We start from the raw sequence: 115343 nt of genomic DNA, 5'->3' as shown, positions 1-115343 counted from the left end.
AGTACCATTAACCTGAAATCGCGTGCCGTACCGGCGCAATATCGGGACATTGTGGATAACGCGCTCACCAAACTGGGATATCGTTTTCGCCTGGCGTCGTTAACTCATGAATCTGAACTGGTAACAGGGCAGAGCCTGACATTGAGCAGCCAATGGTTTAACGATGGCGTAGCGCCGGTTTATCTGAAATATGATCTGGCCTACCGCGTGGTCAATGACGCCAACAGCGTTATGGTCATGGGAAAAACAACGGACGATCTCCGCACCTGGTTGCCGGGACAACATGACTGCGTCTACCAGTTGGACATGTCCGAATCATTACCGGCCGGGCAATATAATATTGATGTGGCGATGTTGGATGCCAAAGGCGTGTCGCGAATTAATCTTGCCAATGAAGGTAAGCAGGCCGATGGCTGGTATCGGGTTTCTACTATCATTGTGCGCTAAGCGTGGAATAATAAATAATAGACATTATTATGCTGAAAAATATTAGCCATGTATGGCGAGAAGTGAATACGGCAGGCAGTATTAAATCTAAACTGGTCATCCTGTTATTTCGTCTTTCAACTATCTGGCAGTCGTCAAATCTGCTGCTGAAAATAGTCAGTCTCCCTTTTGTTATTCTGAACAAGGTAATCAATGAATGGGTGTTCTGTGTGGAGATCCCACACAGAACCCAAATCGGTTTTGGGCTGAAGATATATCACCCTCACTGCATTGTGCTGAATGCCGACGTTGTTATCGGGGATAACTGCACGTTACGCCAGGGAGTGACCATCGGCAGCGTAGTCAACCGTGATGGTCAGGCGACGAAAAGCCCGGTACTGGGCAATCAGGTAGAACTGGGCGCGAATGCTATTCTGCTGGGCGACATCACCGTGGGTGATAACGTAAAAGTGGGGGCCGGAACCGTAGTCACCAAAAATCTGGCGGAAAATAAAGTGGTCGTCGGGTATGGGGTTAGGGAGTTGAATTGAGTTTATCCGGGATAATGACCTGCCGAACGGCAAAACTGCCATGTTGACGTTTTTTTTAATTAGTGGGCTGAATTTAGGATCATTTAGAAAGAGCTAGCTTTCATTTTAAAAGTGGTTGTTGTCAAGCCTCCGTGGAGGGATCCATGCCTTCATGTTTAGAGTAGGATAATGCGTCAGGGTTAAAAATATTCGGTTCGATTCCTTGTGATACCAATAAATCATAATTTCTTTATCCTGATATGGCCCATTTCAGAACATTGATGGACAGGTGTTCTGTGAATTTAGCTTTTCTCATGACGATCTCCTTAAGAGGCATAATCAGTATGCTGGAAGATCTCTGCAAGTGAATGATTCGGTTTACTAGGATATATACAACCTCTGGAAAGTTACTATCGTTGTTTGTTTTGGTACATAACGGCGGTGATGTAGCAGACTTTATGTACTTGACCTTGCTCATTGAGCTTAAATGTAAATGATTATATTATTCATATAGTTAATCATGGGTGAGTGAGAAAGATAAATTTAACTCACTTTGAAAGTTAAGTTTATCTTAACTATGGTTTATTTTATGATCTATTATAGTTATTGCTGAATAGTCAAGTCTACAGAGATTAGCTCATGGAAAAACCAGAAACCGAATTTAATGATAATTTAAAAAGCCAAACATTAACCATACGACTTTTGAAGAAAAATATTCCGATTAAAAATGCTTTGAGTATTGACCATGGTTATCTTCTACAGGAAACCGTACGAGGTGAGCTTTATATTGACCAGTCAAAATCGGTTCCTCCAGTTTGGGGGAATTTTTTAGGGGAGTTTTCTGGGGGGGAGCTATCTGAGTTATCAAATCAGCATTGTTCTGCGGTTTTATTTATAGAAGTCCCTCCAACTAATAAAAAAGATGATACAAGAATAATGGCTTTAACATTTGGTTATGGCCATCATGCTTTGGAAGCATCAGCATTTGAGCGAAATTTTGGACTCAAAGTTACTTTGAGTGCAGTGACTAGAACTGAGCTTGTCAGCCTTGATACTGCTACTTTAGATTCAACTGTATTTCAGAGGAGAATACAGGCAAGCAAAAAAGCCAACTTCTCTGGATTTGGCATGAATATTGAAAGGGATTTATTAAGACTTGCTGGAGGAATACCATCAGACACATCTTTCGCATCTACACTTGTAGGTAAAGATGCGTTGACTATAACAGCTAGAACTTCACCTAATGACTTTTTGAATAAGTGCTCTAAAGCATTAGATCTTTTTTATAGCAATAAATATAAAAATGAATTTAGCTTTATCGATCACATTATACCTGTATATGATTCAGATCATAAAGATTATCTTGACTCGATTATTTTTAGTGAGATTTCTAGTTTGGTTGGCGGTGGTACTTCAGATTTACATATGGTAATGCCAGAGATTACAAACCCTGATTTTTCTTATGAAGTCAGTTACTATGGTGCTGGGTTTGGTAAAGGAGTAAAAAATCATTTTCCTAGCGTAGATATAAATGACTACATCTCAGAATTATCAAATGGGGATTTTAATTCAATAGAAACATTCGAATCTATAAAAAACAACCAGTATATTTTTGAGGTTAAAAATGGAGAAAGAAGTAAAAAAAACAAAAGAAAGGTTTATGACTGCTTAGTGTTTGAAGTAGAGATAAATGACTTAAAATCAATGTTAAATAGCAATTCTACATCACAGAATAACTCTCAGGTGAATATACCAACTGATTTACCTGAAGGTGTTTATGTTTTGTTCTCAGGTAATTGGTACCTGGTAGATAAGGTTTTTCATGCAAGAATAGAAAGTTCATATTTAAAATATTTATCTAAAGTATCATTTCTCCCTAATACCAAAATGAAGAATGAAAGAGAGTTAATCTTAGAGTTAAATAAATCACCTCACCTTCTTAACTTGGATCAAGTGAAGATAAATCCGACTGGCACGACTAACGCAAACATTGAGCCGTGTGATTTCTTGTCAACTAAATGCCAATTCATACATTTAAAAGATGGTGAATCTTCTGGCCCCATCAGCCACTTATGGAACCAAGGTGTTGTTTCAGCGGAAGCATATCTTAATGATGTGAAATTTAGAAAGGATTTAAATGAGGAAATTAAGAAGAGACAAAAAAAATTTAGTAAAACTGGTTTTGATGCTTTGTTACCAAGAGCAAATGGAAAATTAGACATAAGTAAGATAACAGTCGTTTTTGGTGTAATGAAAACACCTTATGTAAAAACTAGACAAGCAGGATTACCTTTCTTTAGTAAGGTAAGTTTTAGGCCTGTAGCTCAAGCTATTGAAAGTATGGGATATAAAGTAGAGATTCATCTTATTGAGAAAATATGAACTATTTTCATATGAAGATAGTAATTTTTTAGTGTGGTACGTTTGAAAACACCTCACTGTAATGTTTAGAAATTATAGTGAGGTGTTTTAAGAATGAAACTAAATATACTCCATTCTGGCTATTTATTTAACCTACAGAGAGTTTTTTAAATCCATACTGTATACAGAATCTGACAATCCATCTAAAAACATCTTCAATGTAAGTATCCCGATAAAGCGCACTATGCACTTTTGAGATACTCTGGAAGCCTATTCGAAAGGCAACTATGCATATATTTGATTCACTGAATGCAATTTACTTTTAATCCCCCAAGTAAGACTAATAGAACCCTTGATCTTATCGGCCGAGTAGCCAAGATCTGCGATAGCCTCATCAGCAACCCCAACAGGACCGCTCAACCGATAATCTTCGCCATCGATGTGGATCAGCGGGAACAGTGCCTTATTCACTTTCTCAGACAGGTGATGTCATTCGATACGCAGAATAACCATGCACGCTTGGGTGTCTCGACAATATCACTTTGCACATCGACAAACATTGTGTAATCGCCGGTGCGTTTATTATTGGTGAATACTCACCAGTTCCTGTTTTCATCAGCAAAGGAGCCATTCTGCGCGATAAGTTGGGCGACTTCGTCCATCCCTTCGCGGTTTTCCTGCTTCCATTCTTCAACTTTGGTGCAACGAGCTTGTCTGTCAGGCACGGCATTACCCTGACCAGAAAGAGGTGTGTCAGCAGTACTCTGAAGCGGATAAACGTCTTTGTCCACGGTAACGCCGGTGCGGTGTTTCATGAGGGGAATCCCTTTCTGGCCTGAAGGGTGAGGTGTCGCAACAGCGAGCTATCGAATGGTGTTCGATGGAGAAGTCCGTAACCCAAAAAGCAAAAAACCAGCCCGTAGGCTGGTTTTTCTAAATATGGTGCCCGGACTCGGGATCATTCAGCTTTCTATTAAGTTGAAATGTAGCATAAATTTTAACCGTGGTTGTTGTCAAGACCCGTAGGTTGACCCGTATTTTCATAGATAGATCAGAATGATGGGATGCATATATGCGAAAAACGCCCGGCTCGCTCCTTCGGTTCGATTCCCAAGCTACAAATCGTAATGATATAAGCCTTATGCAAACTGTATAATTATTATCCAGAAGGAACCGCGAGGGATGACATTATGTCGGCATCAAAAGACGTTTCTGCTAAACGCGTGGCATTAAATTTACGTACCGAGCCTGATGAACAAGCCGTTACTGAGGAGACGTTGATCGATCAGCCGATTATCATGGCAGGTCCAGATGCTTATCAGGAATTCCTCGTCCGCTTGGGTCAGCCTCCTGCACCAAATGCCTCACTTTGCAACACCATGCAAACACTTGCACCGTGGGAACAGAAAAAATGAGCTCAGCCCCTGAGCCACCCCACGCCGCATTGGAAGGTTCATGCGAGCAGAAACCTAAATGTGCGCTCTAATTTGTTGTATTGTCTTTCCCTTTGACCAATAGGGAAGACAATAGTAGTGAAAAAACGTATAAAAAAGATACTGTTAAGTAAAGCGTTGGATAAGTATTTTTCCACGGTTTCGCGACATAAACGAGGACAATTGCAGGAGTTCTATCGAATCAATGTTATCAAGCGTTCGCGTTTGGCTAATAGAAATATGGATGAAATTTCATCCATAGACATTGCGGAATATAGAGATAATAGATTATCGGAATTTAACGCCAGAACGCAAAAGCCTATAAGTGCGAATACTGTGCGACTGGAATTAGCATTGTTATCGGCGCTTTATAATCTGGCAAAAGTTGAGTGGGGCACATGCTCTATAAACCCTGTTGAAAATGTTCGTAAGCCTACCGTATCGTCAGGCCGTACCCGAAGGTTAACCACTCAGGAAGAACGACAGCTAACCAGATACTTCAAAGATAAAAATCCTGAATTATTGGCTATTTTTCAGATCGCATTGGAAACGGGAATGCGGCAAGGCGAAATTTTGTCGTTGAGATGGGAATATACCGATCTTCGCCTTGGTGTTGCCCATTTGCCTTTGACGAAAAATGGGACATCGCGAGACGTTCCATTATCATCAAAAGCACGGCAAATTCTGTGTGGCTTGGGTGAACGGCCACATCATGAGAATGGCTATATTTTTAGCTACACGTCGAGTGGGTTTAAAAGCGCATGGCGTGTGGCTTTGAAGGCTCTGGCTATCGACGATCTACATTTTCACGATCTCAGACATGAGGCAATCAGCCGATTCTTTGAACTGGGAACGTTAAATGTTATGGAAGTGGCTGCGATATCAGGTCATAAATCAATGAATATGTTGAAACGCTATACCCACCTTCGTGCAACACACCTCGTGAGCAAACTGGATGCACATAAGAAACAGGCTAAAAAACTAGCATCCATCTTTATTCCTTACCCAGCGGATATTGATGTCGATGATACAACGGTTACACTGAAATTTTCCGATCTTGATAACCTGTCTGTGACGGCTTCAACGCATGATGATGCCTTGAAAATTGCCTCTGTGGAATTACTTCGATTTCAGGCTATAGCAGCGAAAAACGGTAAGAGGCTTCCGCCACCCGGCGCTATCTCAGTGAATTCGGTTGATAGGGTTCTTATTAGCCCACTGTAGAGATGCAGATAACCTTTAGATGACGATGTTGAGCTAAATATCGTCATTTTTTATGTCGGGAACCTCGACTAACCAAACTGTCTATTCCGACGACGTGTTTTACATATCACACTGATAATCCGGTGTGTTTTAGTGATTGTTGTATATAACATATGGATGTTACGAGTCATTGAGTAGATAGCAAAACTTAATTTAGCACTTCAGAGTGAGGATGCCTGCTGATTCTGACTGATGTCACACCGGATTATCAGTATGGCAAATGAACGTATTACTGAATATAGCGCTAAACAGAAAGAAAATGCGGAACAACGTTGCAGTATTGATGCTTTGGCTGAGGGTCGACAGGATGAATTTTGTTCATCACTTTCCGATATCAGTAACGACCTCTTTGGGATCCCGAGCACTACCCCGAATTTCCGTACCGAACTGGCTGGTCAGCTTGCCGAACTAATTCCTGAGGTTGTCGCTGATGGCAAGCTGGATGTTGAAAAACTCCGCGAGCTGCTGGCCGATGATGTGGCCGACAGTAACGAGCGCTTTGGCCTGTTTTGGCCGGGGAAAAAGCGCGCGCTGCGCGCCGCACAAGCCCCGACAACTGCAACACTGAAACCAGACTTTGCTAACTCAAAAGACTGGGACGCGACGCAGAATGTGTTTATTGAGGGAGACAACCTTGAAGTACTGAAGATCCTGCAACAACACTATCACAACAAGGTCAAGCTGATTTATATCGATCCCCCTTACAACACCGGCAACGATTTTGTTTACCCTGACAACTACAGAGAGGGGTTGGATACTTACCTTGAGTGGACGCGGCAGGTGAACGAGGAAGGCAAGAAGGTTTCCACCAATAGCGATACCGAAGGGCGCTATCACTCTAACTGGCTGAACATGATGTACCCGCGTCTGAAATTAGCTCGTAATCTGCTCACCGATGATGGCGTAATTTTTATTTCGATTGATGACAATGAACAGGAAAACCTTCGTAAACTTTGCAATGAAGTTTTTGGTGAAGGGCGCTTTATTGCGCAACTTATTTGGAAGTCTAGAGTAAGCGAAGATACTCGAGCTACGACGGGTGTTTCAACTGACCACGAGTACATTCTCGTTTATTCAAAAACTGAGAATGCTGTTTTTCGTGGAACGGAAAAAGACAAAACGAAATTTAATAATCCAGACAATGATCCACGTGGCCCATGGCGTAGTGCCGATCTTACAGGATTAGCGGCAAAAGATGCTCGACCCAACTTACACTATGACCTGATAAACCCTGCCACTTGCGAAAATTATGGATGCCCACCGAAAGGATGGCGATTCGAGCCGGAAACCATGCGAAAAAAGATCATGGAAGGCAGAATCTTATTCCCAGCGAATTCTGGTGGTCGCCCCAGACATAAATTGTTTCTTAAAGAAATGCGAAGTCTTTTTAAGAATATGAGTTCGGTAATAACTGATTCAAATACCGCTGCGGGAACCAGGGAAACAAACGCACTAATTGGAAATGGTGTTTTCAGTTTTCCGAAACCTGTTTCGCTTATTTTTTCACTTGCAGAGCAAATCATGAGCGATGAAGACATTGCCCTAGATTTCTTCGCTGGCAGTGCCACCACCGCCCACGCCGTAATGCAGCTTAATGCTGAAGACAATGGCAAGCGTCGTTTCATCATGGTGCAACTGCCCGAACCTACTCCTGAAGCTTCAGAAGCGCGCAAGGCAGGCTTTGCCACTATTGCTGATATCTCGCGTAAGCGCATCGAACTAGCGGGCGAGAAAATAAAATCCGATGTTGCAGAAAGCAATATAGATACCGGCTTCCGAGCCTATAAGCTGACGGACACCAATTTCACCAAATGGCGCGTCACCAGCGATATCGAACCTGACAAGCTAACCCAGCATTTGCTCGACCTGCGTGGCAGTAGCGTTGATGATGCCAGTCCCGATGACCTGCTTACTGAGCTGCTGTTGAAACTCGGCTATTCGTTGAACGAACATCTCAGTATGCAGACTATCGCCGGGCTGGACATCCGTGCCATCGCTGGCGATACCGATAAGCCACGCCTGCTAACCTACTTAAACGAGCGAATCAAACCCTCATTGGAACAATTGCGGGAACTGGTGAATGCCGAACCTATGCGTCTGATCGTTCTGGAGGATGCCTTCCAAGGCGACGACGAACTGAAAACCAATATTGCTCAATATGCTAGGAGTAAAGGTATTGAGCTGAGGACGGCGTGATGAACCATCATTCTCAAAATACGGGCTTTCAATTTGATTCGCAGCAGCAGTATCAGCTTGATGCCATCAATGCCGTGGTGGATTTGTTCGATGGTCAGCCAAAGGATGCCGACAAGATCGCGATTGCCTTGCGTGGCAGCGTTGCCAGCCGGGAAGGTGAGCTGGATTTAGGCATTGAACAGGAGGTCGGCGCTATCGGCAATAATCTGGTGCTGGATGAAGGCACTATCCTTGCTAACTTACAAACAGTACAGGATCGCAACGGGCTGGAGGTCAGCGAAAAACTGGTTGATGACAAACTGGATTTCGACATCGAAATGGAGACCGGTACGGGTAAAACTTACGTTTATCTGCGTACCGTTTTCGAACTGGCAAATAAGTACGGTTTCACCAAGTTTATCGTTCTGGTTCCCAGCGTTGCCATCCGTGAAGGTGTGAACACCAGTATTCGCCTGATGTGCGAGCACTTCCGCAGCCTCTATCCGGCTCAGCCTTTCGATGCCAATGTCTACAGCGGCGACAAGGCTGAGGAAGTACAGGCTTTTGCTACTGCGACCAACGTGCAAATATTGGTGATGACAATCGACGCGATACGCGGTAACAAGAATACGCGCATCATTCACCAGCAGCGCGACAAACTCAATGGCTTGCGTCCTCTGGATTACCTCAAAGGCACGCATCCCGTGGTTATCATGGATGAACCACAGAATATGGAGTCGCTACTATCGCAGTCGGCAGTGGGCGAACTCGATCCTGTATTTACGCTGCGCTACTCGGCCACGCATAAGCAGCGGCGAAATCTAGTCTATCGGCTCGATCCGGTTGACGCGCACGATCTCGGTTTGGTGAAGCAGATCGTTGTGGCTGAAGTCGCTCAGCACGGTGCGGATGTTGCACCTTACGTCAAGCTGATGGAAGTGAAAGACACAAAAGCTGCGAAACTTGAACTGGCTTGTCGAAAGGCCGATGGATCTATCGCGCGTCGTAGCAAAAAAGTCAAACCGCATCAGGAATTGTCCGATGTCACTGGAAATCCGGCTTACGCTGGCTGGCGTATTAATGCTTTAAGCATCGCCGCCTTCGGTGCATCAGCCAGTATTGAACTGACGCCGAATGGAAACCTGCTGCACGAAGGTGAATCTCTGGGCGGCGCAACGGGCGCGATTTACAAGGAAATGATTCGGGAAACCGTGCGTGAGCATTTGCGTAAGGAAGCGATGTTACGTCCGAAGGGGATTAAAGTATTGAGTCTGTTTTTCGTAGACAAGGTGGTGAGTTTTCTTGGCGACGGGGTGAATAACGAAGACGCAAACGGCGAGTTCACGAAGTGGTTCGATGAGGTGTTCAGGGAAGAGCGTAACAAGTCTGACGTCTACCAAAAATTGCTGCCGCAGGATCCTTGCGAATTACGGCGTGCGTATTTTTCCCAACTGAAAACGCGTGGTGGAACGGCCTTTGTGGATTCATCCGGTACAACGGCCAAAGATGACGATGCCTACAAACTCATTATGCAGGATAAGCAACGTCTGCTGGACGGCGATGAACCGGTTCGCTTTATTTTTAGCCATTCCGCATTGCGCGAGGGCTGGGACAACCCCAACATATTTCAGATTTGTACGCTGCGTGAAATGGGGGCGGAAACGGAACGTCGGCAAACTTTGGGACGTGGTCTTCGCCTGCCGGTAGCGAAAACAGTAAAAGGCTATGAGCGTGTTGCCGACCGCAGCATTGCACAGCTCACCGTGGTTGCTAACGAATCTTACGCTACGTTCGCTCAGAATCTGCAAGCCGAATACAAAGACGCGGGCGTAGCCATCGGACAGGTACGACTTAATGAATTTGCCAAGCTGATGAAGCGGGATCCTTATGGCGCGATGACAGATGACATGCTGGGATTCAAAGCCTCTTCTGCCGTCTTCAAACATCTGGAAAACGCAGGATTCATCAGGGATGGTAAGACAACCTCCATGTTTCTGCCGGATGCAGAAGGATTCTCGTTACATCTGCCTGCCGAGTTCAGGTCCTACGAATCAGATATTATCCGGTGCATCCTTAATGCGGGTATTGAGAAATATGTGAAGCCTGTAAGCATGAGGGCCAAGCGTAAATTCAACAAAGAACTCTACGCCTCGCCGGATTTTGAGAGGCTTTGGATCGCTATCAGCCAGAAAACTACTTATCGGGTGACAGTTAAACACCCTATGCTGATCGAGGCGTGTATAAAGGCGATCAAGGCTGAACCCAAAATCCAGCCGTTACGTATTGATGTCACCCGTGCGGGTGTCAGGGTGCTGCGTGGCGGCACGCGAGGGCAAGAGCTGGGTGCGCGGACTGTCGACCTAAAAGGCAGCTATGACCTGCCGGACATTATCGGTGAGTTGCAGCAAGGTACGTCTCTTACGCGCAAGACGCTGGTGGACATTCTCACCGGCAGCGGCAGACTGGACGAGTTCATTGCTAATCCGAACGACTTTATGGCGATGGTACGCCGTTGTGTAGAGGGCGAACTACAGCGCGTCATTGTCGAAGGCGTTCAGTATGAAAAGATTGGCGGATCCGTCTATGAACTCCGCGAGTTGCAAGCCGACGGCCTTGCCGAAAAGGATTTCTTCAAAGAGCATTTGTACCGCGTCGAACACCCCGAGAAAACCGATTTTGATTACGTCGTGTTTGATGGCGGGCCGGATAGCCCAGAGCGAAAGTTTGCCGAGTTTCTCGATCACCGCGAGGATATCAGGCTGTTTATGAAGCTGCCGCCAAGATTCCAGATCGACACGCCGGTTGGCCCTTATAACCCCGACTGGGCCATCATCAAATCCGAAGGCGGCGAAGACCGCATCTATATGGTTCGCGAAACCAAGAGCACCATGGATGAACAAAAAAGGAGGCCCTCCGAAAATGCCAAAATCAAGTCTGCCGAGGCACACTTCAGAGAAATTGGCATCGAGTATGCGGTTTCAGTACCTGAACAGTGGAATATCTGAGTGTCGGCTGTAGCTGCATGGGCCTGTGAGGAATAGGCTGGATAATCAGTGTGGTAAACCTGTCTCCCTGCTGGAAGACAGGTTTACCAAAAATAGATTACTTGATCTTTTCAACGTTACGTTTTGGCCCTCAGTTTTCTGCCGACGGGGAATTTTCGATATAAGGTATCTACTGCTACGTCATAAATCAGTGCCACCTGCTGTCGCGGGACGCCATTAGCCAGAAGATGTCCGGCTTGCGCCCATTGCTCTGGCGTTAGCTTAGGCCTGCGGCCACCGATGCGCCCTTTAGCTCTGGCGACAGCCAAACCCGCACGGGTTCGTTCGACAATAAGCTCTCGTTCCATTTCAGCCATCGCACCCATAATGTGAAAAACAAACCTTCCCATTGGCGTGGCGGTATCTATGGAATCGGTCACACTACGAAAATGAATCCCGCGTTGTTGCAACGTGTCCATTAATTTGACAAGTTGTCTCATGCTTCGTCCCAATCGATCCAGTTTCCACACCGCGAGTGTATCCCCCGCCTGTAATGCCTTCAGAGCACTATTGAGTTTCGGTTTTTTCTCTGTAGTCCCACTGATTTTCTCTTCAAATATCTGTTCACATCCTAGCCGTTCCAACGCTTCGCGTTGTAAATCGGTGTTTTGGTCATTTGTTGATACCCTGACATAGCCTATTAACACGCCATTTCCTCCTGCTAAAAGCACGGAGAATGCCAGATCGCCAGATAACGCTCATCTGCATAATTGTTGATTTAGGAAAATCAAAAGCGGCCATAAAACCATAAATAAATTCATCACGATTCAGCTCGTGGGTTATCTGTTCAAGCTGCTCGAAAATCCTCGCCTGATTCACTGCCATACATGATCCTTCAGAATGCATAACTTGTTTTTTGCCATAACTATATACCGCTTGTAGGTAAACCAACGATTACACAGGTGCGCCAGGGCAGTAGCCGTAACATCGCTAAAGAGCCTGGCCAGGTCGGTATCAAGAATAAACTCTGGTTTCAGTCTGCTGCGGAAGGAGAAGAGCTTGAGACTCTGCTAAATCAGTGCATTGATGACCCAGCGATAGCTAAAAATAAGATCCGCTTCGTGCTGATCACTGATTTTACTCGCTTTCTGGCTTGGGATACCGCAAGTAAAGAGCGGCTCGACATTGAAATGGACGAGTTACATAGCAACTATGGTTTCTTTTTGCCGTTAGTGGGCCTTGAGAAAGCCATTATCAGCAGTGAAAACCCTGCTGATGTGAAGGCCGCCGAGAAGATGGGGAGATTGTTTGACCTCATCCGAGTCCACAATGACCTCAGTAAGTCGGAAGATATTCATGCCCTTAACGTCTTCCTGACTCGTTTGTTATTTTGCCTTTTTGCCGAAGACACCGGTATTTTTGCCCTCGCCCAGTTCACGTCTGCTGTCAAAAGTTTTACCGAAGAAGATGGCAGCGATCTGGATTCATTTCTTTATCAGTTATTTGGTGTGTTAGATGAGAAGCCTGACAGCCCGCAGCGGCAAAGGCTACCCGCCCATCTTGCAGCATTTCCGTATGTAAATGGTGGATTGTTTGCCAGCGATGAACCGGTTCCCGAACTGCGCAAAAAGGGGCGCAAGATCTTACTCGAATGCGGAACCATGAACTGGAGTGAGATTAACCCAGACATTTTCGGCAGCATGTTCCAGGCTGTGATTGATGTGGAACAGCGCAGCCGCTTAGGGCAGCACTACACTTCATATCGCAATATCATGAAGGTGATTCAGCCCCTGTTTCTTGATCCGTTACGCGTTGAACTGGATAAACAACGTAGCAATGCCAAGGGGCTTAAAGCGTTACTGGTGCGACTCGGCAAGATCAAAGTATTCGATCCTGCATGTGGATCCGGTAATTTCCTGATTGTGGCCTACAAAGCGTTACGCAATCTGGAAATTGAAGTGATTGAGGCTCTGCGTGAGCTGGAACCTCAAACATTTTCAATGAGCGGTCTTCATCTGTCACAGTTTTACGGCATTGAGATTGATGATTTCGCCTGCCAGATTGCTCGATTATCCCTCTGGCTGGCGGAGCACCAGGTGAATAGTCAGTGGGAAAAGGCGTTTGGTTTCGCGCCACCGGCATTGCCGTTACGTGAAAGTGGAAATATTCATAGTGGTAATAGCTTGCGTCTTGACTGGTATCAAGTCTGTCCTAAGCAAGCTGATGACGAAGTGTATGTAATCGGTAACCCACCCTTTTTAGGAACACTGGGACGTTCAGATGAGCAACGTGCTGATATGCAGGCTGTATTTAGCGACTTTAAAGCGTTAGGAACCTTAGATTTTGTTGCTTGCTGGTTCTGGAAAGGGGCGCAATACATTCAACATTCACGTGCTGAGCTGGCTCTGGTAGCAACCAATTCCATTTGTCAGGGAGAGCAGGTTGCGACACTGTGGCCGCCAATTTTTTCCCTCGAGCTAAATATCCATTTTGCATACCCAACATTTCCATGGGCAAATAATGCCCGTGATAAAGCGGCGGTACATGTAATCATTATTGGGCTTTCAGCGAGATCAGAAAAGAGCAGACTTTATCAATACGTACAAGGCGAATGGCATTGCAAAATGGTCGACAATATCAGCCCATACTTAGTAGAAGGAAGCCGACTGGCAATTATTCCACGAAACTCCCCGTTAATAAAAGGTGTACCTCCATTACTTTTTGGAAATAAACCGACTGATGGTGGTTATCTACTGTTAGATCGTTTTGAACGTGATGAATTACTCAAACAAGAACCGCAAGCTGAACGCTGGCTCAAAAAGGTATTAGGTGCCGATGAGTTTTTTAATGGAAAAGAACGTTGGTGCTTATGGTTGGTTGAGGCGAGTGTTGCTGATTTAGAATCAATGCCATTAGTCGGAAAAAGGGTTCTTGCTGTTAAAAATGCCCGTCTTAAAAGCTCCAAATCTGGCACAAGAAAAAAATCGAATAGCCCGCATCTGTTTGACGAAAACAGACATCCAGCATCAGGAAGTTACATTCTTGTTCCAAGTGTTTCTTCTGAACGCCGTATTTATGTTCCTCTTGGTTTTTTTAATGCAGAAGTAATTTCAACAAACGCAAATTATATTATCCCTGACGGCACGTTATACGAATTCGCAATACTTTCTTCGTCAATGCATAACGACTGGATGAGGCTGGTAGCTGGCAGGTTGAAAAGTGACTATCGCTATTCTGCATCGGTAGTTTACAACCCTTTTCCCTGGCCTGAAGTGGCCGCAATACAACGCAAAGAAATCGAGGTACTTGCCGAAGACGTGATTTTAATCCGAGAAGAGTTTCCCGGCCATACGCTGGCTGAACTCTATGATCCCGACAAGATGCCATCAAAGCTGTTAACTGCCCATCAGGCTCTCGATACCGCGGTGGATCGACTTTATCGTGAGCGCCCATTCAAAGATGCAGCGGACCGCTTAAGCTGCCTGCTGGCACGTTATGAAGCACTGACGCAGAAACTGACAGTAACTCAGGCTAAACCAAGAAAGAGCAGAACATCGGCCAACGCAGGAAACCATAATGAATAATTTATTGCATGTTGAGTATGGTCAGACGGGGCGGAGTTCCGGCCTTAATTCGATGGGAATGCGTGAAATGCAGGCCCGAGCTTTTGCTGAACGCAACAGCCAGTATTTGTTGATCAAGGCTCCTCCAGCTTCGGGGAAATCGCGTGCATTAATGTTTCTGGGGCTGGATAAACTGGAAAATCAGAGCGTGCGAAAAGTGATTGTCGCCGTCCCAGAAAAGTCTATCGGTGGCTCTTTTCAGGAGACCAATTTAACCGAACAAGGTTTTTTTGCTGACTGGCGTGTTACATCCGAGAACAATCTGTGTGTGGATGGTGGGGAAGCGGGTAAGGTTCAGGCTTTCCAACGCTTTATGCATGGCAACGAACGTATTCTGATATGTACTCATGCGACCTTGCGTTTTGCCTTTGATAAATTAGTGGTAACAGATTTCGATAATTGCCTGGTGGCTATTGATGAGTTTCACCATGTTTCTGCCGATGGTGATAATCGGCTTGGTAATCTTATTGATGAGCTCATAAAAAAATCGAGTGCGCATATCGTTGCCATGACCGGATCATATTTCCGAGGCGATACCGTGCCGATCCTGTTGCCTGAGGATGAAGCGCTGTTCACTAAGGTGACATACACCTATTACGAGCAGCTGAATGGCTATCAATATCTTAAATCTCTGGGTATTGGTTATCATTTTTATCAGGGGCGTTATATTGATGCATTGCCCACGGTACTCGATACCAGCAAAAAAACGATTATTCATATCCCGAATGTTAATTCCGGTGAATCGACCAAAGATAAATATGGAGAGGTTGATGCTATCCTTGATGTGATTGGCAGCGTGATAAAACGCGATCTTCTGACTGGGGTTTATTATATTGCGGGAAAAAATGGCTGTGAGCTCAAATTAGCCAATCTGGTTGATGATAATCCTAACGAACGATCCAAAATCCAGGCATATTTACGTAATATCAAAGCGGCGGATGACATGGACATCATTATCGCCTTAGGCATGGCGAAAGAAGGGTTTGACTGGCCTTACTGTGAGCATGTGTTGACGATTGGCTATCGCAGCTCTCTGACAGAAATTGTGCAGATTATTGGCCGTGCGACCCGAGATTGTACGGGAAAACCGCATGCTCAGTTTACCAATCTCATCGCTCAACCCGATGCACAGGATGATGATGTGAGGGCATCGGTCAACAATATGCTTAAGGCGATCACCACATCGTTATTGATGGAGCAGATCCTCGCCCCCAACATCCAGTTTAAGCCTCGTTCTCAATGGGACGGTCAGCCACTGCCACCTAATACTCTGCTCGTAGATGATTCCGCAACCTCACCGGTATCCCCGAAAGTGTTGGATATTCTGAACAGCGACAAGAACGAAATTATGGCGACTCTGATGGCTAACGAACAGTTGGTCAAAGAGACAATTAGTGAAACCACACCCCCCGAAACTTTCACTCAAGTGGCTTTGCCTGCTGTGATTCAGACGCTTTACCCAGATTTGACCGACGAAGAGCAGGAACAGGTACGCATAGGAGTATTACAAAGTATGTTGATCACTCAGAAAGGGGGCGTGGTTGATTGGGAAGACCTGCCGCAGGATGCCAATGTGGATATGGCGAATGGCGCTGAAGAAGAGTCAGTAAACAGTGTCGCAGGTAAGCAGTTCCTGAAGATGGGTGAAAAGTTCATCTGTATTGATAATCTGGATATAGACCTGATAGATGCGGTTAATCCGTTCCATGGTGCTTATGAAATTCTCTCTAAATCGGTAACTGCGCCTATGCTGAAAACCATCCAGGAAGCGGTAAGTGCCAGCCGATCGCAGGTCTCCGAAGAAGAAGCAATTATACTTTGGCCTAAGATCAAGCAGTTCACCCGAGAACAACAGAGAGAGCCGTCGCTGAATGCCAGTGATTCGATTGAGAAGCGTTATGCCGAAGCGCTCGCCTTTATCCGCAAAATGAAGCAACAGAAGTTGGCTAATCAGGAGCAGTAAAATGATCCGGTTATCGACAACGCGATTAGCGGCCAAATCAACATTAGATGAGATCCTCAGTGAAGAAGATGATCTCTGTTTATTGAATGTTCACCCTCTGAAGCACAAGGCGAGTCCTGTCGATTTGGCTGGCAATCAGTTTGCTGAAATTGCCGCGTTTTACGATCGGCATGGCCGTATGCCAACTGAAAACAGCACCGCTTCTCTTGATGAAAAACGCCTGGCAAGACGATTGCGCATCATTAAAGAAAATCCCAACATATGTGCTTCGTTGCAAACGCTGGATTGCCGGGGGCTTCTGGCTTCAAATCATATTGAAAATGGTAGAACCCCACTAGCCGCTGAACCAACACCATTATCCTATGCCAACAAATCAGAACTGGTGACTTCTTTAGAGGATATTTTTGCCGACGATGAGGACGGTTTATTAAATTTTGCAGAACCTGATATCTTCAGCTTACAGTATGTTTCTGCTGATAAAAAAGAGCAGCCAGATGACATTGCTCAGCGCCAGCCGTGTCAAGACTTCCAGCGTTTCGAACCCTTGTTTTATAGCCTGCATCAAGGCTTAAAAAATGGGGTTTTTAGTCTTGAGCGTTTTACCCATAAATTGAAAATTGTTGAAGGCGATTTTTTTATTCTTAATGGGTTACTGGGATATGTCCATAGTGCTGGTGAACGTCTGGGTCAGTACCGTACTTACAACGCCCGATTGCGACTGATATTTGAGAATGGCACCGAAATGAACATGCTCTATCAATCCTTAACTCATGGTTTGGTGAGGGATAAAGAAGGGCGCAAGGTGCAACTCAATGGCAAGACGTTGCAACCATCAGATACTGCGGTGCCGACCGGCTTGGTTTATGTGCTCGCGACCACAAGTACAGACCCAGCGCTTATTCCTTATAAACAAAGTCTTTACAAAATTGGTTTTACTGAAACAACTGTGGAGCAGCGCATTGAGCATGCCGAGAAAGATCGTACTTTCCTTGAAGCACCTGTCAGGATTGTGGCTACCAGTCAGTGTTTTAACCTCAATGCCCAAAAATTAGAGGCATTGGTACATGGTTTCCTCGCTGCCCGTCGGCTCAACATTACGCTCAAGAGCCATAACGGTCAGATCTATACTCCAAGAGAGTGGTTTAATGTCCCATTGGCTACAGTTCAGGCCGTTATCCAGCACATTGTGGACGGAACTATTTCGCAATACCGACTGGATAATACGACTGGGAAAATTGTTGCGAAACACCCTGGGTTATAAGGCTATGGCCTGTAAGTATACCAATAAGCTGAGGCATTCACTTTTAGAGCTCTTCCGACATACTGATTGTACTCAGCTTAAGAGACGCTATGCATAAGACTTGATGCAAGCACAATGAACCCCCTCTCATATCCCCCAAAACATAAGATTAATAGCATCCTTGATCTCATCTGCGTAGCCGCCAAGATCCGCGATAACTTCACCAATGACCTCAACAGGAACGCTCGATAGCTCAGTGGTCATCAGCCGATAATCTTCCCCATCGATGCGAATCAGCGGGAACAGCGTTTTATTCACTTTCTCAGACAGGTGGTGCGATTCGATAAGCGGGATAGCCATACGCCGCTTGGGAGTCTCGACAATATCACTTTGCACATCGACAAACATTTTGTAATGACTGGCGCGTTTGTATTCATAAACAATGAATTGCATGATCACCAGTTCCTGTTTTCATCCGCAAAGGAGCCATGCTGTGCGATGAGTCGGGCGACTTCCTCCATCCCTTCGCGGTTTTCCTTTCTCCACGCTTCAGCTTTGATGCGGCGGGCTTCTTTGCCAATGGCATCATTCACTAGCCCGGAAATATTGACTCCGGCAGCACTCAGAACCTGATAATTGTCTTTGTCCACGGTAACGCTGACGCGGTGTTTCATGATAATGCTCCTCTCTTATGCATACTGTGAGTATATACTTCGTGTGGTTGTTCAGCAATTAGCCAAGATTCAAATCCAAACCCCTCAACTCATCAACCGTATAAACCCGAAAAACATTGCGGTGCTTCGCTTCCAGCGGGATACGCTGATGGCTGACGATGGCGTATTTCACGCTATTGAACATCCGCTCAATAGCTCGCTTTATCTGTGGATCGGGCACGATATAGAAGACGTACATCCAACGTTTTTGAGTTCGAGTTATCAAATGTTGGGTGATAATTGCCTGATAACGGGCCTTGGTTTTCAGATGGCGCTCAGTCTCAACGGCGATGACGGTTCCGTCTGGTAACGTTATCACTCCGGCCGGGCGATGATATACCTCATAGCGGCTGCGGAATGTTGAATCAGCGCCGCTGATCCACCCATAAGCGCCTTTCTTCTCAAGAAGGAGCCGTGCTAGCTGACGATCAAGGCGCTGCATCAGCGTCCAGCCAGTGACTTTCGAGGGCTCAAACCGTGCAGGAAAACCATCCTCATGGGGTGTGGCAACAACGGATAATCCGTCATTGGTGATCCCCCACAGAGAGGTTTTCACCATTCTGGTGTTTATTTCATGCTTTTGGATCAATCCCATGTCGATGGCTTTTGCCAGCAACAGATAAAGCGGCTTGTGATTTTTATAATCAAAAAGCAGCATCAGGGTTTTAAAATCGCTGTAGGTTTCTTCTTTCAGAAAGGTGAGCAGAAGTCGCATTTTTTCGTGACTACGCGCCCGGCGTTCATGGTAATCAGAAATCAGCATGGTTCCTCCTTCGCATTTTACTGGGGTGTTCGCTTTTTCGGCTTTATCGCCTCATTACATGGGCGCATACCTTGGGGTACTGGCATGAGTCGACGTCATGAGGCGATCTTGTGGGGATAAAGAGGTGGCTGCTTTGCAGCCATGTGCCAGAAAATACATTTCCCGGCACAAAATGGCGTGCGCCAGTTCATGCGGGCTGGACGCCCTTATTGCCTGGCACATGGGGGTAATGTCGCGGCTGGACGCCACGCCAAAACCCCCAGGGTCAACGGCGGCACACCGTCGCGCGCTACGCGCGACTACCCCCTTTGAGACGCCGTTTTTCGCCCACTTTTTCTTTTGCCCGTGCCGGTCAGCGAAAAAATGGGAAAACGCCTTCAAAGTGGGTAGTCGCGCCTCGCTACCGGCTGGTGGCCGGAGACTTAGCGGCGACGGTGTGCGGGGCTGTCGCCCCCCAAATAAACCGACGCGTGGGCGCGTCTTTTTGCTCGCTGGGGCGGCAAAATTTATTCGGCTCCCCCCGGCCTGCTCGGTTTCCCTTGGGGGAAACGCTCGCCGGTGGGTTCGGGCGACGCAAATTAGCAATTTCTGCGAAATTGAATTTACTCGCCTCACACCACGGGTGAATGCCCGCGGGGCGCAGGCATCCACCCGCCTAAACCCGTCGCGTCCTGCGTCGTGCCTGGATGGCCTGTTGAGCGCTGTCAGTGTTGCGAAAATAAAACCTGCGGGCATGTCTTCTCCCTACTGAAATCAGCCGGTAGAAAAGGCTATCGGGAAAAGGGGAGGAGGCCTGCAAACAACTCAATATCGCATATCAAGAATTAGGGGGATTCAGTTATGGCAGCAAAAAAGCCCTGACCGTGAGTCACTCACGGCAGAGCTTTAATCAGGCGCGGGTTCAGAGGTTTATCGGGCGGGTCGGTGCGTGTGCGCGTCTGTGCATATCGTTAAGCGCCGGGATGAGTAGGCTGATGGCATTTAGCCCATGCCCCAACTGGCATAAACTTTCCGGCGTGGATTCGCACACGTCATTATCGGCAAAGGTAATCAGCGCATCGCCAATAAAATTCAGGCAATGACACAGCCCGGCGCTGGTTTCGGCGCAATACTCTGCCACCTGCGAGAGTTCGTCATCGTCCATGTTTGAAAAATCCAGACGCGCCAGCGCGGCATTCATGGCGGAATACAGGCTCTCGCAATCCGGCAGTGATTGGTAAGACGGGCCCGTGTTACTATCGGTGTCAGCCATAGCATTAGTCTCCTTAATGTTGTGGTCAGAAGCCCGGCGAGTGTTCCTAGCACTACCGGGCTTCGCTCTTTATCGTTGCAAAATACCGTGTAATTGCGGTGTAATTACAACAAGACCATGCTATGGAGTTTGTAATTACAATGTCAAGTGAAAAATCAAAAACAGACCAGTATCAGATTCGACTGTCCCACGAGTTTCGGGCGCAATTGGAAGAACAAGCCCACAAAGATGGCGACAAGACATTGGCTACATGGATAAAGCGTATTCTGCGCAAAGAACTCCAGACCCGAGGCATCGAACCCAAAGGTTAACGGTGATTCGGGGCCGTCAATGTCGCAAATCCTAACGTGTAAGAAACGTTTGGCAGAATGCCTGGATGGTTTTACGACAACGCTCCTGACGGGTTTTCTATCACATAGAAAGCCCGTCAGGAGCCAACAAGCGCAGCGCGTTAGCCGCAATATCACTCTTCTCCCCGGTAGCTCCGCGCATAAATATACGGTGCGACGTAGCCTTCGCGGTTTACATCCAAATAATCTGACCACCACTGCATCATCTCGATTCTGGCTTCCAGATGCTCCGCTTTATGCACATAAGCCGCCCGCACGCCGTTGCGCTCTTTGTGGCTCATCTGCCGCTCAATAGCGTCTTTTGACCAGCGCCCGGACTCGTTCAGCGCGCTACAGGCCATGGTTCTGAAGCCATGGCCGCATATTTCGGTTTTGGTGTCATAGCCAATCACGCGCAGCGCCTTGTTGATGGTGTTTTCACTCATCGGCTTGTTCAGGGTATGTGCGCCCGGGAAAACGAAGACCGATTCGCCGGAAAGCGCCTGAATCTGTTTCAGCAGAGCGACCGCCTGCCGTGACAGCGGCACCAGATGTTCATCCTTCATCTTGGCGCCACGCTCTGAGAACCGCACGCCGTCTACCGCTTCGCGCTGGGCGGGCACGCTCCAGATATGCGCTTTGAGGTTGAATTCATCCCAGCGGGCAAAACGCAGTTCGCTGGAGCGCAGAAAAACATGCAGATTCAGCTCCAGCGCCAGACGGGTGAGCATCCGGCCTTTGTAGCTCTCTATCTTCGCCAGCATTTCAGGCAGGCGTTTCAGCGGCAGAGCGGGGTGATGTTGGGTCACAACCGGGGTCACGACACCATCCAAATCGTAAGCCGGATTGTATTTGATGACGCCCTGCTGGACGGCGTGGCGCATGATTTTGGTCAGATGCTGGCGCACCCGTCCGGCGACGTCATGCACGCCTTTATCGTCAATCGCCTTAACCAACTGCGCCAGATGGCGGGTTTCAACCTTTGCGATATCCATCGCACCAATGGCGGGGAAAACGTAGCGTTTCAGGCAGATAAGAATTTTATCGGCGTGCGCGTCCGACCAGAGTTTAAGGCTGCTGGTGTGCCACGCCTGAGCGACATACTGAAAGGTGCGGGATTCATCAACGGCGGGGTTGTTCGCCTTGCGAAGCTGAGAAGGGCTGATGCCGGACGCCAATAGCTTACGCGCTGCATCGCGCTTTTCGCGGGCTTCTGCCAGTGTAGTTTGAGGGTAGGGTCCAAAGGCCAGACGGTTTTCTTTACCGCCGAAGCGATAGCGGAAATACCATAGCTTAGCGCCGCTGGGTGATACCGTGAGGTACAGGCCTTGCGAGTCTGTGAGCTTATAAGATTTTGCGAGGGGTTTCGCGGATCGGACTTTGCTGTCAGTTAACATGTGAGGGTCACTCCCGTTCATCGAACTGAATGACCCGCAATCTGACCCACAAATTCCCCGATACGAAGGGATAAATCAAAACGCATCGGAAAAGATTTTCACGCCAACTTATTGAATCGCAACAATACAGGGATTGATAAGGAGGCATAAAAAAGGAAAGGTGGTGCCCGGACTCGGAATCGAACCAAGGACACGGGGATTTTCAATCCCCTGCTCTACCGACTGAGCTATCCGGGCAACGGGGCGCATTAAACCGGATTCAGGCGTCTGCGTCAACGTGAATTCACCCACTTTTTGACGGTTTGGCTGCTTTTTCAGCGTTTATGCGGTTTTTGCGTAAATAAACAACAACATCCGGCGCAATGCCATGCTTTCAGAGGACGTCGGGCGTGAAAACATTACGCCAGCGCACCGTGTTTACGACACATGGCGACCCGCAGTACGTCTTCTGCCAGCCGTTTTGCCACGGTGACATCGGATAACTGGCGTTTTACCAGTAACTTGCTCAGGCAGCCTTCCAGAATCAGTTCTAGCTGTAAGGCCACCATGTCGGTGTCGTCGGTTTCCAGCTCTTCGAGCAGGGATTTGGTGTACTGGTACGAGGCCTGCTTTTGTTGCTCGGCAATCTGATGGATAGGGTGGAGAGGGTCAGGATAGGCACTGCAGGCCGCAATAAACAGACAACCGGGAAAACGATGCTGGCTGACGGCGTCCTGTAAACGTTGGTAGCGCTCCAGCAGTTTTTGTTCGGGGCTGAGGTGTTCATCCAACTGCACCTGCTTGCGCCAGATACTGATTTGCTGGCTGTGGTAACGCAGGCTGTCATACAGTAGCGCCTCGCGGTCAGGCCAGAAGGGCAGGAGTTCGGCGGGAGAAACGCCCAATTGGTCTGCCAGCATCTCCAGCGTTGTGTCGGCGAATCCGCGCTGCTCCAGTAACGCCAGCGCCTGTTCCAGTACTTCTTCGCGTTGCATCATGCTTCTCCTGCTTGTTCACTGTCACTAACCAGTGTGGTTTATCCCCGCTATCTTTCAAGCCCAGTGCCGACGGCCCGCTATCGTCCGGGTTAGCGTTTTAGCGTTTGCAAATGTGCGGCAAAGGCGGCGGCATCCATGAAGCCGGTGACGCGTGAGCCGGGAATTTCCTGGCCGCTGGCATCAAAAAACAGAATTGTCGGCAGCCCCAGTACGTTTAAATGTTGCAGCAGCGCTCGCTGTGCCTCGTTGTTGGCGGTGACGTTCGCCTGTAGCCGCTGCAGGGTAAACAGTGACTGCTGCACTGTCGCATCACGGAAGGTGTATTTCTCGAACTCTTTGCAGGCTATACACCAGTCGGCATAGAGATCAAGCATGGTGATACGCTTATCGTTGTGATTCAGCGCGCTCGTCAGTTCCGCCAGCGTATTGGTCGGCGTAAAACTCAGCTGGCTGGTGTGGGTTGGCTCTGCCTGTACCGGTGCGAAGAACCAATCCTGTAACGGCCGGGCTGCCAGTAGCGCACCCAGTAACAACAGAATCTGTACCATGCGCATGACACCAGCATGACTGCGCAGGCTCAGAGCAAACGCCCAGCCGAAAAATGCCACGCCGAGCAGCGCCCACAGTCGCCACTCCCAGGTATCGCCCAGCACCCTTCCCAGCAGGAAGACCGGTAATGCCAGAATGACAAACCCAAACCCCTCTTTGACGTGATTCATCCAGGGGCCGCGTTTGGGCAATAACCGGTTGCCAAACAGGGTAATCGCGATCAGTGGCAGACCCATACCCAGTGCATACAAATACAGTGAGCCGCCACCGGCCAGCAGGTTGCCACTCTGCGCAATATACAGCAGTAGCGCGCTAAGCGGCGCGGTGGTGCAGGGCGAGCAAATCAGCCCGGCCAGTGCACCCATAGCGAACACCCCGACAACGGAGCCGCTTTGCTGGCGGTTGCTCCACAGCGTCAGGCGTGTCTGCAACGATGACGGCAACTGCAGGCTATAGACGCCGAACATGGATAGCGCCAGTGCCGCGAACATGACCGATAAGCCTGTCAACACATAAGGATGCTGCAACGCAGCCTGAAAGCGCAGCCCAGCGGCGGCCACGATCAGGCCGAGCAGGGTGTAGGTCAATGCCATGCCCTGCACATACACCAGCGTCAGCAGCAGTGTGCGACCGGTCGATAAACGTTGCTGACGACCAAGAATCAACCCGGAGATCAGCGGATACATCGGCAATACGCAAGGCGTGAACGCCACGCCGATACCAATCAACAACGCCCACAACGGCGAAAACGGCAGCGTCGGCGTATGCGCAGCGTCAGGCTGGGGCACGATGGCGGCTGGCGTTGCAGGCGTGTCGGTGTTTGTCGTACTGGCGTTTGTAGAACTGGCGTTTGTTGCACTCAGCGGTATAGAACGGGTTTCCGGCGGGTAGCAGAAGCCTGCGTCGGCACAGCCCTGATAAGTGATGCTCAACGCCGCACCGGACGGCACATTACGCAGGGGGACGTTGAGTGTCAGCGACTGGCGGTAAATAGAAACATCGCCAAAAAATTCGTCACGGTGTGATTCGCCCGGTGGCAGCGTCACACCCGGTGGCGCGATAAGCGTGCTATTCAGCTTGATTTGCTGACGATACAGGTAGTAGCCCGGATGAATCTGCCAACTGACGGTCAGTTGATCGCCATGTTGTTGAAAATCAAATGCGAAGGCCTGATCGACCGCCAGAAACTGAGACTGGGCGCTGCGCCCGAACGGGTTTTGCGCCGGGGCCAGAGGGCTGAAAAACAGGCTGAGGCACAGGAGCGTCAGCGTAAGGATGCGTTGAGCCATGAGAGATAGTCGCTGTCGCCACCCTCGACCGGCAGCACCAGCAGTTCTGGTGTCTGGTAAGGATGCTGTTGTTTCAGGTGAGTCAGCAGGGCGGACTGGTGTTCCCTGTCGCTTTTAAGCAGCAGTTGAATCTCCGTCTGCTGTTCCAGTTTGCCTTCCCAATGGTAGAGGGAGATTGCGCCGGGCAGTAAGGTGACACAGGCAGCCAGATGCGCTTGCAGCGCCGATTGGGCCAGTTGTCGGGCGCAGTGCTCATCGGGGGCGGTACACAATACCACCACGGCACTGTTGGGTAACGCTTCGTTATTTAACGATTTTTCGCTATTTGACCGTTGTTCATTATTTAACAACGAGTTGCTGTTTAACAACGGATCGCTGTTTAACAGCGGATTGTCGCTGGAATCAGACATCGTGACCTCGATAACGGTAACGGTGGACACACTATACCGTGTGAGGTGGGTAAGCGTAAGGTTGGATCGGCGCCAGCACGCCGATCCGAAAAAACTTTACGAAAGGAAGGCGGGTTACAGCACCATGTTACCCACGATAAAGCCGAAGGCGACCGACAACGAAATCGCCACCACACCGGGGATCAAAAACGCATGGTTGAATACATATTTACCGATGCGGGTAGAGCCGGTGTCATCCATTTCTACCGCCGCCAACAGTGTGGGGTAGGTAGGCAGGACGAACAGTGCTGATACGGCAGCGAACGAGGCGATGGCAGTTACCGGGCTCACACCCAACATCAGTGCCGCTGGCATCAGCGCCTTGGCGGTAGCCGCCTGTGAATAGAGCAGCGTCGCGGCGAAGAACAGCACGACGGCCAGCATCCACGGATGGCTCTGCAACAGTGTGCCCGCTGTGCTCTGAATATCGGTGATGTGTGCTTTAACGAATGTGTCGCCCAGCCAGGCTACGCCCATGACGCACACACAAGCACTCATACCGGATTTAAAGGTACTGGCGCTGAGGATCTGCGCGGTATCAACGCGGCAGGTGATGCAGATAAGCGTGGCGATTGTCAGCATAAAGACGACGATCGCTTCGTTACGCGGCAGCACCGGGTTTTGAATCAGCCCAACCGTGTCGCTGATGGCGGTAGCGTATAACACCACGGCGATAATACCGATAAGAAACAGTCCAACGGAGAGTTTGGCACCGGGTTTCAGTTCCTGATGGCCCTGACCACGCAGTGTGACTTCGCCTTTACGCAAACGTTCCTGGTAGATCTCATCATCTTTCAGTTCTTTGCCGAGGAAATTGGTGAGGATAGCGGTCAGCAGAATGGCAATCAGCGTACTGGGGATGCAGATGCCAAGCAGTGCCAGATAGCTCACGCCTTTCGGTTCGAGCAGACCTGCGACGAAAACCACCGCCGCAGAGATAGGTGAGGCCGTGATCGCGATTTGTGACGCGACGACCGCTATCGACAGCGGACGAGACGGGCGGATGCCTTGTTCTTTTGCCACTTCAGCGATAACTGGCAGCGTAGAGAACGCGGTGTGACCGGTACCGGCCAGCAGCGTCATAAAATAGGTCACCAGTGGAGCAAGAAAAGTGACGTAACGCGGCTGACGGCGCAGCAGTTTTTCCGCCAGACTGACCAGATAATCCATACCACCGGCTATCTGCATGGCAGCGATAGCGGCGATAACCGCCATGATGATTTCGATGACATCGAACGGGATAGCACCCGGTTTAATGTGAAGCCCTAGCGTTAAAACCAGTACGCCCAACCCACCGGCAAAACCGATACCGATGCCACCGAGCCTGGCGCCCAGATAAATAGCGAGGAGTACTATAAATAGTTCCAGAATAAGCATGTTGATGTTCCTTCTGATTTTGTTGCCTGTGACATTGCAAAACGTCTTTCCATATCTTTTTCTTATGGTTGTAGCTAAAGGTTGGCCCTTTGCGGTGCGGAAAAAGGAGTGGATAGAACAAAGGCACGCAGCCCTAATGGACTGACGTGCCTTACAGAGAAGACGGTGCGGAATTAGGACGCGTCTTGGTCTTCGGTGTAGCGTTTGGCTTTGTAAGCCGGGTGCATCAGGTTCTGCACAGAGAAGATGTCATCCAGCTCAGTTTCGGTCAGCAGACCGCGCTCCAGCACCACTTCACGCACGCTCTTACCAGTTTCGGCGCAAATCTTACCGACGATATCGCCGTTGTGGTGACCGATGAACGGGTTCAGGTAGGTGACGATACCGATAGAGTTGAACACGTAGGATTCGCACACGTCTTTATTGGCGGTGATGCCTTCGACGCATTTTTCCAGCAGGTTGTAGCAGGCATTGGTCAGAATCTGGGTAGATTCGAACATAGCCTGACCGATTACGGGTTCCATCACGTTCAACTGCAACTGACCGGCTTCGGCTGCCATGGTGACGCAGGTGTCGTTGCCAATCACTTTGAAGCACACCTGATTGACGACTTCCGGCACAACCGGGTTGACCTTGGCTGGCATAATGGACGAGCCCGCCTGCAGTTCCGGCAGGTTGATTTCGTTCAGACCGGCACGCGGACCTGAAGAGAGCAGACGCAGGTCGTTACAGATCTTGGACAGTTTCACCGCCAGGCGTTTTAGCGCGCCGTGTACCATGACGTAAGCACCGCAGTCAGAGGTCGCTTCGATCAGGTCTTCGGCTGGTACGCATGCCAGTTTGCTGACTTCGGCCAGTTTCTGCACAGCCAGTTGCTGGTAGCCTTCCGGTGTGTTCAGACGAGTACCGATAGCGGTCGCGCCCAGGTTCACTTCCAGCAGCAGTTCTGCGGTGCGCAGCAGGTTTTTGTTCTCTTCTTTCAACAGCACGTTGAAAGCGTGGAACTCCTGGCCCAGCGTCATCGGTACGGCGTCCTGCAACTGGGTACGACCCATTTTCAGGATGTTTTCGAATGCTTTCGCTTTTTGTTCAAAGCCTTCGCCCAGTACGGTGACCGCTTCGACCAGTTTCAAAATGCTGGTGTATACCGCGATACGGAAGCCGGTAGGGTAGGCATCGTTGGTAGACTGGCATTTGTTGACGTGGTCATTGGGGTTCAGGTACTGGTATTCCCCCTTTTTGTGGCCCATCAGTTCCAGACCGATGTTGGCCAGCACTTCGTTGGTGTTCATGTTGACGGATGTACCCGCGCCACCTTGGAAAACATCGACCGGGAATTGATCCAGACATTTGCCGTTGACCAACACTTCGTCACAGGCTTTGATGATGGTGTCGGCAATCTTGCGCGGTATGGTTTGGAGTTCACGGTTAGCCATGGCGGCGGCTTTTTTCACCATCACCATGCCGCGTACAAATTCCGGAACGTCACTGATTTTCTGGTTGCTGATATAGAAGTTTTCTATAGCACGCAGTGTATGGACGCCGTAGTACGCATCAGCCGGAACTTCTCTGATACCTAACAGATCTTCTTCAATACGAATGTTATCTGACATGAGAGCCTTCTCTTATACTTCTGTCGATTAGAATTTATAGGGTGTATCGTCTTACCGTGGAGTACAGCAGCAGAATGTTTAACCACCATGCTTGCTGTTGCTATTATGATATTCTGTTGGTTAACAGTATTTCCGTTGCCCGGATCACATATGGGCAGTCATTTCTCTCCTGGAGCATGATCTGTGATGAGGGTCATGACCTCGTACAGAAATAGGTAGATACCTCATCATCGTGGTTGAAAAAGGGCGACTGCACTACCATCTCCTTGATCAGCGCCCGCCAATAATGGGTAAATGGCGTGTACGAGTATAAGGTACTGTACCATGCCGACTGGTCGTATCTTCATACCTGATCATGATGACAGCGCGAGGTCTTCTGTATCACCGCGTGATGTTGAGTAAACATTTTTATCAATGAGTTAGCTATTAACCACAGGAGCTTTGGGTGCGCTGGTTACCGCTTTTACTGATTTTTCTGTTCGTTTACATCGAAGTCTCCATCTTTATTCGGGTGGCCGATGTGCTGGGCGTTGCGGTCACGCTGCTGTTGGTCGTGATGACGTCCTGCATTGGGATCTCCATGGTGCGCAACCAGGGAGTGAAGAACATTATGCTGATGCAGCAGCGTTTGCAGGCGGGAGAAAGTCCGGCGGCCGAGCTGGTTAAGAGCGTGTCGTTGATCCTGGCCGGTTTCCTGCTGGTGGTGCCGGGATTTTTCACCGATTTTCTCGGGTTGTTGCTGTTGCTGCCGCCGATACAAAAACACCTGACGCTTAAACTGATGCCGCACCTGCAAGTCTGGGGGGGGGCGTCCCGGGCCGAATAGCCGAGGTGGTCAGGGCAATGTGTTTGAAGGTGAGTTTCAGCGTAAAGATGAGCATGAGCGGCTGGATCAATCCGACAACGATCATCACAACGACCATAACAACGATAATCACCACAACGGCAACCCACCCGGTGGTTCCTCGCATCGCTAAATCTGGCCCCTGTGGGGCGTTGACTGGCGTCGGGCGCGTTTGTCGCCGGGGTTTGGCAGAAAAATTTCATTTAATGCAAAAAAAATTTCTTTCCTCCCTTGAAGCGTCGTGAAACGTCCCCACTTAGTTCACCACAAGGCCGGATGTCAGATACATCCGGCATTTAACCTAAGCTGATATGGACTTTCTCAAAGGAGAGCTATCAATGAAAATTCGTCCATTGCATGACCGCGTAATCGTCAAGCGCAAAGAAGTTGAGTCAAAATCTGCTGGCGGCATCGTTCTGACCGGTTCTGCAGCGGGTAAATCCACCCGTGGTGAAGTCCTGGCTGTTGGCCATGGCCGCATCCTGGAAAACGGTGAAGTGAAACCGCTGGACGTGAAAGTAGGCGATATCGTCATTTTCAATGATGGCTATGGCGTGAAGACTGAGAAGATCGACAACGAAGAGGTGTTGATCATGTCTGAAAGCGACATTCTGGCGATTGTTGAAGCCTAATCTTACGTAATCATCTGTGAACTGAACGAAACGAATTCAAGGGAAACTACCAATGGCAGCTAAAGACGTAAAATTCGGTAATGACGCTCGAGTAAAAATGTTGCGTGGCGTTAATGTGCTGGCTGATGCAGTAAAAGTTACACTGGGCCCGAAAGGCCGTAACGTAGTACTGGACAAATCCTTCGGCTCGCCGACCATCACCAAAGACGGCGTGTCCGTTGCGCGTGAAATCGAACTGGAAGACAAGTTCGAAAACATGGGCGCTCAGATGGTGAAAGAAGTTGCCTCTAAAGCTAACGATGCAGCAGGCGACGGCACCACCACCGCGACAGTACTGGCTCAGGCTATCGTTAACGAAGGTCTGAAAGCCGTTGCTGCGGGCATGAACCCGATGGATCTGAAACGCGGTATCGACAAAGCGGTTATCGCTGCTGTAGAAGAACTGAAAAAACTGTCCGTTCCTTGCGCTGATACCAAAGCTATCGCTCAGGTAGGTACCATCTCCGCCAACTCCGACGAAACCGTGGGCAAGCTGATCGCTGAAGCCATGGAAAAGGTAGGTAAAGAAGGCGTGATCACCGTAGAAGAAGGCTCTGGTCTGCAAGACGAGCTGGACGTGGTTGAAGGTATGCAGTTCGATCGCGGCTACCTGTCTCCGTACTTCATCAACAAACCGGAAACTGGTTCTGTTGAGCTGGAAAGCCCATTCATCCTGCTGGCTGACAAAAAAATCTCCAACATCCGCGAAATGCTGCCGGTGCTGGAAGCTGTTGCCAAAGCTGGCAAACCGTTGCTGATCATCGCTGAAGACGTAGAAGGCGAAGCGCTGGCAACGCTGGTGGTTAACACCATGCGCGGTATCGTGAAAGTTGCTGCGGTGAAAGCGCCGGGCTTCGGTGACCGTCGTAAAGCTATGCTGCAGGACATCGCTACCCTGACTGCCGGTACTGTGATTTCTGAAGAAATCGGTCTGGAGCTGGAAAAAGCGACGCTGGAAGATCTGGGCCAGGCTAAACGTGTGGTTATCAACAAAGACACCACCACCATCATCGATGGCGTGGGCGACGAAGCGGCAATTCAGGGTCGTGTTACCCAGATTCGCCAGCAGATCGAAGAAGCGACTTCCGACTACGATCGTGAAAAACTGCAGGAGCGCGTAGCTAAACTGGCTGGCGGTGTTGCGGTTATCAAAGTCGGTGCTGCGACCGAAGTTGAAATGAAAGAGAAGAAAGCCCGCGTTGAAGATGCGCTGCACGCGACCCGTGCTGCCGTTGAAGAAGGCGTGGTTGCCGGTGGTGGCGTGGCGCTGGTGCGCGTAGCGGCCTCTATCAGCAAACTGACTGGCGACAACGAAGACCAGAACGTGGGTATCCGTGTTGCACTGCGCTCCATGGAAGCGCCGCTGCGTCAGATCGTTTCCAACGCCGGTGAAGAGCCGTCTGTGGTTGCTAACAACGTGAAAGCGGGTGAAGGTAACTACGGTTACAACGCGGCAACCGAGCAGTATGGCAACATGATCGACATGGGTATTCTGGATCCGACCAAGGTAACCCGTTCTGCTCTGCAGTACGCGGCTTCCGTAGCGGGCCTGATGATCACCACCGAATGTATGGTGACCGAGCTGCCGAAAGGCGATGCGCCTGATTTAGGTGCTGCTGGTGGCATGGGCGGCATGGGTGGTATGGGTGGCATGATGTAATCAGCCGCGCCGTCGTAGCGATATCTTCGCTACGATACCCGTCGCACAAGAAACTACCCGGCTTTCGCCGGGTAGTTTTTTTTATGGTGCCAGCGCTCTGGTGTGTTGCGCTCGCCCGTGACGTCTTTACAGCGCATCTATTTACAACGTATCTGATGCGTGACGCCGCACCATGCATTTGCAACAGGCTGTGAGCTGGATAGCTATCTTGTGTGAAAATCGCTCAAATCGTTAACGCGGGGTTCGGAACCTGTTATCAGCGCACGCTTCTTCGCTACAATGAGCTTCTGCGTTACAATAAGCGCGTTTTATTTATTAAACACCGGGTGGAATGGAAGAGATGTCTGATGAGGCGTTGGCTAGCCTGCACTCGGTTGAGTGGTGCGCGCCTGAAGAATTACCTGCGTCGGTGATGGACTGGCTGGTTTACCACGAGTCTATGACGCGCCGTCTTGAACGGCATTGCTTACGCCTGACGGTACAAGTCGGGCAGGAGCAGTTTGTCTCGTCGCCAGAGGTGGCGGGTGAAGCGGCGTTGTTGCCGTTGAGTGAGCGCTATTGGCTACGTGAGGTTACGCTGTCAGGTGACGGCAAGCCCTGGTTATTCGGCCGCACTGTGATACCGGAGCAGACGCTGGAAGAGGCTGATATTGACCTGACGCAGATTGGCAATACGCCACTGGGGCGTTATTTGTTCCTGCAAGGGCCACCGCCGCGCGATGTGATTCAAACTGGTCGATGTGGCGCGCTGTGGGTGCGGCGTGCGCGTTTGCTTTTGTCGGGCAATCCGTTGCTGATTACCGAGCTATTTTTGCCGGATGCCCCCGTTTATTTCCCCGACGCCCATCAGGGCTGAATGCAAAAGGAGAATCAGGCGTTGGAAAGATTGTTAACGTCAGGACGCTGGGGTGCGTATTTCCGTTTGATGCGTATTAATAAGCCGATTGGCACGTTATTGCTGTTATGGCCAACACTGTGGGCATTATGGCTGGCAGGACGTGGCGCACCGACGCTCTGGACGTTACTGGTGTTTGTGGCAGGGGTATTTTTGATGCGTGCCGCAGGGTGTGTGATTAATGACTACGCCGATCGCCATTTCGATGGGCACGTCAAACGTACCGCCGCACGACCGTTACCCGCCGGGTTAGTGAGTGAACAATCTGCCAAGGTGCTGTTTGTTGTTCTGGTATTGCTGGCGTTTGGTTTGGTACTGACCATGAACCCGCTGACTATCTGGTTATCGGTTGCCGCGCTGGCGCTGGCGTGGGTGTATCCATTCATGAAACGCGTTAGCCATCTGCCACAACTGGTTTTAGGAGCCGCGTTTGGCTGGTCTATCCCGATGGCGTATGCCGCCGTTAGCGAATCCTTGCCTGCCGCCTGTTGGCTGATGTTTTTTGCCTACATTTGCTGGACCATCGCGTATGACACCGAATACGCGATGGTAGATCGCGACGATGATCTCAAGATTGGGATAAAATCCACCGCCATCTTGTTTGGCCGTCATGACACCTTGATTATCGGCGTACTGCAACTGATGACGCTGGTGGCGATGCTGGCACTAGGAAGGATGATGGGGTTGAGCCAGATTTTCTACTGGTCGGTGCTGGTGGCTGCTGCCTTGTTCGCTTATCAGCAACGGCTGATTGCCGGGCGTGAACGTGATGACTGCTTCCGGGCATTCAACAATAACAATTATGTCGGCATGGTGCTGTTTTTCGGCATCCTGTTTGGTTTGTAGCCGGTTTTCTGTAGTAAGCTGTTTGTAGCAGATTGTTTTGTAAAAGAAAGATGGTTTTATAAAAGAAAGGTTGTTTTATAAAAGCAAGATAGTTTTATAAAAGAAAAATAGTTTTGTGGCTGGCTGTTTTATCGCAACAGGGCGGTTATTGAGTGGTAAAACAGCCCTGCGCGTCTGCGCAGGGCTTCATCGTTACTCGACGTCTTCCTTTTCTTTTTCCTTTTCAGCCAGACTCACAGCGGGTTCGCTTTCGCTGCTTTCCTGCGCCAGGCTGGCACTTTCAATGGTGAGTTTGACTTCTGGCGTGAGCAGTTCACCCAGTATGGCGTAAATTGCCTGCACATGTTCCAGCACGGCTTCACCCGTATCGCTGACGTACCCTTCGTTACGCAATGTGTTGACCAGCGTTGAGAAGACCGCCTTGTCGAAAAACTCTGGCGCATTAATACCATGCAATACAGACAGACGCTGCGCCATACTGCGGCTTTCTTTCTCCAGCGCACCACGGCTGATGGACGGGTTGGCGTTCAGCAACGCCAGCGTAATGGCATAACGCTGCAGCGTTTCACGCACACCGGCGGCCAGCAATTGCAACGTACGGATTCGTGCAGGGTTCAGTTCCAGCACATCATCTCGGGTCTGAATCAGTTGCTGATTCGCCAGCTCGGCGACCAGATCATTCAGTACGTCCGCCAGTGCGGTTTTCTCGTAATACAGGAACAATTCAGCCTGTAGCAGCGGATAAATCAGTGTTATCTGGCGCAGCAGCTCGGCGGTTGTAATACGGCGGCAGTGCATCACGATGCTGGCAACTAACGACGGCAGTACCAGCATATGCTGGATGTTATTGCGATAGTACGTCATCAACACCGCCTGCTCGCGCGGCAGGATGATAATATCGCCGACGTTATCCTTCTCCACTTCGAACTTATCCATACCCAGTGCGTGATCCAACAGCTCGGCAGCGGTTCGATTCGGCACGGTGGCATCCTGATTGTAAGGGACATTACGCAGCAGTTGCAGGTAACACTCCAGTTGCTCTTCCATCTGCTCACGGGTTAACGCCCGCTGGCGGGAGGCGAGCAGCGCAGTACAACACAGGTTCATTGCGTTGGCCGCCGCGGCATTGTTGATACGCACCATGATGTTATCGGCGATATCCTGCACGGTTGGCGTCAGCCAGGCTGGTCGTTGCGGATCGATAGGATCGATGGCATCACGCCACTGTGGTACGTGGTGGTTGAGGTACGTGGTCAACGACAGCGGTTCGCCGATGTTCACGTATCCTTGACCGAGGTTGCGCAGTTTGCGTAACCCGCGCACCATTTGCAGGAAACCCTCTTTCTCTTTGGTCGCGCCGCGCAGCTCTTTCGCGTAGGTGCCCACCTCCATCACATGCTCATAGCCGATGTAAATCGGCACTAATGTGATCGGGCGAGTTCCACCGCGCAGCATCGCCTGAATGGTCATGGCTAGTGTGCCGGTCTTGGGCTCCAGCAAACGACCAGTACGGGAACGGCCGCCTTCGACAAAGTATTCCACCGAATAACCCCGGGTGAACAACTCACCCAGATACTCGCGAAACAGCGTGGAATAGAGTTTGTTGCCCTTGAACGTGCGGCGGATGAAGAACGCGCCGAGACGACGGAAAATGGGGCCAGCCGGCCAGAAGTTAAGGTTGATGCCGGCAGCGATATGCGGCGGCACCAGGCCCTGATGGTACAAAACGTAGGAGAGCAGCAGATAGTCCATGTGGCTGCGGTGGCAGGGGACATAGACGATTTCGTGCCCGTCTTGTGCCAGCTGACGCACCCGTTCGGCATTATGCACGTTGATGCCCTGGTACAAGCGGTTCCAGGTCCAGCTCAGTACACGGTCTGATAACCGCACGGCTTCATAGGAGAAGTCGGCAGCAATCTCTTCCAGCAGCGTGATGGCGTTTTGTTGGGCTTTGTCATGCGAAATCTTTTTCACCCGCGCTTCATCGTCAATCGCTTTGGCGATAGCGCGGGAAGACAGCAACTTATTGAACAGCTCCTGGCGGACCGGCAAACGCGGGCCGACTGCCGCCAGCCGCAGACGAGAAAAGTGCATCCGTGCTACGCGTGCCAGCTTGTGGGCGATAGTCTTATCGGTGCCGTGCTCGGTTGCCATGTAACGCAGTGATACGGGGACGGAGAAACGTACAAAGCTGTCGCGTCCCAGCCATAACACGGCGAAGAATTTTTCAATACCGTTCAACAGGCGCAGATGTGGTGTGCCCTGACTCTGCCCTTCGCGGCCAGGCGAACGACCGAACATGACGGATACCGGCACCATCTGTATATCGAGTTGCGGATTGTTGCGATGCAGATCCAGATAATCGTGGAACAGCTTTATCGACTGCTGTTTAGGCACGTAATAACGGAACAGACGCGGGCCATCATTAACGAAAACGTAGCTCGGTAAGGTTTTTCCATCGATCTGCAGTGGTTGCAGCGGATCGGGCAGGCCTTGCTCCAGACATTTCGTGCGCAGAGTCAGCAAATCCGCCTTGGAGTTGTAAGGCAGGACATAGAAAATGGGCCGCGCCGGATCCAACCGTTGTTCATTAACGGGATCCTGTGGAATGACCTTACTTTTAACCAGTAATTTTAGCGGGAAATTCAGTAGTTTATAGTAAATTATACGCCAACCTGACATAACAACCAGAAGCCTCTTGTTAGCAATTCGGGCCAAGGATACCAGAAACCAGACAGGATATCTGTGGTGATGAAACCAGGGCTGCGCGTTAAAATCATGGCCAACCACAAATTAAAGGCGGAGTACGCATGAACAAAGCAACCGGAATGACCCGCATCATCAAAGCGACGGGTTATTCGCTGCAAGGATTGAAACAGGCATGGCAGCATGAGGCGGCGTTTCGACAGGAACTCCTGCTTACGCTGGTCGCGGTGATTATTGCCTGCTGGTTGCCGGTTTCCATGGTGGAACGACTGCTGTTGATCGGCGCAGTCGTGTTGATCGTACTGTTTGAGCTGGTCAATAGTGCGATTGAGGCGGTGGTGGATCGCGTCGGTACGGATTACCACGAATTGTCAGGCCGGGCCAAAGACATCGGCTCGGCGGCGGTATTCGTCGCCTGTCTGTTGGCGGCAGTCGTGTGGGGCGGGATACTGTGGAGCCGTTTTGCGTGACGCTCTGCATAATCACAGAAAAATCCGTGCAATAGCAATCTCGCGGTTCCCATAGGCACTTTCCCTGTATATACTCACAGCGAAACTGTATAAACAAACAGGGGGCGGAATGAAAGCGCTAACTACCAGACAACAGCAGGTTTATGATCTGATTCGCGATCATATTTCACAAACCGGTATGCCGCCCACCCGGGCCGAAATTGCCAGTCAGTTGGGCTTCCGCTCGCCCAATGCAGCCGAAGAACACCTCAAGGCGCTCGCACGTAAAGGCGTCATTGAAATTGTGACGGGCGCTTCTCGTGGAATCCGCCTGTTGATGGAAGAAGAAGACCAAGGTCTGCCGTTAATTGGCCGTGTCGCCGCCGGTGAACCGCTGCTGGCTCAGCAGCATATCGAATGTCACTATCAGGTTGATCCCGCAATGTTTAAACCCAGCGCTGATTTTCTGCTGCGGGTGAGTGGGATGTCGATGAAAGACATCGGAATTCTGGATGGTGACCTGCTGGCGGTACATAAAACGCAGGATGTGCGTAACGGTCAGGTTGTTGTCGCGCGCATTGAAGATGAAGTGACAGTTAAACGCTTGAAAAAGCAGGGCAACATTGTTCAGTTGCTGGCAGAAAATAAAGAGTTTTCACCGATCGTTGTCGATTTGCGTGAGCAAAACTTCTCCATTGAAGGGTTGGCGGTGGGTGTTATCCGCAACAGCGACTGGAGCTGACGCCCCTGTTCCAGTCCGCCCTTGATGGGTGATGCGCATTGCCCATACTGGTGTCCAGTGTGTCTGGATGGGCACCTTTTATTTCCCGGTTTGATCTCCGGTTTGCGTCAGGGAAGGGCGATGAATTCAGAAATGAATTCAGGAGAAGCAATGGATTCAAGAGAAATCAGGATAAAGCAGTGTGAAGCAGCGCTTCACACTTGGCACCTCATCGTTTTCGCTGTTCAGCGTTTTTTCACGGGGATGCTGTGATCGTGATGGCAACTGTCCCGATGTTCGCAAGATTCAACCTGTTGGCATTCGCCACACAAACCATGCGCTTCCACCACGCTGTGACGCAAGGCAAAACCTGCCTGTTTGGCTAGCTGGTGCAGGGTTTCTTCCACCCCTTCCGTCTGGCGTTCTGTCACTTGTCCGCACCGATCGCAGATAAACAGCGCCGACGTATGGCTGTGTTCCTCAAAATGATGGCACAGTACATAACTGTTGGTAGATTCCACCTTATGGATAAAACCTTGTTCCAGCAAAAAATCCAGTGCGCGATAGACGGTTGGGGGTTTGGCCTGCGGTTCGGAAACACGGAGCAGATCCAGCAGATCATACGCGCTGATCGCACCAGGCTGCAGGGCCATCAAACGCAACACCTCCTGACGTTGAGGCGTCAGACGTACATTGCGTTGCTGACAAAGCTGTTCAGCCTGGGCAACAAGTTTGTCCGGATTGGTTGAATCCATTGCAGTAACCCTGAAGCGAGTGTGAAATTATCCCGGCATATTATCATGACTGGACAAAAACGCCGAGATAGCGACATCGAGGTTACTTGGGTGGCTCCCGCATTAGGGGGATTCGTCTGCTGAGCCCGAAGGCACTTAGACCACCAGGTCTATCAGTAATGCACGTGCGGCGGTTTCTGCCCGAACGATAAGACTCTTTTCCTGCTGAACAAACGCACCGTCGCCACAACGCAATACGCTCGGTATCGGCGCGCTATTCCCATTAATATGCAGAGTACCGTAAATCGACTGCAGATAAGCCCGGTTGCCGTTCAGTGTCAGGTGATGTTGTTCACCGGCGGCCAGATTCACATGGTGGATCCAGACCTGCTGACGCAGATGGAGGGCATTGGCAGATTCATCTGGCGATGCAATCAACTGATAAGGCTGCTGCTCTTCCACCTGCAGCCGTTGCAGACACTGGTTTTCCCGGGTAGGGCAAGCGTCCAGCCACAGCTGTAGCCGGGTCAGTGGCGTCTCACTGCCAGTATTGTGCTCGCTATAGCTGATATTGGGTTGCGTGGCGAGCAACAAGGCCTCGCCAGCTTTGGCCCGGGTATGGTTGCCGTTGCTGTCACGATATTCTGCTTCACCCTGCAAGATGATATTCAGGATATCCACGCGGGGATAGGAGCGTGGCTGAAAGGAGGCGCCGGGGGCCAGTACTTCCTGATTGAGCACCCGCAGCGAGGCAAAGCCCAGCAGATCAGGATCAAAGTAATGACCGAAAGAAAAGGTATAGCGCGCCTGCAACCAGCCATAGTCAGCCTTGCCGCATTGTTCTGCTGCTCTGCTAATGATCATGGTATTCGACCCTGAGAATTATTGATGAAGCGATAGTAATTGTCTGGACGATGGATTGTTAGCCAGTTAATCTGGTCGGCACGTTCAAAAATCCTGAATGAGTGAATAAATGGCAAAGGAACGGGCACTAACACTGGAAGCCTTAAGAGTCATGGATGCTATCGATCGCCGGGGAAGTTTTGCCGCCGCTGCAGATGAGCTGGGGCGTGTACCTTCTGCCCTGAGTTATACCATGCAGAAACTGGAAGATGAGCTGGATGTCGTGTTGTTCGACCGTTCCGGGCATCGTACGAAGTTCACCAATGTGGGGCGTATGCTGCTGGAGCGTGGACGCATCTTGCTGGAAGCTGCAGACAAGTTGACGACGGATGCCGAAGCGCTGGCGCGTGGATGGGAAACCCATCTGACCATTGTGATGGAAGCATTGGTGCCGACCGAGCGTTTTTTCCCTTTGCTGGATAAGTTGTCGCTAAAAGCCAATACCCAGGTGTCATTATTGACGGAGGTGCTGGCAGGGGCATGGGAACGGCTTGAGCAAGGACGGGCAGATATCGTTATCGCACCGGACATGCACTTTCGCTCGTCTTCGGAAATCAACACCCGCAAGCTTTACTCCATGAAGAGCGTGTATGTGGCAAGCCCGGACCACCCGATTCACGATGAACCGGAGCCGTTATCGGAAGTGACGCGGGTTAAATATCGCGGTATTGCGATTGCCGATACCGCCCGCGAGCGCCCTGTACTAACAGTGCAATTGCTGGATAAGCAGCCGCGTTTGACCGTGAGTTCGATGGATGACAAGCGACGGGCGTTGCTGGCCGGACTGGGGGTGGCGACAATGCCCTATGAACGGGTGGCTCAGGATATTGCCGAAGGCAGGCTGCGAGTCGTCAGTCCGGAAAACATCATCGAAGTCCAAATCATCATGGCATGGCGGCGTGATAGCATGGGCGAAGCCAAGGCGTGGTTTTTACGGGAAATCCCCCGCATATTCAACGCAAATTGAGTATGACACAACACCGTCGCTGATGTTAATCACGCGACGGTGTTACGCCATAAAGCCTGCTTGCGGCGGACAATATGAGATTACGGGTAACGCCTGTCCCGACCATGTGGCGCATCCAGATTCATATCTGGCCCGACGGAAATAATACCGTGAGGGTTGATGGTGCCATGACTGCGGTAGTAATGGTGGCGGATATGCTCCAGATTGACCGTCTCAGCGACCCCCGGTAGTTGATAGATGTCACGCAGGTAACCATACAGGCTGGGGTAATCGCTTATCCGGCGTTTGTCGCACTTGAAATGGGTATGGTAGACCGGATCAAAGCGGATCAAGGTTGTCCACAAACGGATATCGGCCTCAGTGAGGTGCTCACCAGTCAGATAACGCTGCCTGTCGAGGTGCGTTTCCAGTCTCTCCAGGGCGCTAAATACCAAACCGACCGACTCGTCATAAGCCTGTTGCGTTGTGGCGAAACCCGCTTTATACACCCCATTGTTGACCTGATGGTAAATCCACTCATTAAGCTCGTCGATCTGCCCGCGTAACGCCAGCGGGTAGTAATCACCAGGTAATGCCCCGCAACCGTCGAAGGCGCTGTTAAGCATACGAATGATATCTGCTGATTCATTGCTGACGATGGTGTGCTGCTGGGTATCCCACAATACGGGGACGGTAACACGCCCGCTGTAGTCAGCTTTCGCGTGCAGATAAAGTTGATACAGGAATTCGTGCTGATAAAGTGTGTCGCCGGTGGCGTGTGGGAAGTCAGTGCCAAAGGTCCAGCCTTGATCCAGCATCAGTGGGTGTACTACTGAAACACCGATGTGTTGTTCCAGCCCTTTGAGTTTGCGCATCAGCAAGGTGCGATGAGCCCACGGGCACGCCAGGGATACATACAAATGGTAGCGCCCCGCTTCCGCTTTGAATCCGCCGCTGCCGGTGGGGCCGGGTTCACCCTCGGCGGTGACCCAGTAGCGAAAGAATGTTTGCGGTCGTTTGAAATGCCCGCCAGATGACTGGGTTTCATACCAGGTATCGTGCCATACACCGTCAACCAACAATCCCATAATCGGTTCCTCCCAGTATGATGACAATGGCGGTCAACAGCACGCTGTTGACCGCCATGAGATAATCAGGTGGTGTTACTCCGTTGGTAATTCAGACTGCTATTACCATTTTTTGTTCAGCAGGCGGTCGATACTGAATGCACCCGGACCGCTAACAAACAGCAGGATGTAGCCGCCAGCGATAGACAGGTTTTTCATGAACATCAGCTGGTTGGCACCCTGAGCAAAATCAGTGTGGAAAATGAATGCGGTCAACAGGGTAAAAATCGCGGTGATGATCGCGGTAGTACGTGTCAGGAAACCGAACAGCACCGCCAGTCCACCACCCAGTTCCAGCAGGATGGTCAGTGGCAGCAGCGCCCCCGGAACACCCATTGCTTGCATATATTGCTGAGTTGCAGCGTAAGAGGCACCCAGTTTGCCGTAACCGGCAACGATAAACAGAATGGGCATCAGGATACGGGCTACAACCAGCAATGCATTTTCAAAATTTTTCATCTATATCTCCAGTAGTGTGTTTGCGGCCGGAGCGAAATCGATAGAGGGCACATCCGGCAGTAGCTTGTCTAAACGTTTGTGTAACTGATGGAAGGAATACTAGAGGCGGAATCGTGCAGATACCAGCGAGTAAAATTGTTGTTTTTTGTCAGAAAAATTCACCATGTAGTGAACTAACTGACAAAAATCGTGAGGGAAGGGCATAAGCCCTGTTGCACACAAAAATACGGATTGAGAGGAAAAGTGCGGCGTTTGATGGGCAAACGGTTGGCAACAGCGAGAAAACGGGCTTAACGACGTGGTGGCGATATGAGGGAGCGAACGAGTTTTACTGTGCTCCAGACGGTGGCGGCCCGACGTGCAAATCCGATCAGTCGCTGTGGATGACGTATTCCCAGAATAGCGATGGCCGGTGGGATCAACACCAGATAGCGACGAATCCGCGCCCATTTCTGCCAGCCCTCATCGTAGGGCGCGGTCATGTCCAGCCAGCGGTTTTTCTCGGCGGCCAGATCTAACCGCTGTTGCTGGATGCGGCGCAACAATTGCTGCTTTTCGGCAGCCAGGCGTTGCTGACGGTTCATTTGGTTTCGTCCTCCAGCAGTGAGCGATCTGCCGCCAGTTCTTTACGGGTGTCCCGCAACAGCGTGGAGCGACGCGCGCGTTTGAGCGTCCACACCACGCCGCATAAGGCCAGTCCAAGCAAGGTGGCGGTAATCCAACACAATGCAGCCAGGCGTGACGCCGGGTCGATACTCAAGATGATCAGTACGATCAGGCTCATCAGGCCAAAGGCGGTAAACAGCAACGTCATGCCCACCATCAGTAACAACTGAATCAGCAGGTTTTTTTCCTGTTCCAGCTCAATGACCGCCAGCCTGAGCCGCGTTTCCGCCATGCCAATAAGCAGGGCGAAAATGCGTTGTACCGTAGAAACGGCGGAACGGCCGGGGCCCTGACGTGGTGATTCTGTCGCCATAGATTAGCGGCGTGCCAGCAACAGGCCCAGCACGACACCCACGGCAGCACCGATGCCTACCCCGGTCCAGGGGTTTTTATGCACAAACTCATCAGCACACTGTGTGGCTTCACGGGCTTGTGCGGTAATACGATCACCGGTGTCATTCAGGCGTTCGCGAGACTCTTTCAGCACACTTTCTGCTCTGTCGCGCAGTTTTTCCAGTTCGGCTTTGGACTTATCGCCAGAGGAACGTAACACCTCTTCCAGAGTATCTCCCAAAGAGCGCAGTTCCGCCCGCAACTGTTCGGTATCGGATTCTTGTGCCATATGAACACTCCTTTAGTTGATGAATCATAGTGTTAACTAATCGCTGTGTTAACTATAGTGCAGATTTTCATCTTTGTTAGCGCAATGACGACGGATAATTCTGATAACCCGCAACAGGGCGGTGTCGAATGCCAGGAAAAACAAAGGGGATTGGGGGCGATTGAACAGCAAGATAGAAAGCGAAAAAGATGAGGAACGGAAGAGAGGAATAACGCAGGAGACGAAGAACAAAAGAGAAGCAAACCGGTTCAGGCGGCTGACAGGAGGAAGACCTCAATCAGCTTCTGGCAACCCGTGTCGTGCCATGGGTACGCTGGGCGATGACAACGGTATTCGGCAGTGCGATGCTCAGTATTTCTTTGGCCGCGCCGCTTTGGTCCGGTGAAGACAAGCGCACAATAATGCTGTTGTTTTCCGGGGTAATGCTCTTGATGGCGATACCCCGTTCATTAAGGCGTTGGTAGATGTAGAAACCATCCGGCAACGTCACGCCCTGATGCAGCGGGGTGATGTGCAGCATCACCTCGTCCGGCAGGCGTGGCGACGACATCGACAACAGCACTGCCAGCAGTGGAAACAGCAGCAACAGTGGACGCCAGATGGAGGGCTTCCTGAGCCCTGAAGAGTTCATCAATCAATTCCTTTTTTCACGTGACATCATGCGTTTTTTACGCCAGAGCACCAGTACCGAGCCGACTAACCCGACGCACAGTAAAACCAGCGGCAGCAGCATCAGACAGGACATCAACAGCTCTTCGTATTTGCGGAATAACGGTGTGTTACCCAAAGCAAAACCAAGCGAAACCAAACTGATGACCCACAAAAAGCCGCTCATCCAGTTAAAAAACTGAAAGCGGACATTATTCAGCCCGGATAACCCGGCAATGGTCGGCAGCAGTGTGCGTACAAAAGCCAGAAAGCGACCCATCAACAGTGCTGATAACCCATGACGATGGAATAACTGGTGAGCCCGCTGGTGATAGTGTGCGGGAAGATGTGATAACCACCCTTGAACGACTCGCGTATTTCCAAGCCATTTCCCTTGCAGGTAACTGACCCAGCAGCCAAGGCTGGCGGCGGCGGTTAACAAGGCGATGGTAAACGGGTAGCTCATGGTGCCTTTGGTGATAAGCACCCCAACCAGAAACAGTAGGCTGTCACCCGGCAGGAAGGCAGCAGGCAGCAGGCCATTTTCCAGAAACAGAATCAGAAACAACAGCAGGTAAATCATCCAGACGAGTTTGGGATCGGCCAGAACAGTGAAGTCCTGATGCCAGAGCGCATGCAAAAGTTCTTTTATTATATCCATCTGGTGTTCCTGTACTGCGGCGTTGGAGAAACCACGCTGGGAACCTGCGGCCAGTCAACGGCAGTCTGACAAGTCAGGTACGCAGAGTGGTCATGACTGAACATCGGTTGCGTATTCCTTCACATGTCTGTCCTATGCTTTTTCTGCCAGCGATTTGCGCACCGGACGTACTTATTTCTTTATCCGTGTATTTTTCACGTCCGGTATTATTCCTTTTCGTTTTTTGCCGGTCAGGTCGTTCTGCCAGTCATTAAACGTAAAAAAAGTATCCTAACTGTAACAAAAGCCATGCAGGCGAGATAGGAAAATATCACGTTCTGAAAACGTATAACGAGATGTTTAGCGGGAAAGCAGTGTGATTGACGTCATATTTTACACTTGCTGACAGAACTCGACGTTGGATGACTTTTTTTGCCCCCGAAGGGTGGGGGCGATCGGTGCTAACGCGTGGGGAAAGTCAGGATTTTCCACTGGTGATATGGTCGAGGTGGACAACCGGGTTTTCGGCAAACATATAGCGGTCGACGTTAAATTCAAAATCGTCGGTAGTGGCGCGAAATAGCATCTGTTTGGTGTTTTCCAGGTGCTGCCACATTGCCAGTTTAGCCGCGTAAGGATCTTTACGGATCAACGCTTTGAGGATCTGATCATGATCTTCGCACCAGCTTTCAATCGACTTATCGTCGATATGTTCGTGCAGTTTGCGCCAGTATGGGTTGTGAATGCGCTGGCTCCACATTTTTTCCACGATAGTCGCCATGGCTGAGTTCTGCGTCGCCAGTGCCACTTGTACGTGGAATTTCAGATCCCACTCTGAGTCGCGAAAACGATCTTCCTGACGGGCATTCTCCTGAATTTCCATCAGTTGGATAATGTCCTGACGAGTCACCTGGGTGGCGGCGAATTCCGCAATATTGCTCTCTATCAGCTGACGCGCCTGTAACAGCTCAAACGGTCCGGCGGTGAGAAAATCGGCATCACTGCCGTTAGCAGCCAGCAGGTGGCGCTGTTGATTGGAGATCACGTGAATACCGGAACCTTTACGGACTTCCACGTAACCTTCCACTTCCAGCATGATGATCGCTTCGCGTACGACAGTACGGCTGACATTCATCTCTTCGGAAATATTGCGCTCGGCCGGTAGCTTGTCACCAACCGGATAAACGCCGTTCTCAATGCGTTGTTTCAATTCTGCGGCCAGTTGCTGGTAAAGCCGCCTGGATTCTGTCAGTGCCATGATGCCTGCTCTTAAGATAGATGACGCTCCCTGAGGTAAGCCGCGTCACTGCGTCTATCCCGTTATGGTGTGTCGTTTATATCCCCGTCATGCTTCCCGTTGCAGGTGTACTGGCTTTCTGGCCCTGTCCGTAAACGCATCTTGCGTCATGGTCAGCTTTCAATACGCGAGCGGGTTGTCCTGTAACTCGAATGACCTGGGATATATAGAATGATAATCAGAATAGATTTGTTATACCACCCACAATAGATGGCGACCAACGCCCATGTCACAGTTAGCGGCTAGGGTTCGCCCAGAGGAAAGGATTCATCCGGTACCCTATGATACCGGATGAATGACGTGAGGCAGAAATTTCTCTGTTAGTGCTGCTGTGCGGCTTTCAGGTCCGCGCTTTTGTCGCCCTCTTCGGAAGCCGGGTTGTTTTTCAGTACCGTCCAGATAACGACCGCGCCCAACAAGTCAAAGATAGCCAGTACGGCGAACAGCGGGCTAAAGCCGATAGTGTCAGCCAGCGCACCGACCACCAGAGCAAACAGCGTACTGGCAGTCCAGGCAGCCATCCCGGTCAAACCGTTGGCGGTGGCGACTTCATTACGACCGAAGACATCGGAAGACAGTGTAATCAGCGCGCCAGACAAGGACTGGTGAGCAAAACCGCCGACGCACAACAGCGCGATGGCGACATACGGGCTGGTGAACAGGCCGATGGTACCGGGGCCAATCATCAGCAGCGCGCCCAACGTCACAACCAGTTTACGGGAAACGATCAGGTTAACCTTAAAGTACTTCTGGAACAGCATCGGCATGTAGCCGCCGAGGATACAGCCGAGGTCGGCAAACAGCATCGGCATCCAGGCAAACATGGCGATTTCTTTCAGGTTAAAGCCATAGACTTTAAACATGAACAACGGGATCCAGGCGTTAAACGTCCCCCAGGCTGGTTCAGCCAGGAAGCGCGGCAGGGCGATGCCCCAGAACTGACGGTTGCGCAGGATCTGCCAGGCGGACATTTTCTTGGCGTTGCCAGCCTGATGCTGTGCTTCCTGACCGCTCAGAATATAGTCGCGTTCTTCTTTGCTGAGTTTTTTCTGATCTTTCGGATGCTTATAGAAATACAGCCAGCCGATTGCCCACAGCATGCTCAATGCACCGGTGACCAGAAATGCCATCTGCCAGCTGTGCGCCATGATAGCCCAGACGACCAGCGGTGGAGCCAGCATACCGCCGATTGATGAACCAACGTTGAAATAGCCAACCGCCACAGAACGTTCTTTAGCCGGGAACCATTCGCTACTGGCTTTCAGGCCTGCGGGAATCATCGCCGCTTCCGCCGCGCCGACTGCGCCGCGCGCTACTGCCAGACCACCCCAGCTGCTCGCCAATGCTGTACCGGCGCAGAACAACGCCCACAGGATAGCGAACATGGCGTAACCCACTTTGGTACCCAGTAAATCCAGCACATAACCGGCAACAGGCTGCATCACGGTATAACAGGCTGAGTAGGCCGCGATGATATAGGAGTATTGCTGAGTACTGATATGGAGCTGTTCCTGCAGTGTCGGTGCCGCTGCGGCAATTGCGTTACGCGTCAGGTAGCCCAGAACGGTACCGATGGTCACCAGTCCGATCATGTACCAGCGCAAGCCTTTGATCTTGAACATGTTAAATATCTCTCCGAGTGTAATTACCGCAACGAATACCGTTATCAGTCTGCTGCGATAGGTGTCGACCACGCTGAAAGTGACGGGCGCTTTTATGCACTCCGGTCAAAACCTGCGGGAGTTGCCGCCTGGCCGGTTGCCCTGCCGCCGGGCACAGCTGGCGGGCTGCGACGGCGATCCCGCCGTACGCGTTTATTGTTTTCCGGTGGGGTTCAACCTGGTTGACGATAAATATTGAGATTGAATCCCCTCATCAGGCAGCGCTACAATAATTTGTCATACCAATTTAAAAGTTGAGTGATATCACAAAACCATTATTTTGCTGGGGAATAAAATAATCAGGCCGACGAACAGGGCCTCCTGGTGCGGTGAAAGCGTAAAAATGGTGTAATTGAAAGCGATTTCTGTCATTTTTGAGATCATGACCTCACTAATGATGTAGGTTATTGCAGATAATTGGTGTGATATCTTTGTAAGCGTGACCGCGTTTTGGTTGGCAAATGTAGTGTGAGGAAGCGAACATGCCCCAGTTTTTAAGTGAAGATTTTTTGTTGGATACTGAGTTTGCCCGTCGGCTGTATCATGAATTTGCAGCGGATCAGCCTATTTTTGATTACCACTGCCATTTGCCGCCTGCGCAGATTGCTGAGAATTATCGCTTTAAAAATCTGTATGACATCTGGTTGAAGGGTGACCATTACAAATGGCGTGCCATGCGTACCAATGGTGTACCGGAGCGTTTTTGTACTGGCGATGCCAGCGACTGGGAGAAATTCGAAGCCTGGGCTGCCACCGTCCCGCACACTATAGGCAACCCGCTGTATCACTGGACGCACCTGGAACTGCGTCGTCCATTCGGCATCACCGGCACACTGTTGTCGCCGTCTACCGCTAAAGACATCTGGAATCGCGCCAACGCCCTGCTGGAGCGTGATGAATTCAGCGCTCGCGGCATCATGCAGCAGATGAACGTCAAAATGGTCGGCACCACGGATGACCCGATTGACGACCTGCAGCATCACAAAGCGGTGGCTGAAGATAAAACCTTCTCCATCAAAGTGCTGCCGAGCTGGCGTCCGGACAAAGCCTTTAATATTGAACAGGCGACGTTTAACGACTATATGGCGAAGCTCGGTGAAGTGTCTGATACCGATATCCGTCGTTTCAGCGATTTGCAGGCCGCGCTGACCAAACGTCTGGACCACTTCGCGGCACACGGCTGTAAAGTGTCCGACCACGCGCTGGACGTGGTGCTGTACGCCGACGCGGATGAAGCCACGCTGGATAGCATTCTGGCTCGCCGCCTGTCCGGCGCGACCCTGAGCGAACACGAAGTGGCGCAGTTCAAAACCGCGGTACTGGTATGGCTGGGGGCTGAATACGCCCGTCGTGGCTGGGTACAGCAGTATCACATCGGTGCGCTGCGCAACAACAACCTGCGCCAGTTCAACCTGCTGGGGCCGGATGTGGGTTTCGACTCCATCAACGACCGTCCGCTGGCGCAAGAACTGTCACGCCTGCTCAGTAAGCAGAATGAAGAAAACCTGCTGCCGAAAACCATCCTGTACTGCCTGAACCCGCGCGATAACGAAGTGCTGGGCACCATGATCGGCAACTTCCAGGGTGAAGGGATGCCGGGCAAGATGCAGTTCGGTTCCGGCTGGTGGTTCAACGACCAGAAAGACGGTATGCAACGTCAGATGACGCAACTGGCGCAACTGGGCCTGCTGAGCCGCTTCGTCGGTATGTTGACCGACAGCCGTAGTTTCCTGTCCTACACCCGCCATGAGTATTTCCGCCGCATTCTGTGCCAGATGATCGGCCGTTGGGTGGAAGACGGTGAAGCGCCGGGCGACCTGCAACTGCTGGGTGAGATGGTGAAAAATATTTGTTTCGATAACGCCAAAAATTATTTCGGTATCGAGTTATAACCAAAATAATTCGAGTTGCAGGAAGGCGGCAACCGAGCGACAAATTCGTCGGGAACGAATTTGACCAGCCAACGGCTGGCCTCCGGTGAGAGACAGGATGTCTCTCATTTCATCCCCGGGAGCTTACATCAGTAAGTGACCGGGGTGAGTAAGGGCAGCCAGCATACCTGCAACTTGAAGTATGACGGTATTAAGAAAAAGGGAGGGCGGGTGCTGTCACGGGCCCGTCTGTCAATGTGGTGATTTCGGGCTGGCGCAGGGTGCTGAATCTGCCGCCCTGACGCTGTCGTGCTGACCTGACGCTGTTTAATGATCTGATGGCTGTAGCGACTGGCGTTTTTCCCTACTGGGTTTCGTCCCGAACCTACAGGGTTTCGTCCCGAAATAGTGTCGTGTTCTGAGGTAGCTTGTTAATGCAAACGCTTAATCGTCGTGATTTTCCTGGCCGTCGTCATCCTGACCGCGTGATTCAATTTGGTGAAGGCAATTTCCTTCGCGCCTTTGTTGACTGGCAACTGGATCTGTTGAATGAACATACTGATCTGGATGCCGGTATTGTTGTGGTTCGTCCGATTGATACCGATTTCCCGCCTGCTCTGGATACCCAGGATGGGCTGTATACCACCATTATTCGCGGCCTGAACGAACAGGGTAACGCGGTGCGTGAGCCGCGCCTTATCCGCTCGGTTAACCGTGAAATCAACGTGTACCGTCAGTTTGATGAGTATCTGGCGCTGGCACATGATGCCAACATCCGCTTTGTATTTTCCAACACCACGGAAGCCGGCATTAGCTACCATGCCGATGACAAACTGACTGACACGCCGCCAGCCAGCTTCCCGGCGAAGTTGACCCGTCTGCTGTTCGAACGCTTCAACCATTTTAATGGCGCTGCCGATAAAGGCTGGGTGCTGCTGCCGTGCGAATTGATTGATTACAACGGCGAAAAACTCAAAGAGCTGGTGCTGCGTTATGCGGCGCAGTGGGCGCTGCCGACCGCGTTCACCACCTGGCTTAACGAACACAACACCTTCTGTTCAACGCTGGTGGACCGCATTGTGACGGGGTATCCACGCAATGAAGTGGACGCGTTACAACAAGAACTGGGTTATCAGGACACCTTCCTGGATACCGCTGAGTATTTCTACCTGTTCGTGATTCAGGGGCCGCAGTGGCTGGCAGATGAACTGCGCCTGAACCAACTGAAATTGAACGTGCGCATTGTTGATGACATCAAGCCTTATAAAGAGCGCAAGGTGGCGATTCTGAACGGTGCCCATACCGCGCTGGTTCCCGTGGCGTTTCTGGCAGGCCTCGATACCGTGGGCGAATCGATGAATGATGCCCAGATAGGCAAATTTGTCGAAACCACGATTGCTGAAGAGATCGTACCGGTACTGGATTTACCGCATGAGGAGCTGATGTCGTTTGCCGAGGCGGTACTGAGCCGTTTCAGAAACCCGTTCATTCAGCATCAGTTGCTGTCTATCGCCTTGAACGGCATGACTAAATTCCGTACCCGCATTCTGCCGCAACTGTTGACGTACCGTGAACGTCATAACGCGTTGCCCAAGCGCCTGACGTTTGCGCTGGCGGCCTTGATCGCGTTTTATCGCGGCGAGCGTAACGATGACCGCTATCCGTTGCAGGACGACGCCCACTGGCTGGAGCGTTACGAAGTGCTGTGGAGTGGCGTGCGCGCCGGTACCACGTCGCTGGCGCAGATGGTGAACGCCGTGCTGAGCGATGCGGAACACTGGGAGCAGGATTTGACGCTGGTGCCCGGTCTGGCGGCGCTGGTCACCGAACAACTGCAGGCTATCGTTGAGCGCGGCATGCGCGACGCGTTAGCAGGTTATTGCTAATCGCATAAGGTCGTCTCCATGCAGAGCATCATTAAAATTCACTCACTGGACAATGTCGCTGTGGCCTTGCGCGATCTGGCGCAGGATGAGACGGTGTCGGTTGGTGATGTCACCCTGGCGCTGCCGCAGGCGGTGGCGCGCGGGCACAAATTCGCCCTCAAGGCGATAGCGTCAGGCGAGATGATCGTGAAATACGGTCTGCCGATTGGTCATGCACTGGCGGCGATTGCCGCAGGTGAGCACATCCACTCTCAGAACGCGAAAACCAACCTGAGTGATCTGGATGAGTACCACTATCAGCCGGAGTTCATCAGTCTGCCGGAACAGATGGCGGATCGTGAAGTCCAGATTTACCGCCGTAAAAACGGCGACGTCGGGATCCGTAACGAACTGTGGATCCTGCCGACTGTCGGTTGTGTTAACGGGATCGCCCGTCAGATCCAGCAGCGTTTCCTCAAGGAAACCAATAACGCGGAAGGTATAGACGGCGTATATTTGTTCACTCACCCATTTGGTTGTTCTCAATTGGGTCAGGACCATGAAAATACTCGTACCATGCTGCAAAACATGGTGCGCCACCCGAATGCCGGGGCGGTATTGGTGATTGGCCTGGGGTGCGAAAACAATCAGGTATCCGCGTTTCGTGACACGCTGGGCGAGTACGACGCCGATCGCGTCAACTTCATGATCTGTCAGCAGCAGGAAGATGAAGTGGAAGCCGGTCTGGAACGCCTGCATCAGTTGTATCAGGTGATGCGTGACGATCGCCGTGAGCCGGGTAAACTGAGCGAGCTGAAATTTGGTCTGGAGTGCGGCGGTTCGGATGGGTTGTCTGGTATTACCGCCAACCCGCTGCTGGGGCGTTTCTCTGATTATCTCATCGCCAACGGCGGCACGACGGTGCTGACCGAAGTGCCGGAAATGTTCGGAGCCGAACGTATTCTGATGAGCCGCTGCCGTGATGAGAGCACATTCGAGAAAACCGTGCATATGGTCAATGATTTTAAACAGTATTTCATTGAACATAATCAGCCGATTTACGAGAACCCCTCGCCGGGCAACAAAGCGGGTGGTATCACTACGCTTGAGGAGAAATCCCTCGGTTGTACCCAGAAAGCCGGGCAGAGCAAGGTGGTGGACGTGCTCAAGTATGGCGAGCGCCTGCATACGCCGGGGCTGAACCTGCTGAGCGCGCCGGGTAACGACGCGGTGGCGACCAGTGCGCTGGCTGGGGCAGGGTGTCATATGGTGTTGTTCAGTACCGGTCGTGGTACGCCTTACGGTGGTTTTGTGCCGACGGTGAAACTGGCGACCAACACCGAACTGGCGCAGAAAAAACCGCACTGGATCGATTTTGACGCCGGGCGTCTGATTCATGGGATGTCGATGGATGAGCTGCTGTCGCAGTTTGTCGAGCTGATTGTCGAGATAGCCAACGGTAAACTGGCGAAAAACGAAATCAACGACTTCCGCGAACTGGCGATATTTAAGAGCGGTGTAACGTTATAAAACCGATCGTGATAAGCCTGGCGTTGTAAATCTAAACGATTTCACATAAAATAAAACGGCGTTTCATTATTTGAACGCCGTTTTTTCATCATGGCGCTTTAAGGCAGGAATCATGACTTCTTACGTGTTTGCCCAGGCTGTTGGTGTACTGGCCTTTTTTGTCGGTATCACCATGTTTTTCAACCGCAGTGAAAAAAAATTCAAAATCCAACTCTCCGTCTATAGCGCGGTTATCGCCTGCCACTTCTTCCTGATGGGTGCGAACGCGGCAGGCATCAGTGCTCTGCTCAATTCAGGCCGTACATTGGTTACCCTGAAAACCAGCAATATCGTGGTGATGTTCGTGTTTATCGTCCTGACACTGTCGCTCGGGTTGCCGGGCGTAAAACACCCGATGGAACTGTTGCCGATTATCGGGACAGTGTGCAGCACCTGGGCGCTGTTCCGTGCACACGGACTGACGACCCGTTGCATCATCTGGTGTTCGACCGCGCTGTGGGTGACACACAACATCTGGTTGGGGTCGATTGGCGGCTCGTTGATCGAAGCCAGTTTTCTGGTGATAAACGGCTTCAATATCATCCGCTTCTGGCGTATGCAGCGTAACGGTATTGACCCGTTCAGGGTGGATGAGGCGCACTCCTCTACCAAAAGCGCCTGAGCACAGCGCCTGAAAAAAGAACCCGACACACCTAAAAAATGCCCCGTCTTCAAACGGGGCGCGTAGCGTGATGGGGCGACATTGACAGGACGATGTTACTGTCCGGCGCGCCGGTTAACCCAAATGTTGATAAGGATGGTGACCAGCAGGATAGCGGCCACCACGCTGAGTGAAATGGCGACGGGAATGTGAAACAGGTCTATCAGCATCATCTTGATGCCGATGAACACGAGGATCACCGCCAGGCCGTATTTCAGCATGGAGAACTTTTGTGCCACGCCGGCCAGCAGGAAGTACATGGCGCGCAACCCTAAAATGGCGAACAGGTTTGACGTCAACACGATGAACGGGTCGGTGGTGACGGCGAAAATCGCGGGGATACTGTCTACTGCGAAAATGACATCACTGATTTCCACCATTACCAGCACCAGAAACAGCGGTGTGGCGCACAGCAAGCCACTCTGCCGAATGAAAAAACGATCGCCTTGCAGGGTATCGGTCATCCGCAGGTGGCCGCGCAGCCAGCGCACGACCGGTTTCTCGCCGATAGCGGCATCGTCTTCTTTCGACAGCGCCATTTTAAGCCCGGTTATCAGCAGGAACGCACCAAACAGGTACAGTAGCCACTGGAACTGAGAAACCAGCCAGCTGCCCGCGAACACCATGATGGTACGCAGGACTATCGCCCCCAGCACGCCGTAGATCAGTACCCGGCGCTGATACTGCGCGGGGATGGCAAAATAACTAAACAGCATCAGCCAGACAAACACGTTGTCGACAGCCAGCGCTTTTTCAATCAGATACCCGGTAAAGAACGCCAGCGCCTGAGCATCTGCCACGTCACGGCCCGCCGTACCGCTGAGATACCACCAGAAGCCGAGGTTGAATAATATGGACAGGCTGACCCACACCAGCGACCAGATGGCGGCCTGTTTAAAGGTCATCACCGTCGAGCCTTTCTTGCCCTGATAAAACAGGTCAATAGCCAGCATGATTACCACGATGATTGCGAAGCTGCTCCACAGCAGCGGGGTTCCTATCGTTACCATAACTGTATCCTTAGCGCCTTTCCCATGAGGTGTTGTGTCGAGGCCCTGTTGTGTCAGAAAACAAAACGGCCTGTGTCAGAAGGCACAGGCCGTTTGCTATTCACGGTGCTGCAAATGGACCTCGCCTTCTGGCAAGGTCTCACTTACAACTTAATGCGGATAAAGTCATTAAGGTTGCCTGGTAACCGAGTGCGCTTGCACTGTAATGACGATTAACCAGCGAGAAGTTACTCCCCTTTGCATGACAAAAGATAGGGTAGTTTCTGTACAGGGTCAACCCCGTGGCTTGCCGCGCATGACAATCTGCTGCGTTCGCGTTCACCGCAATTGCCTGATACCTCAGTATAATAGGGCGTAGAGGTAACGAACTGTCGCTACGTTGCAGGAAAACCATTTACTGCGACGCTGTTTTAAGGGATAAACAGCGCCAGATTTTGTATTGCAGGAGAGGCCATGAGCCAACTTGAGCTGGAAACACATAACCTGACGCTGGTCCGCTATCCGCAGTCTGAACGGGAATCATCGTTGCAGGCATGGGAAGCGGCGGATGAGTATCTGCTGCGGGAACTGGCGACGATGCCGATTGGCCCTGGTCCCCGACTGATTTTCAATGATGCGTTCGGCGCACTGGCTTGTGGCTTGCAGTCGCAGGCACCTTATTGCATCAGCGACTCGTTCCTGAGTCAGTTGGCGACCCGACATAACCTGTCGCTCAATGGTTACGCGCCGGAGTCGGTTACGTTGCAAGACAGTCTCTCCCCATTGCCGAGCGCACCGGCACTGGTGGTGTTGAAAGTGCCGAAAACGCTGGCGTTGCTGGAGCATCAATTGCGCCAGTTACGGGAGGTGGTGACGCCGCAAACCGTGATTATCGCGGGGGCGAAAGCGCGTGACATCCACACTTCTACGCTGCAACTGTTCGAGCACATTCTGGGGCCGACCCGTACCTCGCTGGCGTGGAAAAAAGCCCGCTTGATTCACTGTCAGCCGCAAGCGTGTGTTGTTGATGACAACCTGGGGGACAGCAACCCGGTGATGACGGTCTGGACGCTGGATGAGGCCGCAAGCCCTATCCACAACGCCCGCATCCACAATTACGCCAACGTTTTTTCCCGCAGCGGGCTGGATATCGGCGCGCGGTTTTTTATGCAGCATCTGCCAGAGCAACTGGACGGTAAAATTGTCGATTTAGGTTGCGGCAATGGCGTGATTGGATTGACCGCGCTGGCGCTGAACCCGCAGGCATCGGTCAGCTTTTTCGACGAGTCTTATATGGCGGTGGCTTCCAGTCAGCGCAATGTGGAAGACAACCGACCGCAGGATAAGGACCGCTGCAGCTTTGTCGTGAACCATGCACTGGCAGGTGTCGGGCCGGACAGTCAGCAGGCGATACTGTGTAATCCGCCGTTTCACCAGCAACAGGCGATAACCGATGACATTGCCTGGCAGATGTTTGCTGATGCGCGTCGTTGTCTGATGGTCGGAGGGGAGTTGAGGATAGTCGGCAACCGTCATCTGGATTATTTCCACAAGCTGAAACGGCTGTTTGGCAACTGCCAGAACGTTGCCAGTAACGCGAAATTCGTCGTGCTGCGCTCGGTTAAAACCCGGTAATTCCGTATGGCATTTGTTGTCGCACGGGAGTGTCATTATAATCCGCAGGTTACGTCAGAGAAGGCACGGCAGAAGGAACCCCCATGTGTATCGAAGAGTTGGAATCACGGCTGGAAAGCGCATTGCAGGCGCTGGAAGCCAGTGTTAGCCGACAACAGCAGATCTGGCAGCGCGATTATCAGCAGCTCCACGTGCAACTGATACAGGCCCGTCAGCGCGAAGCAGACTTGTGCGCCAGAATCAATGAGCTGGTGACCAGGGTCAACATGATGGATCAGTCCCCTGAACGTAATCCGTTATTGCAGAAAATTAATCTGATCCGCGCTCATCTGGATGCACTGGCTAACGAGGCCGCGGCGTTTCATCGCTCGTTGCTCTGAGTGTCTCTGGCCTTCCGATGCGCCGTCACGCTATGTTGACGGCGATAATTGCCCCTGTGGCGGCTTTCTTTTCGTTGACAGTTTTCTCACTGTTAGCAGTTTTCACACCGTTGATGGCTTTCACACTGTTGATATAAAGACGGCGGGCGGTGGTTCTGCGCTTGAACAGACCCTGGCTTAACGTTAAGGTAAAACGCCTCCCGGTCGCCCCAGGTTCAACCATGATTACCCTTGCCCTGATTGATGATCATCTTATTGTCCGTTCTGGTTTTGCTCAGTTGCTGGGGCTGGAGCCCGATGTGCAGATAGTCGGGGAGTTCGGTTCCGGGCGTGAGGCGCTGGCGGGATTACCGGGACGGGGCGCTCAGGTGTGTATCTGCGATATTTCTATGCCCGATTGTTCCGGACTTGAGTTGCTTGGTCAACTGCCGAAAGGCATGGCGGTGATTATGCTGTCGGTGCACGATAGCCCGGCATTGATTGAACAGGCGCTGAATGCGGGGGCGCGTGGCTTTCTCTCTAAGCGTTGCAGCCCGGATGAGCTGATTGCAGCAGTGCGTACCGTAGCAGGCGGCGGGTGTTATCTGACGCCGGATATCGCCCTGAAACTGGCGTCAGGCAGGCGGGATCCTTTGACGCGTCGTGAACGCCAGGTGGCGGAAAAACTGGCGCAGGGGATGGCGGTGAAAACCATCGCCGCGGAGCTGGGGTTGTCGCCAAAAACCGTTCACGTGCATCGCGCCAACCTGATGGAAAAGCTGGGCGTCAGCAATGACGTGGAACTGGCACGACGCATGTTTGATGGTTGGTGATGCGCCCGCTTATCACCTGGCTTATTGCCGCTTTCGCCAGCAGTTTTATCTTTTGCGCCGCGTGGTTTTGCCTGTGGAGCATCAGCCTGCATCTGGTTGCACGCCCGGATCTGGCGGTGCTGCTGTTTCCTTTCGGTTTGCGGCTGGGGTTGATGCTGCAATCGCCGCGCCGTTTCTGGCCGGTGTTGCTGGCGAGCGAATGGCTGCTGCTGGTCTGGCTTGCAAACGAAGTCGCGTTGACCCATCTCCCGTTGTTGCTCACGGGGAGCATACTGGCGTTGCTGCCGGTGATGCTGGCATCCCGACGTGCCCGTCAGGATGACTGGCACACACTGTTGTTGCAAGGCGGCGCGCTGATTGCAGCCGCGTTGTTGCAATCTTTGCCGTGGCTTGGTCGCAGTGAAGACTCACTGACCGTGTTATTGCTAACGCTGACCGGTGGGTTAACGCTCTCGCCGACCTGTTTGCTTATCTGGCATTACCTGTCCAGCTCGACCTGGCTACCGCTGGGGCCATCGCTGGTGTCGCAGCCGGTGAACTGGCGTGGGCGTCATCTGCTGTGGTATTTGCTGCTGTTTGTGGTCAGTCTGGGGCTGCAACTGGGGCTACCGGCGGATTTGTCGCGCTTTACCCCGTTTTGTCTGGCGCTGCCGATCATCGCGCTGGCCTGGCATTATGGCTGGCAGGGGGCGCTGATTGCCACGTTAATGAACGCGATTGCGCTTATCGCCAGCCAGACCTGGCATGAGCATCCGGTGGATTTATTGCTCTCGTTGCTGGCGCAGAGCCTGACCGGGCTACTGCTTGGCGCGGGTATCCAGCGCTTGCGCGAGTTGAATGTGTCGCTGCAAAACCAACTGGTGCGTAATCGCCGCCTGGCGGAACGCCTGCTGGAGATGGAGGAATACGTGCGACGCGACGTCGCGCGGGAACTGCATGACGATATTGGTCAGACGATAACCGCCATTCGCACGCAGGCGGGTATTCTTCAGCGGCTGGCACCGGAAAGCCGCCATGTCCGTCAGAGTAGCACGCTCATTGAGCAATTATCGCTGAGTGTGTATGACTCGGTGCGGCGATTGATGGGGCGCTTGCGCCCGCGCCAGTTGGACGACCTCACGCTGGAACAGGCAGTACGTTCGTTGATGCGCGAGATGGAACTGGAAGAGCAGGGGATCATCAGCCACCTCGACTGGCATATCGACGAAGCGTCGCTCGGCGAAGGGTTGCGGGTCACGCTGTTTCGCATCTGTCAGGAAGGGTTAAATAATATTGTCAAACACGCCAACGCCAGTGCGGTGACGCTACAGGCCTGGCAGCAGGATGAACGCCTGATGCTGGTTATCGAGGACGACGGCTGCGGGTTGCCGCCCGGGTCCGGCTCGGGTGGGTTTGGTCTGCTTGGGATGCGTGAGCGCGTGAGCGCGTTGGGTGGCACCCTGCAACTTTCCTGTACTCACGGTACGCGTGTCACCGTCAGTGTGCCGCTGTCTGCCAGCAAGGAGTCTTGATGTCCGGCTTCCCTCACCCCCGTTTCTCCCTCATCCGGTTCCTGAATATTCCTGCCAGCGCGCCACCGCTGCGCGACCGTCAGACGATTGACGACACCTATCGATACTGGCGTCGTCATATCCTGATTACGCTGTATCTGGGCTATGCGCTGTTTTACTTCACCCGGAAAAGTTTTAACGCCGCGGTGCCGGAGATCCTCGCCAGTGGGTTAATGGCGCGTACGGATATCGGGCTGTTGGCCACGTTATTTTATGTGACTTACGGGGCGTCGAAGTTCCTGTCGGGTGTGGTGAGTGACCGTTCCAATGCCCGCTATTTCATGGGGATTGGGCTGCTGGCGACCGGCGTGACCAATATTTTGTTTGGCTTTTCCTCATCGCTGTGGGCGTTCGCGACATTGTGGATGGCGAATGCCTTTTTCCAGGGCTGGGGCGCACCGGTATGCGCCAGACTGCTCACCAGTTGGTATTCGCGCACCGAGCGTGGCGGCTGGTGGGCGCTGTGGAACACGGCGCATAACGTGGGTGGCGCGGTGATCCCGATGGTGGTGGGGGCGGCGACACTGCATTACGGCTGGCGTGCCGGGATGATGATCGCCGGTACGCTCGCGATCGTCGCCGGGTTGTTTTTATGCTGGCGGTTACGTGATAAGCCGCAGACGCTTGGTCTGCCGCATGTCGGGGAATGGCGGCAGGATGCGCTGGAGATAGCCCAGCAGCAGGAAGGGGCTGGTTTGTCGCACCGGGAGATCCTGCATAAGTATGTGTTCACTAACCCGTACATCTGGCTACTGGCGTGCTGTTACGTGCTGGTGTACGTGGTGCGTGCCGCCATCAACGACTGGGGCAACCTTTACATGTCGGAAACGCTGGGGGTTGATCTGGTGACGGCGAACTCGGCGGTGACCATGTTTGAGCTGGGCGGGTTTATCGGCGCACTGGTGGCCGGGTGGGGGTCGGACAAAGTGTTTAACGGCAACCGCGGCCCGATGAACCTGATTTTTGCCGCTGGCATTTTGTTGTCTGTCGGCTCGTTGTGGCTGATGCCATTCGCCAGCTATGTGATGCAGGCTACCTGTTTCTTTACCACCGGGTTCTTCGTTTTTGGCCCGCAAATGTTGATAGGCATGGCCGCGGCTGAATGTTCTCACAAAGATGCCGCCGGTGCGGCCACCGGGTTTGTCGGGCTGTTTGCCTATCTGGGGGCATCGCTGTCGGGCTGGCCGCTGGCGCGTATCATGGACATCTGGCACTGGACCGGCTTTTTCGCGGTCATTGCCGTCGCGGGCGGCGTCTCGGCACTGTTGTTACTGCCTTTCCTGCGTGCGTCGTCGCCACGTACCACGACAGATGTAGCGTGAACAGATATAGCGTGATTCGCTTCACCCTTTCTCTCTGAACCGGCAAAAACCGGGAAAATTTCCTAGTTTAAGCAGGACGTTCCCTCAAGCCCGTGGTGTCAGGGCTTCTTACAATGTGGGCGAAAAGATCACTGCGGGTCGCAAGGCCGCAGGCTATCCCGTCCCGTAAGAGGAAACATCATGCTTAACTTTTTAACCCAGGTGCGTCGCCCGACGCTGGAGCTGCCGCTCGATGTGCGGCGAAAAATGTGGTTTAAGCCGTTCATGCAGTCCTATCTGGTGGTATTTATCGGCTACCTGACCATGTATTTGATCCGGAAAAACTTTAACATCGCCCAAAATGACATGATCGGCACCTATGGGCTGAGCATGACGCAGCTTGGCATGATTGGTCTGGGTTTTTCGATAACCTACGGTGTGGGTAAAACGCTGGTGTCCTATTACGCCGACGGTAAAAACACCAAGCAGTTTCTGCCGTTTATGCTGATCCTGTCGGCGATTTGCATGCTCGGTTTCAGTGCCAGTATGGGGACCGGTTCCGTCAGCCTGTTTTTGATGATCGCGTTTTATGCGTTGAGTGGGTTCTTTCAGAGTACCGGCGGGTCATGCAGCTATTCCACGATTACCAAGTGGACGCCACGTCGCAAGCGCGGCACCTATCTGGGGCTGTGGAATATTTCCCATAACCTCGGCGGTGCGGGGGCGGCGGGTGTCGCTCTGTTCGGCGCTAACTATCTGTTCGACGGCCATGTCATCGGTATGTTTATTTTCCCGTCCATCATCGCCTTGGTTGTCGGCTTTATTGGTCTGCGGTTTGGCAGTGACTCACCGGAATCCTATGGCCTGGGAAAAGCGGAGGAACTGTTTGACGAGGCTATCTCTGAAGAAGATAAAGAAGCCGAAGACGGCACCATGACCAAATGGCAGATCTTCGTCGAGTACGTGCTGAAAAATAAAGTGATTTGGCTGCTGTGTTTCTCCAACATCTTCCTGTACGTGGTGCGTATCGGCATTGACCAGTGGTCCACGGTGTATGCCTATCAGGAACTGAAGTTACCGAAAGCTGTCGCCATTCAGGGTTTTACCCTGTTTGAAGCCGGTGCGCTGGTAGGGACGCTATTGTGGGGCTGGCTGTCGGATTTGGCGAACGGTCGCCGTGGGTTGGTCGCCTGCATCGCGCTGGCGCTGATCATCGTTACATTGGGGGTCTATCAGCACGCCAGCAACCAATATGTTTACCTGTCGTCGCTGTTTGCGCTGGGCTTTCTGGTATTCGGCCCGCAGTTGCTGATTGGTGTGGCCGCGGTGGGTTTTGTACCGAAGAAAGCCATCGGAGCCGCGGATGGTATTAAAGGCACCTTCGCCTATCTGATTGGCGACAGTTTCGCCAAGCTGGGGTTAGGCATGATAGCCGATGGCACCCCGATTTTCGGGCTGACCGGCTGGGCGGGGACGTTTGCCGCGCTGGATGCCGCCGCTATCGGCTGCATCTGCCTGATGGCGATGGTCGCGGTGATGGAAGAGCGCAAAATTCGCCGCGAAAAGCAGTTGCGTCAGACGCAAACCGCCTGATAAACATCGCGTAATCAGGCGTTCACGAAAAGGCGGGGTGATTAACCACCCCGCCTTTTTCTCATTCTGGCGTGTTGCTTACGCAATACTTCCGCTTTCTCCACAGTTGGCGCAATTGTGAATATCTCCCTTGCAAACCTTTACCCTGACACCCGGTTAATTGAATTTCACCGACCTATACTGCATCGCAAAGGTTGATGAATTACAGGTTGACGCACTGTGGTGTGTTGATAATTAAAACCGTAACGTGAAGGAAGGTCTTATGTCTAAATTAACCGTGATTATGATTGCCTCTGCACTGGCGCTGAGTAGCGCCGGGTTCGCCCACGCTCAGGATAACACCACCCCGCCGGATCAGGGTGGACGTATGATGAAACATCATGACGGCGCGCGTGGCGAACACGGCATGGAGGAAAACATGATGTTTAAAGGGCTGAACCTGACCGATGAGCAGCGTCAGAAAATGCGCGACATTATGGCTAATGCGAAAAAGGATCGTGAGCGTCCTTCAGCGGAGCAACGTGCGCAATGGCACAGCCTGATTGCTTCTGACAGCTTTGATAAAACCAAAGCGGAAGCGGTGGTCAATAACATGGTTGAAGCCAACAAAGCCCACATGCTGACCCGTCTGGAGATTCAGAACAAAATGTACAACGTGCTGACGCCAGACCAGAAAAAGCAGTTTAACGACAATTTTGCCAGACACCAGCAGGAGCCTGCTGCACCTAAAGCGCCGTAATCACGGTAACCGGCTGTCATCGAAACGCGCCCTGGTGCGCGTTTCTTTTTTTGTGGCGGACAAGGGGGGTCAGTGGAAGACACAAGGCTCAGGTCGTAAAGCGGGCGGATGATTTTGTCAGGCTGAAAGCATGATGTTGCGCCGATCTCTTGCGTTCAGACAGGTTTTTTCCCATCAGCACTTTTCAATCCGTCTATCTTGCTCTATCAATAGCGCGTCATTGTGATTCAAGGAGTGCTGTTCATGGCGTCTTTCGCCCTAAAATCCGTTCTCTTTCTCGGTATTCTTGGCGTGCTGAGCGCCTGTAAACCGCAATCATCCACCGAAAATTCGCGCCCGTTTACCACCTTTGAAGGTAAAACCATGGGCACGTTCTACAGCGTGAAGATAAGCGGGGCGTTGCCGGAAAGCAGCCAGCAGTTGCAACAGGAGATCGACACGTTGCTGGAGCAGGCGAACAACGAGATCTCTACATACCGTAGTGATTCGGTACTATCCCGTTTTAACCGCTACGCCGGGACAGACCCGCAGCCCATCAGTAACGGTATGGCGGATATTATTCTGACCGCACAACGTATCGGCCGGGCAACCGGTGGGGCGATGGATATCACGGTGGGGCCGCTGGTTAATCTGTGGGGGTTCGGGCCGCAGAAGCAACCGACCAGGGTTCCCAGCCAGCAACAGATTGATGAAGCACGGCATAAAGTGGGGTTAAACCACCTGCGTCTGATCAGTGATAATCAGGGAGAATGGTTGCAAAAAGATCTGCCCGACATGTATGTGGATCTCTCCACGCTGGGTGAGGGATACGGCGCTGAATTACTGGCACAATTGATGACCCGCAAAGGTATCACCAATTATCTGGTGTCGGTCGGCGGCGCGATTTCCAGTCGAGGTGTCAACGGGCAGGGGCAACCCTGGCGGGTCGCGATTCAGAAACCCACCGATAAAGAAAACGCCATGCAGGCAGCGGTTGACTTGCAAGGCTACGGTATCAGCACCTCCGGCAGTTATCGCAATTATTTCGAGCAGGATGGCAAACGCTATTCTCATGTGATCGATCCGGCCACGGGGCGGCCGATTACCCATCAGTTGGTTTCCGCCACCGTGATTGCCAGAACAGCGCTGGAAGCCGATGGCTGGGATACCGGGTTGATGGTGCTGGGTACGGAAAAAGCGTTGAAGCTGGCGGAACAGCAGGGACTGGCGGTTTACCTGATTACCAAAACCGATAAAGGATTTGAGGCGGTGATGACCCCGCAATTCAAGGCGTTTTTGTTACCGACACCATAAGGCTTGTCGATAGGTGCATGTTTAAACACTGGTAAAGACCACATAGGGGGTACCCTACGTGGTCTCGGTACTCGTCAGCCAACTGTCGCCATGTCCGCAGAGAAGCGGGCTGCTGCGCTCAGGACTGCCAGAATCGACGCGGTAGTGATGTTCGTATGCCGGCCTACGCCAAAACGTGAGCCGGGTACACCGGGTATCGCCGCCTCGACAATCGCCAGTGCTACCGCATTAGAGCCCGCGCCCAGGCTGCGTTCTTCATAGCTGTCTATGCGTAGCGGTAAGCCCAGCGCTGCCACCGTCGCGGCAATCGGGCCGTTACCTGTTCCCTCGACAGTCCTGACGTTGCTATTTGCATGAATAAGTTCCAGTGCGATACCTTGTCCGTCGGCATGATCGAACAGGCGGTGGTTGCGATAGATGAAGCCGGATTGTTCTCGCATCGGAACAAGGTATGTGCGCTCGAACAGCGCCCAAATTTGCTCACTGGCCAGTTCAGTTTCGCTGGCGTCGGCCAGCGCTTGTACGATAGCGCTGAACTCTACCTGCATTCGACGCGGCATGATGATGCCGTGGTCGCGTTGTAGCAAGAACGCGATACCGCCTTTCCCCGACTGGCTATTGACGCGCACGATGCTGTCGTAAGTACGTCCGAGGTCTTTGGGGTCAATCGGCAGATACGGCACGCACCACGCCCCGTCGGCCTGTTGTGAGTATTGTGCGGCGAAGCCTTTGGCGATCGCATCCTGATGCGAGCCGGAGAAGGCCGTGAAGACCAGGTCACCCACATACGGGTGACGCGGGTGAATGGGCAGCGCGGTACATTCCTCGGCGACACGGGCAACCGCCGCAATGTCAGAGAAATCCAACCCCGGCGCAATACCCTGCGTATACAGGTTCAACGCTAGCGTGACGATATCGACGTTGCCGCTACGCTCGCCATTGCCAAACAGACAACCTTCGACACGCTGTGCACCGGCCAGCAGAGCCTGTTCGGCACAGGCAACGCCCGTCCCCCTGTCGTTGTGTGGATGCACCGACAGCACAATGTGCTCGCGCCGTGCCAGCCGCCGATCCATCCATTCGATTTGGTCGGCGAAGACGTTAGGCGTAGAAACTTCAACCGTGGTTGGCAGATTGATGATCATCGTTCGCTGTGGGCCGGCATCCCAGGCGTGAATGGCGGCGTTGCAGACGGACAGTGAAACGTCCAGCTCGGCCATGCAGAAGGTTTCGGGTGAGTATTGCAAGACCCACTCGGTTTCCGGGTGCGCTGCCGTTAGCCGTTTGAACAGCGCAATGTGGTGTTCCACCATGTCGATAATCTGCGGCACGCTCATGCCGAACACGATTTCGCGCCAGACGGGCGCAATGGCATTGTATAAATGTACGATGACACGCCGTGCGCCAGCCACGCTGCGTACCGTTTCGGCGATCAGGTCCTCGCGCAATTGCGTCATGACCATTGGGGTGACGTCTTCGGGAATCTGGTCTGTGTCAATCAGGTGGCGCACTATCTCGAAATCCGTACGCGAGGCGGCGGGAAAGCCCACTTCAATTTCCTTGAAACCAAGGCGTACCAGTTCATGGAACAAGCGCAGCTTGCGCTCGCGGTTCATGGGTTCAAACAGCGCCTGATTACCATCACGTAAGTCGGTGGACAACCAGATGGGGGCTTGTGTCAGGGTACGTGACGGCCATTGACGATCGACAAGATTGACCAGCGGGGCAGGACGGTATTTCTGGGAAGGATCGATCAGCATGCAAAACACTCCAAAGGAATCGTGGATACCCGACTCCCCTGGCCTGGGACAAGCTGATGACGGTCGGGGTCAGGGGGAATCAGGATGGGTCATGGCACGAACACGCGCGCGCCGACCCCGACCGGAAATCAGCGGTAGTAGTCGTTGCGAGAGGGCAAGTGTAGTCATGAGAGCGATAGACCCTGTAGAGTGATTTACCACCGATTCTAGGCCTTGCATGTTTAGTCCATCTACATAAAAATAGACAGATCCTTTATCGATTTGGACAAAATACACTGACATGGGCTTCTCTTCTCCCCAAGACGGCGGTCATGCGCTTGATCTGAGCGCTGACGAAGCCTGTGGTCTGCCAGTATTTGGTGTCGCCGTGCATTACCCTGCAGGCCATGTCGTGCCTTTGCATCAGCATCCGTATGGTCATGTGATCTATGCGGATCGCGGCCTGTTGCGTGTGGAAGCCGAAAGTGGTCAGTGGCTGGTGCCGCCCACGGCGGCAGTCTGGTTGCGGCCGGGGGTAGCACACCGGTTGGTTGCCCCCGTGTCGCTGCAAGCATGCGGTTTGTTCGTGCGTGAGGAGGTTGTCGATCGCCTGCCGGCGGTCGACTGTGTTGTGCATGTCTCGGGTCTGCTGCGTGAGTTGATTATGGCGTTGAGCCGGGTCGACGGCCCAAGCGCGTCTTCCCGGCGCATGCGTCTGCTCGGTGCGCTGCTGGTCGAAGAACTGCATACCCAGCCAGTTCTTCCACTGCATTTACCGTGGCCGATGGGGGAGAGCAACCCGATGCTGCGTGTGTGCCAAACGCTGTTGGACAACCCCGGCGATGCCGCTACCGCTACGCAGTGGGCTGACTTGCTGGCAATGGGCGAGAAGACCTTTCATCGGCGCTTTCTCCACTCGACTGGCATGACCTTCGGCAGATGGCGTCAGCAACTGCGGTTAATGTCATCACTCACGCTATTGATGCAAGGAATACCGATCACCCAGGTGGCGTTGGCGAGTGGCTACGACAGTCACAGTGCTTACAGTACGGCATTTAGCAAACAATTCGGACAGTCACCTTCCGTATTTGTCGCCACCAGATAGAACCGCTAGCCTTCGATGGATCGTTGAGCAAAGTGTCACGACAGCGTCGGCGTTTTATTGCGGGAACAGGACAGATAAAATAAAGCGTCGAAATACGAATCGTCATGATTTCACGCTAATCCCCATGAGCGGGTTTTTATTTTATGGTTCATTATTATGAACCGGTGTTTTATTTATTAGAGGCGATTTGTCATATTTTTCCCTGGTGTTAAACCTGCCGTTACCGCTTTCGAAAACCCTGTTCTCGTACCATCCTTATGCTTAGCGACAACGCCGCCTTCTGGCTCATGATGCCTTCGTCAGCCCCTTGCTGCCTCGTGCCATCGTTTTCTTGCTCAGGTAAATAAAGCGTTACCTTATTTAAAATAAATGTGAATAACTTATTTTCCCTTTTACCACGCTTTAAACAACACGATGACATAATAGTGGTTTATTAGTTAATTAACTAAATTGATTATTTAGAAACTAAAAAGCCAATCATATTAACGCTATGACATCGGCCCATTAAGCAAAACCAAAAACAATAAACCGATAACCCATTCAAAGCCTATAAAACATTGGTAATTTATGGAGTCTCTTATGAGCGTTAATAACCAGGTATTCAGACCGTTTACCTTGCCTAACGGCGTCGAGCTTAAAAATCGTCTGCTGATGGCACCGATGACCACCTGTACCGGCTTTTATGACGGCACCGTCACCAGGGAGCTGGTGGAGTATTATCAGGTGCGTGCCGGTAGTATCGGAGCGGTGATTGTGGAGTGCTGCTTTATCGATGATAAAGGTCTGGCATTTCCGGGCGCCATCGGTATCGACCACGACAATAAAATCGCCGGGCTTGCAAAAATCGCCTCTGCCATCAAGGAGAAAGGCTCAAAAGCCATTTTGCAAATCTACCACGGTGGTCGCATGGTGGAGCCGAAACTGATTGGCGGGCGTTCACCGGTTGGGCCCAGTGCGGTGGCTGCACCGCGTGACGGCGCAGCGGTGCCGCTGGCGCTCACGGGCGAGGAAGTCGAGGCGATGATCGCCAAATTTGGCGAAGGGGTACGCCGTGCGATTGAAGCGGGTTTTGACGGCGTGGAAATCCACGGCGCCAATACTTATCTGATTCAGCAGTTTTACTCCCCGAACTCCAACCAGCGTACAGATGAATGGGGTGGCAGCCGCGACAACCGAGCCAGATTTCCGCTTGCGGTGCTGGATATCACCTACAAGATGGCACGCCAGTACGCAGACGCTTCTTTCATCATCGGCTATCGCTTTTCACCGGAAGAAATCGAAGAGCCGGGCATCCGCTTTGACGACACCCTGTACCTGTTGGAGAAACTGGCGGTACGCGGGCTGGATTATCTGCATTTCTCCATGGGGTATACCCTGCGTTCTTCCATCGTTGATACCACCGATCCAACCCCGCTGATTGGCAAATATGTCGCGATGCGTTCTGACACGCTGGCTAAAGTGCCGGTTATCGGCGTGGGCGGGGTGGTTAATCAGGCGGATGCCGATGCCGCGCTGGAGCATGGTTACGATCTGGTGGCGGTAGGAAAAGCCTGCATTGCCTACCCGGACTGGACCGATCGGCTCATCAGTCAGCAGAAGATCGACTTGTTTATCGACAGTACCCAGCGTGAAGCCCTCACTATTCCGGAGCCGTTGTGGCGCTTTTCTCTGGTGGAAGCGATGATCCGTGATATGAGTCTGGCGGCGAAAAAATTCAAAGCTGGTGTTTTTCAGGAAACCGTGCCGGATGATGCGGGTGAACTGGTTATCAACGTCAGCCTGGAAACGGACCGCATCGCGGATGTGACACTCATGCCCCATGCGCAGTTGCATACTGACTTTATTAGCAGCTTTGAGGTGATTCGCTCGCGAATTCTGGAGGCGAACAGCCCGCATGTGGATGCCGTTACCGGCGCGACGGTGCAAAGCGAAGCGGTGAAAAAAGCCGTCTCCAAGGCACTGGCCCGATCCTGCAAGGCGGCGATTGTGGAGGAAGGCGGCGACCCGGCGGAGATGCATTGCTATGACGTGGTGGTGATCGGCAGTGGTGGCGCAGGTCTGGCCGCAGCGATTCAGGCCAGTGATGACGGTGCCCGTGTGCTGATTGTCGAGAAGATGTCCAGCATCGGTGGCAACACCATCAAAGCGTCTGTCGGTATGAATGCAGCAGGCACGCGTTTCCAGAAAATGCGCGGTATTGTCGACGACAAGCAGCGTTTCTACGAGGAGACCCTGAAAGGCGGTAGACAAAAAAATAACCCCGATTTGCTGAAACGATTCGTCGATGGTGCGCCGATGGCGATCGACTGGCTGGCAGAGCGTGGTATCGAACTGAACGACATTACTATTACTGGCGGCATGAGCGTGGATCGCACCCACCGACCGGCAGATGGCTCGGCGGTTGGCGGTTTCCTGATCAGTGGGCTGGTCAAAAATATCAATAAGCGCAACATCGATGTCATGCTGGAAACCGCGGTTATCGACATCCTTCACGACGCCGGTGCGGTGACCGGGGTGCGTGTGCAGAGCGAAGACAACGAGCAACTGACCATCGCCACCAAAGGGGTGGTCGTTGCCACCGGCGGTTTCAGCGCCAATCGCGACATGGTACTGAAATACCGCCCGGATCTGGCTGGTTTTGTCACCACCAATCATAGCGGTGCGACTGGCTGTGGTATCGCCATTCTGGAGAAGGTCGGAGCGGATACGGTGGACCTGGGCGAGATCCAGATCCACCCCACGGTGGAGCAGAACACCTCTTATCTGATCTCGGAATCCATTCGTGGCGGCGGTGCGATTCTGGTGAATCAGCAGGGCCAGCGCTTCTTTAACGAAATGGAAACCCGTGACAAGGTGTCGGCGTCAATCATCGGTTTGCCGGAGAAATACGCTTATATCTTGTTTGATGAGCAGGTGAGGGCGAAAAACAAGGCAGCGGACGAGTATTTATCCCGTGGTTTTGTGGTGAGTGCGGCGTCTCCACGTGAACTGGCGGATAAACTGGCTATCGATGCTGATGCGCTACAGACGACACTGGAACGCTATAACCGGTTTGTTGAAAAACAGCATGACGACGATTTCGGCCGTCAAACCGCGTTGCGTCATCCTCTCAATCAGGGGCCGTTTTACGCTATTCGTATCGCACCCGGTGTACATCACACCATGGGGGGCGTGGTGATCAATACTGATACCGCTGTATTGGACCGCAAGAAACGGGTGATTCGGGGGGCTTTCGCTGCCGGTGAAGTCGTGGGCGGTATCCACGGTGGCAACCGCATCGGCGGGAACGCCATCGCCGATATCATTGTGTTTGGTATTCAGGCGGGCCGTAACGCCGCGACTTACGTGCGCATGTAAATACGGGATTCGTATTGGTCTGTCATACCAGCCTGCGTCAGCCCTCGCTGCTGACGCAGGCTCGATGTGTTCTTCTTCAGAGGTCCCACTATGCCGCCAGATGATCGGATTTATAGCTATTCCACCGTGCTGATGGGGTCGCCCATCCTGCTCAAGTTGTTTGAGCCAAATGAGCCACTGGCATTGTTGGTGTTTGGCCGCATTAAACAACTGGAAGATGTGTTGACCGTTAATCGGGATAACTCCGAGGTGATGGCTATCAATCAGGCGGCAGGGAAACACCCGGTTGTCGTCAGCCCGTGGTTATTTAATCTGATTACGCGTGCCAGAGACGTCAGCCTGCTGGAAGGCAGCTGTTTTAACGTCACCATCGGGCCGGTGGTGAAGCGCTGGAAAATCGGCTTTCGGGGCGAGGGCGTGCCGCCCGCTGATGAGGTGCGTACGTTACTGGCGCTGACCGACCCCCGCCATATCATTCTTGATGCCAAAGAGCGTTCGGTGTGGCTGGAAAAAGCAGGGATGGAAATCGATTTAGGGGCGATAGCGAAGGGCTACATTGCGGATGTCATCAGGCAATTCCTCTACCAGCACCACGTCTATCATGCGTTGATCAATCTGGGCGGGAATGTCCTGGCCATCGGCAGGCCGCAAAGCGCCCATCAGACCGCCTGGTCGGTGGGGTTACAAAAGCCATTTGGCGAGAATCATGAACTGCTTGGGCTGATTCAGGTGGTGAATAAGTCGATAGTGACATCCGGTATCTATGAACGCTATTTCACATTTGAGGGGCGCATTTATCACCATATCTTTGATCCCAAAACAGGTTATCCACTCGATAATGAAATATTGAGCGTCACACTCATCACTGATGCGTCTATTGATGGGGACATTTACACCACGCTGCTCTATGGCATGGGGGTAGAAAAAGGACTGGCTTATCTCTCGCAACGCCCAGATATTGATGCCATTTTTGTCACCAGAGATCAAAAAATAATTCTTTCATCACAACGGAACTTTGTATTTTTACCATTAGATACAAATTATATTGCAGTGGTGGCAAGGGATGAATAATGAAAATAAATTTAATGAATGGGGCGTTGTCAGGGTGTTCAAAATATTATCAACTATTAATTTAAATTAATAATGGCGTGAATAATTTCAATGGCATGATTGATTTCTGATTTAAATTATTTACTGGCTGGATAATCGATTTTTTAAATCGTCATGTGGTTTTATTTTCCTGATAGCAATGCAGATTATTCAGGCTGGCATTCAACTTTCCGATATCTAAATTCCCCTTTTTTACCCCTCTTATTGATTTTGTTTATCCTTGAAAATAGTCAGGCCTTTGCGTTGTGAGAAAATAATATTATTAAATATCAATGCGTTATTTTTGATTGTTGGTCTGGCGGCCTGTGGCGCGTAGTTGGGATGAGTTGTGTGCCACACGGCAGGATACTTTTTTATTAAATATCTTTGTGATAATGCTATTCACTCCGTACGTTATGTGTTTTTTAATTCCATCGTTTTCTGACGGGATGCTGAAACGCATAGGCTTGTATTCTGGTGTTTGTTTCATCCACCGGTTTCTATTTTGGATAATCAATAGTAAGACGGACTGTTATGAATAACATTAAAATTGGCACACGGCTTTGGATGGCATTGGGCTTCATGATGCTGCTGGTTATCATTATGGCATTGAGTAGTATCAGTCGCCTGCAATCTCTCGGCAATACGACCGTATCGATTACAGACAACATTTATGCCAACGTCGAAGCCGCCTCTTCAATCGGCTTCTTCACCGCCGATATGAGTCGGCTTGCTCGCAATATCATTCTGATGGATGACCCGGAAAGAAAAGCGGGTTTCTTACGCGATTACAATACAGAAAAAAACCAGATAAACGTGATGACAGAACTGCTGCGAAACCACGTTGAAACCGACAGAGGCAGAGAGATTTTTACGGCCATGCAACGTAACGGCGAGCAGTTCTTCCCGTTTATTGATGATGTCGTGGCGCTGGGTATGCAGGGTAAAAAAGAAGAGGCGACCCGGCTCCTCTTCGGCCCCCGCTATCAGAGCCAGACTAGCTACATGGCGGCATTAAAAGACATGGTGCAATTCCAGCGTAAAAGGATGAGCGACGGCGCAGCGCGGGTCATTAATGAGCGTGATAACGCAGTGATACTGCTAGCGGTGACCGCCGCTATTGCATTGCTCCTTGGGATATTCTTTGCGTGGGGGATTACCCGCAGTGTGACCCGTCCTTTACAGCAAGCGCTGTTGTCGGCGCAGCGAATCGCCCGGGGCGACTTGAGTGGCGAGGTGCCAACAGGGAGTCGGGATGAAACGGGCAGGTTGCTCAATGCGATTGGCGAGATGCAGGAATCCCTGACCCGCACCGTCAGCACAGTAAGAAGCAATGCTGAGAGCGTGGCATCGGCCAGCATGCAGATAGCACAGGGCAATAGCGATCTGTCACAACGCACCGAAGCGCAAGCCAGTGCGCTGGAACAGACGGCATCGACGATGAGTGAACTGGGTATTACGGTAAAAAATAACGCTGACAGCGCACGCGAGGCCAGACAACTGGCGGTAAACGTTCAGCGTGTCGCCCGGGAAGGGAGTGACGTCACGTCTGAGATAACCAGCACCATGCAATTGATAGACAGTAGCTCCAGACGCATTTCGGACATCACGACGGTTATCGATGGTATCGCCTTCCAGACCAATATTCTGGCGCTGAATGCCGCCGTGGAAGCAGCCCGTGCGGGAGAACACGGCAAAGGGTTCGCGGTTGTGGCAAGCGAAGTGCGAAGCCTGGCGCAGCGCAGCGCGACGGCGTCTGGTGAAATCCGGCAGTTGATCGCCTCCAATGTGGAAAACGTAGATCGTGGCAGCGAGCTGGTCAGCCGGGCCGGCGAAACCATGACCGGTATCGTGACCGCCGTAGGGCAACTGACGGACACGGTCGCGGAAATCAGCGTTGCCAGCGAAGAGCAGGCGCGGGGCATCGAGCAGGTTGGCGTGGCACTGACCGGGATGGATCAAACCACACAGCAGAACGCGGCGTTGGTTGAGGAGTCGGCTTCGGCTTCACAGAGTCTGCAAGAGCAGGCAACACAGCTTCTGCAGTCTGTATCGGTGTTCAATATTGGCACGTCTGCCGCACCGGTGTCGCTGGCACCGCCTTCCGTGGCCAGACTGGGTAAGCCGAAATCAGCGACAGCGCTACAGAGCACAGCAACAGAAGGCTGGACGCGTTTCTAATTCAACCTGAATCGCGTGAGCGGTGATGGCGCAAATGCTGCAGGTAAAAAATATCAGCGTTTGCGCCATTCATCCTGAGTCAGTGTAAACAGTAGGCTGGGCGGTCCACTGTCGACATCATGCAGTGTTCCGACACGCTTCATGCCTGCTTTGTTCAGGACATTCTGTGAGTCCTGATGATTTACCCTGACCACGGCTGAAATTTCGCTGACATCGATGTCATCAAATCCATAACGCAGAATACGGCGAGCAAACTCTGTTGCCAGCCCTTTTCCCCATGCCTGTGTCGCTAAACGATAACCAAGATTGTTGATAGTGATGTCAGCGAAAGTTTTGATGCTTAATCCGCCGAATCCAATAACCGTCAGCGGGTCATCACGCAACGTAATGGCTACGTTTCCAAATCCTCGCTCGTCCCAGTGGCTAAGCCAGCGAGCCAGCACGGTGCGGGTATACTCAATATCAGGATAAGGGCCAGCAGGGTTAAACAGGTTAGTTGCAGGATCGCCATAGATACGGAACAGACAATCCACATCGGATGGGGAAACCGGACGAAGGTACAACCGCTCTGTATAAAGCTCCATGATGAAACCGTTAGTCTGCGCAGGGTGTATAGGTTATAACCGATTTTAATCAGGCGAGGAAGGAAGCCGCGGTAGCGGAGCACATGTCGAATTTATGCTTGTGCATTTTGACTGTTGGGGGGGGGGGACTACATATAAGGCACGTTGATGCATGAAAGTGGCTGTGCCTGATTCTGTGTAACTGCCACCGTATATCTTCTAAAGTTTTTAGACCTCCATCTCTTACATCACTTACCCAATTATCGGCACCACTACCCAAAGGACAGGATATTACCGCCCGGATATTTCCGGACGGTAGACGGTAAATGAGATAATGCTTCCATCACCTGTCGTTCTAAAAAAGACAATGCGCTTACTGACAGTTTGGTGCGGCGGCGGTATTCGTGTTGGCAACCGCGTTGATGTTGGTGAACGCAGCTGCATTGTTGGAAGCCTGGAAACAGTAGTTATCATTGCCTTGTACGGCGTAGAAACACGAAACAACATTTGCCGGAATAGTAATATTATGCATGCCGTTAATACTGAAGACTGTCGCGGTTGCAGCGCGGGTTGCCGGGCTGTTAGGGTTTTTACGGAATGTAATCCCGGTATTGGGTGCCGCTACCGCAATGGCCGAATGATTTTGGCAATTGGCACTGAAAGGCAGGTCTACGGCAAAAGCTGGTGCAGACAAGGCAGCCAGCGAACTCAGAATAACGCCAGCGGTTAGGGAGCGTGAAAAATGTTTTATTTTCATAAAATATATATCCTTGTTTACCATGTAGAATAAACTGCAATAAATGCAGCGGCTCGTTTTAACAAATTAGGTTTCCCTTGTTCTCTTGCGGAAGAAGTCAGCGATAATTTTTTCATGGATAATGAATTGATTTTTTGTTAGCGTTTTTAATAAAAATCACCTTAATTAGCGATAAAATTTAGAGAGCCATCCAACGTATAAGCTAAGTTTTCTGCTCCTGAACCGAAGGGGATTTTAACTGGCTTGCCCATGCTATTTGCTGATGTATTTCTGGCATACATCGAATCCATAGCAGGCAGTACGACCCCTTGTTTAAAATTGGTGACAACCAAATAATATGACAATTTCGGTATCATAAAGTAATAATTCATATTAGGGCTGCCCTGCATTATTATCGCAGGCAGCTTATAGATAAAAAGAGCAATACCCATGGTCAGGGCATTCGAAACCGTAAAACTTGAATCGGTTGAGACTTTTAATTTGTCAGTAATATTATTGTCTGAATAGGGCACGCCAGAGAAAAAACCAGCATTGTTATAGCTAACGGGTAGCGCATTATTACCGACAACAACATTCGGAAATGCGGGTGTGGGATCTTGCCCTTGAGAAAATGCCACACCAATATCAATCTGTCCGCTGGTATTCCCCCAACCTAACCCATAATCGTTCTCAACCCATGAGAAGGTAGCATTTCCACTGTTATTGATCGGCTTCAACAACCAGACAAGTGAAAAACCACTATTGTCTGAAGAATCACCTATATATATGGCCACATTTTGTTGCTGGCCACTCTTATTAGTCACGGTTACTGAATAAGTCACAATAGGGTTCCTTATTAAGGCAAACTTAGGCGACAGTACTTTCTGTGTGATCGGGCGTTCATGATAGGGAGTAAAATCATAACAAACTGATTTCTATCAATGTGTGAAGCTCAGATCACCCTGTTATTTTTCAAAAAACCAACCCGTCGTTTCCTCCAGGTTGGTTTCTCAGACTACAGCTGTGAATAAAGTCGCTACAAATATCCTTTCGGGAAAACCACTTTATTAGAGCTGAACAAATTGCAACGTATCATTAAGCTCAAACTTCAATGAGGTTACTCCGTTAGCGAAGGAGAACTGCTTCGGGCTGCTAACAAAGGTTCCTGAAACAGCAACACCTATTTTTGAATCTGTTGTACAAATCCAATATGTCGGATGTGTATCAAACATGAAGTTCCCATTGGGTTTCCCCTGCATCGCGAATGCCGGTAGGGAATTCATATAAACAGCAAGACTCATTGCTTTGGATTGCGTGACAGTGAATGTTGAATCGGTTGTTACCAGCATGTTGCCGGAAGCAACATCCGGATTATTATATGCCGTCGGCTGTGTCTGGAACTGGCCATTAGTGTAGGTAACACCCATCGAGTTGTTTCCGCCACTTGCCGTAGGATTCATACTTTGGATCGGGCCGCCGGAACTCCAGAGAACACCCGGGGCCAATGGTTGTTCAGTTGTACCCCAGTTCAGCGCCCAGTCGATTGACCAGTTATAGCTGTTCGTATTGCCATCGTTGATCGTCTGCAGCAGCCATACTAATGGCAAACCGGTGACCAGATTAGGGTAAGTTTGATAGATAGCGACATTAGCAGCAGCGCCGCTAGAGTTTTTAACAGAAATAGAATATGAAGACATGGTGTTATATTCCCTTTCAGTATCTTTGAGTGATGTAAACCATATTTCACGCCAATTGACAGTGTTGTTTTGTTCAAGAACGAGATAAGTATTATCCGTTTTTAGAATTGTGCAAATGCTATCTTCCCGCCCTGGATGGGTTATAAAATCTCATCCTCACATAAAAAATTCGGATTATTTTTTTATTTTAAAGGTAAGGGGATTTTCTTTTATTATGCAATCAATGAGATAAGGTTTTTTTTGTCAAGTGATAATTATCAATATAAATAAAATATATAATATCTTAATTATTTTTCAAATCGTGCTATTTTCTATAATATATTGATTTATTTTAATAAATAAAAATAGATAATAATTTTTATTTTTAAATTACATTACTTGTTATTAGTTATAGATATTTAGTTCCATTTTTTATTATTTTATTATTCATTTTTTTAGGTGAATCCGTTAAGGTGCGATGAAATAGAACTACGTTTTTGAAATTAATTACATGTGCAATCATTCGCAGGGTGGCGATGTGAATGAATTAGGGATATTATGTGCAGAAAGGTCTTCCGCTATAGGAATACCTACTTCTCGCTCTTAGCCGACTGTCAAATTGAGACGCATCTGCTGCATAACATTGCCATATCAGGTACTTGTCAAAGGGGTAAGTCTTAATGTTTCTTCGCGATGTTCCGGTGCGAAATGTGAAATCTATTACTAACCTAGTACAACTAGAATTCAGATGAATTTTCGGTGGGAATGTTATTGGTCATCGATTCAGTGACCAATCGTATAAACGACTCATCGAGAAGAATGAGAACTCGCATATTCTCATTATGTGGGGCCCACCTACTCGCTATGTTCGCCAGAACGCCGGTCGTGAAAGCGTTTCTGCGTTGGGTGTTAGACATTCTGGGTCAGGAGGTCATGACAAGGAGGCTACCAGCTAAAGAGCAAGTGGCTGTACTGTGCCCTTGTTGTAGGAAGCCTGCAAGTGTCATTGGTACAAACAACCTAACACGCTATCGGTTTGAAATTATTGTTGAATGCGATAATTCAGGTTGTACAAACCAGAAATTCGAATCTGAGATTTCTTTCTCATATTACATCAAGCAAAAAGACGACAGCCGGATACTCGGAGAAATCATCTGTGCGCTATCACCACATCAGAAACAGACATTAATCCGAATGTTATCAGCTCTAGTTTGATCCCAGAGGGGGCAAAAGGGGGATATTCGCAATTTGTTTGTATTAGCATAGAAAATTTGGTGGCCCCTGTTGGGTTTGAACCAACGACCAAGCGATTATGAGTCGCCTGCTCTAACCACTGAGCTAAGGGGCCATGCGGATGTTGATTATAGGTAATCCGGCTAGTCGGGTCTATAGCGCGGCGACCATATGGTCGTTTTGTATTCACTCTACAGTGGATTGTTATTACTAGGGATTCGCACACCGTCTGGTGGAGCTGGATATGAGTGCATCGGCTGGGTGAGGGGGATCGCTTTTGTCCGGCAGACTGGCAGGGTGAGGCTATTAAGGCCTAAATAAAAACCCCCGGTCGAAACCGGGGGTGTGATAAAGAGTAAAACCTGTTCTCTTAGTCGTCCAGGAAGCTACGCAGTACTTCAGAACGGCTCGGGTGGCGCAATTTACGCAACGCTTTGGCTTCAATCTGACGAATACGTTCGCGGGTGACGTCGAACTGTTTGCCGACTTCTTCCAGCGTGTGGTCGGTATTCATGTCGATACCAAAACGCATACGCAGCACTTTGGCTTCACGCGCGGTCAGGCCAGCCAGTACGTCGTGGGTGGCAGAACGCAAACTTTCCGAGGTAGCGGAGTCCAGCGGCAGCTCCAGCGTGGTATCTTCGATGAAATCGCCCAGATGCGAATCTTCATCATCACCGATCGGGGTTTCCATCGAGATAGGCTCTTTGGCGATCTTCAATACTTTGCGGATCTTGTCTTCCGGCATCAGCATGCGTTCAGCCAGTTCTTCCGGCGTCGGCTCGCGACCCATTTCCTGCAACATCTGGCGCGAAATACGGTTGAGTTTGTTGATGGTCTCAATCATATGCACCGGGATACGGATGGTGCGCGCCTGATCCGCGATAGAACGGGTGATCGCCTGACGGATCCACCAGGTGGCGTAGGTGGAGAACTTATAGCCACGGCGGTATTCGAACTTATCTACCGCTTTCATCAGGCCGATGTTGCCTTCCTGAATCAGGTCGAGGAACTGCAAACCACGGTTGGTGTATTTCTTGGCTATCGAGATAACCAGACGCAGGTTCGCTTCCACCATCTCTTTCTTGGCGCGACGCGCTTTGGCTTCGCCGATGGACATGCGACGGTTGATGTCTTTTACCTGCTCGATAGTCAGGCCGGTTTCTTCTTCGATCTGTTGCAGTTTTTGCAGGCTGCGATGTACGTCGTCTTCAACGTCGCGCAGTTTTTCACACCAGGGTTTGCCCATGGACAGTGCGGCTTCGAACCACTTGCTGTTGGTTTCGTTACCGGTAAACAGCGTGACAAAGTTTTTCTTCGGCATTTTGCACAGCTCAACGCACAGCTTCATGATCTGGCGTTCCTGAGCTCGCACGCGATCCATCATGGAACGCATGTTATTTACCAGCAGGTCGAACTGTTTTGGCACCAGACGGAACTGCTTGAATACCTCAGACAGTTTGTTGATTTCTTCAATCGCCGACGGGTGGCTGCGGCCATGCGCCTTGATGCTGACGCGGGTCGCTTCGTACTGATCGCGCAGTTCGGTGAATTTTTGACGCGCCAGCTCCGGGTCGATGCTGTTGTCATCGTCGGTATCGTCTTCGTCTTCTTCGTTTTCGTCGTCGTCGTCGTCGATGCCGTCATCAGCCAGTTCAGCGTTTTCAGGAGCGGCGTTCGGTGCCAAATCTTCTTCGGCGTTCGGATCGACAAAGCCTGTTATCAGATCGGACAGGCGGCTTTCTCCAGCTTCAACGCGATCGTACTGTTCCAACAGATAGGTGATCGCTTCTGGATACTCGGCAACAGAGCACTGAACCTGATTGATCCCGTCTTCGATTCGCTTAGCGATATCGATTTCCCCTTCACGGGTCAGCAGTTCAACGGTGCCCATTTCACGCATGTACATGCGAACGGGATCGGTCGTGCGGCCAATCTCGGATTCGACGCTGGACAATACCTGTGCTGCGGCTTCAGCAGCGTCTTCGTCGGCGGTATTCTCAGCCAGCATGAGATCATCGGCATCCGGTGCTTCTTCCATCACCTGGATGCCCATGTCGTTAATCATCTGGATGATGTCTTCGATCTGATCGGAGTCGATGATATCTTCCGGCAGATGGTCATTGACCTCGGCATAGGTCAGGTAGCCTTGCTCCTTACCACGGGTGACAAGTAGCTTGAGCTGTGACTGCGGGTTTTGCTCCATAAGACGGTATCCACACTTCAGAATATTGGGGTTGGTGTCGGTCAGCGTAAATCGCTAACAATAGCATTAGGGGAATTTTTCTTATCGCCGCAGCCCCTGTAGCGGCACGCTGTAGGGATCAACCCTACTATTTATCGGCAGTTAAGCCGCAGGAAATCAGTTTTTTCGTGTCAGCGCCAGTTGCAGAGACCACAACTCTTTGCGCTCATTCATGCTCAGCCCGTGTGTTCTCTCGCGGGCAATAAGCGTATCCATCCGTTGCTGAAGCAACTGGTCGTAGAGCTCGGCCAGGCTGACCCGGAATTTCTCTTCGAGCTCGTCGTCTTCAATCATATGGTCCCAGGCGGCGAGGGTTTCAAGCTGCTTGCGATATTTACTTTCGCGATATTTCTCCAGCAGCAGCCCCATGTTCATGCCTGGGCTTTCATTGCAGGCTTTCACCAGATCTAAAAATAGCTCCAGGCCCGCTACTTTACTTTCTTCCACGCCATCCAGTGCCAGTGTCGGCACCTCGGCGGACAGCCTCGGGTTTTGTACTAAAAGTCCTATCAGTATACGCATAGTTGTGACTTTTAGCCGTGGAGGCTGGTAAGACGATGTTTGTTCCGCTGTCTTCGGTAACAAGCGGTCTAACTGGCTGTCATCCAGCAGCCCCAACTTATGACCGAGCTGTTGACGTAAGTATAAGCGTAACGTTTCACCTGGCACTTGACCAATAAGGGGTAATGCCAGCGTACTCAGCTTGGCTCGCCCGTCAGGGGTGCTCATGTCGACCTGTTGTAGCAGTGAATCGAACAAAAATGATGACAGTGGCATCGCCTGTTCAATACGCTGCTCAAACGCGGCTTTCCCTTCCTGACGCACCAGCGTATCCGGGTCCTCGCCATCTGGCAGGAACATAAAACGCAATTGCCTGCCGTCATCCAGATAGGGTAGCGCGGTTTCCAGCGCTCGCCAGGCAGCGTCGCGTCCAGCACGGTCGCCATCGTAACAACACACCACCTGATCGGTAGCGCGGAACAGCAACTGAATATGATCCGCTGTTGTTGAGGTTCCCAGTGAGGCGACTGCGTAATCGATGCCAAACTGTGCCAGCGCAACCACATCCATATAGCCTTCGACCACCAGCAACCGTTTCAATTCCGGATTTTTCTGTTGTGCTTCGTACAGACCGTACAGCTGTCTACCTTTATGAAAAATCTCGGTTTCCGGCGAGTTCAGGTACTTTGGGGTGCCGTCACCCATGACCCGACCACCGAACGCAATGACCCGCCCGCGTTTATCACGGATAGGGAACATCACTCGATCGCGAAAACGATCGTAAGTACGACCATTCTCGTTGGTCACCAACATACCGGCATCAGTCAGCGTCGTTTTATCGTCGCTGTTGCGCCCGAAACGCTTTAACGCGTTATCCCACCCTGGCAGCGTACATCCGATGGCGAACTGACGGATGACATCATCGCTCAAGCCTCGTCTGGCCAGATACTCTCTGGCTGGCGTACCGGCAGGTTGGTTCAGAGTATGTTGGTAAAATGCGCTTAATTGTTCCATCAGCTCGTATAAACTTTGCCGTTGATGGCGTTCGAGCTGGGTCGGACCGGTGCCTGCTTCGTAAGGGACATCCAGACCGTGCATTGCAGCCAGTTCTTCAATGCTTTCAACAAATTCCAGACGATCGTAATTCATCAGGAAATCAATGGCGTTGCCATGGGCACCGCAGCCAAAACAATGGTAGAACTGCTTATCACCGTTTACGGTGAATGACGGGGTTTTCTCGTGGTGGAACGGGCAACACGCGTGGTAATTCTTGCCCTGCTTTTTCAGTTTAACGCGCGCATCGATCAGGTCGACGATGTCGGTACGGGCTAGCAGGTCATTAATAAATACGCGGGGAATACGTCCAGCCATAAGCCCCTTATCTATATACGTTTATAAACGACAATAAGCCGCGCATTCCTTTCGGAAATGCACGGCCTTCGTATGCAACTGCTAAGTCTGCGGATTAATCACGCGGTGGAGGATAACCCTCCTAAAAATTAATACAGACGAGTGCGGCGTGCGTTTTCTCGAGCCAGCTTCTTAGCGTGACGTTTCACAGCAGATGCTTTAGCGCGTTTACGTTCAGTAGTCGGTTTTTCATAGAACTCACGACGACGAACTTCAGCCAAAACACCCGCTTTTTCGCAGGAACGCTTGAAACGACGCAGAGCAACGTCGAACGGCTCGTTTTCACGTACTTTAATTACCGGCATGTGCCTCTCACCTCAGTAAATTCGGTTTGTTGCTGGCCTTGTGCCAGCCTTTTCAAAATGGTGCGGAATTCTACTGCAACTGTGGCGCGTTTGTAAAGTCCATCAGCGATCATAAAACGCGCGATGCGGGGGTACGTGTCTGTGGGCGGGCTTATGATAGACTATGCGCCGCCTGAATCAAGCGGCCAGGTTGGTCGCGGTAAAAATGTAACCGAGAGTGAAAACAGCAATGCGCGTATTGGGTATTGAAACATCCTGCGATGAAACCGGGGTCGCGATTTATGACACGCAGGCCGGGCTGCTGGCAAATCAGCTTTATAGCCAGGTAAAACTGCATGCCGATTATGGTGGCGTGGTACCTGAACTGGCGTCCCGCGACCATGTCCGCAAGACCGTGCCACTGATTCAGGCGGCGTTAACAGAAGCAGGGCTACAGCAGGGTGATATCGATGCCATTGCATACACCGCAGGCCCAGGTCTGGTCGGCGCGCTACTGGTGGGGGCGACAGTGGGACGTTCGCTGGCGTTTGCCTGGAATGTGCCTGCCATACCGGTTCATCACATGGAAGGGCATCTGCTGGCTCCCATGCTGGAAGATAATCCTCCCGCGTTTCCGTTTGTCGCACTGTTGGTCTCTGGTGGGCATACTCAGTTGATCAGCGTGACCGGTATTGGCGAATACCGTTTGCTGGGCGAATCCATTGATGATGCGGCGGGGGAAGCGTTCGATAAAACCGCCAAACTCTTGGGGCTGGATTACCCGGGGGGGCCGTTGCTGTCAAAAATGGCGCAAAACGGGCACCCCGGCCGTTTTGTCTTCCCCCGACCCATGACGGATCGTCCCGGTCTGGATTTCAGTTTCTCGGGATTGAAGACCTTTGCCGCCAATACCATCCGTGAGAATGGCAACGATCCGCAGACACAAGCCGATATCGCACGAGCATTCGAAGATGCCGTCGTTGATACGCTGGCCATCAAGTGTCGGCGTGCGCTTGACGAGACCGGGTTCAGTCGGCTGGTGATGGCGGGCGGCGTAAGTGCTAATCGGACATTGCGTCAGCGTCTGGCAGAGATCATGGCTAAACGCGGTGGTGAGGTGTTCTACGCGCGTCCTGAATTTTGTACCGATAACGGCGCGATGATTGCGTATGCGGGCGCAGTACGGTTCGCCCAGGGCGTCACCGGGGAGCTTGGCATTACTGTGCGGCCGCGCTGGCCATTGGCAGAGTTGCCGGCCTTGTGATGCGTTGCTGATATCGCCTTGTCGCCCCGAACACATCACGGGGCGGCGGGAAATCAGAGTTCCTGTTCAAACAGAACCAGGATGGCTTCATACAATTGTTTGACACTAAATCCCCTGGCAGGCGTGGTGAAAATGGTGTCATCACCCGCAATCGTGCCAAGAATACCTTCCGATTTGCCCAGTGAGTCCAGCAGGCGAGCGATTAACTGCGCCGCACCCGGGCTGGTATGAATGACGACCACGGCATCGTTGTGATCAACATCCAGCACCAGATTTTTCAGCGGGCTGGTGGTGGTAGGCACTCCTAACTCAGCAGGCAGGCAGTAAACCATTTCCATTTTGGCGTTGCGGGTACGCACCGCGCCAAACTTGGTCAACATGCGTGACACTTTCGACTGGTTGATGTTGTCGAAGCCATCGTCCTGCAATGCCTGCACAATTTCGCTCTGAGAGCTGAATTTCTCTTCTTTTAACAGCGCTTTGAACGCTTTAACCAGATCTTCTTGTTTAGTTGAACTACGCATTCTGCACCGTGTCCGGGGAAAAGTGAAACATACCACGATTATGCATTTAAATGAATTTTTATGCAATATAGGCGCGTATAAAATCGGATTGTGGGGGGGGGGCTATCAGGCGAGAAAATGTGTGGGGCGATCCTTTACCGAGACGTCAAAAAGTGTGCTCTTCATCACATAAAAGTAAAATAAATGTTATCAAAATGATGTTGTTTGGGGGCTGCTTACAGGTGTAATGTAACATACCCGTTAATCAGTCGTGGGCTTATGTCGGGGCACATCACAATTGCCTGTTACTTTAATTACCTTTCAGATATCAGGTCGATTGTTAGTTTATTATTAATCACATAGTGCGTTATCGCTGTGCACCGATCTACTGCAGCGGACCTATGTAGTGCCCCTCTGAAAGCAGGTCTGGTGCCTGGCTTCTCTCGCGAGCATAAACGTTTTTAACTAAACGCATCCACGGTAATTTTACTTAACATAATAAGGAGTTTAGGATGAAAGTTGCAGTTCTCGGAGCCGCAGGTGGTATTGGTCAAGCCCTTGCTCTTCTCCTCAAAACCCAGCTTCCTTCAGGTTCAGAGCTCTCACTTTATGATATTGCTCCGGTTACACCGGGCGTGGCGGTTGATCTGAGCCACATTCCTACCGACGTGAAAATCAAAGGTTTCAGTGGTGAAGATGCGACTCCGGCTCTGGAAGGTGCGGATATCGTGCTGATGTCTGCCGGGGTTGCCCGTAAGCCGGGTATGGATCGTTCCGATCTGTTTAACGTTAACGCTGGCATTGTGCGTAACCTGGTGTCTCAGATTGCCAGCACCTGCCCTAAAGCCTGTATCGGTATCATTACCAACCCAGTCAATACGACGGTGGCGATTGCGGCTGAAGTCCTGAAACAAGCGGGCGTCTATGACAAAAACAAATTGTTCGGTGTCACGACGCTGGACATTATCCGCTCAAATACTTTCGTGGCTGAACTGAAAGGCAAACAGCCGCAGGATGTTGAAGTACCGGTTATCGGTGGTCACTCCGGTGTGACTATTCTGCCATTGCTGTCCCAGATTCCGGGCGTGAGCTTCACTGAGCAGGAAGTGGCTGACCTGACCAAACGCATTCAGAATGCCGGTACCGAAGTGGTTGAAGCGAAAGCCGGTGGCGGGTCTGCAACCTTGTCCATGGGTCAGGCTGCCGCTCGCTTTGGTTTGTCTCTGGTACGTGCTCTGCGGGGTGAAAGCGGTGTGGTTGAATGTGCTTATGTTGAAGGTGATGGCAAACATGCCCGCTTCTTCGCACAACCGCTGTTGCTGGGCAAAAACGGTGTGGCTGAGCGTAAAGAAATTGGTACGCTCAGCGCATTTGAACAACAGGCTCTGGTCAGCATGCTGGATACTCTGAAACAGGATATCGCGCTGGGCGAAGAGTTCGTCAATAAGAAATAATCACGACTCGTGATTACCTGTATTGCTGATAAGGCCGGAGTGTATTCTCCGGCCTTTCTTTTTTGACAGCATTATTCGGATTGTGAATCCGATGGCGGGCGGATCAGTTTTTTTCGGTCGAGTAATTCTTGCGTTTGTGGATCGTAATAGCGGCTGGGCCATATTTCCGACGGATGAATCCCCAGCGCATCGGCTATTAACCATTCACCCTTTGGCCACGGACGGGATAGGGCATTAGCCAGTGTGGAAGAGCTCAAGCCGGCACCGCGCGATACTGCAGCAAGTGTTGTCCCTTTCTTTCTCAATGCTGCGATAATATCGGCAGGATGCCAGTCATTTTTCCTTGAATTCATAATCCTTCCCTTATTGCTATTAAGACGACAGCGTATTAATGGTATAACTAACAGCTAATGGTTAATGGTTTTGCTAACCTCAAGCCATTATTTGGAAATAATATAGCACCAATTTCCTTAATATTTCCAAATTAATTTCCAAATGGATCTGAATAGGTAACGTGTATCACTATCGGGATGAAAAGGACATGAAAAAAGAGTGGTTTGCGACCAGCGAATTGGTTGGTATTGGCGGACTCCCTAAATCACGGCAAGGATTGAATAAGCGAGCCCGAGAAGATGGTTGGGAAAAGCGTCGCCGTAAAGGTGTACAGGGACGGGGGGTAGAATATTCTATCCATAGCTTACCTCAGTCTGTTCAGCAAACGCTGCTACTGCAGGAAACGTCAGGTGAATATGCGGCAAAACCATCAGACATGCTGTCAGTCTGGATTCAGATTTACCACCAGTTGTCGGTCCCCGAACGGGAAAAACTGGTGGCGCATATCATGCGCGAAGGGGTGTCTTCCACGTTGAAGCAGTTAGGTCTGGCTAATACGTTAAGCGCAACTTTGATAAAAGATTTTTCTGATTAAATCTCTCAGCCATTCCCAGTTGCTCTCTATTGTGGAATGGCTTTCTCTTATTTCCCTGCGGTTTCTCCAGCTTATTTCTTTATGTGGAACTTTCACCGACACCACTACTCTTGCCTTTAACGCTATTGCGTTAGTGATTTGAATAAAATTAGTCTATTATATGGAAACGTAATCGGGTTTTTAGTCTCCTGGTTATGTATTCGTATCAGGAATGAGATGAAAGGGAGAGATTAGGATGGAAAAAACATGGTTTACGACGAATGAATTATTGGGCGTGGCAGGATTGCCGAAATCCCGTCAGGGGCTGAATAAAAAAGCCAAGGAACATGGCTGGGAAAGACGACGTCGCAAAGGCGTTCAGGGTAAAGGTGTTGAGTACGCCATTTGGAGCTTGCCGGAGGAAGTCAAAGCTACATTGATGAGGGCGACGTTGATGGGGACGACACAGATGCGTGAAACTGCGCCTGATTATGTCTCGGCGGCATCGGACGGTGCGCAGGAATACACCTGGATTCAAATTTATCATCAACTGTCGGCGGAAGAACGTACCCGGTTAATTGGACACATCCTGCGTGAAGGGGCGATGAGTGTGCTGGCCCGTTTGGAAAACGGGCCGCATAAATGCAAAAGCCTGGACTATGTAAATAAAGAAGAGTGATTTAGAAGTCGCGCTGCACTGCGAGGTGGGCCAGCCCTTCAAGCGCAGTGCGAAAATCACTGGCTGGCAGGCACTGAATCGCGGTGATAGCTTTGTCGGCTTCTTCCTCGGCTCTTTGGCGCGTATAGGCGAGAGAGCCGCAGGATTGCATGGCCGCTAAGACCGGTTCCAGTAAATGGCGGCCGTTGCCTTGCTCAATCGCCTGGCGAATCATGGTGCGCTGCTCATCATTACCGTGGTGCATGGCATGCAGCAACGGTAAGGTGGGTTTGCCTTCGTTCAGGTCATCACCGGTATTTTTCCCCAGTGTTTTGCCGTCGGCGCTGTAGTCAAGCAAATCGTCAATCAATTGGAATGCGGTGCCGAGGTAGCGGCCGTATTCTTGTAACGCCAGTTCCTGCTCGCTGCTGGCGTCCGACAAAATAGCGGAAGATTGCGCAGCCGCTTCAAATAACCGGGCCGTTTTGCTGTAAATTACTCGCATATAACTGTCTTCGGTGATGTCCGGGTCATTGCAGTTCATGAGCTGGAGTACTTCGCCTTCCGCAATGACGTTAACGGCATCAGACATGACTGACATCACGCGCAGCGAAGCCAGGCTGGTCATCATTTGAAACGCGCGGGTATAGATGAAGTCGCCGACCAACACGCTGGCGGCATTACCGAACGCCGCGTTCGCCGTGGCTTTTCCCCGGCGCATATCACTTTCGTCGACAACGTCATCATGGAGAAGCGTGGCGGTGTGGATAAATTCAATCAGCGCGGCAACGGTAATGTGCTTGTCACCCTGGTAATTCAGCGCTCTGGCGGCAAGTACCGCTATCATGGGACGGATGCGCTTGCCGCCACCGCCGATGATGTAATTTCCTAACTGATTGATCAGGACAACATCGGAGTTGAGCTGATCCAGTATGGTCTGGTTGACGGCGGCCATATCCTGTGCGCTTAACGCTGTGATTTGCTCTAAGTTCATTGTTTCTGCCAGCTGATTGCTTCTGTTTCTGCCGTGAAAATACTGCTGATATCGGCACTGAAAAGGGAACGTTAGGGCTGATTGTACTTGAAAAACGGCACAGATAAACGGCAGTTCATGGGTTGTATCCTTTTTCTTCACATTGATTGATTCTGCGCTTGTCATCAGTAGGTTTTTTGCGTAGAATTCGCGCCCTATTGTGAATATTTATAGCGCGCTTCACATCATTCAAAGAAGCACGCGGAAAGCGGAGTTTTATATGTACGCAGTTTTCCAAAGTGGTGGTAAACAACACCGAGTAAGCGAAGGCCAGACCGTTCGCTTGGAAAAGCTGGACATCGCAACCGGTGAAGCTGTTGAGTTTGACCAGGTTCTGATGGTTGCCAATGGTGAAGATGTCAAAATCGGCGTTCCTTTCGTCGACGGCGGCAAAATCAAGGCTGAAGTTGTTGCTCACGGCCGTGGCGAGAAAGTTAAAATCGTTAAGTTTCGTCGCCGTAAACACTACCGTAAGCAGGCTGGCCACCGTCAGTGGTTCACTGACGTGAAAATCACCGGCATCAGCGCTTAAGTTTTAGGAGAGCGGATTAATGGCACACAAAAAAGCTGGCGGTTCTACTCGTAACGGCCGCGACTCAGAAAGCAAACGTCTTGGCGTGAAACGCTTTGGCGGTGAATCAGTTCTGGCTGGCAGCATCATCGTTCGTCAGCGTGGCACCAAGTTCCACGCCGGCAGCAACGTAGGTTGCGGCAAAGACCACACCCTGTTTGCACTGTCTGACGGTAAAGTCAAATTTGAAGTTAAAGGCCCGAACAACCGTAAATACATCAGCATCGTTGCTGAGTAATTTTTCGGTATCAGGTTGAATCATAAAGCCCCGCACTTGTTGCGGGGCTTTTTACATTTAGATGTACGATAAAAACGCTGCACGTTAACGACATCAATAAAAAGAACAGGTGATGTGATGAAACAGAATGCTGGCATCGGGTTTTGTCTGGCGCTGACCACCGCCGTATGCTGGGGGGCGCTGCCAATCGCGATGAAACAGGTTCTGGCGACGATGGAGCCTTACACCATCGTCTGGTATCGGTTTCTGATTGCGTCCGTCGGATTGGGCATTTTTTTGTACAGCAAAGGCACGTTGCCAAAGCTGCGGACGTTCGATCATCAACGCTGGTGGATTTTGCTGCTGATAGCAACAGGAGGACTGCTGGGTAACTTCGTATTGTTCAGCTCTTCGTTGCAATATCTGAGTCCTACTGCGTCACAGGTGATCGGGCAATTGTCTACGGTAGGCTTGATGGTCGCCAGCGTCGTTATTCTAAAAGAGAAGATGCGCGTCAACCAGGTCATCGGTGCCGGAATATTGATCTGTGGATTGTTGATGTTTTTCAACAACAGTCTGGTTGAGTTGTTTACCCGCCTGACGGATTACACCTTCGGGATCTTACTGGGCGTGGCGGCAGCTGCCGTGTGGGTTGCGTATGGCGTTGCGCAAAAGGTATTGCTGCGACGTCTGACTTCGCAGCAACTGCTTTTTCTGCTCTACGCACTCTGTGTGTTGTTTATTACACCTTGGGCGAAGCCGGGCACACTGTTTCAGTTAACCGGCTGGCAATTCGCTTGCCTGTTGTTTTGCGGTGCGAATACGCTGGTTGGTTACGGTGCACTGGCGGAGGCCATGGCACGCTGGCAAGCCGCGCAGGTGAGTACCATTATTACGCTGACGCCGCTGTTTACGCTGTTTTTCTCGGATCTGTTGTCATTGGCCTGGCCATCGGTATTTGCTGCGCCATCGCTTAACCTGCTGGGATACGTCGGCGCGTTTGTCGTTGTGGCGGGGGCAATGTTTGCCGCGATCGGGCATCATGTGATCGCAGCAAGGCGTTCCAAATATCCGCGGGTGTGAGGCTGCTGTGGTAAGGCATGTTTAAGGCCATGGCGAAGCTGATGTGGGCTGATTATTTTTAATACAGGTGAAATCCTTTCGCCAAGCAGGTACAATCAGCGCCCTTTTATCGAAACAGTTCTGATGCGTCGGTTTTTCAGTGGCAGGTGACATACTGTGGTTATCTGTCATCAACCCAATTCGTTGAGCCAAAGAGAACCAATAAATTATTCAAACGCGTCGGTCATTCTCTATTGGTTTTTTGCGGAGATAGTTCATGAAGTTTGTAGATGAAGCCACTATTTTGGTTGTGGCGGGCGACGGTGGCAACGGCTGTGTCAGCTTCCGCCGTGAAAAATATATTCCAAACGGCGGGCCTGATGGTGGTGATGGCGGCGACGGCGGTGATGTCTACCTGCTGGCGGATGAAAACCTCAATACCCTGATTGACTATCGTTTTGAGAAAAGTTTCCGCGCAGAGCGTGGTCAGAACGGTCAGAGTCGTGACTGTACCGGTAAGCGCGGTAAAGACATCACCATCAAGGTGCCGGTTGGTACGCGTGTGTTGGATAAAAGCACAGGCGAAGTGCTGGGCGATATGACCCGTAATCAGCAGAAATTGATGGTCGCGAAAGGCGGATGGCACGGGCTCGGTAACACCCGCTTTAAATCTTCCGTCAACCGTGCGCCCCGGCAGAAAACCAATGGTACGCCGGGTGAAGAACGTGAGTTGCTGCTGGAGTTGCTGTTGCTGGCGGATGTTGGCATGCTGGGGTTACCGAATGCAGGCAAGTCGACCTTTATCCGTGCGGTGTCGGCGGCCAAACCGAAGGTAGCCGATTATCCGTTTACAACGCTGGTGCCGAGCCTGGGCGTTGTGCGTATGGATAGCGAGAAAAGCTTTGTCGTGGCGGATATCCCTGGGCTTATCGAAGGGGCATCTGAAGGTGCCGGACTCGGGATCCGTTTCCTGAAGCATCTGGAGCGTTGTCGTGTGCTATTGCACCTGATCGATCTGGCACCGATCGATGAATCCGATCCGATCGAAAATGCCAAAGTGATCGTCAATGAGTTGCAGCAATACAGTGCATCTCTGGCAGAAAAACCGCGCTGGCTGGTATTTAACAAAGTCGACTTGCTGGAGAAAAGCGAGGCGGAAGGCCGTGCGAAGGCAATTGCCGCAGCGCTGGGCTGGGAAGGCAAATATTATCTGATTTCGGCGGCTAACCGTGAAGGGGTGAATGCCCTGTGCTGGGATGTGATGAACTTCCTGGAGACTCAGCCGAAAGCAATGGCTGAAGTCGAAAGCAAGGCACCTGAAAAAGTCGATTTCATGTGGGATGACTATCACCGTGAGCAGTTGGAAGCGGCTCAGGCAGAAGCGGAAGAAGAGTGGGATGACGACTGGGATGAGGATGACGACGAAGGCGTCGAAATCATTTATCAGCGTTAATGCCGCGACGACCATCAGGTCGGTAGTCAAAAAGTTTGCTTGTTAGTTGTACATGTTTCCCTTATCTGCATACCGCAGATAAGGGATTTTTTTGTCTGGTTAATTGTTTTGGTTGATGTCTTTGTAAAGACGGCTTTCGAAACGGACCAGCGGAATGCGTCGCTCTTTTTGATCTTCCGGTGGTACGGCATAACCAGAAAGATACTGCACGAAGGCCATGCGTTGACCACTGGCGGTGGTAATAAACCCTGCCAGATTGTATACGCCCTGAAGAGAACCGGTTTTGGCTGAGACTTTGCCATCAAGTCCGGCTTCGTGCAGGCCCGCCCGATAGCGTAATGTGCCGTCATAACCGGCCAGCGGCAGCATCTTGATGTAATTCAGCTCATTATCGTGTTGGGCGATGTATTGCAGTACCTGCATCATGGTCGCGGGTGCGATCAGGTTGTGTCGGGAGAGTCCTGATCCATCAACGATAATGGTATTGCCAAGATCAATGCCCGCTTTCTGACGCAGGATTTGGCGTACGGCATCGGCCCCGGCTCGCCAGGTCCCAGGCACTTTGAAGCGTTCATGCCCTATGGTGCGAAATACGGTATCGGCAATCATGTTGTCCGATTTCTTCAGCATAGTCGTCAGCAGATCATGCAGCGGTTCGGATTCGGTCTGCGCCAGTACTGTGCCGGGTGCACCCGGTAATGTCTGGCGTCGCAGGTTTCCATCGATGCGGATATCAGCTTGTTCCAGCTCGTCTTTTACGATGGCCCCGGCATAACTGGCACCATCCTGAATCGCAAACGCCAGCGGTAAGGGTTCCGCTCGTTGTGTCAGACAACCCGTGAGGGTGTATCGGTTGAGTTCGCCCGGCACGACATCCAGCTCGCAATACTGGGCATCTGGCGAGCCTTTTGGCAGTGTGCGTACTTCACTGAACATGTGCACCGGATAATAGGACGCCACCCGGATAAATGCGTTATCACCGGCTTTGGGCGCGCTATAAAGCGAAATAGAGAAGCAGTTTTTATCGACAATGGCTGCGGCGGGCGGCGCACTGAAACATTGGGTCAGATCGTTCCAGGGCCAGCCGGGGGCTTTATCGTGGCTGGCGAACACGGATGTGTCGATAAAGACGTCACCACTGATTTCCCGGACACCTTGTTTTTTCAGTTCCTGTACCATATTGCGAATCTGCTGACGTTTCAGTGAAGGATCACCGCTGAAGCGTACTGTTAGATTGCCGCGTAATACCCCGCCGGTAAGCGCACCGTTGCTTTCTATCGTCGTGACGAAACGGTAGTTCGGCCCCAACTGCAACAATGCTGCTAGCGCAGTAATAACTTTCTGCGTACTGGCAGGTAACGCCATCTGTTGGCTGTGGTAATCGAGCGTTGGCGTCGGGGCACCGATTTTTTGTACCACCAGCGCCAGATTGGCCCCATCTGGCAGGTATTTGGTGTACTCATCCATGGCGGCGGCGTTGGCATGCAGGGCAACTGCGCAGGTAAAACCGGTCAGAATCGATAAAAAACGCATAATCTCAATCAAGTACAGGGTAACGTGGTGGTCATACTACGGCGCATCAAGGGATAAAGTAAACGATGACCCTGGTGGAACTCTGGGGTAAAATGCGTATCAAAATGCAAAAACGCGTCTGGCCTGGAAGTGATGTTCCGGGAGAGGCGGTTTTTGTTTAAATTGTCAGGTGCACTGGCATGGAAACATTCCGTCGCAGGTGATTTTATCGCGTCAGGATGACGATAACGTGAGCCGTACGGATTTTTTAGAGGTAGTGACGATATGAAACAATTTCCGATGACGTTGCGTGGTGCTGAAAAGTTACGCGAAGAGCTGGACTTCCTGAAGTCGGTGCGTCGGCCTGAAATTATCGCAGCGATCGCTGAGGCGCGTGAACATGGCGATTTGAAGGAAAACGCGGAATACCATGCGGCCCGTGAGCAGCAAGGGTTCTGTGAAGGCCGGATTCAGGAAATTGAAGCCAAGCTGTCTAATGCTCAGGTCATCGATGTCACCAAAATGGCGGCCAATGGTCGCGTTATCTTTGGTGCGACGGTGACGGTCATGAACCTGGATACGGAAGAAGAGCAGACTTACCGTATCGTGGGTGACGATGAGGCTGACTTCAAGCAGAACCTGATTTCTGTGAATTCGCCGATTGCCCGCGGCCTGATTGGCAAAGAAGAAGATGATGTGGTGACGATCAGCACGCCGGGTGGTGTGGTGGAGTACGAAATTCTGAAGGTTGAATACCTCTGATAATGGCGAGCAAACAAGACGCCAGTCTGGATTGTAAAGAAAGGAAAAAGGCCGATATCGGCCTTTTTTCTCACCAGCGGGTCATGGAACCTTGCGGTGAAACAAGGTAACCTGAATCGAAAATGTTAACGAGGCAACACAATCTTGCGCTCTTTTGACGCACGATAGAGCACCAGAGTGTGGCCGATAACCTGAACGTTGCTGGCGCCGGTTTCACGCAGAATGGCATCGACAATCAACCCTTTGGTTTCACGATCCTCGGTAGCGATTTTCACCTTGATCAGTTCGTGATGCTCCAGAGCCTGTTCGATTTCAGCCAGTACACCTTCGGTGAGGCCGTTGTTGCCCAGCATGACGACTGGCTTTAACGGATGAGCCAGGCCTTTCAGGTGCTGTTTTTGTTTGTTACTCAGATTCATTGTCTTTTTTGCTTAGGTTAGGATTGAAAGCGGACCATTCTACCGCCATCTCATGATTATCACCAATCCGGCTATACTGATTGGCTATCGTTGAGCGCTGTTGTCCGCTGCTGGCATCTTAATTAACACTAGTTAGAAAAATCATAGTTGGAAAATCGATGGCTAACAAAAAGCGTTCTGCAAGTTCCAGTCGCTGGTTGCAGGAACACTTTAGCGATAAATATGTACAGCAGGCGCAGAAAAAGGGGCTTCGCTCGCGCGCTTGGTTTAAACTTGATGAAATACAGCAAACGGACAAGCTGTTTAAACCCGGTATGACTGTGGTAGATCTGGGGGCGGCACCAGGCGGATGGTCGCAGTATGTCGTCAGCCAGATCGGTGGAAAAGGGCGCATTATCGCGTGTGATCTTTTACCGATGGATCCTATTGTTGGAGTCGATTTCCTTCAAGGGGACTTTCGTGATGAATTAGTGCTCAAAACCCTGCTGGAACGGGTTGGGGACGAAAAGGTTCAGGTGGTGATGTCTGACATGGCCCCGAACATGAGCGGTACGCCGGCGGTAGATATTCCCCGGGCGATGTATCTGGTTGAGCTTGCACTGGATATGTGCCGGGATATATTAGCGCCAGGTGGTAGTTTCGTAGTGAAAGTATTTCAGGGTGTGGGCTTCGATGAGTACCTGCGCGAGATTCGCTCCCTGTTTACGACGGTAAAGATTCGTAAGCCAGATGCCTCCCGAGCCCGGTCCCGTGAGGTGTACATTGTAGCGACAGGTCGTAAACTATAGTACCCTGACGCTATTCTTTAACACAGTTGTAATATGAGGTTAATCCCTTGAGTGACATGGCGAAAAACCTGATTCTCTGGTTGGTCATCGCAGTTGTGCTGATGTCCGTATTCCAGAGCTTTGGGCCCAGCGAGTCGAATGGCCGTAGGGTGGATTATTCAACCTTTTTGACTGAAGTGAATCAGGATCAGGTCCGTGAAGCGCGCATCAATGGGCGCGAGATCAATGTTGTCAAAAAAGACAGCAGCCGTTACACCACGTATATCCCTGTCAACGATCCTAAACTGCTGGATAACCTTCTGACCAAAAACGTAAAAGTCGTTGGTGAGCCGCCAGAAGAACCGAGCCTGTTGGCGTCGATCTTCATCTCTTGGTTCCCTATGCTCTTGCTGATTGGCGTCTGGATTTTCTTTATGCGCCAGATGCAGGGCGGGGGTGGCAAAGGTGCCATGTCGTTCGGTAAAAGCAAGGCACGGATGCTGACTGAAGATCAGATTAAAACCACGTTCGCCGATGTGGCGGGCTGTGATGAAGCCAAAGAAGAAGTCGCCGAGCTGGTTGAGTATCTGCGCGAACCAAGCCGTTTTCAAAAGCTGGGCGGTAAAATTCCGAAAGGCGTGCTGATGGTTGGCCCGCCGGGGACCGGTAAAACCTTGCTGGCGAAAGCTATTGCGGGTGAAGCCAAGGTGCCGTTTTTCACCATTTCGGGTTCCGACTTTGTGGAAATGTTTGTCGGTGTCGGTGCCTCGCGCGTAAGAGACATGTTCGAACAGGCCAAGAAAGCCGCACCTTGTATCATCTTTATCGATGAAATCGACGCCGTGGGCCGTCAGCGTGGTGCAGGTCTGGGCGGTGGTCACGACGAACGTGAACAAACGCTGAACCAGATGCTGGTTGAGATGGACGGTTTTGAAGGTAACGAAGGTATTATCGTTATCGCCGCCACTAACCGTCCTGACGTACTGGACCCGGCGTTGTTGCGTCCCGGTCGTTTTGACCGTCAGGTTGTGGTTGGTTTGCCTGATGTGCGTGGCCGTGAACAGATTTTGAAGGTTCACATGCGTCGAGTGCCGCTGTCGCCGGATATTGATGCCTCCGTTATTGCTCGCGGTACGCCAGGTTTCTCCGGTGCCGATTTGGCCAACCTGGTTAACGAGGCTGCATTGTTTGCTGCTCGTGGCAATCGTCGTGTGGTCTCTATGGTGGAATTCGAAAAGGCCAAGGACAAAATCATGATGGGGGCGGAACGTCGCTCTATGGTCATGACCGAGGCGCAAAAAGAATCCACGGCGTATCACGAAGCTGGGCATGCCATTATCGGGCGTCTGGTGCCTGAGCATGATCCGGTACACAAAGTGACAATTATCCCGCGTGGTCGTGCACTGGGGGTGACGTTCTTCCTGCCTGAAGGTGATGCTATCAGCGCCAGCCGTCAGAAGCTGGAAAGTCAGATTTCTACGCTGTACGGCGGTCGTCTGGCTGAAGAGATCATCTATGGGCCGGAACATGTTTCTACCGGTGCGTCCAACGATATTAAAGTGGCGACGTCTATTGCGCGTAACATGGTAACGCAGTGGGGCTTCTCGGAAAAACTGGGGCCGTTACTGTACGCGGAAGAGGAAGGTGAAGTATTCCTCGGTCGTTCTGTTGCTAAAGCCAAGCATATGTCGGATGAAACTGCACGCATCATCGACCAGGAAGTGAAGGCGTTGATCGAGCGTAACTATCAGCGTGCCCGTGAGTTGCTGATGGCGAATATGGACGTTCTGCACTCAATGAAAGACGCACTGATGAAGTATGAAACTATCGATGCGCCGCAAATTGACGATCTGATGTCTCGCAAGGATGTTCGTCCACCGGCTGGTTGGGAAGATCCGACACCGGGTAATAACTCTTCCTCGTCTGATAATGGCGGAACACCTAAAGCGCCGACAACGGCGGATGAACCCCATACTCCAACGTCGGGTAATACGATGTCTGGGCCGTTGAACGACAAGTAAGACAAATACGGTGTGACAGTCCTCATCTGGGCTGCCAATTCCCTCAAACCCCGGCTTGCCGGGGTTTTTTACTCCAGAAGGGCGCACTAACCAAACGCACTGAGATACAGAACATGAAATTGAACGCGCGCGGATTAACGCTAGATCTCTCCTGTCCCCAGGTTATGGGGATCCTGAATGTTACCCCTGATTCCTTTTCTGATGGTGGTAAGCACAATACCCTCAACGCCGCATTGATCCATGCTGAACAGATGATCTCTGCGGGTGCGACTTTCATTGATGTTGGTGGTGAATCTACCCGGCCTGGTGCTGATGAAGTCAGCACGCAAGAAGAGTTGGATCGCGTTGTTCCGGTGGTGGAAGCGTTGGCACAACGTTTTGAAACCTGGATTTCAGTCGATACGTCTAAACCGGAAGTGATCACCGCCAGTGCACAGGCGGGTGCTCATCTGATTAATGACATTCGGGCGCTCAGAGAGCCAGGGGCGCTGGAGGCTGCGGTAGCAACAGGTTTGCCCGTCTGCCTGATGCATATGCAGGGATTACCAAAAACCATGCAACACACACCGCATTATGATGATGTCGTGGGTGAGGTTATGGCATTTTTTGAGCATCATATTACCCGCTGTACCGCTGCTGGTATGCCACGCGAACAGTTATTGCTGGACCCCGGGTTCGGGTTCGGCAAGAATTTGCAGCACAATTATCGGCTGCTGGGATGTCTGGAAGACTTACACCAATTTGGCTTACCGCTATTAGTTGGCATGTCCAGAAAGACCATGGTTGGGCAACTGCTGGGCGTCCCGCCCCTTGAGCGGGTTTACGGGAGTGTGGCGTGTGCAGTGATTGCTGCCATGAAAGGGGCCCATATTATCCGCGTCCATGATGTGAAAGCGACGGTGGATGCGATACGTGTAGTCGAAGCAACTCTATCAGCGAAGGAATAACAACAAATATGAGTAGCCGCAAATATTTTGGCACTGACGGTATTCGGGGCAAGGTGGGCGACCTGCCGATTACACCTGATTTCGTACTGAAATTGGGTTGGGCAGCCGGTAAGGTACTGGCACGCCACGGTTCCAGAAAGATCATTATCGGCAAAGATACCCGTATCTCGGGTTATATGCTGGAGTCTGCGCTCGAAGCAGGTTTGGCTGCCGCAGGGCTGTCAGCATCATTCACCGGCCCGATGCCAACCCCGGCGGTGGCGTATCTTACCCGGACTTTCCGCGCAGAGGCTGGCATCGTTATTTCAGCGTCCCATAACCCCTACTACGATAACGGCATCAAATTCTTTTCGATTGACGGCACCAAGTTGCCGGACGAAGTAGAAGAGGCGATCGAAGCGGAAATGGAAAAACCGCTGACTTGCGTAGAATCCGCCGAATTGGGCCGGGCAAGCCGTATCGTCGATGCTGCCGGACGTTATATTGAGTTCTGCAAAAGTACGTTTCCGAGTGAGTTGAGTCTTAATGGTCTCAAAATCGTGGTCGATTGTGCGAATGGTGCGACCTATCACATTGCGCCCAGCGTATTGCGCGAGTTAGGTGCCAAGGTGATCGCGATTGGGTGTGAGCCGGATGGGGTGAACATCAATGAGCAGTGTGGTGCGACCGATGTGACTCAACTTCAGGAACGCGTACTGTCTGAAAAGGCTGATGTGGGCCTGGCGTTTGATGGTGACGGTGATCGTCTGATTATGGTTGATCACCAGGGTAACAAAGTGGATGGCGACCAGATCCTGTATATCATCGCGCGTGAAGCGTTGCGTCAGGGCCAGCTCCGTGGTGGTGCGGTCGGCACTCTGATGAGTAACATGGGGCTTGAAGTAGCGCTAAAACAGCTTGGTGTGCCGTTTGCCCGCGCTAAAGTGGGTGACCGCTATGTTCTGGAGCTGATGCAGTCAAAAGGCTGGCGGCTGGGGGCAGAGAATTCAGGCCACGTTATCCTGCTAGATAAAACGACGACTGGTGATGGGGTCATCGCAGGCTTACAGGTGCTGACAGCGATGGTGCGCAACCACATGAGCTTGCATGACCTGTGCAGTGGTATGAAACTTTTCCCACAAATACTGGTGAATGTTCACTTTTCTGGCGAGGGGGACCCGTTGGAAAGTGATGCGGTGAAACAGGCGACCCAGGATGTGGAAGCGCAACTGGCCGGTCGTGGTCGGGTGTTGCTGCGTAAATCGGGTACGGAGCCGCTAATCCGCGTGATGGTAGAAGGGGAAGATGAGGCGACCGTGACACAGATGGCAAACCACATTGCGGATGCAGTAAGAGCCGCAGGCTAAACGGCAACACAGCGGACTGAAACAGTGGCAAGGGGCGAGACTCTTGCCACCACGCTGGCAAATGTGTGAACTACTGAGTAATCAGTATTTTCCGGTCTTTTTTTCCGATGCGCTGTTTTTTTCCTCAATCGGTTAATGGGCACCAAATTACCCTTGCGTACATCCGAGGCTTTAGTTAGTATTCAGACCCGCTTTATAGGGGATGTAACACATCCTATTGCGGATAGTCGCGGGTGAACCGCAAGAATTAGCGATGCCTTGCCGAATGGTGGGGATACATAACGGGTACAACTATGTACGAAGCTCTTCTGATAATTTTCCTGCTGGTAGCGATTGGCCTCGTTGGTCTTATCATGCTGCAGCAAGGTAAAGGTGCAGATATGGGAGCGTCGTTCGGAGCAGGTGCTTCCGCTACGCTGTTTGGTTCTAGCGGTTCCGGCAATTTCATGACCCGAATGACGGCGCTGTTTGCCACGCTGTTTTTCGTACTCAGTCTGATTCTGGGCAACATGAGTTCTGACCACAGCAAAAAAAGCAGTGGCTGGGATAACCTGAGTCAGCCGGCTGCTGCTGAAAAAGCAGACCAGCCTAAAGCACCAGCTGCACCGTCGAGCGATATTCCTAAATAATCGCAGACGCTTCATCAACAAAAATGTTGATGATAAAAACAAATTGTGATGCCGAGGTGGTGGAATTGGTAGACACGCTACCTTGAGGTGGTAGTGCCCGATTGGGCTTACGGGTTCAAGTCCCGTCCTCGGTACCAATCCTATAGATAACTTGCATTTTCGCGGTTGTCAGCGTAGTATTTGCCACGTTTTCGGACGCGGGGTGGAGCAGCTTGGTAGCTCGTCGGGCTCATAACCCGAAGGTCGTCGGTTCAAATCCGGCCCCCGCAACCACTTAACTTCCCAGAAAAGTTTTTTTTCAAATAAACTGTTTTGCATCAAGCGTACTGTTTACGGTGAATTTTGAAAGAATACTTGATGGTAGTTATACCGCAGCAGTTTGCGGTAAATAGGGTCCAGTTGCATAAAGCCCCGATATATCGGGGTTTTTTGTTATCTGACAGCAGAATTACTGGGCTATTAAGCCCTTTTTTTATGTCTTGGGGGTGGGCTTGTCCACATTAGAACAAAAGTTAACAGAGATGATTTCGGCACCTGTTGAAGCCCTTGGCTATGAGCTGGTGGGCATTGAGTTCATCCGGGGACGCCAGTCGACACTGCGTATCTATATTGATAGTGAAGATGGTATCACTGTTGATGATTGTGCTGATGTTAGCCACCAGGTCAGTGCGGTATTGGATGTTGAGGATCCCATATCCGTTGCCTATAACCTGGAAGTGTCGTCACCGGGCCTGGACCGGCCGCTTTTTACTGCTGCACATTACGCGCATTTTGTGGGTGAAGAAGTGAGTCTGGTACTGCGCATGGCGGTTCAGAATCGCCGCAAGTGGCAAGGTATTATCAAGTCCGTCGAAGGTGAGATGATTACCGTAACAGTGGAAGGCAAAGATGAAGTGTTCGCGCTGAGCAATATCCAGAAGGCGAACCTGGTACCCCACTTTTAAAGTTTGGATGAGGCAACTAGGATGAATAAAGAGATTCTGGCTGTTGTTGAAGCGGTTTCCAATGAAAAAGCCGTGCCGCGCGAAAAGATTTTTGAAGCGCTGGAGACTGCACTGGCGACAGCGACCAAGAAAAAATACGAGCAGGAAATTGATGTTCGTGTTTGCATCGACCGTAAAACCGGCGATTTCGATACTTTCCGCCGCTGGCAGGTTGTCAACGAAGTGACCCAGCCAACACGAGAAATCACTCTGGAAGCGGCGCAATTCGAAGAGCCGAGTATTGATCTGGGTGGTTACATTGAAGATCAGATCGAATCCGTGACTTTCGACCGCATCACCACGCAGACCGCTAAGCAAGTTATCGTACAGAAAGTGCGTGAAGCTGAGCGTGCGATGGTGGTTGATCAGTTCCGCGAGCAGGAAGGCGAAATTGTTACCGGTGTAGTGAAGAAAGTGAACCGCGATAACATCACGCTGGATTTGGGTAGTAATGCCGAAGCGGTGATCGGCCGTGAAGATATGCTGCCGCGTGAAAACTTCCGCCCAGGTGACCGTATTCGCGGTGTATTGTACGCCGTTCGTCCGGAAGCGCGTGGCGCGCAGTTGTTTGTGAGCCGTTCCCGCCCTGAAATGCTGATTGAACTGTTTCGCATCGAAGTGCCGGAAATCGGTGAAGAAGTCATTGAAATCAAAGCCGCTGCCCGCGACCCGGGTTCCCGCGCTAAAATCGCGGTTAAAACCAACGACAAGCGTATCGACCCGGTCGGTGCGTGCGTGGGGATGCGTGGTGCGCGCGTTCAGGCGGTATCCAGCGAACTGGGCGGCGAGCGTATCGACATCGTCCTGTGGGATGACAATCCGGCACAGTTCGTGATTAATGCCATGGCACCGGCTGATGTGGCATCCATCGTGGTTGATGAAGATAAACACACCATGGATATCGCGGTTGAGGCGGGTAACCTGGCTCAGGCCATCGGCCGTAACGGTCAGAACGTGCGTCTGGCTTCCCAACTGAGTGGCTGGGAGCTGAACGTGATGACCATTGAGGACTTGCAGGCTAAACATCAGGCCGAAGCCCATGCTGCTATCGATATTTTCACCAAACATCTGGATATCGACGAAGAGTTTGCTACTGCGCTGGTTGAAGAAGGCTTTTCTTCACTAGAAGAGCTGGCTTATGTCCCCATCCATGAGTTGCAGGAAATCGATGGTTTGGATGAAGAAACCATCGAGGCATTGCGCGAGCGTGCGAAAGCGGCGCTGACCACACTGGCTCTGGCGAATGAAGAGAACCGTGGCAACGGTCAGCCGGCAGAAGATTTGCTCAATTTATCTGGTCTGTCACGTGAGCTGGCGTTTAAACTAGCAGCTCGCGGTGTTTGCACGCTGGAAGATCTTGCTGAGCAGGGCGTCGATGACCTGGCAGATATCGAAGGGCTTAATGAAGAACAAGCCGGTGAGCTGATTATGGCTGCACGTAATATCTGTTGGTTTGGTGGCAGTAACGAATAACGAACTGTAGCAGGAAAGGAACAGCATGACAGATGTAACCCTGAAATCACTGGCCGCAGAGATCCAGACGCCGGTTGACCGCCTGATACAGCAGTTTGCTGATGCGGGGATCACCAAATCTGCGTCGGACTCTGTGACTCAGAACGAAAAAGAAACACTATTGGCGCACCTGAACCGTGATCGCGGTGCTGCGCCAGGGAAATTGACCTTGCAGCGTAAGACACGTAGCACGTTAAATATTCCCAGCACCGGTGGTAAGAGCAAATCGGTGCAGATCGAAGTCCGCAAGAAACGCACCTATGTAAAACGCGATCCTCACGAAGAGCAGCAAGCTGCGGCTGAGGAAGAGCAGGCACGGCGTGAAGCGGAAGAACAGGCACAGCGCGCTGCTGAGGAACAAGCCAAACGTGAAGCTGAAGAAAAAGCCAAACGTGAGGAAGAAGAGAAGGCAAAACGCGCCGTTGCTGAAGAGCAAGCCAAACGTGAGGCCGCCGAAAAAGCTAAGCGTGACGTAGCGGAAAAAGAGAAAGTGAGCAATCAACAAAACGATAGTATGACTAAACCAGCTCAGGCTGAGAAAGCGCGTCGCGAAGCGGAAGCGGCTGAACTCAAGCGTAAGGCGGAAGAAGCGGCTCGTCGTAAGGTCGAGGAAGAAGCTCGTCGTATCGCTGAAGAAGCTCGCCGTATGGCAGAAGAAAATGCCGGACGCTGGGAAAAAGAAGGCAGCGAAGTCACCGAAGACGCCGATTATCACGTAACCACCTCTCATCACGCGCGTGAAGCGGAAGATGAGAACGATCGTCAGGTCGAAGGTGGTCGCGGTCGCGGTCGCGGCGGCAAAGTAACCAAACAGAAGAAAGGCAATCGCCTGTCTGAATCGAAAGCTGATCGTGAAGAAGCCCGTGCGGTGACTCGCGGCGGCAAAGGCAAACGTAAACCGAGCACGCTGCAACAAGGCTTTAATAAGCCGGTGCAGGCGGTCAACCGTGATGTTGTGATTGGCGAAACCATTACCGTTGCCGAGCTGGCCAACAAAATGGCGGTCAAAGGTTCTCAGGTCATCAAAACGATGATGAAACTGGGGGCAATGGCAACCATCAACCAGGTTATCGATCAGGAAACTGCTCAGCTGGTCGCGGAAGAAATGGGTCACAAAGTGATCCTGCGCCGTGAAAACGAGCTGGAAGAAGCGGTAATGAGCGATCGTGATACCGGTCTGTCCTCCGAATCCGAATCACGTGCGCCGGTGGTCACCATCATGGGTCACGTTGACCATGGTAAGACGTCATTGCTGGACTACATTCGTTCAACCAAAGTGGCGGCAGGCGAAGCGGGTGGTATTACCCAGCATATCGGTGCTTACCACGTTGAAACGGATAACGGCATGATTACCTTCCTGGATACCCCGGGGCATGCGGCGTTTACCGCTATGCGTGCTCGTGGTGCTCAGGCGACCGATATCGTGGTGCTGGTTGTGGCTGCTGATGACGGCGTGATGCCGCAGACGATTGAAGCTATTCAGCATGCCAAAGCGGCTAAAGTGCCGGTGGTTGTGGCTGTTAACAAAATCGATAAACCGGAAGCTGATCCGGATCGCGTTAAAAACGAACTCTCCCAGTACGGTATTATGCCGGAAGAGTGGGGTGGTGAATCCCAGTTTGTGCATGTTTCTGCCAAGAGTGGCGAAGGCATCGACGAACTGCTGGAAGCTATCTTGCTGCAGGCTGAAGTACTGGAACTGAAAGCCGTTCATAGCGGTATGGCCAGTGGTGTGGTCATCGAATCCTTCCTGGACAAAGGCCGTGGCCCGGTGGCGACCGTGTTGGTACGCGAAGGGACGTTGAACAAGGGCGACATCGTACTGTGTGGCTTTGAATACGGTCGTGTTCGTGCCATGCGTGACGAACTGGGCCGCGAAATTACCGAAGCAGGTCCGTCTATTCCGGTAGAGATTCTGGGTCTGTCCGGTGTACCGGCTGCGGGTGACGAAGCGACAGTTGTGCGTGACGAGAAGAAAGCACGTGAAGTCGCGCTTTATCGTCAGGGTAAATTCCGCGAAGTGAAACTGGCGCGTCAGCAGAAGTCCAAGCTGGAAAATATGTTCGCCAACATGAACGAAGGCGAAGTATCCGAACTGAACATCGTAATGAAAGCCGACGTTCAGGGCTCTGTGGAAGCCATTTCCGATTCGTTGCAGAAGCTGTCTACCGACGAAGTCAAAGTCAAGATTGTGGGTTCCGGCGTGGGTGGGATCACCGAAACCGATGCCACACTGGCTGCCGCCTCCAACGCGATTATCCTTGGCTTTAACGTCCGTGCGGATGCCTCTGCCCGTCGTATCGTTGAAGCAGAAAGCCTGGATCTGCGTTACTACTCCGTTATCTATGACCTGATCGACGAAGTGAAACAGGCAATGAGCGGTATGCTGGCACCGGAATACAAGCAGGAAATTATCGGTCTGGCGGAAGTGCGCGATGTGTTCAAGTCACCGAAGTTCGGCGCGATTGCTGGCTGTATGGTGACCGAAGGGGTGGTGAAACGTCACAACCCGATTCGCGTGCTGCGTGACAACGTGGTTATCTTTGAAGGTGAGCTGGAATCCCTGCGTCGCTTCAAGGATGACGTCAACGAAGTCCGTAATGGTATGGAATGTGGTATCGGCGTGAAGAACTACAACGATGTTCGCACTGGTGACATGATCGAAGTATTTGAAACTATTGAGATCAAACGCACCATCGAGTGATACGTGCAACAACGTACCTGATGTTTTCATGCTGGGGGGCCGAGTGCCCCCCAATTTTTCTTTGAGGATTCATCATGGCAAAAGAATTCAGCCGCACGCAGCGTGTGGCGCAGGAAATGCAAAAAGAAATCGCCATTATTATTCAGCGTGAAGTGAAAGATCCGCGTGTAGGTATGGCGACGGTATCCGGCGTAGAAGTGTCACGCGATCTGGCTTACGCCAAAGTATTTGTGACCTTTTTGAATGACAACGAGCCGGAGCAGGTTAAAGCCGGGGTGAAGGCATTACAGGATGCATCTGGTTTTATCCGTATGCTGCTGGGCAAGGCGATGCGTCTGCGCGTCGTACCGGAACTGACCTTCTCCTATGATAACTCTCTGGTCGAGGGGATGCGGATGTCCAATCTGGTGACCCGCGTGGTTAAACGCGATGCCGAGCGTCGTACATCTGACACAGATGATGAGCAGGAGGCGTAATGTCGCGTCCTCGCCGTCGTGGTCGTGATATCCACGGCGTTCTACTGCTGGATAAACCGCAAGGGGCGTCATCTAATGATGTCTTGCAGAAGGTAAAACGCCTCTTCAATGCCAACAAAGCCGGGCATACAGGCGCGCTGGATCCATTGGCGACCGGTATGTTGCCGATATGTCTGGGTGAAGCGACCAAGTTTTCCCAATACCTGCTGGATGCCGATAAGCGTTACCGGGTGATAGCCCGTCTGGGGCAACGGACCGATACGTCTGATGCCGACGGTAATGTTATCCAGGAACGTCCCGTCACATTTACGCATGACGCGTTAATGCTGGCGCTGGACAGCTTTCGCGGCGATACCCAGCAGGTACCGTCGATGTATTCTGCTCTGAAATACCAGGGCCGCCCGCTCTACGAGTACGCCCGTCAGGGGCTGGTTGTGCCGCGAGAAGCGCGTGACATTACCGTCTATGAGTTGCAGTTTATCCGCTGGGAAGCCGATGAGCTGGAACTGGAAATCCACTGCTCCAAGGGAACGTACATCCGTACCATCATTGATGATCTGGGTGAGAAACTGGGGTGTGGTGCTCATGTGATGTATCTGCGCCGTTTGCAGGTGGCGACGTATCCTACCGAGCGTATGGTTACGCTGGAGCAGTTACAGACGCTGCGTGAACAGGCAGAAGCACAGGAACAACCGATTGGTGACTTGCTGGATGTACTGCTGTTGCCAATGGATACCGCTGTGCAGGCATTTCCAGAGGTGAATCTGTCACCGGTGGTGGCCGGTTACCTTAAACTGGGGCAGGCAGTGCGTGCTACTGCTGTACCGACCGATGGCATGGTGCGCATCACTGAGGGTGACGAGCACCGATTCATCGGTATGGGCGAAATAGATGATGAAGGACGGGTGGCACCGCGTCGTCTGGTAGTAGAAAACCCTGAGCCGACGGCTGTCTGAGCGCCTTGCGATTATATAGCGCTAAGAGTAAAATAGCGCGGCTTAAATCTTGGGCGGCTGAATTAGAGATCGGCGCCCGTTCTATCTATATTATTTTGGAGTAAATCATGTCTCTAAGCGTTGAAGCAAAAGCGAAAATTGTTGCGGAATTTGGTCGTGGCACGAATGACAGCGGTTCTACCGAAGTCCAGGTTGCTCTGCTGACTGCGCAGATTAATCATCTGCAGGGTCACTTTGCTGAGCACAAGAAAGATCACCACAGCCGCCGCGGTCTGCTGCGTATGGTTTCTCAGCGTCGTAAGCTGCTGGACTACCTGAAGCGTAAAGATCTGGCTCGCTACACTACCCTGATTGAACGTCTGGGTCTGCGTCGCTAATTCGACGAGTTTCAGGAGAAAGGGGCCTCTTTGGGCCCCTTTCTTCTAGGAAGTACCAGCAAAACAGAGTAATGTATTGCTGTTGTAAATAGGATCCGTAATTACAGCGATTCGCGCGGCTAATGAGAGGCTTTATTTATTACTGTTGCCTATATAGGGGTGCATGGGAAATAGCTGCATCGAGAATAGCGTTATCAGAATAAAGTCTGTCATTAGTCGCGAGGATGTAATGAGCGGATCGGGTATTTAACTGGTGCGCCATATCAGGGATATGGCGCGCGCCTCTGGTAAAGGATAGTATTTTGCTAAATCCGATCGTTCGTAAATTCCAGTACGGTCAACATACCGTAACGCTGGAAACCGGCATGATGGCCCGTCAGGCCACTGCTGCTGTTATGGTTAGCATGGATGACACCGCAGTATTTGTAACTGTTGTGGGCGCCAAACACGCTAAACCGGGCCAGGATTTCTTCCCGCTGACTGTTAACTATCAAGAGCGTACCTACGCTGCTGGTCGTATCCCCGGTGGTTTCTTCCGCCGTGAAGGCCGTCCGAGCGAAGGCGAAACGCTGATTTCCCGTTTGATTGACCGTCCGATTCGCCCGCTGTTCCCGGATGGTTTCGTTAACGAAGTCCAGGTTATCGCTACTGTGGTTTCCGTGAATCCGCAGGTTAACCCGGATATCGTTGCCATGATCGGTGCCTCTGCGGCACTGAGTCTGTCGGGTATCCCGTTCAATGGCCCGATTGGTGCCGCTCGCGTTGGTTACATCAACGATCAGTACGTGCTGAACCCGACGACCGAAGAGCTGAAAACCAGCCGTTTGGATCTGGTTGTTGCTGGTACTGAAGGCGCGGTACTGATGGTGGAATCTGAAGCAGACCTGCTGAGCGAAGATCAGATGCTGGGTGCAGTGGTATTCGGTCATGATCAGCAACAGGTTGTTATCGAGAACATCAAGTCACTGACGGCAGAAGCGGGTAAACCGAAGTGGAACTGGCAGGCACCGGAAGTGAACGTCGAACTGCACAACCGTGTGCAGGCGCTGTCTGAAGCGCGTCTGGGTGACGCTTATCGCATCACTGAAAAACAGGAACGCTACGCACAGGTTGATACCATCAAAGCTGACGTGGTTGCAGCCCTGCTGGCAGAAGATGAAACGCTGGACGAAAACGAACTGCGTGACATCCTCGGCAGCATCGAGAAAAACGTAGTACGTAGCCGTGTGCTGCGTGGCGAACCGCGTATCGACGGTCGCGAAAAAGACATGATCCGTGGTCTGGATGTACGTACTGGCGTGCTGCCGCGTACTCACGGTTCTGCGCTGTTCACCCGTGGTGAAACTCAGGCGTTGGTTACCGCGACGCTGGGTACCGAGCGTGATGCTCAGAGCATTGATGAGCTGACTGGCGAGCGTACCGATCGCTTCTTGCTGCACTACAACTTCCCTCCGTACTCCGTAGGTGAGACCGGTATGGTTGGGTCACCGAAGCGCCGCGAAATCGGTCACGGTCGTCTGGCTAAACGTGGTGTACTGGCTGTTATGCCGAAACCGGAAGCCTTCCCGTACACCGTACGTGTTGTGTCTGAAATTACCGAATCCAACGGTTCTTCCTCCATGGCTTCCGTCTGTGGTGCTTCGCTAGCGCTGATGGATGCAGGCGTGCCGATCAAAGCGGCTGTAGCCGGTATCGCGATGGGTCTGGTGAAGGAAGGCGACAACTACGTTGTCCTGTCTGATATTCTGGGTGACGAAGACCACCTGGGCGATATGGACTTCAAAGTAGCCGGTAGCCGTGAAGGTGTGACCGCGTTGCAGATGGACATCAAAATCGAAGGGATCACCCGCGAAATTATGCAGGTGGCTCTGAATCAGGCCAAGGGTGCGCGTCTGCACATTCTGGGTGTGATGGAACAGGCTATCAGCACGCCGCGTGGCGATATCTCCGAATTCGCACCGCGTATCCACACCATCAAGATCAGCACTGACAAGATCAAAGATGTGATCGGTAAAGGCGGCTCTGTTATCCGCGCGCTGACTGAAGAAACCGGTACGACTATCGAGATCGAAGATGATGGTACGGTGAAGATCGCCTCGACCGACGGCGAAAAAGCTAAACACGCGATTCGTCGTATCGAAGAGATCACGGCGGAAATCGAAGTGGGCCGCATCTATCAGGGCAAAGTGACTCGTATCGTTGACTTTGGCGCGTTTGTTGCCATCGGTGGCGGTAAAGAAGGTCTGGTACATATTTCTCAAATCGCCGACAAGCGTGTTGAGAAAGTGACCGACTATCTGCAGATGGGCCAGGAAGTACCGGTCAAGGTACTGGAAGTGGACCGTCAGGGTCGTATCCGTTTGAGCATAAAAGAAGCAACTGCTCAACCTCAGGAAACTACACCGGTTTCCGAGGCAGAATAATAGCGGATAATCAATTGGCAGCTCCTTACAGTATGAAGGAGCTGCGTGTATTATAAGGAACGGATATCCTTATGCTGAGCAGTCGGGGACAGGATGTTCATCCAATGTTTGTCTTCGGGAGTGGGAAATGAAGCCTTTCTTGCGCTGGTGTTATGTTGCGACAGCAATTATGCTGGCAGGATGCAGCAACACGGATTGGCGCAAAGATGCAGTGCTGGCGGTTCCGTTGCAGCCTACGTTGCAGCAGGAAGTCATTCTGGCGCGCATGGAGCAAATCCTGGCGAGCCGGGCAATTACTCCCGATGAGCGAGCACAGCTGTTATATGAGCGCGGAGTGCTGTATGATAGCCTCGGGTTACGGGCGTTGGCGCGAAATGATTTTTCACAAGCGCTTTCTATCCGTCCCGATATGCCGGAAGTGTTTAACTATCTCGGCATTTACTTGACGCAGGCAGGCAATTTTGATGCTGCCTATGAAGCGTTTGATTCTGTATTAGAGCTTGATCCAACTTACAATTATGCGCGTTTGAATCGGGGCATCGCTTTGTACTACGGCGGTCGCTACCAGTTGGCGCAGGATGATCTGCTAGCGTTTTATCGCGACGATCCTAATGATCCTTTCCGTTCCCTGTGGCTTTACCTGGTGGAGAGAGAAATCAATCCCGAGAAGGCCAAACTGGCGTTGAAAGAACGCTACGAGGGTGCAAAGAAAGGTGTGTGGGGATGGACGATTGTCGAATTCTACCTGGGCAACATCAGCGAAAAAGCGTTGATGCAGCGTGTACAGGAAGAAGCTAAGGATAACACTTCGCTCGCCGAGCATCTCAGTGAAACTGACTTCTATTTAGGTAAGCACTACCTAAGTCTGGGGGACAAGAACACCGCCGAGGCGTTGTTCAAGCTGACGGTTGCTAACAATGTTCATAATTTTGTTGAGCACCGCTATGCATTGTTGGAATTGGCGCAGTTAGGCCAAGAGCAAGACGACCTATCAGGATCGGACCAGCAATAGCTGACGAACACCTTTCAGCCAGAGATCATGACGATTTCTTCATCGCCTTAACGGGCGAGGCTTTTTTGTTCGCTTTTTAATCCAATTTGAGCCGGTTCACACTTTTCAATGAAAATGATTGAGTATTTTCTCGACAAGTTATGTAGACTGGCCGCCATTTTGAAGTGAGGCAAAGTTTACATGGCAGAGTTTGAAATCTCTTTTGCTAGCTTGGGGCTGTCTGCTCCTATTCTGAATGCACTGTCTGAGATGGGGTATGAAAAACCGTCTCCGATTCAGGCGGAATGTATTCCTCATCTGCTCAACGGGCGCGACGTACTGGGTATGGCGCAAACCGGGAGTGGCAAGACCGCGGCATTTTCCCTGCCGCTGCTGAACAATATCAAGGCTGATCTGAAAGCACCGCAGTTGCTGGTGCTGGCACCGACCCGTGAACTGGCGGTGCAGGTTGCAGAAGCCTGTAACGAATTTTCCAAACACATGCAGGGCGTCAATGTGGTCGCGCTGTATGGTGGCCAGCGTTATGACGTGCAGTTGCGCGCGCTGCGTCAGGGGCCGCAGGTGGTTGTCGGTACGCCGGGACGCCTGCTGGATCACCTGAAACGCGGTACGCTGGACCTGTCCAACCTGAGCGGTCTGGTGCTGGACGAAGCTGACGAAATGCTGCGCATGGGCTTCATCGAAGATGTGGAAAACATCATGGCGCAGATCCCGGCTGAGCATCAGACGGCGTTGTTCTCCGCTACTATGCCGGAGGCGATTCGCCGTATCACTCGTCGCTTTATGAACGATCCGCAGGAAGTGCGTATTCAGTCCAGCGTGACCACGCGCCCGGATATCAGCCAGAGTTACTGGACGGTATACGGTATGCGTAAAAACGAAGCGCTGATCCGTTTCCTGGAAGCCGAAGACTTTGATGCCGCGATCATTTTCGTGCGTACCAAAAACGCTACGCTGGAAGTAGCCGAAGCGCTGGAGCGCAGTGGTTATAACAGCGCCGCGCTGAACGGTGACATGAACCAGGCGCTGCGTGAACAAACGCTGGAGCGTCTGAAAGACGGTCGTCTGGATATCCTGATTGCAACTGACGTTGCTGCACGTGGTCTGGATGTTGATCGTATCAGCCTGGTGGTGAACTACGATATCCCGATGGATTCCGAATCCTACGTGCACCGTATCGGCCGTACTGGCCGTGCTGGTCGTGCTGGCCGTGCGCTGTTGTTCGTGGAAAACCGCGAGCGTCGCCTGCTGCGTAATATCGAACGCACCATGAAGCTGACTATTCCTGAGGTGGAATTGCCGAACGCCGAACTGCTCGGTCAGCGTCGTCTGGCGAAATTTGCCGCTAAAGTGCAGCAGCAACTGGAAAGCAGCGATCTGGACATGTACCGTGCGCTGCTTGGCAAACTGCAGCCGCAGGAAGAGCTGGATATCGAAACACTGGCCGCCGCACTGTTGAAGATGGCGCAGGGCGAACGTCCGCTGATTCTGCCGCCGGATCCGGTGGTTGAGCGCCGTCCGCGTCGCGAATTCCGCGATCGTGATGACCGTTTCGAACGTCGTGGCGAGCGCAACGATCGTGCCCCGCGTGGTGATGATCGTCCGGCTCGTCGTGAGCGTCGTGACGTGGGTGAAATGGATCTGTACCGGATCGAAGTGGGCCGTGATGATGGCGTAGAAGTGCGTCATATCGTGGGAGCGATCGCCAACGAAGGCGATATCAGCAGCCGTTACATCGGTAACATCAAACTGTTTGCTTCGCACTCCACTATCGAGCTGCCGAAAGGTATGCCGGGGGACCTGCTGTCGCACTTTACCCGTACGCGTATTCTGAACAAGCCAATGAACATGCAACTGATGGGTGATGCACAGCCGCATGAACGCCGTGAGCGCCGTGATGGTGGTGAGCGTGGCGATCGTGGTGCCCGTGGATTTGGCGATCGTACCGGTGGCGGTCGTGGTCGTCCGTTCAACGGTGAACGTCGTGAAGGCGGCGAGCGTCGTGGTGGTAACCGTGATGGTCAGCGCGCACCACGTCGTTTCAACGATGCCTGATAACGTCCGTTGCTGATAACCTCAGTGATTGATGTGAAAAACCAGCCTTCGGGCTGGTTTTTTTATGGCATAAATCTGACTGCTACTGGATGCGAGCTTCCCGCACCATATCCGGTTGCAGTTGCGCGACCAGCTCAAAGGAGCGCAGCCGTGCATGATGATCGAAGATTTGGCCGTTGATCATCAGCTCGTCCGCCTGGGTTTCCCGCAGTAAGGTTTGCAGGCCGTGGCGCACTTTGGCGGTATCGCCGACGATAGCCAGCCGTAATGTCTGCTCAACGGCAAACTGCTCGGCCGCAGACCAGTGTGTTTCCATCGACTCTACTGGTGCGGGCAGCGGCCCCGGCGTACCACGCCGCAGGTTGATAAACTGCTGTTGTAATGATGTAAACAGGAAACGGGCGTCACGGTCACTATCGGCGGCGACAACATTCACACACACCATGGCGTACGGTTTTTCCAGTTGGGCCGAAGGGCGGAAATTGTCACGATAAAGCTGCAAGGCTTGTAGCAGCATATCCGGTGCGAAATGGGCGGCGAAGGCAAACGGTAACCCCATTGAGGCCGCTAACTGGGCGCTGTACAGGCTGGAACCTAGCAGCCAGATGGGAATGTTCAGCCCTTGTCCCGGTACTGCCTGCACGGGCTGACCCGGTTGAGCCGGGGAAAAGTAGCGTTGAAGTTCCTGCACGTCGTGGGGAAAATCATCAATATCGGCATTCAGGTGGCGGCGTAACGCCTGCATGGTGCGGTGATCGGTGCCGGGGGCGCGCCCCAGACCGAGTTCAATACGGCCAGGATAGAGCGATTCGAGCGTGCCGAACTGTTCAGCTATCACCAGTGGTGCGTGGTTTGGCAGCATCACACCACCGGAACCCAGCCGGATGTGCCGCGTTCCTGCAGCAAGGTAACCGATCAACACCGAGGTGGCCGCGCTGGCGATACCGGTCATGTTGTGGTGTTCCGCCAGCCAATAGCGCTGATACCCCCACTTTTCCGCATGTTGCGCCAAATCCAGAGAATGGTGGAACGCATCACGGGCCGTATTGCCCTGCGGGATGGGAGCCAGATCGAGTAGCGAGAAAGGAACAGTAGCGGTCATAAGCGTCACTCATCAGGTTGAGGGGCTGACGCATCAGCCCAAATAAACACAGATAAGATGTTACGCTATCTTAACAAATGGCAACGGACGATGCGTGCGCATCGCCCTGACATTAGCGTTAACTGACCAGTTCCAGCCCGGCAACGCGTCGCCAGTAGCCGTTGCAATCCTGCTGATTTTCCAGCATTAGTGGTTGCTCACCGTGCTGGTTAGCGCGGAAACGGTCGATAATCGCCAGCGTGTCCAGCCCTTGAGGCGACAGACGTACGATATCCACCAGCCCTTCCATGGAAGTCAGGTCGTTACCGAGGTTATAGCAGTAACCGCTCTGAGTCTGGATGCCGTTAAGTACGAATACCTGCTGATTTTCCTGCGACAACATCTGGCGTCCTTGTGGATACTGGATGCAGCAGGTTTCGCATTCGTCTTTGGGACGGTTTTCCGAACGAGCGGTAAAACAGCGGGCGGAATAGGCCAGCGGCAGATGGCCGTAACTCAACACTTCGACTTCAAACTGATGGCGAAAACCCAGTTCATCACACTGATTAAGCAGGTGTTGCAGCCAGTCACGCGACAGCTCTACTGGCATGCACCAGCGCATCATGCCTTGTTTGTGCAGCAACCGCAGGGTGTAAGCGTTATAACAGTTCAGCGCATGACCGGCGACAAACGGCAGGTGACGTTCTGCCGCCATATTGACCGCGCCAAGATCGTTGGCTTCCAGCAGAAATTCGCCGTTCTCCACGTATTTTTTCAGTTCGGTCAATTCGGAAGGCGCTTGTAACAACGCCAGCGTAGATATCACCACCTGTTTACCGCTGGCGGCGACTTCACGCGCCAGTGTGAGCCAGTCGCCGACTTTCATCCCCCGGCGTTTACTGCACACGGTTTCACCCAGATAGATGATGTCGGCACTGCTGTCGAGCGCAGCACGATAGAAGGTTTCAATGTCGGCTTTCGGCCAATAGTAGAGCAGGGCGCCCAGTGAATATTTCATGTGATTGATGTCTCCTGACTACTGCCACTGGCGATGATAAGCGCCCAGCGTGGTCTGCGTACCTTCGGCAACGGCACCCAGCGCCTCCATCCACTCGGCGGTGGGGGTAAAATGTGCCGGGTCAGCTTTACAGCGGTCTATCGCCTGTCGCCACACCTGGGTTACCTGGCTGACGTAGGCCGGGCTGCGTTGCCTGCCTTCGATTTTTACCGAGGCGATATTCGCCGCCATCAGTTCTGGTAACAGTTCCAGCGTATTCAGACTGGTAGGCTCTTCCAGTGCGTGATAGCGCTGGCCGTCCACCAGATAGCGGCCTTTACACAGCGTCGGGTAACCCGCGTTTTCATTGTCCTGATAGCGGTCGATCAGCACATCATTCAGCCTTGATTCCATGCCGTTTTTCGTTTGTTGCCAGCGCACAAAGCGTGCCGGGGAGCAGGCACCCACGGTGTTGGGGGATTCGCCGGTCAGGTAAGACGACAGGTAACAACGTCCTTCGGCCATGATGCACAGGCTACCGAAGGCGAACACTTCCAGCGGCACCGGGCTGGTGCGCGATAGCTGCTTGACCTGATGGATGGACAGTACGCGTGGCAGCACAACACGGGCGACATCAAAGTGGCGCTGATAAAAGCGGATGGCTTCCTCGTTGGTGGCGGAGGCCTGAACCGACACGTGGCGCTCTACCGACGGATAACGCTCGGCGGCATATTCCAGCATCGCCAGATCCGCCAGAATCAGCGCATCGGCTCCTGCGGTTTGCACGGCAGTATCCACCGCTCGCTGCCAGCGTGGGTAACCATCCGGGTGAGCGAAGGTATTAATAGCAATATGCAGCTTGCGACGGTGGCGATGCACGTAGTCGCTGGCGTCCTGTAATTTTTTGTCGTTGAAATTGAGGCCGGCGAAGTGGCGGGCATTGGTATCGTCTTTCAGCCCGATGTACACCGCGTCGGCGCCATGATCGATGGCGGCTTTCAATGCCGGCAGGTTACCGGCGGGGCAAAGCAGTTCCATTCTTACGTCCTTTCATCACGGCCTAACGCAGCGGGCCGGTTTGCAATGAGACAGAATCTTAGTGAACCCGGCAGCCAGCAACTTTGATTTAAACCAGCATATCGGGGAATTGCTGGCGCTTTGCGGTCGTGATTTCGCGCAGAACACGCTAAATTTATTTCATCACCATCGTGTGACTTTTCCTGCGGGTGTCGCCAGACGACGTTAAAAAAACGCTTCCGGCACTTTTATTGATGTAGACCCTTGCTGCCCGTTTCCCGTTCTATGGCAGAATAATGACCATGTCGGTCAGGCAGCATTGCTTTATGAGGAGTACGCCAGTGTTGGAAAAATTACGAGCGCAGATTGTGCGTCAGGGGCCACGTTTACTGAGTAAGCCGTTAACGTTAACGCCTTTCTTCCTGCAACGCCGGGTGCTGGAGCAACTGCTGGGTTGGCAGTTCCGTCAGGCATTGGAAGAAGGTGAGCTGGATTTTCTGGAAGGTCGCTGGTTACGGGTTGAAGTCCGTGATATCGGTTTGCAGTGGTTTGTTACGCTGCGCGATAACCGACTGGAAATCAGCCATAACGAGCTGGCGGACGTCAGCTTTAGCGCCGATGCCAACGATCTGATTTTGATAGCCGCT

General features: G+C 51.7%; 102 protein-coding genes, 4 tRNA genes and 1 pseudogene (2 of these 107 running past the window's edge). 62 read left to right on the top strand and 45 right to left on the bottom strand.

Annotation, left to right across the window (positions count from 1 at the left end):
• From FGI04_RS16090 to FGI04_RS16080, 3 genes are all read left to right on the top strand, one after another.
• Positions 1–447, top strand: the 3' end of a protein-coding gene (locus FGI04_RS16090) for a DUF4832 domain-containing protein (RefSeq protein WP_407336978.1). Its footprint begins 948 nt before the window's first position; 447 of the gene's 1395 nt are visible here — the last part of the coding sequence; the start codon falls outside the window, past its left edge; the stop codon is at positions 445–447.
• 29 nt (positions 448–476) lie between these two features.
• Positions 477–977, top strand: a complete 501-nt coding sequence (locus FGI04_RS16085) for a serine acetyltransferase (RefSeq protein WP_342698827.1) — start codon at positions 477–479, stop codon at positions 975–977.
• Between the two features lie 618 nt (positions 978–1595).
• A complete protein-coding gene (locus FGI04_RS16080; RefSeq protein WP_407274495.1) occupies positions 1596–3338 on the top strand; it encodes a DUF6119 family protein in 1743 nt (580 codons plus the stop codon).
• 575 nt (positions 3339–3913) lie between these two features.
• Here FGI04_RS16080 and FGI04_RS16075 read toward each other — a convergent pair.
• Complete coding sequence (locus FGI04_RS16075) at positions 3914–4132, bottom strand: type II toxin-antitoxin system CcdA family antitoxin (protein ID WP_342698739.1); 219 nt, start codon at positions 4130–4132, stop codon at positions 3914–3916.
• 375 nt (positions 4133–4507) lie between these two features.
• Here FGI04_RS16075 and FGI04_RS16070 point away from each other — a divergent pair, with 375 nt between their 5' ends.
• The 4 genes from FGI04_RS16070 to FGI04_RS16055 all read left to right on the top strand — a co-directional run bounded on the left by FGI04_RS16070 (position 4508) and on the right by FGI04_RS16055 (position 11193).
• The gene (locus FGI04_RS16070; RefSeq protein ID WP_038903497.1) at positions 4508–4732 is read left to right on the top strand and encodes a type II toxin -antitoxin system TacA 1-like antitoxin; all 225 of its coding nucleotides are present in this window, start codon (positions 4508–4510) and stop codon (positions 4730–4732) included.
• Between the two features lie 117 nt (positions 4733–4849).
• Complete coding sequence (locus FGI04_RS16065; protein ID WP_100849032.1) at positions 4850–5974, top strand: site-specific integrase; 1125 nt, start codon at positions 4850–4852, stop codon at positions 5972–5974.
• A gap of 252 nt (positions 5975–6226) precedes the next feature.
• Complete coding sequence (locus FGI04_RS16060; protein WP_100849033.1) at positions 6227–8209, top strand: site-specific DNA-methyltransferase; 1983 nt, start codon at positions 6227–6229, stop codon at positions 8207–8209.
• Positions 8209–11193 carry a restriction endonuclease gene (locus tag FGI04_RS16055; RefSeq protein ID WP_407336976.1) on the top strand — a complete coding sequence of 995 codons (2985 nt, stop codon included), beginning with the start codon at positions 8209–8211 and terminating at the stop codon, positions 11191–11193. The genes FGI04_RS16060 and FGI04_RS16055 overlap by 1 nt, the downstream gene beginning before the upstream one ends.
• A gap of 116 nt (positions 11194–11309) precedes the next feature.
• Here FGI04_RS16055 and FGI04_RS16050 read toward each other — a convergent pair whose 3' ends face one another.
• Positions 11310–11879 carry a recombinase family protein gene (locus FGI04_RS16050; protein ID WP_100849035.1) on the bottom strand — a complete coding sequence of 190 codons (570 nt, stop codon included), beginning with the start codon at positions 11877–11879 and terminating at the stop codon, positions 11310–11312.
• Positions 11845–12057, bottom strand: a complete 213-nt coding sequence (locus FGI04_RS16045) for a hypothetical protein (protein WP_023638430.1) — start codon at positions 12055–12057, stop codon at positions 11845–11847. The genes FGI04_RS16050 and FGI04_RS16045 overlap by 35 nt, the downstream gene beginning before the upstream one ends.
• Before the next feature lie 77 nt (positions 12058–12134).
• On the opposite strand from FGI04_RS16045, the gene FGI04_RS16040 reads away from it, so the two are divergent.
• From FGI04_RS16040 to FGI04_RS16030, 3 genes are read left to right on the top strand one after another with little or no spacing between them, the layout of a single operon-like run.
• Positions 12135–14756, top strand: coding sequence for a class I SAM-dependent DNA methyltransferase (locus FGI04_RS16040; RefSeq protein ID WP_407274672.1), 2622 nt, complete (start codon positions 12135–12137; stop codon positions 14754–14756).
• Positions 14749–16758 (top strand): DEAD/DEAH box helicase, encoded by a 2010-nt coding sequence (locus FGI04_RS16035; RefSeq protein ID WP_407336975.1) that lies wholly within the window; start codon positions 14749–14751, stop codon positions 16756–16758. The genes FGI04_RS16040 and FGI04_RS16035 overlap by 8 nt, the downstream gene beginning before the upstream one ends.
• Before the next feature lies 1 nt (position 16759).
• Complete coding sequence (locus FGI04_RS16030) at positions 16760–18019, top strand: GIY-YIG nuclease family protein (RefSeq protein WP_100849038.1); 1260 nt, start codon at positions 16760–16762, stop codon at positions 18017–18019.
• A gap of 126 nt (positions 18020–18145) precedes the next feature.
• On the opposite strand, the gene ccdB is transcribed toward FGI04_RS16030, so the two are convergent.
• From ccdB to FGI04_RS16010, 4 genes are all read right to left on the bottom strand, one after another.
• On the bottom strand, positions 18146–18451 hold the full coding sequence (ccdB, locus tag FGI04_RS16025; protein ID WP_015854715.1) for a type II toxin-antitoxin system toxin CcdB: 306 nt from the start codon (positions 18449–18451) through the stop codon (positions 18146–18148).
• Between the two features lie 2 nt (positions 18452–18453).
• Positions 18454–18672, bottom strand: a complete 219-nt coding sequence (gene ccdA / locus FGI04_RS16020) for a type II toxin-antitoxin system antitoxin CcdA (protein ID WP_100849039.1) — start codon at positions 18670–18672, stop codon at positions 18454–18456.
• Between the two features lie 58 nt (positions 18673–18730).
• Positions 18731–19474: a MobC family replication-relaxation protein gene (gene mobC / locus FGI04_RS16015; RefSeq protein ID WP_100849040.1), complete on the bottom strand. Its 744-nt coding sequence runs from the start codon at positions 19472–19474 to the stop codon at positions 18731–18733.
• A gap of 901 nt (positions 19475–20375) precedes the next feature.
• A complete protein-coding gene (locus FGI04_RS16010) occupies positions 20376–20726 on the bottom strand; it encodes a hypothetical protein (protein ID WP_407336974.1) in 351 nt (116 codons plus the stop codon).
• Between the two features lie 122 nt (positions 20727–20848).
• Between FGI04_RS16010 and FGI04_RS16005 the strand changes: the two genes are divergently transcribed.
• Positions 20849–21037: a hypothetical protein gene (locus FGI04_RS16005; RefSeq protein WP_033111580.1), complete on the top strand. Its 189-nt coding sequence runs from the start codon at positions 20849–20851 to the stop codon at positions 21035–21037.
• Positions 21038–21189: 152 nt separating this feature from the next.
• Here FGI04_RS16005 and FGI04_RS16000 read toward each other — a convergent pair whose 3' ends face one another.
• The 7 genes from FGI04_RS16000 to aspA all read right to left on the bottom strand — a co-directional run bounded on the left by FGI04_RS16000 (position 21190) and on the right by aspA (position 28706).
• Positions 21190–22452 (bottom strand): tyrosine-type recombinase/integrase, encoded by a 1263-nt coding sequence (locus FGI04_RS16000; RefSeq protein ID WP_407336973.1) that lies wholly within the window; start codon positions 22450–22452, stop codon positions 21190–21192.
• Positions 22453–22613: 161 nt separating this feature from the next.
• Positions 22614–22689 (bottom strand) — tRNA-Phe (locus FGI04_RS15995).
• Between the two features lie 161 nt (positions 22690–22850).
• A complete protein-coding gene (gene dicD, locus FGI04_RS15990; protein ID WP_342698742.1) occupies positions 22851–23426 on the bottom strand; it encodes a division control transcriptional repressor DicD in 576 nt (191 codons plus the stop codon).
• Between the two features lie 92 nt (positions 23427–23518).
• On the bottom strand, positions 23519–25267 hold the full coding sequence (locus tag FGI04_RS15985; protein ID WP_407340072.1) for a protein-disulfide reductase DsbD: 1749 nt from the start codon (positions 25265–25267) through the stop codon (positions 23519–23521).
• A complete protein-coding gene (gene cutA, locus FGI04_RS15980) occupies positions 25243–25548 on the bottom strand; it encodes a divalent cation tolerance protein CutA (protein ID WP_407274715.1) in 306 nt (101 codons plus the stop codon). Before cutA ends, FGI04_RS15985 begins: the two co-directional genes overlap by 25 nt.
• 243 nt (positions 25549–25791) lie before the next feature.
• Positions 25792–27093, bottom strand: a complete 1302-nt coding sequence (locus FGI04_RS15975) for an anaerobic C4-dicarboxylate transporter (protein WP_210176074.1) — start codon at positions 27091–27093, stop codon at positions 25792–25794.
• Between the two features lie 173 nt (positions 27094–27266).
• Positions 27267–28706: an aspartate ammonia-lyase gene (gene aspA / locus FGI04_RS15970; RefSeq protein WP_342698737.1), complete on the bottom strand. Its 1440-nt coding sequence runs from the start codon at positions 28704–28706 to the stop codon at positions 27267–27269.
• Between the two features lie 445 nt (positions 28707–29151).
• On the opposite strand from aspA, the pseudogene FGI04_RS15965 reads away from it, so the two are divergent.
• From FGI04_RS15965 to ubiA, 5 genes and pseudogenes are all read left to right on the top strand, one after another.
• Positions 29152–29683 (top strand): annotated as a pseudogene (locus FGI04_RS15965) (FxsA family protein).
• 205 nt (positions 29684–29888) lie between these two features.
• Entirely contained in the window at positions 29889–30182 is a 294-nt protein-coding gene (locus tag FGI04_RS15960) for a co-chaperone GroES (protein ID WP_013316258.1), read from the top strand.
• 52 nt (positions 30183–30234) lie between these two features.
• Positions 30235–31881 carry a chaperonin GroEL gene (groL, locus tag FGI04_RS15955; RefSeq protein WP_168364891.1) on the top strand — a complete coding sequence of 549 codons (1647 nt, stop codon included), beginning with the start codon at positions 30235–30237 and terminating at the stop codon, positions 31879–31881.
• A gap of 340 nt (positions 31882–32221) precedes the next feature.
• Positions 32222–32737: a chorismate lyase gene (gene ubiC, locus FGI04_RS15950; protein WP_342698735.1), complete on the top strand. Its 516-nt coding sequence runs from the start codon at positions 32222–32224 to the stop codon at positions 32735–32737.
• Positions 32738–33622: a 4-hydroxybenzoate octaprenyltransferase gene (gene ubiA, locus FGI04_RS15945; RefSeq protein WP_407336972.1), complete on the top strand. Its 885-nt coding sequence runs from the start codon at positions 32738–32740 to the stop codon at positions 33620–33622.
• Positions 33623–33814: 192 nt separating this feature from the next.
• On the opposite strand, the gene plsB is transcribed toward ubiA, so the two are convergent.
• Positions 33815–36304: a glycerol-3-phosphate 1-O-acyltransferase PlsB gene (gene plsB, locus FGI04_RS15940; protein ID WP_342698733.1), complete on the bottom strand. Its 2490-nt coding sequence runs from the start codon at positions 36302–36304 to the stop codon at positions 33815–33817.
• Positions 36305–36432: 128 nt separating this feature from the next.
• Between plsB and FGI04_RS15935 the strand changes: the two genes are divergently transcribed.
• Together FGI04_RS15935 and lexA are read left to right on the top strand one after the other, a co-directional pair.
• Positions 36433–36798, top strand: coding sequence for a diacylglycerol kinase (locus FGI04_RS15935; RefSeq protein WP_342698732.1), 366 nt, complete (start codon positions 36433–36435; stop codon positions 36796–36798).
• Positions 36799–36907: 109 nt separating this feature from the next.
• Positions 36908–37519, top strand: a complete 612-nt coding sequence (gene lexA / locus FGI04_RS15930) for a transcriptional repressor LexA (protein ID WP_012883286.1) — start codon at positions 36908–36910, stop codon at positions 37517–37519.
• A gap of 224 nt (positions 37520–37743) precedes the next feature.
• Here the strand turns inward: lexA and zur are convergent, their stop codons facing one another.
• On the bottom strand, positions 37744–38253 hold the full coding sequence (gene zur, locus FGI04_RS15925) for a zinc uptake transcriptional repressor Zur (RefSeq protein ID WP_016943161.1): 510 nt from the start codon (positions 38251–38253) through the stop codon (positions 37744–37746).
• Positions 38254–38388: 135 nt separating this feature from the next.
• Positions 38389–39096, bottom strand: a complete 708-nt coding sequence (locus FGI04_RS15920; RefSeq protein WP_342698731.1) for a pirin family protein — start codon at positions 39094–39096, stop codon at positions 38389–38391.
• A gap of 109 nt (positions 39097–39205) precedes the next feature.
• Here FGI04_RS15920 and FGI04_RS15915 point away from each other — a divergent pair, with 109 nt between their 5' ends.
• Complete coding sequence (locus FGI04_RS15915) at positions 39206–40102, top strand: LysR family transcriptional regulator (protein WP_016943159.1); 897 nt, start codon at positions 39206–39208, stop codon at positions 40100–40102.
• Positions 40103–40182: 80 nt separating this feature from the next.
• On the opposite strand, the gene FGI04_RS15910 is transcribed toward FGI04_RS15915, so the two are convergent.
• The 9 genes from FGI04_RS15910 to FGI04_RS15870 form a co-directional block, all read right to left on the bottom strand.
• Positions 40183–41169 carry a glutathione S-transferase family protein gene (locus FGI04_RS15910; RefSeq protein ID WP_407336971.1) on the bottom strand — a complete coding sequence of 329 codons (987 nt, stop codon included), beginning with the start codon at positions 41167–41169 and terminating at the stop codon, positions 40183–40185.
• Positions 41170–41271: 102 nt separating this feature from the next.
• On the bottom strand, positions 41272–41667 hold the full coding sequence (locus FGI04_RS15905) for a DoxX family protein (RefSeq protein ID WP_038903263.1): 396 nt from the start codon (positions 41665–41667) through the stop codon (positions 41272–41274).
• Between the two features lie 290 nt (positions 41668–41957).
• Complete coding sequence (locus FGI04_RS15900) at positions 41958–42251, bottom strand: YqjK-like family protein (protein WP_407336970.1); 294 nt, start codon at positions 42249–42251, stop codon at positions 41958–41960.
• Positions 42248–42646: a phage holin family protein gene (locus tag FGI04_RS15895; RefSeq protein WP_342698728.1), complete on the bottom strand. Its 399-nt coding sequence runs from the start codon at positions 42644–42646 to the stop codon at positions 42248–42250. The genes FGI04_RS15900 and FGI04_RS15895 overlap by 4 nt, the downstream gene beginning before the upstream one ends.
• 3 nt (positions 42647–42649) lie before the next feature.
• A complete protein-coding gene (locus FGI04_RS15890; protein ID WP_342698727.1) occupies positions 42650–42955 on the bottom strand; it encodes an ElaB/YgaM/YqjD family protein in 306 nt (101 codons plus the stop codon).
• Positions 42956–43232: 277 nt separating this feature from the next.
• Positions 43233–43586, bottom strand: coding sequence for an EnvZ/OmpR regulon moderator MzrA (gene mzrA, locus FGI04_RS15885; RefSeq protein WP_342698726.1), 354 nt, complete (start codon positions 43584–43586; stop codon positions 43233–43235).
• Between the two features lie 3 nt (positions 43587–43589).
• Positions 43590–44264, bottom strand: a complete 675-nt coding sequence (locus FGI04_RS15880) for a DedA family protein (RefSeq protein WP_342698725.1) — start codon at positions 44262–44264, stop codon at positions 43590–43592.
• Positions 44265–44721: 457 nt separating this feature from the next.
• A complete protein-coding gene (gene exuR / locus FGI04_RS15875) occupies positions 44722–45501 on the bottom strand; it encodes a transcriptional regulator ExuR (RefSeq protein WP_012883297.1) in 780 nt (259 codons plus the stop codon).
• Positions 45502–45860: 359 nt separating this feature from the next.
• Positions 45861–47162, bottom strand: coding sequence for an MFS transporter (locus tag FGI04_RS15870; protein WP_342698724.1), 1302 nt, complete (start codon positions 47160–47162; stop codon positions 45861–45863).
• Between the two features lie 521 nt (positions 47163–47683).
• Between FGI04_RS15870 and uxaC the strand changes: the two genes are divergently transcribed.
• The 4 genes from uxaC (at position 47684) to FGI04_RS15850 (ending at position 53128) form a co-directional block, all read left to right on the top strand.
• Positions 47684–49093, top strand: coding sequence for a glucuronate isomerase (gene uxaC, locus FGI04_RS15865; RefSeq protein WP_038903272.1), 1410 nt, complete (start codon positions 47684–47686; stop codon positions 49091–49093).
• A gap of 413 nt (positions 49094–49506) precedes the next feature.
• Entirely contained in the window at positions 49507–50958 is a 1452-nt protein-coding gene (locus tag FGI04_RS15860) for a tagaturonate reductase (protein WP_407320882.1), read from the top strand.
• Positions 50959–50976: 18 nt separating this feature from the next.
• Positions 50977–52467 (top strand): UxaA family hydrolase, encoded by a 1491-nt coding sequence (locus tag FGI04_RS15855; protein ID WP_038903276.1) that lies wholly within the window; start codon positions 50977–50979, stop codon positions 52465–52467.
• 112 nt (positions 52468–52579) lie between these two features.
• Entirely contained in the window at positions 52580–53128 is a 549-nt protein-coding gene (locus tag FGI04_RS15850; RefSeq protein ID WP_407320883.1) for a YgjV family protein, read from the top strand.
• A gap of 95 nt (positions 53129–53223) precedes the next feature.
• Here the strand turns inward: FGI04_RS15850 and FGI04_RS15845 are convergent, their stop codons facing one another.
• Complete coding sequence (locus tag FGI04_RS15845; RefSeq protein WP_342698721.1) at positions 53224–54177, bottom strand: TerC family protein; 954 nt, start codon at positions 54175–54177, stop codon at positions 53224–53226.
• 453 nt (positions 54178–54630) lie between these two features.
• On the opposite strand from FGI04_RS15845, the gene rlmG reads away from it, so the two are divergent.
• A complete protein-coding gene (gene rlmG / locus FGI04_RS15840; protein ID WP_407336969.1) occupies positions 54631–55791 on the top strand; it encodes a 23S rRNA (guanine(1835)-N(2))-methyltransferase RlmG in 1161 nt (386 codons plus the stop codon).
• Positions 55792–55874: 83 nt separating this feature from the next.
• The gene (locus tag FGI04_RS15835) at positions 55875–56171 is read left to right on the top strand and encodes an MbeD/MobD family mobilization/exclusion family protein (RefSeq protein WP_038903279.1); all 297 of its coding nucleotides are present in this window, start codon (positions 55875–55877) and stop codon (positions 56169–56171) included.
• Between the two features lie 25 nt (positions 56172–56196).
• Here the strand turns inward: FGI04_RS15835 and FGI04_RS15830 are convergent, their stop codons facing one another.
• Positions 56197–56394, bottom strand: a complete 198-nt coding sequence (locus FGI04_RS15830; RefSeq protein WP_407336968.1) for a hypothetical protein — start codon at positions 56392–56394, stop codon at positions 56197–56199.
• Between FGI04_RS15830 and uhpA the strand changes: the two genes are divergently transcribed.
• The 6 genes from uhpA (at position 56393) to apbE (ending at position 63459) form a co-directional block, all read left to right on the top strand.
• Positions 56393–56983: a response regulator transcription factor UhpA gene (gene uhpA, locus FGI04_RS15825; protein ID WP_342698718.1), complete on the top strand. Its 591-nt coding sequence runs from the start codon at positions 56393–56395 to the stop codon at positions 56981–56983. The genes FGI04_RS15830 and uhpA overlap by 2 nt on opposite strands.
• A complete protein-coding gene (gene uhpB, locus FGI04_RS15820) occupies positions 56983–58494 on the top strand; it encodes a signal transduction histidine-protein kinase/phosphatase UhpB (protein WP_407274852.1) in 1512 nt (503 codons plus the stop codon). Before uhpA ends, uhpB begins: the two co-directional genes overlap by 1 nt.
• Positions 58494–59855 (top strand): MFS transporter, encoded by a 1362-nt coding sequence (locus tag FGI04_RS15815; RefSeq protein WP_342698716.1) that lies wholly within the window; start codon positions 58494–58496, stop codon positions 59853–59855. The genes uhpB and FGI04_RS15815 overlap by 1 nt, the downstream gene beginning before the upstream one ends.
• Positions 59856–60035: 180 nt before the next feature.
• On the top strand, positions 60036–61427 hold the full coding sequence (gene uhpT, locus FGI04_RS15810; protein WP_407320885.1) for a hexose-6-phosphate:phosphate antiporter UhpT: 1392 nt from the start codon (positions 60036–60038) through the stop codon (positions 61425–61427).
• Between the two features lie 262 nt (positions 61428–61689).
• Positions 61690–62166, top strand: coding sequence for an ATP-independent periplasmic protein-refolding chaperone Spy (gene spy / locus FGI04_RS15805; protein ID WP_342698714.1), 477 nt, complete (start codon positions 61690–61692; stop codon positions 62164–62166).
• A 243-nt stretch (positions 62167–62409) separates the two neighbouring features.
• Positions 62410–63459, top strand: coding sequence for an FAD:protein FMN transferase ApbE (apbE, locus tag FGI04_RS15800; RefSeq protein ID WP_342698713.1), 1050 nt, complete (start codon positions 62410–62412; stop codon positions 63457–63459).
• Between the two features lie 74 nt (positions 63460–63533).
• Here the strand turns inward: apbE and FGI04_RS15795 are convergent, their stop codons facing one another.
• A complete protein-coding gene (locus FGI04_RS15795; protein ID WP_407336967.1) occupies positions 63534–65219 on the bottom strand; it encodes a 2-isopropylmalate synthase in 1686 nt (561 codons plus the stop codon).
• Between the two features lie 280 nt (positions 65220–65499).
• Between FGI04_RS15795 and FGI04_RS15790 the strand changes: the two genes are divergently transcribed.
• The 4 genes from FGI04_RS15790 to FGI04_RS15775 all read left to right on the top strand — a co-directional run bounded on the left by FGI04_RS15790 (position 65500) and on the right by FGI04_RS15775 (position 72930).
• On the top strand, positions 65500–66303 hold the full coding sequence (locus FGI04_RS15790; protein WP_342698711.1) for an AraC family transcriptional regulator: 804 nt from the start codon (positions 65500–65502) through the stop codon (positions 66301–66303).
• Between the two features lie 579 nt (positions 66304–66882).
• Positions 66883–69660: an NADH-dependent fumarate reductase gene (locus tag FGI04_RS15785; RefSeq protein WP_407336966.1), complete on the top strand. Its 2778-nt coding sequence runs from the start codon at positions 66883–66885 to the stop codon at positions 69658–69660.
• Positions 69661–69750: 90 nt separating this feature from the next.
• Positions 69751–70731, top strand: a complete 981-nt coding sequence (locus tag FGI04_RS15780; protein ID WP_407320889.1) for an FAD:protein FMN transferase — start codon at positions 69751–69753, stop codon at positions 70729–70731.
• 552 nt (positions 70732–71283) lie between these two features.
• Positions 71284–72930 carry a methyl-accepting chemotaxis protein gene (locus FGI04_RS15775; protein WP_407336965.1) on the top strand — a complete coding sequence of 549 codons (1647 nt, stop codon included), beginning with the start codon at positions 71284–71286 and terminating at the stop codon, positions 72928–72930.
• A 53-nt stretch (positions 72931–72983) separates the two neighbouring features.
• On the opposite strand, the gene FGI04_RS15770 is transcribed toward FGI04_RS15775, so the two are convergent.
• From FGI04_RS15770 to rpsU, 8 genes are all read right to left on the bottom strand, one after another.
• Positions 72984–73514, bottom strand: coding sequence for a GNAT family N-acetyltransferase (locus tag FGI04_RS15770; RefSeq protein WP_407274514.1), 531 nt, complete (start codon positions 73512–73514; stop codon positions 72984–72986).
• 352 nt (positions 73515–73866) lie between these two features.
• Positions 73867–74250 (bottom strand): hypothetical protein, encoded by a 384-nt coding sequence (locus FGI04_RS15765; protein WP_342698706.1) that lies wholly within the window; start codon positions 74248–74250, stop codon positions 73867–73869.
• A gap of 161 nt (positions 74251–74411) precedes the next feature.
• A complete protein-coding gene (locus FGI04_RS15760; RefSeq protein WP_342698705.1) occupies positions 74412–75071 on the bottom strand; it encodes a RhiA family protein in 660 nt (219 codons plus the stop codon).
• 225 nt (positions 75072–75296) lie between these two features.
• Entirely contained in the window at positions 75297–75926 is a 630-nt protein-coding gene (locus tag FGI04_RS15755) for a RhiA family protein (protein ID WP_023638891.1), read from the bottom strand.
• Positions 75927–77177: 1251 nt separating this feature from the next.
• A tRNA-Ile gene (locus FGI04_RS15750) sits at positions 77178–77253 on the bottom strand.
• A 255-nt stretch (positions 77254–77508) separates the two neighbouring features.
• On the bottom strand, positions 77509–79344 hold the full coding sequence (rpoD, locus tag FGI04_RS15745; RefSeq protein WP_342698704.1) for an RNA polymerase sigma factor RpoD: 1836 nt from the start codon (positions 79342–79344) through the stop codon (positions 77509–77511).
• Between the two features lie 156 nt (positions 79345–79500).
• Positions 79501–81255, bottom strand: coding sequence for a DNA primase (gene dnaG / locus FGI04_RS15740; RefSeq protein ID WP_168364913.1), 1755 nt, complete (start codon positions 81253–81255; stop codon positions 79501–79503).
• A 128-nt stretch (positions 81256–81383) separates the two neighbouring features.
• The gene (gene rpsU, locus FGI04_RS15735) at positions 81384–81599 is read right to left on the bottom strand and encodes a 30S ribosomal protein S21 (RefSeq protein ID WP_001144069.1); all 216 of its coding nucleotides are present in this window, start codon (positions 81597–81599) and stop codon (positions 81384–81386) included.
• A 229-nt stretch (positions 81600–81828) separates the two neighbouring features.
• Here rpsU and tsaD point away from each other — a divergent pair, with 229 nt between their 5' ends.
• On the top strand, positions 81829–82842 hold the full coding sequence (tsaD, locus tag FGI04_RS15730) for a tRNA (adenosine(37)-N6)-threonylcarbamoyltransferase complex transferase subunit TsaD (protein ID WP_168366847.1): 1014 nt from the start codon (positions 81829–81831) through the stop codon (positions 82840–82842).
• Positions 82843–82895: 53 nt separating this feature from the next.
• Here the strand turns inward: tsaD and argR are convergent, their stop codons facing one another.
• Positions 82896–83366 (bottom strand): transcriptional regulator ArgR, encoded by a 471-nt coding sequence (argR, locus tag FGI04_RS15725; RefSeq protein WP_012883324.1) that lies wholly within the window; start codon positions 83364–83366, stop codon positions 82896–82898.
• A 491-nt stretch (positions 83367–83857) separates the two neighbouring features.
• On the opposite strand from argR, the gene mdh reads away from it, so the two are divergent.
• A complete protein-coding gene (gene mdh / locus FGI04_RS15720; RefSeq protein ID WP_407274566.1) occupies positions 83858–84799 on the top strand; it encodes a malate dehydrogenase in 942 nt (313 codons plus the stop codon).
• Between the two features lie 71 nt (positions 84800–84870).
• Here the strand turns inward: mdh and FGI04_RS15715 are convergent, their stop codons facing one another.
• The gene (locus FGI04_RS15715; protein ID WP_342698702.1) at positions 84871–85152 is read right to left on the bottom strand and encodes a helix-turn-helix domain-containing protein; all 282 of its coding nucleotides are present in this window, start codon (positions 85150–85152) and stop codon (positions 84871–84873) included.
• A 188-nt stretch (positions 85153–85340) separates the two neighbouring features.
• Here FGI04_RS15715 and FGI04_RS15710 point away from each other — a divergent pair, with 188 nt between their 5' ends.
• Both FGI04_RS15710 and FGI04_RS15705 read left to right on the top strand, forming a co-directional pair.
• Positions 85341–85727 carry a DNA-binding protein gene (locus FGI04_RS15710; RefSeq protein WP_016943770.1) on the top strand — a complete coding sequence of 129 codons (387 nt, stop codon included), beginning with the start codon at positions 85341–85343 and terminating at the stop codon, positions 85725–85727.
• A gap of 235 nt (positions 85728–85962) precedes the next feature.
• The gene (locus tag FGI04_RS15705; protein WP_342698701.1) at positions 85963–86385 is read left to right on the top strand and encodes a DNA-binding protein; all 423 of its coding nucleotides are present in this window, start codon (positions 85963–85965) and stop codon (positions 86383–86385) included.
• A gap of 1 nt (position 86386) precedes the next feature.
• On the opposite strand, the gene ispB is transcribed toward FGI04_RS15705, so the two are convergent.
• Positions 86387–87358 carry an octaprenyl diphosphate synthase gene (gene ispB / locus FGI04_RS15700; protein WP_038915552.1) on the bottom strand — a complete coding sequence of 324 codons (972 nt, stop codon included), beginning with the start codon at positions 87356–87358 and terminating at the stop codon, positions 86387–86389.
• A 259-nt stretch (positions 87359–87617) separates the two neighbouring features.
• Between ispB and rplU the strand changes: the two genes are divergently transcribed.
• The 4 genes from rplU to cgtA all read left to right on the top strand — a co-directional run bounded on the left by rplU (position 87618) and on the right by cgtA (position 90700).
• Positions 87618–87929 carry a 50S ribosomal protein L21 gene (gene rplU, locus FGI04_RS15695; RefSeq protein WP_016943772.1) on the top strand — a complete coding sequence of 104 codons (312 nt, stop codon included), beginning with the start codon at positions 87618–87620 and terminating at the stop codon, positions 87927–87929.
• A 19-nt stretch (positions 87930–87948) separates the two neighbouring features.
• Positions 87949–88206, top strand: coding sequence for a 50S ribosomal protein L27 (gene rpmA / locus FGI04_RS15690; protein WP_012771136.1), 258 nt, complete (start codon positions 87949–87951; stop codon positions 88204–88206).
• Between the two features lie 117 nt (positions 88207–88323).
• Positions 88324–89268, top strand: a complete 945-nt coding sequence (locus FGI04_RS15685; protein WP_407336964.1) for a DMT family transporter — start codon at positions 88324–88326, stop codon at positions 89266–89268.
• A gap of 256 nt (positions 89269–89524) precedes the next feature.
• Complete coding sequence (cgtA, locus tag FGI04_RS15680; RefSeq protein WP_342698699.1) at positions 89525–90700, top strand: Obg family GTPase CgtA; 1176 nt, start codon at positions 89525–89527, stop codon at positions 90698–90700.
• Positions 90701–90799: 99 nt separating this feature from the next.
• On the opposite strand, the gene dacB is transcribed toward cgtA, so the two are convergent.
• Positions 90800–92233, bottom strand: a complete 1434-nt coding sequence (gene dacB / locus FGI04_RS15675; RefSeq protein WP_342698698.1) for a serine-type D-Ala-D-Ala carboxypeptidase — start codon at positions 92231–92233, stop codon at positions 90800–90802.
• Between the two features lie 264 nt (positions 92234–92497).
• On the opposite strand from dacB, the gene greA reads away from it, so the two are divergent.
• Complete coding sequence (gene greA / locus FGI04_RS15670) at positions 92498–92974, top strand: transcription elongation factor GreA (RefSeq protein WP_019843796.1); 477 nt, start codon at positions 92498–92500, stop codon at positions 92972–92974.
• Between the two features lie 125 nt (positions 92975–93099).
• On the opposite strand, the gene yhbY is transcribed toward greA, so the two are convergent.
• The gene (gene yhbY, locus FGI04_RS15665; protein ID WP_012771131.1) at positions 93100–93393 is read right to left on the bottom strand and encodes a ribosome assembly RNA-binding protein YhbY; all 294 of its coding nucleotides are present in this window, start codon (positions 93391–93393) and stop codon (positions 93100–93102) included.
• 158 nt (positions 93394–93551) lie between these two features.
• Here yhbY and rlmE point away from each other — a divergent pair, with 158 nt between their 5' ends.
• The 17 genes from rlmE to FGI04_RS15580 all read left to right on the top strand — a co-directional run bounded on the left by rlmE (position 93552) and on the right by FGI04_RS15580 (position 111601).
• The gene (gene rlmE / locus FGI04_RS15660; protein WP_012883334.1) at positions 93552–94181 is read left to right on the top strand and encodes a 23S rRNA (uridine(2552)-2'-O)-methyltransferase RlmE; all 630 of its coding nucleotides are present in this window, start codon (positions 93552–93554) and stop codon (positions 94179–94181) included.
• Positions 94182–94228: 47 nt separating this feature from the next.
• A complete protein-coding gene (ftsH, locus tag FGI04_RS15655) occupies positions 94229–96181 on the top strand; it encodes an ATP-dependent zinc metalloprotease FtsH (protein ID WP_012883335.1) in 1953 nt (650 codons plus the stop codon).
• 113 nt (positions 96182–96294) lie between these two features.
• Positions 96295–97128: a dihydropteroate synthase gene (gene folP / locus FGI04_RS15650; protein ID WP_407336963.1), complete on the top strand. Its 834-nt coding sequence runs from the start codon at positions 96295–96297 to the stop codon at positions 97126–97128.
• 8 nt (positions 97129–97136) lie between these two features.
• Positions 97137–98474: a phosphoglucosamine mutase gene (glmM, locus tag FGI04_RS15645; protein WP_342698696.1), complete on the top strand. Its 1338-nt coding sequence runs from the start codon at positions 97137–97139 to the stop codon at positions 98472–98474.
• 293 nt (positions 98475–98767) lie between these two features.
• The gene (secG, locus tag FGI04_RS15640) at positions 98768–99103 is read left to right on the top strand and encodes a preprotein translocase subunit SecG (protein WP_012883338.1); all 336 of its coding nucleotides are present in this window, start codon (positions 98768–98770) and stop codon (positions 99101–99103) included.
• A 50-nt stretch (positions 99104–99153) separates the two neighbouring features.
• Positions 99154–99240, top strand: a tRNA-Leu gene (locus tag FGI04_RS15635).
• Between the two features lie 59 nt (positions 99241–99299).
• Positions 99300–99376 (top strand) — tRNA-Met (locus FGI04_RS15630).
• Positions 99377–99594: 218 nt separating this feature from the next.
• A complete protein-coding gene (gene rimP, locus FGI04_RS15625) occupies positions 99595–100047 on the top strand; it encodes a ribosome maturation factor RimP (RefSeq protein ID WP_026357807.1) in 453 nt (150 codons plus the stop codon).
• A gap of 21 nt (positions 100048–100068) precedes the next feature.
• Positions 100069–101559, top strand: coding sequence for a transcription termination factor NusA (gene nusA, locus FGI04_RS15620; protein WP_016943782.1), 1491 nt, complete (start codon positions 100069–100071; stop codon positions 101557–101559).
• Positions 101560–101584: 25 nt separating this feature from the next.
• Positions 101585–104302, top strand: coding sequence for a translation initiation factor IF-2 (infB, locus tag FGI04_RS15615; RefSeq protein ID WP_168364917.1), 2718 nt, complete (start codon positions 101585–101587; stop codon positions 104300–104302).
• A gap of 74 nt (positions 104303–104376) precedes the next feature.
• On the top strand, positions 104377–104778 hold the full coding sequence (gene rbfA / locus FGI04_RS15610) for a 30S ribosome-binding factor RbfA (RefSeq protein WP_016943784.1): 402 nt from the start codon (positions 104377–104379) through the stop codon (positions 104776–104778).
• A complete protein-coding gene (gene truB / locus FGI04_RS15605; RefSeq protein ID WP_342698695.1) occupies positions 104778–105734 on the top strand; it encodes a tRNA pseudouridine(55) synthase TruB in 957 nt (318 codons plus the stop codon). Before rbfA ends, truB begins: the two co-directional genes overlap by 1 nt.
• Positions 105735–105841: 107 nt before the next feature.
• Positions 105842–106111, top strand: a complete 270-nt coding sequence (gene rpsO, locus FGI04_RS15600; protein ID WP_012771120.1) for a 30S ribosomal protein S15 — start codon at positions 105842–105844, stop codon at positions 106109–106111.
• 302 nt (positions 106112–106413) lie between these two features.
• Positions 106414–108534 (top strand): polyribonucleotide nucleotidyltransferase, encoded by a 2121-nt coding sequence (pnp, locus tag FGI04_RS15595; protein WP_407336962.1) that lies wholly within the window; start codon positions 106414–106416, stop codon positions 108532–108534.
• Positions 108535–108661: 127 nt separating this feature from the next.
• On the top strand, positions 108662–109546 hold the full coding sequence (gene nlpI / locus FGI04_RS15590; RefSeq protein ID WP_016943787.1) for a lipoprotein NlpI: 885 nt from the start codon (positions 108662–108664) through the stop codon (positions 109544–109546).
• Between the two features lie 108 nt (positions 109547–109654).
• Positions 109655–109714 carry a protein YrbN gene (yrbN, locus tag FGI04_RS15585; protein ID WP_107760761.1) on the top strand — a complete coding sequence of 20 codons (60 nt, stop codon included), beginning with the start codon at positions 109655–109657 and terminating at the stop codon, positions 109712–109714.
• A gap of 12 nt (positions 109715–109726) precedes the next feature.
• Complete coding sequence (locus FGI04_RS15580) at positions 109727–111601, top strand: DEAD/DEAH family ATP-dependent RNA helicase (RefSeq protein ID WP_407336961.1); 1875 nt, start codon at positions 109727–109729, stop codon at positions 111599–111601.
• An 82-nt stretch (positions 111602–111683) separates the two neighbouring features.
• On the opposite strand, the gene FGI04_RS15575 is transcribed toward FGI04_RS15580, so the two are convergent.
• The 3 genes from FGI04_RS15575 to ubiU all read right to left on the bottom strand — a co-directional run bounded on the left by FGI04_RS15575 (position 111684) and on the right by ubiU (position 114717).
• Complete coding sequence (locus tag FGI04_RS15575) at positions 111684–112703, bottom strand: luciferase-like monooxygenase (protein WP_342698693.1); 1020 nt, start codon at positions 112701–112703, stop codon at positions 111684–111686.
• A gap of 118 nt (positions 112704–112821) precedes the next feature.
• Positions 112822–113700, bottom strand: coding sequence for a U32 family peptidase (locus tag FGI04_RS15570; RefSeq protein WP_342698692.1), 879 nt, complete (start codon positions 113698–113700; stop codon positions 112822–112824).
• Between the two features lie 18 nt (positions 113701–113718).
• Complete coding sequence (gene ubiU, locus FGI04_RS15565) at positions 113719–114717, bottom strand: ubiquinone anaerobic biosynthesis protein UbiU (RefSeq protein WP_012883349.1); 999 nt, start codon at positions 114715–114717, stop codon at positions 113719–113721.
• A 320-nt stretch (positions 114718–115037) separates the two neighbouring features.
• On the opposite strand from ubiU, the gene ubiT reads away from it, so the two are divergent.
• On the top strand, positions 115038–115343 hold the 5' portion of the coding sequence (ubiT, locus tag FGI04_RS15560) for a ubiquinone anaerobic biosynthesis accessory factor UbiT (protein ID WP_012883350.1). The gene runs 219 nt beyond the window's last position; only the first 306 of its 525 coding nucleotides appear in the window; it begins with the start codon at positions 115038–115040; the stop codon falls past the right edge of the window.

This window comes from Dickeya ananatis (assembly GCF_019464615.1).
Classification (GTDB): domain Bacteria; phylum Pseudomonadota; class Gammaproteobacteria; order Enterobacterales; family Enterobacteriaceae; genus Dickeya; species Dickeya oryzae.
Note: the sequence above shows the minus strand (reverse complement) of the source record. Positions and strands in the feature narration are given on the sequence as shown.

Excerpts from the sequence above, each read along its gene's own strand:
- FGI04_RS16085 (WP_342698827.1), top strand. The coding sequence starts at position 477 with ATGCTGAAAAATATTAGCCATGTATGGCGAGAAGTGAATACGGCAGGC.
- FGI04_RS16080 (WP_407274495.1), top strand. The coding sequence starts at position 1,596 with ATGGAAAAACCAGAAACCGAATTTAATGATAATTTAAAAAGCCAAACA.
- FGI04_RS16075 (WP_342698739.1), bottom strand. The coding sequence starts at position 4,132 with ATGAAACACCGCACCGGCGTTACCGTGGACAAAGACGTTTATCCGCTT.
- FGI04_RS16070 (WP_038903497.1), top strand. The coding sequence starts at position 4,508 with ATGTCGGCATCAAAAGACGTTTCTGCTAAACGCGTGGCATTAAATTTA.
- FGI04_RS16060 (WP_100849033.1), top strand. The coding sequence starts at position 6,227 with ATGGCAAATGAACGTATTACTGAATATAGCGCTAAACAGAAAGAAAAT.
- FGI04_RS16055 (WP_407336976.1), top strand. The coding sequence starts at position 8,209 with ATGAACCATCATTCTCAAAATACGGGCTTTCAATTTGATTCGCAGCAG.
- FGI04_RS16045 (WP_023638430.1), bottom strand. The coding sequence starts at position 12,057 with ATGGCAGTGAATCAGGCGAGGATTTTCGAGCAGCTTGAACAGATAACC.
- FGI04_RS16035 (WP_407336975.1), top strand. The coding sequence starts at position 14,749 with ATGAATAATTTATTGCATGTTGAGTATGGTCAGACGGGGCGGAGTTCC.
- FGI04_RS16030 (WP_100849038.1), top strand. The coding sequence starts at position 16,760 with ATGATCCGGTTATCGACAACGCGATTAGCGGCCAAATCAACATTAGAT.
- ccdB (WP_015854715.1), bottom strand. The coding sequence starts at position 18,451 with ATGCAATTCATTGTTTATGAATACAAACGCGCCAGTCATTACAAAATG.
- ccdA (WP_100849039.1), bottom strand. The coding sequence starts at position 18,672 with ATGAAACACCGCGTCAGCGTTACCGTGGACAAAGACAATTATCAGGTT.
- mobC (WP_100849040.1), bottom strand. The coding sequence starts at position 19,474 with ATGCTGATTTCTGATTACCATGAACGCCGGGCGCGTAGTCACGAAAAA.
- FGI04_RS16010 (WP_407336974.1), bottom strand. The coding sequence starts at position 20,726 with ATGGCTGACACCGATAGTAACACGGGCCCGTCTTACCAATCACTGCCG.
- FGI04_RS16005 (WP_033111580.1), top strand. The coding sequence starts at position 20,849 with ATGGAGTTTGTAATTACAATGTCAAGTGAAAAATCAAAAACAGACCAG.
- FGI04_RS16000 (WP_407336973.1), bottom strand. The coding sequence starts at position 22,452 with ATGTTAACTGACAGCAAAGTCCGATCCGCGAAACCCCTCGCAAAATCT.
- dicD (WP_342698742.1), bottom strand. The coding sequence starts at position 23,426 with ATGCAACGCGAAGAAGTACTGGAACAGGCGCTGGCGTTACTGGAGCAG.
- FGI04_RS15985 (WP_407340072.1), bottom strand. The coding sequence starts at position 25,267 with ATGGCTCAACGCATCCTTACGCTGACGCTCCTGTGCCTCAGCCTGTTT.
- FGI04_RS15975 (WP_210176074.1), bottom strand. The coding sequence starts at position 27,093 with ATGCTTATTCTGGAACTATTTATAGTACTCCTCGCTATTTATCTGGGC.
- aspA (WP_342698737.1), bottom strand. The coding sequence starts at position 28,706 with ATGTCAGATAACATTCGTATTGAAGAAGATCTGTTAGGTATCAGAGAA.
- FGI04_RS15960 (WP_013316258.1), top strand. The coding sequence starts at position 29,889 with ATGAAAATTCGTCCATTGCATGACCGCGTAATCGTCAAGCGCAAAGAA.
- groL (WP_168364891.1), top strand. The coding sequence starts at position 30,235 with ATGGCAGCTAAAGACGTAAAATTCGGTAATGACGCTCGAGTAAAAATG.
- ubiC (WP_342698735.1), top strand. The coding sequence starts at position 32,222 with ATGTCTGATGAGGCGTTGGCTAGCCTGCACTCGGTTGAGTGGTGCGCG.
- ubiA (WP_407336972.1), top strand. The coding sequence starts at position 32,738 with ATGCAAAAGGAGAATCAGGCGTTGGAAAGATTGTTAACGTCAGGACGC.
- plsB (WP_342698733.1), bottom strand. The coding sequence starts at position 36,304 with ATGTCAGGTTGGCGTATAATTTACTATAAACTACTGAATTTCCCGCTA.
- FGI04_RS15935 (WP_342698732.1), top strand. The coding sequence starts at position 36,433 with ATGAACAAAGCAACCGGAATGACCCGCATCATCAAAGCGACGGGTTAT.
- lexA (WP_012883286.1), top strand. The coding sequence starts at position 36,908 with ATGAAAGCGCTAACTACCAGACAACAGCAGGTTTATGATCTGATTCGC.
- zur (WP_016943161.1), bottom strand. The coding sequence starts at position 38,253 with ATGGATTCAACCAATCCGGACAAACTTGTTGCCCAGGCTGAACAGCTT.
- FGI04_RS15920 (WP_342698731.1), bottom strand. The coding sequence starts at position 39,096 with ATGATCATTAGCAGAGCAGCAGAACAATGCGGCAAGGCTGACTATGGC.
- FGI04_RS15915 (WP_016943159.1), top strand. The coding sequence starts at position 39,206 with ATGGCAAAGGAACGGGCACTAACACTGGAAGCCTTAAGAGTCATGGAT.
- FGI04_RS15910 (WP_407336971.1), bottom strand. The coding sequence starts at position 41,169 with ATGGGATTGTTGGTTGACGGTGTATGGCACGATACCTGGTATGAAACC.
- FGI04_RS15905 (WP_038903263.1), bottom strand. The coding sequence starts at position 41,667 with ATGAAAAATTTTGAAAATGCATTGCTGGTTGTAGCCCGTATCCTGATG.
- FGI04_RS15900 (WP_407336970.1), bottom strand. The coding sequence starts at position 42,251 with ATGAACCGTCAGCAACGCCTGGCTGCCGAAAAGCAGCAATTGTTGCGC.
- FGI04_RS15895 (WP_342698728.1), bottom strand. The coding sequence starts at position 42,646 with ATGGCGACAGAATCACCACGTCAGGGCCCCGGCCGTTCCGCCGTTTCT.
- FGI04_RS15890 (WP_342698727.1), bottom strand. The coding sequence starts at position 42,955 with ATGGCACAAGAATCCGATACCGAACAGTTGCGGGCGGAACTGCGCTCT.
- mzrA (WP_342698726.1), bottom strand. The coding sequence starts at position 43,586 with ATGAACTCTTCAGGGCTCAGGAAGCCCTCCATCTGGCGTCCACTGTTG.
- FGI04_RS15880 (WP_342698725.1), bottom strand. The coding sequence starts at position 44,264 with ATGGATATAATAAAAGAACTTTTGCATGCGCTCTGGCATCAGGACTTC.
- exuR (WP_012883297.1), bottom strand. The coding sequence starts at position 45,501 with ATGGCACTGACAGAATCCAGGCGGCTTTACCAGCAACTGGCCGCAGAA.
- FGI04_RS15870 (WP_342698724.1), bottom strand. The coding sequence starts at position 47,162 with ATGTTCAAGATCAAAGGCTTGCGCTGGTACATGATCGGACTGGTGACC.
- uxaC (WP_038903272.1), top strand. The coding sequence starts at position 47,684 with ATGCCCCAGTTTTTAAGTGAAGATTTTTTGTTGGATACTGAGTTTGCC.
- FGI04_RS15860 (WP_407320882.1), top strand. The coding sequence starts at position 49,507 with ATGCAAACGCTTAATCGTCGTGATTTTCCTGGCCGTCGTCATCCTGAC.
- FGI04_RS15855 (WP_038903276.1), top strand. The coding sequence starts at position 50,977 with ATGCAGAGCATCATTAAAATTCACTCACTGGACAATGTCGCTGTGGCC.
- FGI04_RS15850 (WP_407320883.1), top strand. The coding sequence starts at position 52,580 with ATGACTTCTTACGTGTTTGCCCAGGCTGTTGGTGTACTGGCCTTTTTT.
- FGI04_RS15845 (WP_342698721.1), bottom strand. The coding sequence starts at position 54,177 with ATGGTAACGATAGGAACCCCGCTGCTGTGGAGCAGCTTCGCAATCATC.
- rlmG (WP_407336969.1), top strand. The coding sequence starts at position 54,631 with ATGAGCCAACTTGAGCTGGAAACACATAACCTGACGCTGGTCCGCTAT.
- FGI04_RS15835 (WP_038903279.1), top strand. The coding sequence starts at position 55,875 with ATGTGTATCGAAGAGTTGGAATCACGGCTGGAAAGCGCATTGCAGGCG.
- uhpA (WP_342698718.1), top strand. The coding sequence starts at position 56,393 with ATGATTACCCTTGCCCTGATTGATGATCATCTTATTGTCCGTTCTGGT.
- FGI04_RS15830 (WP_407336968.1), bottom strand. The coding sequence starts at position 56,394 with ATGGTTGAACCTGGGGCGACCGGGAGGCGTTTTACCTTAACGTTAAGC.
- uhpB (WP_407274852.1), top strand. The coding sequence starts at position 56,983 with ATGCGCCCGCTTATCACCTGGCTTATTGCCGCTTTCGCCAGCAGTTTT.
- FGI04_RS15815 (WP_342698716.1), top strand. The coding sequence starts at position 58,494 with ATGTCCGGCTTCCCTCACCCCCGTTTCTCCCTCATCCGGTTCCTGAAT.
- uhpT (WP_407320885.1), top strand. The coding sequence starts at position 60,036 with ATGCTTAACTTTTTAACCCAGGTGCGTCGCCCGACGCTGGAGCTGCCG.
- spy (WP_342698714.1), top strand. The coding sequence starts at position 61,690 with ATGTCTAAATTAACCGTGATTATGATTGCCTCTGCACTGGCGCTGAGT.
- apbE (WP_342698713.1), top strand. The coding sequence starts at position 62,410 with ATGGCGTCTTTCGCCCTAAAATCCGTTCTCTTTCTCGGTATTCTTGGC.
- FGI04_RS15795 (WP_407336967.1), bottom strand. The coding sequence starts at position 65,219 with ATGCTGATCGATCCTTCCCAGAAATACCGTCCTGCCCCGCTGGTCAAT.
- FGI04_RS15790 (WP_342698711.1), top strand. The coding sequence starts at position 65,500 with ATGGGCTTCTCTTCTCCCCAAGACGGCGGTCATGCGCTTGATCTGAGC.
- FGI04_RS15785 (WP_407336966.1), top strand. The coding sequence starts at position 66,883 with ATGAGCGTTAATAACCAGGTATTCAGACCGTTTACCTTGCCTAACGGC.
- FGI04_RS15780 (WP_407320889.1), top strand. The coding sequence starts at position 69,751 with ATGCCGCCAGATGATCGGATTTATAGCTATTCCACCGTGCTGATGGGG.
- FGI04_RS15775 (WP_407336965.1), top strand. The coding sequence starts at position 71,284 with ATGAATAACATTAAAATTGGCACACGGCTTTGGATGGCATTGGGCTTC.
- FGI04_RS15770 (WP_407274514.1), bottom strand. The coding sequence starts at position 73,514 with ATGGAGCTTTATACAGAGCGGTTGTACCTTCGTCCGGTTTCCCCATCC.
- FGI04_RS15765 (WP_342698706.1), bottom strand. The coding sequence starts at position 74,250 with ATGAAAATAAAACATTTTTCACGCTCCCTAACCGCTGGCGTTATTCTG.
- FGI04_RS15755 (WP_023638891.1), bottom strand. The coding sequence starts at position 75,926 with ATGTCTTCATATTCTATTTCTGTTAAAAACTCTAGCGGCGCTGCTGCT.
- rpoD (WP_342698704.1), bottom strand. The coding sequence starts at position 79,344 with ATGGAGCAAAACCCGCAGTCACAGCTCAAGCTACTTGTCACCCGTGGT.
- dnaG (WP_168364913.1), bottom strand. The coding sequence starts at position 81,255 with ATGGCTGGACGTATTCCCCGCGTATTTATTAATGACCTGCTAGCCCGT.
- rpsU (WP_001144069.1), bottom strand. The coding sequence starts at position 81,599 with ATGCCGGTAATTAAAGTACGTGAAAACGAGCCGTTCGACGTTGCTCTG.
- tsaD (WP_168366847.1), top strand. The coding sequence starts at position 81,829 with ATGCGCGTATTGGGTATTGAAACATCCTGCGATGAAACCGGGGTCGCG.
- argR (WP_012883324.1), bottom strand. The coding sequence starts at position 83,366 with ATGCGTAGTTCAACTAAACAAGAAGATCTGGTTAAAGCGTTCAAAGCG.
- mdh (WP_407274566.1), top strand. The coding sequence starts at position 83,858 with ATGAAAGTTGCAGTTCTCGGAGCCGCAGGTGGTATTGGTCAAGCCCTT.
- FGI04_RS15715 (WP_342698702.1), bottom strand. The coding sequence starts at position 85,152 with ATGAATTCAAGGAAAAATGACTGGCATCCTGCCGATATTATCGCAGCA.
- FGI04_RS15710 (WP_016943770.1), top strand. The coding sequence starts at position 85,341 with ATGAAAAAAGAGTGGTTTGCGACCAGCGAATTGGTTGGTATTGGCGGA.
- FGI04_RS15705 (WP_342698701.1), top strand. The coding sequence starts at position 85,963 with ATGGAAAAAACATGGTTTACGACGAATGAATTATTGGGCGTGGCAGGA.
- ispB (WP_038915552.1), bottom strand. The coding sequence starts at position 87,358 with ATGAACTTAGAGCAAATCACAGCGTTAAGCGCACAGGATATGGCCGCC.
- rplU (WP_016943772.1), top strand. The coding sequence starts at position 87,618 with ATGTACGCAGTTTTCCAAAGTGGTGGTAAACAACACCGAGTAAGCGAA.
- rpmA (WP_012771136.1), top strand. The coding sequence starts at position 87,949 with ATGGCACACAAAAAAGCTGGCGGTTCTACTCGTAACGGCCGCGACTCA.
- FGI04_RS15685 (WP_407336964.1), top strand. The coding sequence starts at position 88,324 with ATGAAACAGAATGCTGGCATCGGGTTTTGTCTGGCGCTGACCACCGCC.
- cgtA (WP_342698699.1), top strand. The coding sequence starts at position 89,525 with ATGAAGTTTGTAGATGAAGCCACTATTTTGGTTGTGGCGGGCGACGGT.
- dacB (WP_342698698.1), bottom strand. The coding sequence starts at position 92,233 with ATGCGTTTTTTATCGATTCTGACCGGTTTTACCTGCGCAGTTGCCCTG.
- greA (WP_019843796.1), top strand. The coding sequence starts at position 92,498 with ATGAAACAATTTCCGATGACGTTGCGTGGTGCTGAAAAGTTACGCGAA.
- yhbY (WP_012771131.1), bottom strand. The coding sequence starts at position 93,393 with ATGAATCTGAGTAACAAACAAAAACAGCACCTGAAAGGCCTGGCTCAT.
- rlmE (WP_012883334.1), top strand. The coding sequence starts at position 93,552 with ATGGCTAACAAAAAGCGTTCTGCAAGTTCCAGTCGCTGGTTGCAGGAA.
- folP (WP_407336963.1), top strand. The coding sequence starts at position 96,295 with ATGAAATTGAACGCGCGCGGATTAACGCTAGATCTCTCCTGTCCCCAG.
- glmM (WP_342698696.1), top strand. The coding sequence starts at position 97,137 with ATGAGTAGCCGCAAATATTTTGGCACTGACGGTATTCGGGGCAAGGTG.
- secG (WP_012883338.1), top strand. The coding sequence starts at position 98,768 with ATGTACGAAGCTCTTCTGATAATTTTCCTGCTGGTAGCGATTGGCCTC.
- nusA (WP_016943782.1), top strand. The coding sequence starts at position 100,069 with ATGAATAAAGAGATTCTGGCTGTTGTTGAAGCGGTTTCCAATGAAAAA.
- infB (WP_168364917.1), top strand. The coding sequence starts at position 101,585 with ATGACAGATGTAACCCTGAAATCACTGGCCGCAGAGATCCAGACGCCG.
- rbfA (WP_016943784.1), top strand. The coding sequence starts at position 104,377 with ATGGCAAAAGAATTCAGCCGCACGCAGCGTGTGGCGCAGGAAATGCAA.
- truB (WP_342698695.1), top strand. The coding sequence starts at position 104,778 with ATGTCGCGTCCTCGCCGTCGTGGTCGTGATATCCACGGCGTTCTACTG.
- rpsO (WP_012771120.1), top strand. The coding sequence starts at position 105,842 with ATGTCTCTAAGCGTTGAAGCAAAAGCGAAAATTGTTGCGGAATTTGGT.
- nlpI (WP_016943787.1), top strand. The coding sequence starts at position 108,662 with ATGAAGCCTTTCTTGCGCTGGTGTTATGTTGCGACAGCAATTATGCTG.
- FGI04_RS15580 (WP_407336961.1), top strand. The coding sequence starts at position 109,727 with ATGGCAGAGTTTGAAATCTCTTTTGCTAGCTTGGGGCTGTCTGCTCCT.
- FGI04_RS15575 (WP_342698693.1), bottom strand. The coding sequence starts at position 112,703 with ATGACCGCTACTGTTCCTTTCTCGCTACTCGATCTGGCTCCCATCCCG.
- FGI04_RS15570 (WP_342698692.1), bottom strand. The coding sequence starts at position 113,700 with ATGAAATATTCACTGGGCGCCCTGCTCTACTATTGGCCGAAAGCCGAC.
- ubiU (WP_012883349.1), bottom strand. The coding sequence starts at position 114,717 with ATGGAACTGCTTTGCCCCGCCGGTAACCTGCCGGCATTGAAAGCCGCC.